This is a genomic window from Micromonospora sp. WMMD980 (genome assembly GCF_029626035.1).
Lineage (GTDB): Bacteria > Actinomycetota > Actinomycetes > Mycobacteriales > Micromonosporaceae > Micromonospora.
In genome coordinates, this window is record NZ_JARUBE010000003.1 from 336,696 (window position 1) to 449,487 (window position 112,792).

General features: G+C 72.8%; 107 protein-coding genes, 1 tRNA gene, 1 other RNA gene, 3 pseudogenes and 1 riboswitch (2 of these 113 only partly in view). Of the genes and pseudogenes, 68 read left to right on the forward strand and 44 right to left on the reverse strand.

Translation table 11 applies throughout. The features are described 5' to 3' along the window. The 3 genes in view from pglZ to O7618_RS02105 are tightly spaced (at most 1 nt apart) and all read left to right on the forward strand, a layout consistent with a single transcriptional unit that may run on beyond the window. On the forward strand, positions 1-578 hold the final stretch of the coding sequence (pglZ, locus tag O7618_RS02095; RefSeq protein WP_278104250.1) for a BREX-2 system phosphatase PglZ. The gene continues 2,149 nt to the left of window position 1, outside the view; only the last 578 of its 2,727 coding nucleotides appear in the window; its start codon lies off the left edge, out of view; its stop codon occupies positions 576-578. Then, positions 575-1,879, forward strand: a complete 1,305-nt coding sequence (brxD, locus tag O7618_RS02100) for a BREX system ATP-binding protein BrxD (RefSeq protein WP_278104251.1) — start codon at positions 575-577, stop codon at positions 1,877-1,879. The genes pglZ and brxD overlap by 4 nt, the downstream gene beginning before the upstream one ends. A 1-nt stretch (position 1,880) precedes the next feature. Continuing rightward, the gene (locus O7618_RS02105) at positions 1,881-3,980 is read left to right on the forward strand and encodes a DEAD/DEAH box helicase (RefSeq protein ID WP_278104252.1); all 2,100 of its coding nucleotides are present in this window, start codon (positions 1,881-1,883) and stop codon (positions 3,978-3,980) included. 6 nt (positions 3,981-3,986) lie between these two features. Here the strand turns inward: O7618_RS02105 and O7618_RS02110 are convergent, their stop codons facing one another. After that, positions 3,987-4,673 carry an alpha/beta fold hydrolase gene (locus O7618_RS02110; RefSeq protein WP_278104253.1) on the reverse strand — a complete coding sequence of 229 codons (687 nt, stop codon included), beginning with the start codon at positions 4,671-4,673 and terminating at the stop codon, positions 3,987-3,989. Positions 4,674-4,847: 174 nt separating this feature from the next. Here O7618_RS02110 and O7618_RS02115 point away from each other — a divergent pair, with 174 nt between their 5' ends. Genes O7618_RS02115 through O7618_RS02130 form a run of 4 tightly spaced genes read left to right on the forward strand, consistent with a single transcriptional unit; the run spans position 4,848 to position 8,356 of the window. After that, entirely contained in the window at positions 4,848-5,735 is an 888-nt protein-coding gene (locus tag O7618_RS02115; RefSeq protein WP_278104254.1) for an ABC transporter ATP-binding protein, read from the forward strand. A 19-nt stretch (positions 5,736-5,754) separates the two neighbouring features. Next, the gene (locus O7618_RS02120; RefSeq protein WP_278104255.1) at positions 5,755-6,561 is read left to right on the forward strand and encodes an ABC transporter permease; all 807 of its coding nucleotides are present in this window, start codon (positions 5,755-5,757) and stop codon (positions 6,559-6,561) included. Between the two features lie 29 nt (positions 6,562-6,590). Continuing rightward, positions 6,591-7,739: a histidine kinase gene (locus O7618_RS02125; protein WP_278104256.1), complete on the forward strand. Its 1,149-nt coding sequence runs from the start codon at positions 6,591-6,593 to the stop codon at positions 7,737-7,739. Continuing rightward, the gene (locus O7618_RS02130) at positions 7,736-8,356 is read left to right on the forward strand and encodes a response regulator transcription factor (protein ID WP_278104257.1); all 621 of its coding nucleotides are present in this window, start codon (positions 7,736-7,738) and stop codon (positions 8,354-8,356) included. The genes O7618_RS02125 and O7618_RS02130 overlap by 4 nt, the downstream gene beginning before the upstream one ends. Before the next feature lie 78 nt (positions 8,357-8,434). On the opposite strand, the gene O7618_RS02135 is transcribed toward O7618_RS02130, so the two are convergent. Together O7618_RS02135 and O7618_RS02140 are read right to left on the reverse strand one after the other, a co-directional pair. Then, positions 8,435-9,319, reverse strand: a complete 885-nt coding sequence (locus O7618_RS02135; protein WP_278104258.1) for a L,D-transpeptidase — start codon at positions 9,317-9,319, stop codon at positions 8,435-8,437. 72 nt (positions 9,320-9,391) lie between these two features. Continuing rightward, complete coding sequence (locus O7618_RS02140) at positions 9,392-10,837, reverse strand: alpha-amylase family protein (protein ID WP_278104259.1); 1,446 nt, start codon at positions 10,835-10,837, stop codon at positions 9,392-9,394. A gap of 296 nt (positions 10,838-11,133) precedes the next feature. On the opposite strand from O7618_RS02140, the gene O7618_RS02145 reads away from it, so the two are divergent. The 4 genes from O7618_RS02145 to O7618_RS02160 are packed head-to-tail and all read left to right on the forward strand — an operon-like array spanning position 11,134 to position 15,858. After that, the gene (locus tag O7618_RS02145) at positions 11,134-12,852 is read left to right on the forward strand and encodes a hypothetical protein (protein WP_278104260.1); all 1,719 of its coding nucleotides are present in this window, start codon (positions 11,134-11,136) and stop codon (positions 12,850-12,852) included. Further along, positions 12,849-14,315, forward strand: coding sequence for an NADH-quinone oxidoreductase subunit NuoF family protein (locus tag O7618_RS02150; protein ID WP_278104261.1), 1,467 nt, complete (start codon positions 12,849-12,851; stop codon positions 14,313-14,315). The genes O7618_RS02145 and O7618_RS02150 overlap by 4 nt, the downstream gene beginning before the upstream one ends. A gap of 26 nt (positions 14,316-14,341) precedes the next feature. Then, positions 14,342-14,932, forward strand: a complete 591-nt coding sequence (locus O7618_RS02155) for a redoxin domain-containing protein (RefSeq protein WP_278104262.1) — start codon at positions 14,342-14,344, stop codon at positions 14,930-14,932. After that, entirely contained in the window at positions 14,929-15,858 is a 930-nt protein-coding gene (locus tag O7618_RS02160) for a cytochrome c biogenesis CcdA family protein (RefSeq protein ID WP_278104263.1), read from the forward strand. The genes O7618_RS02155 and O7618_RS02160 overlap by 4 nt, the downstream gene beginning before the upstream one ends. Here the strand turns inward: O7618_RS02160 and serS are convergent. The 5 genes from serS to O7618_RS02185 all read right to left on the reverse strand — a co-directional run bounded on the left by serS (position 15,842) and on the right by O7618_RS02185 (position 21,097). Beyond that, positions 15,842-17,128, reverse strand: a complete 1,287-nt coding sequence (serS, locus tag O7618_RS02165; RefSeq protein ID WP_278104264.1) for a serine--tRNA ligase — start codon at positions 17,126-17,128, stop codon at positions 15,842-15,844. The genes O7618_RS02160 and serS overlap by 17 nt on opposite strands. Positions 17,129-17,211: 83 nt before the next feature. Further along, positions 17,212-18,303 carry a MerR family transcriptional regulator gene (locus O7618_RS02170; protein ID WP_278104265.1) on the reverse strand — a complete coding sequence of 364 codons (1,092 nt, stop codon included), beginning with the start codon at positions 18,301-18,303 and terminating at the stop codon, positions 17,212-17,214. A 91-nt stretch (positions 18,304-18,394) separates the two neighbouring features. After that, a complete protein-coding gene (locus tag O7618_RS02175; RefSeq protein WP_278104266.1) occupies positions 18,395-19,570 on the reverse strand; it encodes a saccharopine dehydrogenase NADP-binding domain-containing protein in 1,176 nt (391 codons plus the stop codon). Positions 19,571-19,601: 31 nt separating this feature from the next. Then, positions 19,602-20,738, reverse strand: a complete 1,137-nt coding sequence (locus tag O7618_RS02180; RefSeq protein ID WP_278104267.1) for an alcohol dehydrogenase catalytic domain-containing protein — start codon at positions 20,736-20,738, stop codon at positions 19,602-19,604. Further along, positions 20,735-21,097 (reverse strand): hypothetical protein, encoded by a 363-nt coding sequence (locus tag O7618_RS02185; RefSeq protein WP_278109877.1) that lies wholly within the window; start codon positions 21,095-21,097, stop codon positions 20,735-20,737. Before O7618_RS02185 ends, O7618_RS02180 begins: the two co-directional genes overlap by 4 nt. Before the next feature lie 222 nt (positions 21,098-21,319). Between O7618_RS02185 and O7618_RS02190 the strand changes: the two genes are divergently transcribed. After that, the gene (locus O7618_RS02190) at positions 21,320-24,094 is read left to right on the forward strand and encodes a LuxR C-terminal-related transcriptional regulator (RefSeq protein ID WP_278104268.1); all 2,775 of its coding nucleotides are present in this window, start codon (positions 21,320-21,322) and stop codon (positions 24,092-24,094) included. Positions 24,095-24,103: 9 nt separating this feature from the next. Here O7618_RS02190 and O7618_RS02195 read toward each other — a convergent pair whose 3' ends face one another. Next, positions 24,104-24,655, reverse strand: a complete 552-nt coding sequence (locus O7618_RS02195) for a DsbA family protein (protein ID WP_278104269.1) — start codon at positions 24,653-24,655, stop codon at positions 24,104-24,106. Between the two features lie 94 nt (positions 24,656-24,749). Continuing rightward, complete coding sequence (locus tag O7618_RS02200) at positions 24,750-25,202, reverse strand: BON domain-containing protein (protein ID WP_278104270.1); 453 nt, start codon at positions 25,200-25,202, stop codon at positions 24,750-24,752. 248 nt (positions 25,203-25,450) lie between these two features. Here O7618_RS02200 and O7618_RS02205 point away from each other — a divergent pair, with 248 nt between their 5' ends. After that, on the forward strand, positions 25,451-28,192 hold the full coding sequence (locus O7618_RS02205; RefSeq protein ID WP_278104271.1) for a cellulose binding domain-containing protein: 2,742 nt from the start codon (positions 25,451-25,453) through the stop codon (positions 28,190-28,192). A 76-nt stretch (positions 28,193-28,268) separates the two neighbouring features. On the opposite strand, the gene O7618_RS02210 is transcribed toward O7618_RS02205, so the two are convergent. Further along, the gene (locus O7618_RS02210; protein WP_278104272.1) at positions 28,269-28,673 is read right to left on the reverse strand and encodes a hypothetical protein; all 405 of its coding nucleotides are present in this window, start codon (positions 28,671-28,673) and stop codon (positions 28,269-28,271) included. 349 nt (positions 28,674-29,022) lie between these two features. On the opposite strand from O7618_RS02210, the gene O7618_RS02215 reads away from it, so the two are divergent. Together O7618_RS02215 and O7618_RS02220 are read left to right on the forward strand one after the other, a co-directional pair. Further along, complete coding sequence (locus O7618_RS02215; RefSeq protein WP_278104273.1) at positions 29,023-29,382, forward strand: STAS domain-containing protein; 360 nt, start codon at positions 29,023-29,025, stop codon at positions 29,380-29,382. Between the two features lie 102 nt (positions 29,383-29,484). Then, on the forward strand, positions 29,485-29,937 hold the full coding sequence (locus O7618_RS02220; RefSeq protein WP_278104274.1) for an SRPBCC family protein: 453 nt from the start codon (positions 29,485-29,487) through the stop codon (positions 29,935-29,937). Between the two features lie 337 nt (positions 29,938-30,274). On the opposite strand, the gene O7618_RS02225 is transcribed toward O7618_RS02220, so the two are convergent. From O7618_RS02225 to O7618_RS02240, 4 genes are all read right to left on the reverse strand, one after another. Next, entirely contained in the window at positions 30,275-31,372 is a 1,098-nt protein-coding gene (locus O7618_RS02225) for a hypothetical protein (RefSeq protein WP_278104275.1), read from the reverse strand. A 4-nt stretch (positions 31,373-31,376) separates the two neighbouring features. Beyond that, a riboswitch (cyclic di-AMP (ydaO/yuaA leader) is annotated at positions 31,377-31,507 on the reverse strand. A gap of 145 nt (positions 31,508-31,652) precedes the next feature. Beyond that, positions 31,653-32,567: a cation diffusion facilitator family transporter gene (locus tag O7618_RS02230; RefSeq protein ID WP_278104276.1), complete on the reverse strand. Its 915-nt coding sequence runs from the start codon at positions 32,565-32,567 to the stop codon at positions 31,653-31,655. A 76-nt stretch (positions 32,568-32,643) separates the two neighbouring features. Then, entirely contained in the window at positions 32,644-34,761 is a 2,118-nt protein-coding gene (locus O7618_RS02235; protein ID WP_278104277.1) for an AAA family ATPase, read from the reverse strand. Between the two features lie 188 nt (positions 34,762-34,949). Then, complete coding sequence (locus tag O7618_RS02240) at positions 34,950-35,918, reverse strand: alpha/beta hydrolase (protein ID WP_278104278.1); 969 nt, start codon at positions 35,916-35,918, stop codon at positions 34,950-34,952. Between the two features lie 143 nt (positions 35,919-36,061). Here O7618_RS02240 and O7618_RS02245 point away from each other — a divergent pair, with 143 nt between their 5' ends. Then, positions 36,062-36,697, forward strand: a complete 636-nt coding sequence (locus tag O7618_RS02245; RefSeq protein WP_278104279.1) for a carbonic anhydrase — start codon at positions 36,062-36,064, stop codon at positions 36,695-36,697. A gap of 38 nt (positions 36,698-36,735) precedes the next feature. Here the strand turns inward: O7618_RS02245 and O7618_RS02250 are convergent, their stop codons facing one another. Continuing rightward, positions 36,736-37,065, reverse strand: a complete 330-nt coding sequence (locus tag O7618_RS02250; protein ID WP_278104280.1) for a hypothetical protein — start codon at positions 37,063-37,065, stop codon at positions 36,736-36,738. Positions 37,066-37,392: 327 nt separating this feature from the next. On the opposite strand from O7618_RS02250, the gene O7618_RS02255 reads away from it, so the two are divergent. The 3 genes from O7618_RS02255 to O7618_RS02265 all read left to right on the forward strand — a co-directional run bounded on the left by O7618_RS02255 (position 37,393) and on the right by O7618_RS02265 (position 39,978). Next, positions 37,393-37,884 (forward strand): DUF3145 domain-containing protein, encoded by a 492-nt coding sequence (locus O7618_RS02255; protein ID WP_278104281.1) that lies wholly within the window; start codon positions 37,393-37,395, stop codon positions 37,882-37,884. Between the two features lie 25 nt (positions 37,885-37,909). Further along, positions 37,910-39,646 carry a glycoside hydrolase family 3 protein gene (locus tag O7618_RS02260; RefSeq protein ID WP_278104282.1) on the forward strand — a complete coding sequence of 579 codons (1,737 nt, stop codon included), beginning with the start codon at positions 37,910-37,912 and terminating at the stop codon, positions 39,644-39,646. Positions 39,647-39,756: 110 nt separating this feature from the next. Beyond that, positions 39,757-39,978, forward strand: a complete 222-nt coding sequence (locus O7618_RS02265) for a hypothetical protein (RefSeq protein ID WP_278104283.1) — start codon at positions 39,757-39,759, stop codon at positions 39,976-39,978. Between the two features lie 53 nt (positions 39,979-40,031). Here the strand turns inward: O7618_RS02265 and fabF are convergent, their stop codons facing one another. The 5 genes from fabF to O7618_RS02290 form a co-directional block, all read right to left on the reverse strand. Continuing rightward, the gene (gene fabF, locus O7618_RS02270) at positions 40,032-41,258 is read right to left on the reverse strand and encodes a beta-ketoacyl-ACP synthase II (protein WP_278104284.1); all 1,227 of its coding nucleotides are present in this window, start codon (positions 41,256-41,258) and stop codon (positions 40,032-40,034) included. 2 nt (positions 41,259-41,260) lie between these two features. Then, positions 41,261-41,500 carry an acyl carrier protein gene (locus O7618_RS02275; RefSeq protein ID WP_007072348.1) on the reverse strand — a complete coding sequence of 80 codons (240 nt, stop codon included), beginning with the start codon at positions 41,498-41,500 and terminating at the stop codon, positions 41,261-41,263. 86 nt (positions 41,501-41,586) lie between these two features. Further along, positions 41,587-42,531 carry a beta-ketoacyl-ACP synthase III gene (locus O7618_RS02280; RefSeq protein ID WP_278104285.1) on the reverse strand — a complete coding sequence of 315 codons (945 nt, stop codon included), beginning with the start codon at positions 42,529-42,531 and terminating at the stop codon, positions 41,587-41,589. Next, positions 42,532-43,701 carry an acyltransferase domain-containing protein gene (locus O7618_RS02285; protein WP_278104286.1) on the reverse strand — a complete coding sequence of 390 codons (1,170 nt, stop codon included), beginning with the start codon at positions 43,699-43,701 and terminating at the stop codon, positions 42,532-42,534. 78 nt (positions 43,702-43,779) lie between these two features. Beyond that, on the reverse strand, positions 43,780-45,120 hold the full coding sequence (locus O7618_RS02290; protein ID WP_278104287.1) for a helix-turn-helix domain-containing protein: 1,341 nt from the start codon (positions 45,118-45,120) through the stop codon (positions 43,780-43,782). Positions 45,121-45,219: 99 nt separating this feature from the next. On the opposite strand from O7618_RS02290, the gene O7618_RS02295 reads away from it, so the two are divergent. Both O7618_RS02295 and O7618_RS02300 read left to right on the forward strand, forming a co-directional pair. Further along, positions 45,220-45,528 carry a hypothetical protein gene (locus tag O7618_RS02295; RefSeq protein WP_278104288.1) on the forward strand — a complete coding sequence of 103 codons (309 nt, stop codon included), beginning with the start codon at positions 45,220-45,222 and terminating at the stop codon, positions 45,526-45,528. A gap of 45 nt (positions 45,529-45,573) precedes the next feature. After that, positions 45,574-46,491 carry an NADP-dependent oxidoreductase gene (locus O7618_RS02300; RefSeq protein ID WP_278109878.1) on the forward strand — a complete coding sequence of 306 codons (918 nt, stop codon included), beginning with the start codon at positions 45,574-45,576 and terminating at the stop codon, positions 46,489-46,491. Positions 46,492-46,499: 8 nt separating this feature from the next. On the opposite strand, the gene O7618_RS02305 is transcribed toward O7618_RS02300, so the two are convergent. After that, complete coding sequence (locus tag O7618_RS02305; protein ID WP_278104289.1) at positions 46,500-47,162, reverse strand: hypothetical protein; 663 nt, start codon at positions 47,160-47,162, stop codon at positions 46,500-46,502. 192 nt (positions 47,163-47,354) lie between these two features. On the opposite strand from O7618_RS02305, the gene O7618_RS02310 reads away from it, so the two are divergent. Continuing rightward, positions 47,355-47,966: a copper resistance CopC family protein gene (locus O7618_RS02310; protein ID WP_278104290.1), complete on the forward strand. Its 612-nt coding sequence runs from the start codon at positions 47,355-47,357 to the stop codon at positions 47,964-47,966. A gap of 324 nt (positions 47,967-48,290) precedes the next feature. Here the strand turns inward: O7618_RS02310 and gltX are convergent, their stop codons facing one another. Genes gltX through O7618_RS02325 form a run of 3 tightly spaced genes read right to left on the reverse strand, consistent with a single transcriptional unit; the run spans position 48,291 to position 52,336 of the window. Then, positions 48,291-49,700: a glutamate--tRNA ligase gene (gltX, locus tag O7618_RS02315; RefSeq protein ID WP_278104291.1), complete on the reverse strand. Its 1,410-nt coding sequence runs from the start codon at positions 49,698-49,700 to the stop codon at positions 48,291-48,293. Positions 49,701-49,748: 48 nt separating this feature from the next. Next, positions 49,749-51,026, reverse strand: a complete 1,278-nt coding sequence (locus O7618_RS02320; protein WP_278104292.1) for an MFS transporter — start codon at positions 51,024-51,026, stop codon at positions 49,749-49,751. Continuing rightward, positions 51,023-52,336 (reverse strand): GH1 family beta-glucosidase, encoded by a 1,314-nt coding sequence (locus tag O7618_RS02325; RefSeq protein ID WP_278109879.1) that lies wholly within the window; start codon positions 52,334-52,336, stop codon positions 51,023-51,025. The genes O7618_RS02320 and O7618_RS02325 overlap by 4 nt, the downstream gene beginning before the upstream one ends. 201 nt (positions 52,337-52,537) lie before the next feature. Between O7618_RS02325 and O7618_RS02330 the strand changes: the two genes are divergently transcribed. Further along, positions 52,538-52,984, forward strand: coding sequence for an SRPBCC family protein (locus O7618_RS02330; RefSeq protein ID WP_091058936.1), 447 nt, complete (start codon positions 52,538-52,540; stop codon positions 52,982-52,984). 140 nt (positions 52,985-53,124) lie between these two features. On the opposite strand, the gene aceE is transcribed toward O7618_RS02330, so the two are convergent. After that, positions 53,125-55,869 carry a pyruvate dehydrogenase (acetyl-transferring), homodimeric type gene (gene aceE / locus O7618_RS02335; protein WP_347405355.1) on the reverse strand — a complete coding sequence of 915 codons (2,745 nt, stop codon included), beginning with the start codon at positions 55,867-55,869 and terminating at the stop codon, positions 53,125-53,127. A gap of 185 nt (positions 55,870-56,054) precedes the next feature. Between aceE and O7618_RS02340 the strand changes: the two genes are divergently transcribed. Beyond that, the gene (locus O7618_RS02340) at positions 56,055-56,459 is read left to right on the forward strand and encodes a secondary thiamine-phosphate synthase enzyme YjbQ (RefSeq protein WP_278104293.1); all 405 of its coding nucleotides are present in this window, start codon (positions 56,055-56,057) and stop codon (positions 56,457-56,459) included. A 42-nt stretch (positions 56,460-56,501) separates the two neighbouring features. Here the strand turns inward: O7618_RS02340 and O7618_RS02345 are convergent, their stop codons facing one another. From O7618_RS02345 to O7618_RS02355, 3 genes are all read right to left on the reverse strand, one after another. Continuing rightward, positions 56,502-58,145, reverse strand: coding sequence for an alkaline phosphatase D family protein (locus O7618_RS02345; protein WP_278104294.1), 1,644 nt, complete (start codon positions 58,143-58,145; stop codon positions 56,502-56,504). A gap of 189 nt (positions 58,146-58,334) precedes the next feature. Beyond that, the gene (locus O7618_RS02350; RefSeq protein ID WP_278104295.1) at positions 58,335-58,523 is read right to left on the reverse strand and encodes a flavin reductase; all 189 of its coding nucleotides are present in this window, start codon (positions 58,521-58,523) and stop codon (positions 58,335-58,337) included. Between the two features lie 67 nt (positions 58,524-58,590). Next, positions 58,591-58,884, reverse strand: coding sequence for a hypothetical protein (locus O7618_RS02355; protein ID WP_278104296.1), 294 nt, complete (start codon positions 58,882-58,884; stop codon positions 58,591-58,593). A 368-nt stretch (positions 58,885-59,252) separates the two neighbouring features. Between O7618_RS02355 and O7618_RS02360 the strand changes: the two genes are divergently transcribed. The 8 genes and pseudogenes from O7618_RS02360 (at position 59,253) to O7618_RS02390 (ending at position 64,781) form a co-directional block, all read left to right on the forward strand. Then, on the forward strand, positions 59,253-59,975 hold the full coding sequence (locus O7618_RS02360) for a Scr1 family TA system antitoxin-like transcriptional regulator (RefSeq protein ID WP_278104297.1): 723 nt from the start codon (positions 59,253-59,255) through the stop codon (positions 59,973-59,975). Further along, positions 59,963-60,166: a DUF397 domain-containing protein gene (locus O7618_RS02365; protein WP_278104298.1), complete on the forward strand. Its 204-nt coding sequence runs from the start codon at positions 59,963-59,965 to the stop codon at positions 60,164-60,166. Before O7618_RS02360 ends, O7618_RS02365 begins: the two co-directional genes overlap by 13 nt. 144 nt (positions 60,167-60,310) lie before the next feature. Then, entirely contained in the window at positions 60,311-60,778 is a 468-nt protein-coding gene (locus tag O7618_RS02370) for a MarR family transcriptional regulator (RefSeq protein WP_278104299.1), read from the forward strand. Positions 60,779-60,829: 51 nt separating this feature from the next. Then, positions 60,830-61,168: pseudogene (locus O7618_RS32160) on the forward strand (transketolase); the annotation flags it as partial. A 393-nt stretch (positions 61,169-61,561) separates the two neighbouring features. Next, positions 61,562-63,604 (forward strand): annotated as a pseudogene (locus O7618_RS02375) (thiamine pyrophosphate-dependent enzyme); the annotation flags it as partial. Between the two features lie 110 nt (positions 63,605-63,714). Continuing rightward, the gene (locus tag O7618_RS02380; RefSeq protein ID WP_278104301.1) at positions 63,715-64,152 is read left to right on the forward strand and encodes a DUF3052 domain-containing protein; all 438 of its coding nucleotides are present in this window, start codon (positions 63,715-63,717) and stop codon (positions 64,150-64,152) included. Between the two features lie 10 nt (positions 64,153-64,162). After that, a complete protein-coding gene (locus tag O7618_RS02385) occupies positions 64,163-64,630 on the forward strand; it encodes a peroxiredoxin (RefSeq protein WP_278104302.1) in 468 nt (155 codons plus the stop codon). Positions 64,631-64,709: 79 nt separating this feature from the next. Further along, positions 64,710-64,781: transfer RNA gene (locus tag O7618_RS02390), tRNA-Val, on the forward strand. Between the two features lie 4 nt (positions 64,782-64,785). On the opposite strand, the gene O7618_RS02395 is transcribed toward O7618_RS02390, so the two are convergent. The 4 genes from O7618_RS02395 to O7618_RS02410 all read right to left on the reverse strand — a co-directional run bounded on the left by O7618_RS02395 (position 64,786) and on the right by O7618_RS02410 (position 68,673). Beyond that, positions 64,786-65,136 (reverse strand): phosphotransferase, encoded by a 351-nt coding sequence (locus O7618_RS02395; RefSeq protein WP_278104303.1) that lies wholly within the window; start codon positions 65,134-65,136, stop codon positions 64,786-64,788. A 75-nt stretch (positions 65,137-65,211) separates the two neighbouring features. Next, a complete protein-coding gene (locus O7618_RS02400) occupies positions 65,212-65,691 on the reverse strand; it encodes a hypothetical protein (protein WP_278104304.1) in 480 nt (159 codons plus the stop codon). 98 nt (positions 65,692-65,789) lie between these two features. Continuing rightward, positions 65,790-67,637: a glycoside hydrolase family 15 protein gene (locus tag O7618_RS02405; protein WP_278104305.1), complete on the reverse strand. Its 1,848-nt coding sequence runs from the start codon at positions 67,635-67,637 to the stop codon at positions 65,790-65,792. Between the two features lie 58 nt (positions 67,638-67,695). Beyond that, on the reverse strand, positions 67,696-68,673 hold the full coding sequence (locus O7618_RS02410) for an NAD(P)/FAD-dependent oxidoreductase (protein ID WP_278104306.1): 978 nt from the start codon (positions 68,671-68,673) through the stop codon (positions 67,696-67,698). 79 nt (positions 68,674-68,752) lie between these two features. Between O7618_RS02410 and O7618_RS02415 the strand changes: the two genes are divergently transcribed. Beyond that, positions 68,753-69,337, forward strand: a complete 585-nt coding sequence (locus O7618_RS02415) for an XRE family transcriptional regulator (protein ID WP_278104307.1) — start codon at positions 68,753-68,755, stop codon at positions 69,335-69,337. Between the two features lie 231 nt (positions 69,338-69,568). Then, entirely contained in the window at positions 69,569-71,059 is a 1,491-nt protein-coding gene (locus O7618_RS02420; RefSeq protein WP_278104308.1) for an NCS2 family permease, read from the forward strand. 14 nt (positions 71,060-71,073) lie between these two features. On the opposite strand, the gene O7618_RS02425 is transcribed toward O7618_RS02420, so the two are convergent. Next, positions 71,074-71,442 carry a hypothetical protein gene (locus tag O7618_RS02425; protein ID WP_278104309.1) on the reverse strand — a complete coding sequence of 123 codons (369 nt, stop codon included), beginning with the start codon at positions 71,440-71,442 and terminating at the stop codon, positions 71,074-71,076. A gap of 77 nt (positions 71,443-71,519) precedes the next feature. Here O7618_RS02425 and O7618_RS02430 point away from each other — a divergent pair, with 77 nt between their 5' ends. Beyond that, positions 71,520-72,284: an ROK family protein gene (locus tag O7618_RS02430; protein ID WP_278104310.1), complete on the forward strand. Its 765-nt coding sequence runs from the start codon at positions 71,520-71,522 to the stop codon at positions 72,282-72,284. Positions 72,285-72,392: 108 nt separating this feature from the next. Beyond that, on the forward strand, positions 72,393-72,554 hold the full coding sequence (locus tag O7618_RS02435) for a DUF397 domain-containing protein (protein ID WP_278104311.1): 162 nt from the start codon (positions 72,393-72,395) through the stop codon (positions 72,552-72,554). A 2-nt stretch (positions 72,555-72,556) separates the two neighbouring features. Here O7618_RS02435 and O7618_RS02440 read toward each other — a convergent pair whose 3' ends face one another. Both O7618_RS02440 and O7618_RS02445 read right to left on the reverse strand, forming a co-directional pair. Then, the gene (locus tag O7618_RS02440; RefSeq protein ID WP_278104312.1) at positions 72,557-73,495 is read right to left on the reverse strand and encodes a phosphotransferase; all 939 of its coding nucleotides are present in this window, start codon (positions 73,493-73,495) and stop codon (positions 72,557-72,559) included. A gap of 118 nt (positions 73,496-73,613) precedes the next feature. Beyond that, complete coding sequence (locus tag O7618_RS02445) at positions 73,614-74,186, reverse strand: dihydrofolate reductase family protein (protein WP_278104313.1); 573 nt, start codon at positions 74,184-74,186, stop codon at positions 73,614-73,616. Positions 74,187-74,277: 91 nt separating this feature from the next. Here O7618_RS02445 and O7618_RS02450 point away from each other — a divergent pair, with 91 nt between their 5' ends. Next, the gene (locus tag O7618_RS02450) at positions 74,278-74,862 is read left to right on the forward strand and encodes a TetR/AcrR family transcriptional regulator (RefSeq protein ID WP_278104314.1); all 585 of its coding nucleotides are present in this window, start codon (positions 74,278-74,280) and stop codon (positions 74,860-74,862) included. A gap of 75 nt (positions 74,863-74,937) precedes the next feature. Next, the gene (locus O7618_RS02455; RefSeq protein ID WP_278104315.1) at positions 74,938-76,083 is read left to right on the forward strand and encodes a polysaccharide pyruvyl transferase family protein; all 1,146 of its coding nucleotides are present in this window, start codon (positions 74,938-74,940) and stop codon (positions 76,081-76,083) included. Between the two features lie 10 nt (positions 76,084-76,093). On the opposite strand, the gene O7618_RS02460 is transcribed toward O7618_RS02455, so the two are convergent. Next, positions 76,094-76,300, reverse strand: a complete 207-nt coding sequence (locus O7618_RS02460) for a hypothetical protein (protein WP_278104316.1) — start codon at positions 76,298-76,300, stop codon at positions 76,094-76,096. A gap of 83 nt (positions 76,301-76,383) precedes the next feature. On the opposite strand from O7618_RS02460, the pseudogene O7618_RS02465 reads away from it, so the two are divergent. Next, a pseudogene (locus tag O7618_RS02465) lies at positions 76,384-76,905 on the forward strand (DinB family protein). 3 nt (positions 76,906-76,908) lie between these two features. Here O7618_RS02465 and O7618_RS02470 read toward each other — a convergent pair. Next, positions 76,909-77,769 (reverse strand): carbohydrate kinase family protein, encoded by an 861-nt coding sequence (locus tag O7618_RS02470; RefSeq protein ID WP_278104317.1) that lies wholly within the window; start codon positions 77,767-77,769, stop codon positions 76,909-76,911. A gap of 65 nt (positions 77,770-77,834) precedes the next feature. Here O7618_RS02470 and O7618_RS02475 point away from each other — a divergent pair, with 65 nt between their 5' ends. Both O7618_RS02475 and O7618_RS02480 read left to right on the forward strand, forming a co-directional pair. Further along, positions 77,835-81,035 carry a DEAD/DEAH box helicase gene (locus O7618_RS02475; RefSeq protein ID WP_278104318.1) on the forward strand — a complete coding sequence of 1,067 codons (3,201 nt, stop codon included), beginning with the start codon at positions 77,835-77,837 and terminating at the stop codon, positions 81,033-81,035. Beyond that, on the forward strand, positions 81,032-81,976 hold the full coding sequence (locus tag O7618_RS02480; RefSeq protein WP_278104319.1) for an SWIM zinc finger family protein: 945 nt from the start codon (positions 81,032-81,034) through the stop codon (positions 81,974-81,976). Before O7618_RS02475 ends, O7618_RS02480 begins: the two co-directional genes overlap by 4 nt. Positions 81,977-82,027: 51 nt before the next feature. Here the strand turns inward: O7618_RS02480 and O7618_RS02485 are convergent, their stop codons facing one another. After that, a complete protein-coding gene (locus O7618_RS02485) occupies positions 82,028-82,285 on the reverse strand; it encodes a DUF3040 domain-containing protein (RefSeq protein ID WP_278104320.1) in 258 nt (85 codons plus the stop codon). 454 nt (positions 82,286-82,739) lie between these two features. Between O7618_RS02485 and O7618_RS02490 the strand changes: the two genes are divergently transcribed. From O7618_RS02490 to O7618_RS02510, 5 genes are read left to right on the forward strand one after another with little or no spacing between them, the layout of a single operon-like run. Further along, on the forward strand, positions 82,740-84,908 hold the full coding sequence (locus O7618_RS02490) for a DUF1800 domain-containing protein (RefSeq protein WP_278104321.1): 2,169 nt from the start codon (positions 82,740-82,742) through the stop codon (positions 84,906-84,908). Positions 84,909-84,922: 14 nt separating this feature from the next. Further along, a complete protein-coding gene (locus O7618_RS02495) occupies positions 84,923-86,296 on the forward strand; it encodes a DUF1501 domain-containing protein (protein ID WP_278109881.1) in 1,374 nt (457 codons plus the stop codon). Further along, the gene (locus tag O7618_RS02500; RefSeq protein ID WP_278104322.1) at positions 86,293-87,708 is read left to right on the forward strand and encodes a ferredoxin reductase family protein; all 1,416 of its coding nucleotides are present in this window, start codon (positions 86,293-86,295) and stop codon (positions 87,706-87,708) included. Before O7618_RS02495 ends, O7618_RS02500 begins: the two co-directional genes overlap by 4 nt. A 13-nt stretch (positions 87,709-87,721) precedes the next feature. Further along, a complete protein-coding gene (locus O7618_RS02505; protein WP_278104323.1) occupies positions 87,722-88,318 on the forward strand; it encodes an FMN-binding protein in 597 nt (198 codons plus the stop codon). 44 nt (positions 88,319-88,362) lie between these two features. After that, positions 88,363-89,097, forward strand: coding sequence for an FAD:protein FMN transferase (locus O7618_RS02510; protein ID WP_278109882.1), 735 nt, complete (start codon positions 88,363-88,365; stop codon positions 89,095-89,097). Between the two features lie 343 nt (positions 89,098-89,440). Here O7618_RS02510 and O7618_RS02515 read toward each other — a convergent pair whose 3' ends face one another. Further along, positions 89,441-90,112, reverse strand: coding sequence for a bifunctional DNA primase/polymerase (locus O7618_RS02515; RefSeq protein WP_278104324.1), 672 nt, complete (start codon positions 90,110-90,112; stop codon positions 89,441-89,443). Positions 90,113-90,329: 217 nt separating this feature from the next. On the opposite strand from O7618_RS02515, the gene O7618_RS02520 reads away from it, so the two are divergent. The 7 genes from O7618_RS02520 (at position 90,330) to O7618_RS02550 (ending at position 97,092) form a co-directional block, all read left to right on the forward strand. Further along, positions 90,330-91,559 carry a helix-turn-helix domain-containing protein gene (locus O7618_RS02520; protein ID WP_278104325.1) on the forward strand — a complete coding sequence of 410 codons (1,230 nt, stop codon included), beginning with the start codon at positions 90,330-90,332 and terminating at the stop codon, positions 91,557-91,559. Between the two features lie 16 nt (positions 91,560-91,575). Beyond that, on the forward strand, positions 91,576-92,166 hold the full coding sequence (locus O7618_RS02525; protein WP_278104326.1) for a flavoprotein: 591 nt from the start codon (positions 91,576-91,578) through the stop codon (positions 92,164-92,166). Positions 92,167-92,287: 121 nt separating this feature from the next. Continuing rightward, entirely contained in the window at positions 92,288-93,118 is an 831-nt protein-coding gene (locus O7618_RS02530) for a Nif3-like dinuclear metal center hexameric protein (protein ID WP_278109883.1), read from the forward strand. Further along, positions 93,115-93,852: a C4-type zinc ribbon domain-containing protein gene (locus tag O7618_RS02535; RefSeq protein ID WP_278104327.1), complete on the forward strand. Its 738-nt coding sequence runs from the start codon at positions 93,115-93,117 to the stop codon at positions 93,850-93,852. Before O7618_RS02530 ends, O7618_RS02535 begins: the two co-directional genes overlap by 4 nt. Positions 93,853-93,857: 5 nt before the next feature. Next, positions 93,858-95,066 carry a bifunctional RNase H/acid phosphatase gene (locus O7618_RS02540; RefSeq protein WP_278104328.1) on the forward strand — a complete coding sequence of 403 codons (1,209 nt, stop codon included), beginning with the start codon at positions 93,858-93,860 and terminating at the stop codon, positions 95,064-95,066. Between the two features lie 134 nt (positions 95,067-95,200). After that, positions 95,201-95,446, forward strand: a complete 246-nt coding sequence (locus tag O7618_RS02545; RefSeq protein ID WP_278104329.1) for a DUF3311 domain-containing protein — start codon at positions 95,201-95,203, stop codon at positions 95,444-95,446. Then, positions 95,446-97,092, forward strand: a complete 1,647-nt coding sequence (locus O7618_RS02550) for a sodium:solute symporter (protein WP_278104330.1) — start codon at positions 95,446-95,448, stop codon at positions 97,090-97,092. The genes O7618_RS02545 and O7618_RS02550 overlap by 1 nt, the downstream gene beginning before the upstream one ends. Before the next feature lie 59 nt (positions 97,093-97,151). On the opposite strand, the gene O7618_RS02555 is transcribed toward O7618_RS02550, so the two are convergent. After that, a complete protein-coding gene (locus O7618_RS02555) occupies positions 97,152-97,619 on the reverse strand; it encodes a MarR family transcriptional regulator (RefSeq protein WP_278104331.1) in 468 nt (155 codons plus the stop codon). Positions 97,620-97,675: 56 nt separating this feature from the next. Here O7618_RS02555 and O7618_RS02560 point away from each other — a divergent pair, with 56 nt between their 5' ends. After that, positions 97,676-98,899 (forward strand): MFS transporter, encoded by a 1,224-nt coding sequence (locus O7618_RS02560; RefSeq protein ID WP_278104332.1) that lies wholly within the window; start codon positions 97,676-97,678, stop codon positions 98,897-98,899. A gap of 7 nt (positions 98,900-98,906) precedes the next feature. On the opposite strand, the gene O7618_RS02565 is transcribed toward O7618_RS02560, so the two are convergent. Then, entirely contained in the window at positions 98,907-99,668 is a 762-nt protein-coding gene (locus O7618_RS02565; RefSeq protein ID WP_278104333.1) for a sulfite exporter TauE/SafE family protein, read from the reverse strand. Between the two features lie 103 nt (positions 99,669-99,771). On the opposite strand from O7618_RS02565, the gene O7618_RS02570 reads away from it, so the two are divergent. The 5 genes from O7618_RS02570 to O7618_RS02590 all read left to right on the forward strand — a co-directional run bounded on the left by O7618_RS02570 (position 99,772) and on the right by O7618_RS02590 (position 105,400). After that, positions 99,772-100,746, forward strand: a complete 975-nt coding sequence (locus O7618_RS02570) for a serine hydrolase (protein ID WP_278104334.1) — start codon at positions 99,772-99,774, stop codon at positions 100,744-100,746. Between the two features lie 66 nt (positions 100,747-100,812). Next, an RNA gene (rnpB, locus tag O7618_RS02575) (RNase P RNA component class A) lies at positions 100,813-101,221 on the forward strand. Positions 101,222-101,618: 397 nt separating this feature from the next. Continuing rightward, positions 101,619-101,852 (forward strand): hypothetical protein, encoded by a 234-nt coding sequence (locus O7618_RS02580; RefSeq protein ID WP_278104335.1) that lies wholly within the window; start codon positions 101,619-101,621, stop codon positions 101,850-101,852. Positions 101,853-102,139: 287 nt separating this feature from the next. Next, on the forward strand, positions 102,140-104,875 hold the full coding sequence (locus tag O7618_RS02585) for an ATP-binding protein (RefSeq protein WP_278104336.1): 2,736 nt from the start codon (positions 102,140-102,142) through the stop codon (positions 104,873-104,875). A 69-nt stretch (positions 104,876-104,944) separates the two neighbouring features. Continuing rightward, entirely contained in the window at positions 104,945-105,400 is a 456-nt protein-coding gene (locus tag O7618_RS02590) for a hypothetical protein (protein WP_278104337.1), read from the forward strand. Between the two features lie 9 nt (positions 105,401-105,409). Here O7618_RS02590 and O7618_RS02595 read toward each other — a convergent pair whose 3' ends face one another. Next, positions 105,410-106,048 (reverse strand): GntR family transcriptional regulator, encoded by a 639-nt coding sequence (locus tag O7618_RS02595; RefSeq protein WP_347405356.1) that lies wholly within the window; start codon positions 106,046-106,048, stop codon positions 105,410-105,412. Positions 106,049-106,433: 385 nt separating this feature from the next. On the opposite strand from O7618_RS02595, the gene O7618_RS02600 reads away from it, so the two are divergent. The 4 genes from O7618_RS02600 to O7618_RS02615 all read left to right on the forward strand — a co-directional run bounded on the left by O7618_RS02600 (position 106,434) and on the right by O7618_RS02615 (position 108,831). After that, positions 106,434-106,775, forward strand: coding sequence for a hypothetical protein (locus O7618_RS02600; protein WP_278104339.1), 342 nt, complete (start codon positions 106,434-106,436; stop codon positions 106,773-106,775). Positions 106,776-106,809: 34 nt separating this feature from the next. After that, positions 106,810-107,112 (forward strand): hypothetical protein, encoded by a 303-nt coding sequence (locus O7618_RS02605; RefSeq protein ID WP_278104340.1) that lies wholly within the window; start codon positions 106,810-106,812, stop codon positions 107,110-107,112. A 133-nt stretch (positions 107,113-107,245) separates the two neighbouring features. Continuing rightward, the gene (locus tag O7618_RS02610) at positions 107,246-108,067 is read left to right on the forward strand and encodes a GntR family transcriptional regulator (RefSeq protein WP_278104341.1); all 822 of its coding nucleotides are present in this window, start codon (positions 107,246-107,248) and stop codon (positions 108,065-108,067) included. Beyond that, entirely contained in the window at positions 108,055-108,831 is a 777-nt protein-coding gene (locus O7618_RS02615; RefSeq protein WP_278104342.1) for a glycosyltransferase, read from the forward strand. The genes O7618_RS02610 and O7618_RS02615 overlap by 13 nt, the downstream gene beginning before the upstream one ends. On the opposite strand, the gene O7618_RS02620 is transcribed toward O7618_RS02615, so the two are convergent. Beyond that, positions 108,815-109,264: a hypothetical protein gene (locus O7618_RS02620; protein WP_278104343.1), complete on the reverse strand. Its 450-nt coding sequence runs from the start codon at positions 109,262-109,264 to the stop codon at positions 108,815-108,817. The genes O7618_RS02615 and O7618_RS02620 overlap by 17 nt on opposite strands. A gap of 722 nt (positions 109,265-109,986) precedes the next feature. On the opposite strand from O7618_RS02620, the gene O7618_RS02625 reads away from it, so the two are divergent. The 5 genes from O7618_RS02625 to O7618_RS02645 form a co-directional block, all read left to right on the forward strand. Further along, positions 109,987-110,382, forward strand: a complete 396-nt coding sequence (locus tag O7618_RS02625; protein ID WP_099164176.1) for a transcriptional regulator — start codon at positions 109,987-109,989, stop codon at positions 110,380-110,382. 321 nt (positions 110,383-110,703) lie between these two features. Beyond that, positions 110,704-112,266: an FtsK/SpoIIIE domain-containing protein gene (locus tag O7618_RS02630; RefSeq protein WP_278109884.1), complete on the forward strand. Its 1,563-nt coding sequence runs from the start codon at positions 110,704-110,706 to the stop codon at positions 112,264-112,266. A gap of 6 nt (positions 112,267-112,272) precedes the next feature. Then, positions 112,273-112,527 carry a hypothetical protein gene (locus O7618_RS02635; protein ID WP_278104344.1) on the forward strand — a complete coding sequence of 85 codons (255 nt, stop codon included), beginning with the start codon at positions 112,273-112,275 and terminating at the stop codon, positions 112,525-112,527. Between the two features lie 5 nt (positions 112,528-112,532). Further along, positions 112,533-112,724 (forward strand): hypothetical protein, encoded by a 192-nt coding sequence (locus tag O7618_RS02640; protein ID WP_184687099.1) that lies wholly within the window; start codon positions 112,533-112,535, stop codon positions 112,722-112,724. Continuing rightward, positions 112,721-112,792 carry the 5' portion of a DUF2637 domain-containing protein gene (locus O7618_RS02645; RefSeq protein ID WP_278104345.1) on the forward strand. 483 nt of this gene lie beyond the right edge of the window, so only the first 72 of its 555 coding nucleotides appear in the window; its start codon is at positions 112,721-112,723; its stop codon lies beyond the right edge, outside the window. The genes O7618_RS02640 and O7618_RS02645 overlap by 4 nt, the downstream gene beginning before the upstream one ends.

The following is a 112,792-nucleotide window of genomic DNA, read 5'->3' on the forward strand; positions in this document are numbered from 1 at the left end:
AGGTCGTCATCCCGCTACTCGTCCTGACCGCCGGTGATGATCGGGCCGTGCCGGGGTGGGCGGGTGCGCCGGTGGCCAGCCCGGATTGGTGGCGGGAGCCGCTGGCCGAGACCGGCACCCCGCCAGCCGCCGCCCCGCCATCCGCCTCGGCGCAGGCCGGCCGCCGACGTTTCTGGCGGAACGCGGAGCCGCAGGCCGAGGGCCTGTTCGATCTCGATTTCGCACCGGCGCCCACCGTGCCGACGGCGCCGCCACCCGCCCCGGTTGCTCCGGACCTGGTGACGGGCCTGCTCGCCAGCGACCGGTACGCCCAGCGACGGGATCCGCGGATGCCGTTGTCCGACGAGCGCGTCGCCGCGCTGCTGGGCACCCTGCTCGCCGGCGGGGACCGGGCGACCCTCGACACTCTCGCCGCCCGGGCCGGGGTGCCGGCGCACCGCATCACCGGCACCGTCACCGTGCTGCGCCGCCTGCTCCAGGTCGAGGGTTACCCCGTCATCACCATCGACCCGGACGGGGTCACCGTTCTGCTCAACCGGACGCTGCTGATCGAGCAGTTCGACCTGGAGCAGCGGTGACCGCCGAGATCTCCGCCCGCCGCCGCCGGGACATCATCGACGCGCTGCGGCGCGGCGTCGTCCCGAGCAACGGGCTCGACGCGCTCGCCGTCGGGTTGGACCGGTTCACCGCCGCCCTCGACGACGACATCGACCGGGTCGCCGGGGGAGGCAGCGTGTTCAAGGCCGTCCGCGGCGAGTACGGTGCCGGCAAGACCTTCTTCACCCGCTGGCTGGCCGAACGCGCCAAGCGACGTGGCTTCGCCGCGGCCGAGGTGCAGATCTCCGAGCTGGAAACGCCCCTGCACCGGATGGAGACGGTCTACCGAAGGCTGGTCGAGCATCTCAGCACCGAGCAGTTCGCGCCGAGCGCGTTCCGACCCGTCCTCGACGGTTGGATCTTCACTCTCGAGGAGGACGCCCTCGCCGGCGGGGCGATCGCGGAGGAGGATGCCGAAGCGCTCGACCGGGCGGTCAACGACCTGCTGGAGCGCCGGCTCGGCGACATCTCCCGCAGCACGCCCGGGTTCGCGGCGGCACTGCGCGGCTACCGGGCGGCCACCGCCGGTGGCGACCACCGCGTCGCGGACGGCCTCGCGGCCTGGCTCGGCGGTCAGCCGCACGTCGCCGCGTCCGCCCGTCGGACCGCCGGAGTGAAGGGCGACCTCGACCACTACGCCGCGCTGAGCTTCCTGCGGGGGCTGCTGACCGTCCTGCGCGACAGCGGACACCACGGGCTGCTGCTCGTGCTCGACGAGGTCGAGACGCTACAACGGGTCCGCTCCGATGCCCGGGACAAGGCACTCAACTCGCTGCGCCAGCTCATCGACGAGATACACGCGGACCGTTTCCCCGGCCTGATGCTGGTCATCACCGGCACCCCGGCCTTCTTCGACGGACCGCAGGGGGTGCAGCGCCTCGCGCCGCTCGCCCAGCGTCTCGCCACCCACTTCGATCCCCAGCCTCGCTGGGACAACCCCAGGGCCACCCAACTGCGGCTGCCCGGCTTCAGCACGGATGCACTCGTGGAACTCGGCCAGCGGGTACGCACCATCTACGGCAGCCCCGCGGTCGAGTCCCGGGTGGACGACGCCTACCTCTCCACACTGGCCGGCGTCGTCACCGGAGCGCTCGGCGGTCAGGTCGGCGTGGCACCCCGCGTCTACCTGAAGAAGTTGGTCGCGGACGTGTTCGACCGGGTCGACCAGTTCCAGGACTGGGATCCACGTCGCCACTACGAGCTGACCCTCCGGGCCGACGAGCTGACCGAGATCGAGCGCAACGCCGCCGCCTCGGCGGACGACATCGAACTGTCCCTCTGACATGCTGCCGGACCTCGACCCGGTCGTCCTGCACCACGTGGTGAACACCCTCGGATGGCGCGATCTCCGTCCGATGCAGCGGGCCGCCGTCGCGCCGGTACGCGACGGCTCGGACGTGCTGCTTCTGGCGCCGACCGCCGGCGGCAAGACCGAGGCGGCGTTGTTCCCCTTGCTGAGTCGACTGTCGGAGCAACGCTGGGCCGGAACGTCGGTGCTCTACCTCGCCCCGCTGAAAGCGCTTCTCAACAACCTGCGACCGCGGGTGGAGGCGTACGCCGGCTGGCTTGGGCGGCGGACCGCGATCTGGCATGGCGACATCAGCGCCTCCCGGCGACGCGCGATCCTCTACGAGCGTCCGGACATCCTGCTCACCACCCCCGAGTCGCTGGAATCCATGCTGGCCAGCACGCGGGTCGACCACCGGCTCTTCTTCGCCGACCTGCACGCCGTCGTCGTCGACGAGGTGCATGCCTTTGCCGGGGACGACCGGGGCTGGCATCTGCTGGCGGTGCTGGAACGGCTGAGCCGCGTCGCCGGCCGGCCGTTGCAGCGGATCGGACTTTCCGCCACCGTCGGCAACCCAGCCGAGCTCCTGACCTGGCTCCAGGGGACCGGTGCAGGTCATCGGCCAGCCCGTGTGGTCGCCCCAGGCGCTGCCGCGGTGTCCGACGGGCCACCGCCTGGTGACATCGAGCTGGACTACGTCGGTTCGCTGCACAACGCGGCAACGGTGATCGCCGGTCTCCACCAGGGGGAGAAGCGGCTGGTCTTCTGCGAGTCCCGGCGGACCGTCGAGGAACTCGGCCAACTGCTGCGAAGCAAGGGAACCACCACCTTTCTTTCGCACGCGTCGCTGTCCGCGGACGAGCGCCGCCGCGCGGAACAGGCGTTCAGCGAGGCACGGGACTGCGTCATCGTCTCCACCAGCACGCTTGAGCTGGGCATCGACGTCGGCGATCTGGACCGGGTCATCCAGATCGACGCGCCCGGTACGGTCGCCTCGTTCCTGCAACGTCTGGGTCGCACCGGCCGCCGGCCCGGAACGAGCCGCAACTGCCTGTTCCTGACCCTGGACGGGGACGCGTTGACCGAGGCGGCGGCGCTTCTGCTGCTGTGGTCCCAGGGCTGGGTGGAGCCGGTGAGCGCGCCCCCCGAGCCGAGGCACATCGTCGCCCAGCAGATGCTCGCGCTCTGCCTCCAGGAGCACCGCGTCGGCGACCAACTCTGGACGCAGGCGTGGAACGGGCTGGCGCCCTTCGACGAGAGTGGCCGCCCGATCGTCCGCCATCTCGTCGAGCACGGCTACCTCGACCAGGACGGCGGAATGCTGTTCATCGGCCCAGCCGCCGAACAGCGCTTCGGTCGCCGGCACTTCATGGAGCTGACCGCGGTCTTCACCGGCCCCCCGGAGTTCACGGTGCTGACGGGGCGCCAGGAACTCGGCCGCATCGACCCCAGCCTGCTCACCGAGGAGGTGCGGGGCGATCGCCGCCTGCTGCTGGGCGGGCGCAGTTGGCGTGTGACCTACGTCGACTGGCGTCGGCGGCGCTGCTTCGTCGAGCCGGCCGACGGTGGCGGGCGCGCGCGGTGGCGTGGTGGTGGCTGGGCCGGCCGGGGCTTCGAACTGAGCCGGGCGACACGTGACGTGCTGCTGGGCTGCGACCCGCCGGTGGCGATGACCCGGCGCGCGACCGGTCGGTTGGCCGAGGTGCGGGCGGAGAAGGCCCACCTGGTGCATCCGGGCGGACCCGTGATTCTGCGGGACAAGGACGGCGATCTGCGGTGGTGGACCTGGGCGGGCTTCCGCGCGAATGCCACCTTGACCGCGACTCTGGATGAGGTCGTCGACCCGGTGGGGAGATTCGACGACGGCAGCATCCGGCTGAGGGAGAATCTCACGCCGCAGGCGTGGCGTGCGCTGACCGCCGACGCTCAGGAACGACTGTGTCTCCCCGCTGTCGACGGAAGGGCGCTGAGCGGCCTCAAGTTCAACGCCGCCCTGCCGGCCCGCCTGGCCACGGCGACACTCGCCGCGCGGCTGGCAGACCTCGATCGGGCAGCCACCGTGCTCGGCGAACCTGCCCGGTTCGTGGTTCTCTGACCGCTCTCAGTGCCGGGGTGCCTCGCTGACCACGGTCGGGGAGAACTCGTTGGCGGCCTCGACCGCCCACTCCAGCGCGGCGTCGGCCTCCTCCTCCCAGCCCGGCTCGCCGCCGACGAAGTGCGACCGGCCGGGGAACTCCCGATAGCCGGTGATCGCCGTCGAGCTGCGGTAGAGGTTGGCCAGGCTGGCGGCGAGCGACGGCGGGATCACGTGGTCCGCGCCGCCAGCGGTGATCAGCAACGGGGCGCGGTCGGCGCGCTTGCGGTCGATCTCGGTGGCGGCGTTCGGGTCGAGGTTGGCGAACGAGCCCTCGAACAGCACGTGACCGGCGCCGGGCACGGCATGCCGCTCCCAGGCGGCGTCGGACTCGGCGCGGGTGAGCGTGTTGCCGAAGGCGTACCGGAAGTCTTCGGCGGTGAACGGCACCGCGCGGTGCCGGTTGGCCGGGTTGTGCAGGATGGAGTACCCGGAGCGCAGCGTGCTCAGCGGCAGCTTGAGCACGCCCTTGACCGGCGCCGGGTGCACGCCGACGGCGGCGGCGCCGAGCCGGCGGTCCAGCAGCAGTTGGGCGATCAGGCCGCCGAACGAGTGCCCCATGACGATCGGCGGCCGGGGCAGCTCCCGGATGATCGCCGCGTAGTGCTCGACGATGTCGGCGATCGTGTCGACGCGTCCGGTCGGTACGCCCATACCCCGGCTTACCCGGCCCGGCGGGCCCCACTCCCCGCGCGGCTCGGTGAGAAGGGGCCCCTTCTCTACCGCAGGCGTTAACAGGGGGCCCCTCCTTACGCCTGACAAATGTCATGGGCGGGAGGTGACGGGCGCTCCCGGGTCACGGTCCTCCTGGGCCGGAGCATCGTGGGCATGACCGACACCGCACCGGCCGTCGAACTGGCCGGACTCACCAAGACCTACGGCCCGGTGACCGCCGTCGACGGGCTCAGCCTGCGGATCACCCCCGGTGAGGTGGTCGCCTTCCTCGGCCCCAACGGCGCCGGCAAGACCACCACGGTGGACATGCTGCTCGGGCTGGCCCGGCCGGACGCCGGCACCGTCCGGCTCTTCGGCGGCACCCCGACCGACGCCGTCCGGCACGGCCGGGTCGCCGCCGTGATGCAGACCGGCGGCCTGCTCAAGGACCTCACGGTCGCCGAGACGGTACGGATGACCGCGCACTTCTACGGCCACACCCGGCCGGTGGTCGAGGTGCTGGAGCGCGCCGGCATCGCCGAGATCGCCGACCGGCCGGTGGGCAAGTGCTCCGGCGGCCAGCAGCAGCGACTGCGGTTCGCCCTCGCGTTGCTGCCCGACCCGGAGCTGATGGTGCTGGACGAGCCGACCACCGGCATGGACGTCGAGGGCCGGCGGGACTTCTGGCAGGCCATCCGGGCCGACGCCCGTTCCGGCCGGACCGTCCTGTTCGCCACCCACTACCTGGACGAGGCCGACGCGTACGCGGACCGGATCGTGCTGGTCCGGCAGGGCCGGGTGGTCGCCGACGGGACCACCGCCGAGATCAAGAACCTGGCCGCCGGCCGGGTCGTGCGGGCCACCCTGCCCGGCGCCGACCAGGCCGCGCTCGCCGCGCTGCCCGGGGTCCGCTCGGTCGAGGTACGCGGCGACGCGATCCTCGTGCACAGCGAGGACTCCGACGTCGTCGCCCGGCACCTGCTGACCCGGACCGACGCTCGGGATCTGGAGATCACCTCGCGCAACCTCGAGGACGCGTTCCTCGCCCTGACCGCCGCCTGACCCGCCCGGGAGCCTCGCCATGACCGCAACCACCTCGCCCGACACCACCACCGACCCGCGCCGGGCCGACCGCCGGCCGCCCGCCCTCGGCGGCTTCTCCGCCGGCGTGCTCGCCATCGAGATCCGCCGGGTGCTGCGCAACCGCCGCACGTTGATGTTCATCCTGGTCATGCCGGCGGTGTTCTTCCTCCTCTTCGGCCTGCCCTCGCGTGGCGAGAAGCTGGACAACGGCCTGCCGGTCACCGGCTGGATCATGATCAGCCTGGCCGTGTACGCCGCCATGGTCGCCACCACCAGCGCCGGCGCGGCAGTCGCCACCGAACGCGCGTTGGGCTGGAGCCGGCAGTTGCGGCTCACCCCGTTGCGGCCCGCCGCGTACGTGGCGACGAAGGTGGCGACCGCCATGGTGCTCGGCCTGCTCGGCGTGCTCGTCGAGTTCGCCGTCGGCGCCGCCTCCGGGGTCCGGCTGCCGGCACACGTGTGGCTGGAGTCCGGCCTGACCGCCTGGCTCGGCTCGCTGGTCTTCGCCGCGTTCGGCCTGTTCGTCGGCTACCTCGCCCCGGCCGAGAACGTCATGCAGTTCATGGGCCCGGCGCTGGCCATCCTGGCCATGCTGGGCGGCCTCTTCGTTCCTCTCGATCTGCTGCCCGACGTGATGCGGCAGATCGCCAAGTTCACCCCGGTGTACGGGGTCGGTCAGCTCGCTCGCGCGCCGCTGACCGGCACCGGGGTGGACTGGGCGGCGGTCGCCAACGTGGCCGCCTGGACCGCCTTCTTCGGTCTGGGCGCGGCCCGCCTGTTCCGCCGCGACACCACCCGGGTCTGACCGGGGCGGCGGGCACTAGCGTGGTGGGCGTGACGTCGCCGACCGCCCCGGCCCGGCCGGTGAACCGCCGCCACTGGCGGTTCACCGGCTGGCTGCTGGCGGCGGTCTGGCTCTTCTTCCTCAACATCCCGTTCGTCACCGCGCTGCACCAGCCGGAGCTGTGGCGACGCCTGCTCGGCCTCGGGTCCGTGCTGGCGTTCGCCGTGTCGTACGTGCTGGTCTTCGAGTGGGGGCGGAGCCGCCGGCAACGGCACCTCCCGATCCCGACCGGTCGGGCCCGACTGCTGATCGCGCTGCTGCTCGCGCTCGGCCTGGCCGGCATCCCGGGCACCGACGGCGACTGGTTGACCACGCTGGTCTTCGTGGCCGCCGCCGCGGTGTTCCTGCTGCCGTCGGTCGAGTCGCTGGTCGTGGTGGTGCTGGCCGCGGCGACGCCGCCGGCGGCCTCGCACCTGGTGCCCGGTTGGGAGTCGGAGAGCACCGTGGTCTTCGCGGTGCTGCTCGCCTCGTTCGCCATGTTCGGGGTGAGCCGGCTGGCCCAGCGCAACGGCGAGTTGCAGGCCGCGCAGCAGGAGATCCACCGGCTCGCGGTGGCCGAGGAACGCGCCCGTACCGCCCGGGACCTGCACGACATCCTCGGGCACTCGCTCACCGTGGTGGCGGTCAAGGCCGAGCTGGCCGGCCGGCTGCTGGAGCTGGACCCGGCCCGGGCGGCCGTGGAGATCGCCGACGTGGAGCGGCTGGCCCGCGAGGCGTTGGCCGACGTGCGAGGCACCGTCGGGGCGTACCGCGGGGTGGACCTGGCGTCCGAACTGGCCGGCGCCCGCTCGGCGCTGGCCGCCGCCTGCATCGTCGCGGAGCTGCCGGAGACGGCGCCGGAGCTGCCGACGGACCGGGACGAGCTGTTCGGCTGGGCGGTCCGTGAGGGGGTGACGAACGTGGTGCGGCACAGCGGCGCGCGGCGCTGCGTGATCCGGGTCGACCCGGCGGGGGTGGAGGTCCGCGACGACGGCCGGGGACCGGCCGGAGGGCCGGCGGGCGCCGGGCACGGGCTGGTCGGGTTGCGGGAGCGGGCGGCCCGGTTGGATGCCACGGTGACGGTGGGCCGAGCGCCCGGCGGGCACGGTTTCCTGCTCCGGGTGACGGTGCCGGACGCGAACGGGAGGGATCGCGGGTGACCGAGCCGATCCGGCTGCTGCTCGCCGACGACCAGGCACTGGTCCGGGGCGCGTTGGCCGCGCTGCTGTCGCTGGAACCGGACCTCACCGTGGTGGCGGAGGTGAGTCGCGGCGACGAGGTGGTGCCGGCGGCGCTGCGCACCCAGCCCGACGTGGCGCTGCTCGACGTGGAGATGCCGGGGATGGACGGCGTGGCCGCGGCGGCCGCGCTGCGCGCCGCGCTGCCCGACTGCCGGGTGCTGGTGGTGACCACGTTCGGCCGGCCCGGCTACCTGCGCCGGGCGATGGAGGCGGGCGCGAACGGCTTCGTGGTCAAGGACACCCCGGCTCGCCAGCTCGCCGACGCGGTCCGCCGGGTGCACGCGGGCCTGCGGGTGGTCGACCCGACGCTGGCCGCCGAGACGCTCGCCACCGGGTCGAGCCCGCTGACCGAGCGGGAGACCGAGGTGCTGCGGACGGCCCGGGGCGGTGGCACGGTGGCCGAGCTGGCCGCGACGCTGCACCTCTCCGAGGGCACGGTCCGCAACCACCTCTCGTCGGCGATCGGCAAGACCGGCGCCCGCAACCGCGCCGACGCCGTCCGCCTGGCCGAGGCCAACGGCTGGCTGCTCGGGTAGAAGGAGGGGCCTCCTGTTAACGCCTGCGGTAGAGAAGGGGCACCTTCTCACACCCACCTGTTAACAGGGGGCCCCTCCTTACACGCGGTCGACGACGACGAGGCTGGTGCCGGGGGCCAGGGCGGCGAGGAGTTGGCGCTGGGCGGCACGGGTCAGCCGGATGCAGCCGTTGGTGACGTTCTCGCCGAGCGTGTCGTCGTCGTGCCAGGTGTGCAGCCCGATGTGGGCGCCCCGCAGTCCGGTCGGCACCGCGTCCGGGTCGTCGGGGATCGCGCCGAGCGCGAAGATGTCGACCCCGCCGTAGACGTCCTGCGGGGGCGGCGTGCGGCCGAGGACGAACGTGCGGCCGAGCGGGGTGAGTTGGCCGGGCATGCCGAGGCTGACCGGCCAGGTGTGGACCGGCCGCCCGTCGCGGAGCCAGGTGAGCCGGTGGGTCCGGCGTTCCACCACGATCTGGTCGCGCAGCACCACGGTGGTCCAGCCGCCGGCCGGCAGCCACGCGATGGTGCGGTTGGCGGACGGGAGCAGGACCGCGGTCCAGCCGGCGCGGCGTTCCACGATCGGCACGGTCAGCCGGACGTCGCTGATGGTCGGGGCGAGGAACGCCAGCGGGCGGCCGCCGGGCGCGTCGTACGCGGCGACCTTCCCGTTGGGGCGTGCGCCCTCGCCCAGCGGCCGGGTGTCGGCCGGGGCCGGGTCGGCGGGGAAGCCGCCCGGCGCCGGGTCGTAGGTGACCACCGGCAGGTCGGCCGGCGCGGGCGCGGCGGGTGGGACGGACTCCACCGTCGACGGTCCGGGGGACGACGGTCCGGCGGTGGCGGGTGCGGCGACGACGGGCGCCGGTGCCGGGGCGCCGGTCAGCGCGCGGCCGACCAGCAACGCGGTGGCCAGCAGCAGCGGCACGCCGAGCGCGGCGAACAGCCAGCCGGGTGTCCGCCGTCCGGTGATCTGGTCGAACGGCACAAAACGACTCTATCCCATGAAAAAGCCCCCGCGCCGCGAACTGCGGCACGGGGGCCTCCGACCACGGCGCGGTCAGCTCATCTTCGCTCCGACGTGGATGGCGATCCCGTCGTGCGCGTTGACGGTCGCGGCGAACCAGCCCGACGAGTCCACGGTGACCACCGGGCCGCTGCACGACCCGTTGCTGAACGTGCCGTGCATGACGTCGCAGTAGCGCCCGGCCGGCAGGCCGGTGTAGTAGGACCGGCCGCTCACCGCGAAGCCCTCGTCGTTGAGCGTCAGGTAGCCCTTGCCGGCCCGGCTGAACGCGATGTGCTGGTAGCCGTTGTCGTACCAGTTGGCGACCGCCGCGCCCTCGGTGGCGTTGCGGAAGCCGACCATGTTGGCGATCACCGGCCAGCGGTGCTCGCACTCCCAGCCGGAGTAGCAGGTGGTGTTGGTGATCCGGTTGCTGCCGTCCGAGGGCGGGCCCTGGTCCTTGCCGCTGAACGTGAAGCTCGACATCACCGCCGGCGTGCCGTAGGGCCAGGCCAGCATGAACGCGTTCGCCAGCGCGTACTCGCCGCGGTCGCGGTAGGTGAGCACGCCACCGTCGCGCTGGGTGTCGTGGTTGTCGGTGAAGACCACCGCGGAACCGCTCGGCAGGTAGCCCCAGGACGCGCCGAAGGTCTTCAGGTACGCGAGCCGCTCGCTGTTGAACATCCGGGCCAGGTCCTTGCCGTACCGGAACTCGTGCACGTCGCCGTTGCCGGTGTACTCGGTCGGCTGGACCGGCTCACCGGCACCGTAGATGACCTCCTGCACCAGGTAGGCCGGGCGGGACAGCTTGGCCTTGATCGCCGCGATGTCGGCGGCCGGCATGTGCTTGCTGCCGTCCAGCCGGAACCCGTCCACACCGAGCGAGAGCAGGTCGTTGAGGTAAGTGGCGAGTCGGGTGCGCACGTAGTCCGACTCGGTCTTCAGGTCGGCGAGGTTGACCAGCTCGCAGTTCTGCACCTCGTACCGGTCGTTGTAGTTGGCGATGTCGTTGTTGCCGTTGCGCCCGCAGTAGTGGAAGTCCTGCGACGAGTAGGTGCCCGGGTAGTTGTAGTGCCCGTACGACGTGCCGGCCCAGCCGGTGCCGCCGTTGTCCTGGCCGGACATGTGGTTGACCACGGCGTCCACGATCACCTTGACGCCGGCGTTGTGGCAGGTGTTCACCATCGACTGGAACTGGGCGCGGGTGCCCTTGCGGGACTCGATCCGGTAGCTGACCGGCTGGTAGGACACCCACCACGGGCTGCTGTTGACGTGCTCCTGCGGCGGGGACACCTGGACGTAGCCGTAGCCCTTGGGGCCGAGCGTGCTGGTGCACTCGCTCGCCACCGAGGTCCAGTTCCACTCGAAGAGCTGGACGATGACCTTCTTGCCGCCCGCGGGGGCGGCGGCGGCCGGGGGTGCCGCCACGGTGGTCGGGACGAGCAGGCTCGCGGCCACGCCCAGGGCGAGCGCGGCGGCGCGGCATCGGCGTCGATGCATCAGGACTCCTCAGGGGTGCGGGGGAGTGGGGAGTGGAGCCTGGGGAGGGCGTCGGTGCTGGCTTCTTGCAGCCAGGCGTGAAATTTTCCGCAAGGTTACGAGCATGTTGCAAGAAATGTCAACGCATGGGCATCCGTCGTTGCGTACGGCGCTACACGCGCGTCCGACCGCGACGGTTCGAGGATCCGGTCGAGAAATTCGCCACCGGAGGTGATCCGTCCGGGCCGTCACTCCGTACCTGAGGTGGGAGCAGGGTCGGCCGGTGGGGGCGCCGCCGCGAGACGATCGAGGAGCAGATGGCCCGGGCACAGCAGAACGAGAAGGCGACGACCGTCCGGACCACCACCAGCAGCCGTGGTGTCCGGACCATGTCGAAGTCCGCGACGGTGGCACTCGCCGCCTCCGTGCTCGGCCTCGCGTGGGCGGGTGCGGAACTGGCCGGCGCCGGCGGCGCCATGTACTCGTACGGTTTCTTCTTCACCGAGTTCTTCGCCGGGGTGGTCACCCTGGTCTCGCTCAGCCTCACCGTGATGCTGGGACTGCTCGCCACCGACCGGCTGGTGCTGCTCATCCGGCACCGGGTGCTGCTCCAGTCGGCGCATCGGGCCACCGGCGTGCTCGGCGTGGTCGGGCTGGTCCTCCACGTCATCACCAAGATCGCCATCGGCCGGGCCGGGCCGACCGACGCGCTGGTGCCGTTCGTCGGCGGCAACGGCCTCTACGTCGGGCTGGGCACCGTCGCCGCGATGCTGATGGTCGGCGTGCTCTGGACCGGCCTGGTCCGGGTCCGGTTCGCCGGCGTCGGCCCGAAGTGGTTCTGGCGCGCGTTGCACTCGATGGCGTACGTGTCCTGGCCGTTCGCGCTGTTCCACGGCCTCAACGCCGGCCGGGCGGCGAAGGGCTGGGTGGTGCTGAGCTATCTCGGCTGCGTGCTGCTCGTGGTGGTGGCGCTGCTGGTGCGCCTCTCCGTCCACCTCGGCAAGCGCAGCCGCGAGCAGCACCAGGCCGCCGCGCTGAACAAGGCGATGGCCGGCAAGGGCGAGGAGCGCACCGGCGTGTTCGCGGTCCTGAAGAGCAAGAAGACCGCCGGCAAGGAGGAGAGCGGCGCCGGCACGGGCCGCTGGGCCGAGGCCACCGCGACCTGGACCGCGCCGGCCGGCACCGCCCGGCGGCGCGACCCCGAGCGGTTCGCCGTACCCGTGGTGCCGGAACCCGGGTCGCTGCGCGAGCCGGTCCGCGCGGCCGCCGCCCGACGGCGCGCCGAGGAACCGGCCGAGCCGGCCCGGCGCCCCCGCGCGGCCGAGGTTCCCGCCGAGCGGCGTTCCACCCGCCGCCGGGACACCGAGCGGGTCACCGCCGACGAGCGCGAGACGCGCCGGAGCCGGGACGCCGAGCGGGTGCCGGCGGTCCGGCGCAACACCGAGGAGATGGAGACGGTCGGCCGGCGCGACAGCGAACGGTCCCGTCGCCGCCGGGACACCGAGGAACGGGTGAGCCGCCGGTCCCGGGTCGAGGAGGAGGTCGTCGCGTCGTACTCCGCGCCGCCGGAGAGCGGTGGCCGGCACTCCGCGCCGCCGGACACCGGTGGCCGGCACTCCGCCCCGCCCGACAGCGGCCGCTACGCCACCCCGGCCGAGGTGGCCCGCTACTCGGCCCCGCCACGTCCGACCGACGAGGCGGAGGAGCCGTGGGACAGCCCGCGCCGCTGGGCGGGCGAGCCGATCTCGGCGGGCCCGATCTCCGCCGGTCCGATCTCGGCCGAGCCGCGCAGCGGGACCGGCCGGCGTTACCGCGACGAGGAGGACGTGCCGGAGGAGGCGGACTACTGGCGTCCGCCGGCCCGCTACGCCGCCGACGACGACGCGTTCGTCGACGACACCCCGACGCTCGTCGACCTCGCCTCCCGGCGGGCCCTGCGCGCCACCAAGGAGACCCGCTCCGGCCGGCGCAAGAAGGCCGACGCGGACGCGGTCGACGGGGCGTACTGGGCCGGGCTGCGGGGTGAGGCCCGGTGATGCGGACGACCGTCCCGCCGGTCGCCTGCGTCGGCGAGCCCCGCCTGACCGCCGGCTTCTCCGAGTTCGGCCGGCTCGACCTGCTCGCCCATGAGGAGGTGCACGGCCCGATCGGGCCGATGGAGCCGGCCGCGCTGCTGCGGCTCGCCGAGGCGATCGACCTCAAGGGCAAGGGCGGCGCGGGCTTCCCGTTCGCCCGCAAGCTGCGCGCGGTGCTCGAATCCTGCGAACGGCAGGACCTCGCCGCCGTCGTGGTGGTCAACGCCACCGAGGGCGAGCCGGCCAGCTGGAAGGACAAGGTGCTGCTCACCCGGGCCCCGCACCTCATCCTGGACGGCGCCGCGCTCGCCGCGTTCGCGCTCGACGCCGAGGAGATCGTGATCGGGGTGGCCGACGACGACGTGGGCCGGCCCTCGCTCACCGAGGCGTTGCAGGAACGGCGGATGCCGGTGCCGACCACCATCGTGACCGTGCCGCACCGGTTCATCTCCGGTGAGGGCGGCGCGCTGGTCAACGGCATCAACGGCCTGCCGCACATCCCGCCCGGCACCAAGAAGCGCTCCAGCGACTCCGGCGTCAACGGGCTGCCCACCCTGCTCTCCAACGCCGAGACCTACGCCCAGCTCGCCATCGCCGCCCGGATCGGCCCCTACGAGTACGCGGCGCTCGGCACCGACGACGAGCCGGGCACCGTGCTGCTCACCGTCACCGGGTCGGCGAAGCGGCCGGCGGTGGTGGAGTGCGCGGCCGGCACCCCGCTGCGCGAGATCCTCGACCTGTGCGAGGTGCCCCCCGGGCCGGGCATCCTGATGGGCGGCTACCACGGCAAGTGGATCACCGCCGAGGCGGCGGCGCGGGCCGAGGTCTCCCGCCGGGGGCTCACCGCGGTCGGCGGCACGCTCGGCGCCGGCATCATCGTGCCGCTCGGCGCCGACACCTGCCCGCTCGGCGAGACCGCCCAGGTGGTCCGCTACCTGGCCGGCGAGTCCGCCGGACAGTGCGGCCCGTGCAAGATGGGCCTGCCCGACCTGGCCCGCTCCGTCGACCTGGCGGTGTCCGGCAGCGCGCCGATCGAGCTGGTCCGGGCGGCGGCCGGTGACGTGAAGGGGCGCGGCGCGTGCAGCCACCCCGACGGCACCGCCCGGTTCGCGCTCTCCGCCATGGAGGTGTTCGCCGACGACCTGCGGCTGCACGCCACCGGGGAGGGCTGCGGCAAGCGGGTCAAGGGCGTGATGGGCCTGCCCGGGGCGCCGGACGGCAACCCGCAGAAACTCGCCCTGGACTGGTCCCGCTGCGACGGCCACGGGCTCTGCGCGCACGTGGTGCCGGACTTCATCCGGCTCGACGGCAACGGCTACCCGGCCTTCCCGCCCACCCCGGTGCCGACCTGGCTGCGCGAGGGCGCGCTCAAGGCGGTCAAGGTCTGCCCCGAACTCGCGTTGCGGCTGGTCAAGTCCGAGTAGCCGACCGACCACAGCAGGAGGCGCCGATGCCACCCCGTACCATCCGGCACGCCGGCGTCGTCGTCGTGCTGGCCGCCACCCTCGCCGCCACGGGGGCCTGCGCGGTCGGCCCGGAACGGGCCGCGCCGGCCGGCGCGGTGGCCGCCGCGCCCACCACGACCGCCACCGCGTCGCCGGCCGCGCCGCCCACGCCCGCGCGGCCGGCCACGGTGCCGACGAAGCTGTCGTTCGCCGGAAAGACCCTCGACGGTACGGCGTTCTCCGCCGCCGCCCTGGCCGGCCGGCCGGTGGTGCTCTGGTTCTGGGCGCCCTGGTGCGCCACCTGCGCCAGCCAGGCGTGGACCGTCGCCGAGATCGCCCCGAAGTACCGGGACACCGTGCCGATCGTCGGCGTCGCCGGGTTGGGCGAGCAGCAGGCGATGAAGGACTTCGTCACCGAGTTCGACCTCGCCGGCACGCCCCAGCTCGACGACCGCGCGGGCGCGGTGTGGCGCCGGTTCAAGGTGGCCGAGCAGAGCACGTTCGTGATCCTCGACCGGGACGGGAAGGTGGTCCACCAGGGCTTCCTGGACGGCGAGTCACTCACCCGGCAGGTCGAGACGCTGGCCCTCCGATGACCGGCGCGCTGCTGCTCGCGCTGACCGCCGGCATGCTCGGCGCGGTCAACCCGTGCGGCTTCGCGATGCTGCCCGCGTACCTGTCGTTGCTGGTGACCGGCCCCGGCGACGGGCGCGGCGCGGTCGGCCGGGCGCTCACCGCCACGGCCGGGCTGACGCTGGGGTACGCGCTGGTCTTCGGCGCGTTCGGGCTGGCCGTGGCGCCGGCCGCCGACTGGCTGCGCCCCCGGCTGCCCTGGCTGACCGTCACCCTCGGCGTGCTGCTGGCGCTGGCCGGTGTCTGGCTGCTCGCCGGCCGGCGGCTGCCCACGCCGCGCCCGTTGCGCACCGCGCCCCGGCTCGTCCGCACCTGGCCGTCCATGGTGGTGTTCGGCGCGGCGTACGCGCTCACGTCGCTGAGCTGCGCGATCGCGCCGTTCCTGGCGATCGTGGTGACCAGCCTGCGGGTCGGCTCGCCGCTGCGCGGGTTGGCGCTGTTCGGCGCGTACGCCCTCGGGATGGCCCTGGTGGTGGGCGTGGCCGCGCTCGCCGTGGCGCTGCTGCGCGGCCGGGTGGTGGCCCGGCTGCGCGGCGCCGGCGCGTGGGCGCCGCGGCTGAGCGGCCTGGTGCTCCTGATCGCCGGCGGCTACGTCGCCTGGTACGGCTGGTACGAGGTGCGGCTGGCCCAGGGTCGGCACGACGCGTTCGGCGACCCGGTGGTGCGGGCCGCCGCCGCCGTCCAGCAGGCGCTGGTGCGCACGCTGGACGGCGCCGGCCCGGCGCTGCTCGCCGCGCTCGCGCTCGCGCTGCTCGTGGCGTGTGTAAGGCGGGGCCCCTTGTTAACGCCTCCGGTAGAGGAGGGGCCCCCTGTTAACGCGGCGCAGGACGCGCGACGGGGGCCGGCGGAACCGGCCCCCGCGCGAGAGGTGGTCAGCGAGCGGCGGTGAGGCGGTCGGTGCCGAGCTTGTCGCGCAGCACCTCGGGGACCACCACCGAGCCGTCCGGCTGCTGGCACTGCTCCAGGATCGCCGGGAACAGGCGGCTGGTGGCCAGCGCCGAGCCGTTGAGCGTGTGCACGAACCGGGTCTGCTTGCCGCCCGGCTCGCGGTAGCGGATCGCCGCCCGGCGAGCCTGGTAGTCGCCGCCCCAGGAGACCGACGACACCTCCTTGTACTTGCCGGTGCTCGGCATCCACACCTCGACGTCGAGCGTCTTGCGCATCGACGCGCTGGAGTCTCCGGCGGCGAGCAGGCTGGTCTGGAAGTGCAGGCCGAGCTGGCTGACCAGGCCCTCGACGTGCCCCACCATCGCCTCGAGCGCGGCGTCGGCCTGCTCCGGCAGCGTGAACTGGAAGATCTCCACCTTGTTGAACTGGTGGCCGCGCACCGTGCCGCGCTCGTCGGAGTGCGAGCCGGCCGCCTCCCGCCGGTAGCACGGGGTGTAGGCGAACGCCTTCAGCGGCAACTTCGTGGTCTCCAGGATCTCGTCCTGGTAGGCGCCGAGGATCGCCGTCTCCGACGTGGGCAGCAGGAACTGGCCGCGCGGGGCGGACTGCTTGTCGAGGTGGTAGACGTCGTCGTAGAACTTCGGAAACTGGCCGGCGGCGAAGCCCGCGGTGTCCAGCAGCAGGTGCGGCGGGAGCAGGAACTCGTAGCCGGCCTGGATGTTCCGCTCGATCAGCCAGTTGACCAGGGCCCACTCCAGCCGGGCGCCCAGGCCGGTGTACATCCAGAAGCCGGAGCCGCCGAGCTTCACACCCCGCTCGTGGTCGACCAGGCCGAGCGCGCGGCTCAGCTCCACGTGGTCGCGGACCTTCTCGATGGCCGGCGCCTCGCCGAACGTCCGCACCACCCGGTTGGCCTCCTTGCCGCCGGCGACCACGTCGTCGGCGGGCAGGTTCGGCAGCTCGCTCATCACCGAGCGGAGCCGGGTCTGCACCTCGTCGAGCTGGGACTCCAGCTCCGCGAGCTGCTTGCGCTCGGCCTCCGGGGCGGTCGGCTGCGGCGTGCCGCCGGACCGCTTCGCCTCGGCGTACGCGCGCGCCTCGGCCTTGCGGCGCTGCCGCTCGGCGTCGATCTCCGTGATGAGGGCGCGTCGCTCCTGGTCGAGCCGCTGGATGTCGTCCAGCGCCCGGGTGACCTCGGCGGGATCCAGACGCTTCGCCAGCGCGGTCGCCACCGCCTCGCGATCCTTCCGGATCAACTCCATGTCGAGCATGCTGCTCGTACGCCTCCGTCCAGGCAGTCAGGTAGGACCCCCAGATGCTACCGTCGCGGCCCCGCCGGCCCGGGCCGGGCCGTCTACAGGCGCACCGGCATGAGGATGGAGAACGCGTGCGCGTCGTCGGCCCGGCGGACCGCCAGCGGCGTGATCGGCCCGTCCAGCTCCAGCACGAGCTGGCTGCCGCCGGCGTCCAACGCGTCGAGCAGGTACTCCCGGTTCACCCCGACCCGCAGGCCGTCGTCGGTGCCATCGACCGCAGCCGGGTCGACCAGCCGCAGCTCACCCCGGCCGTCCAGGCCGAGCGCGACCACCTCGTGCGCGACGCCGCCGTGCGTCCGGTGACAGACCCGGACCCCGTCGGCGGTGAGCGCCGCGCGCAGCGCCGCGCCGTCCACCGGGATCCGGTACGCGGGCGCGTCGCCGACCTGCGCCCGCAGCAGCCGGCGGTAGTCCGGGAAGTCGTACGGCAGCGCGGTGACGGCCAGCGTGCGACCGGCGACGGAGAACGTCACCCGGCCCGCCGCGACGACGGCGTCGACGGTGGGCACGTCGGTGTCGAGCAGCGCGCGCAGCTCGTCCACCGCGGCCACCGGCAGCAGCGCGCCCACCGGCGGGCCGTCGACGGTGGCGTCGACCCGGGCCACCGCCAGCCGGTGCCGATCGGTGGCGAACAGGTGTACGCCGTCCGGCTCGACCGACAGCAGCACGCCGGACAGCGCCGGCAGCGCCGGGTCGGCGCCGACGGCGAAGCGCACGGCGGCCACGGCGGCGGCCAGGTCGGTGCGGGACAGCGCGAGGCGGGTGGTCATGGTGGTCTCCTCCGGGTCGATCAGGCGACGGATCCGGGAGAGTTCGCGACGCGCGTCGGCGAGGCCGTCCTCCAGTCGGCGCAGGTGCGTGTCCAGCAGCCGGTGCACCTCGGCCGGCCGGTGCCGGTGCCGCAGCGCCTCGGCGATGCCGGCCAGCGGCATGCCGACCCGGCGCAGCCCGGCCACCAGCCGGGCCGGGTCGACCTGGTCGCCGGTGTACCAGCGGTAGCCGGTCACCGGGTCGACCCGGGCCGGGGTCAACACGCCGGAGCGGTCGTAGAACCGCAACTCGCTGACCGTCAACCCGCTGGCCCGGGCCAGCTCACCGATGCTGCGAAGCTCGCTCTCCACGGCCGTCATCCTGTGCCCTCCACCGGGTCGAGGGTCAACGCTTCGGAGATGTTAAAAGGGGGCCCCGCCTCTACCGAATGCGTTAAGAAGGGGCCCCTCCTTACGCTTTCAGGGTGCGGAAGGTGATGCCGGCGCGGATGAGGCGGTCGAGCAGCGCGTCGCCCATCGCGGCCACCGGGGTGAGCTGGCCGGCCGTCGCCGGCAGGTCGTCGAAGGCCAGGCAGAGCGCCGACTCGGCGAGCATCTTGGCGGTCTCGTCGTAGCCGGGGTCGCCGCCGGCCACCTCGGTCACCACCCGCCGGCCGCCGCCGGCGCCCACGAACCGCACCCGGAACCAGGACTTCGCCCGCTGCTCGGCGCTCGGCCCCTGCCCGGAGGAGAGCCGCCCGAGCAGCCAGCGCCGGGTCGGCGGCACCTTCACCAGCCCCACCACCGCGGCCAGGCCGATGCCGGAGACCAGCACGGTGGGCAGCCGCTTCATCGCGGCGAAGTGCCGGTAGCGGAAGTCCGGCCCGTACTCGGGGCGGGCCGCCGCCGACCGGCGGACGATCTGCGGGTCGATGGTGGGCAGCGGCGCCGCCCACTGGCCGAACTCGCGGACCCGACCGACCCGGCCGGGCACCGCGCGCACCCGCCGGCCCTCCGGTCGCGGCTCGACCGCCCGGCGGGCCCGCGCGGCCCGGCCCATCTCGCCGGTACGGGCGAACGCGGTGAGCGCCGAGTGATAGGTGCCGGCGGAGAACCGGCCGCCGGCCCGCACGTAGCCGTCCACGGTGACCGGCCCGTCCGCCGGGAGCTGCTTGACCGTGTACCAGGCGCCCAGGTCGTGCGGGATCGAGTCGAAGCCGCAGGCGTGCACCAGCCGCGCCCCGGTGCGCACCGCCTCGGCGTGGTGCCGCACGTACATCAGGTCGACGAACTCCGACTCCCCGGTGATGTCGACGTAGTCGGTGCCGGCGGCGGCGCAAGCGGCCACCAGCGGCTCGCCGTGGTGCACGTACGGGCCGACGGTGGTGGCGACCACCCGGGCGCTCTCCGCGACCGCCCGCAGCGACGCCGGGTCGGTCACGTCGGCGGTGAGCAGGGGCAGTTCGGCCAGGCCGGGATCGATCGCGGCCAGCCGGTCGCGGACCGCGGCCAGCTTGGCCGGGTTGCGGCCGGCGAGCGCCCAGCGCAGCCGGTCCGGCGCGTGCCGGGCCAGGTATTCGGCGGTCAGGCCGCCGGTGAAGCCGGTGGCGCCGAGCAGGATGAGGTCGTACGCGCGCTCAGGGGGCATCCGCCGAGTGTGCCATCCGCGCCGGTTCCGATCACGGGGTGAACACCGCCCGGACGCAGCCGTCGGCCCGGTCCCGGAAGAGCGCGTACCCGTCGGCGCCCCGATCCAGCGGCAGCCGGTGGGTGGCGAGGTGCTCGGTGACCAGCTCGCCCCGGGCCATCCGGTCCAGCAGCGCGGGGATGGCGCCCGGCCGGGCGCGGCTGCCGCCGCGTACCGCCAGGCCCTTGTCGGTGACCGCGCCGAGCGGGAACCGGTCCACGAACGCCGTCCCGCCGCCGAGCAGCACCACCGTGCCACCCTTGCGGCAGGCGTGCACCGCCTCGCGCAGCGCCGCCCCGCCGTCCGGCGCGCCGCCCGGCCACCGCGCCCGGGCGGGTGGCGGCCCCGCCGCGTCCACGCACACGTCCGCACCCCGGCCGCCACTGCGCTCCCGCAGCTCGCCCAGGGCATCCACCGACCGGTGGTCGAGCGGCTCGGCGCCGGTGTGCCGGGCGGCCATCCGCAGCCGGTCGTCGTGCTCGTCCACCACGATCACCCGGGCCGCGCCGCGGGCCACCGCCGCCGCGGCGGTGAGCTGGCCGACCGCGCCCGCGCCCCAGACCGCCACCACGTCACCCGGGGCGACGCCGCCCAGCTCGGCGCCGTGCCAGCCGGCCGGGGCGGCGTCCGCGGCGAAGACCGCCCGGTCGTCGTCGACCTCCTCGGGCACGGCGAACGCGCCCACGTCGGCGTACGGGACGCGGACGAACTCGGCGTGGCCGCCGGCGAAGCCGCCGAGGCGGGCCGGTCGGCCGTAGCACCCGGCTGCGGGCGGTCCCCACTCCGGCTCGGCCGCCGGCCCGCCGGTGCCGTTGTCGCAGCAGGCCAGCATGCCCTGCCGGCAGAACCAGCACACCCCGCAGGCGACCGCCGCGCCGACCACGACCCGGTCGGCGACCCGGTGCCGGCGCACCTCCGACCCGACCTCGACAACCTCACCGAGGAACTCGTGCCCGAGCACCTCGCCGGCGGCCGCCTCGGGCACCTGTCCGGCCAGCAGCGGCAGGTCGCCGCCGGAGGTCACGCTGCGACGCACCCGGACGATCATGTCGTGGGCGTTACGCAGCTCCGGGTCGGGCACCTGGCGCACCGCGAGCGCGTCGGCGCCCTCCCAGCACAGCGCCCTCACCCCGCCGCCCCCGGGCGCTCCAGCGGCGAACGGTCCGCCCGCAGCACCTCCCCGGTCTCCACGAGCTGGCGGGTCTCCCGGAGCACCTGCCGCAGGAACCGGCCGGGGTCGTCGCCGACCAGGTGCGCGGCGAGCCCGGGCAGCGCCGCCGTCCCGCCCAGCGGGCGTACCGCCAGCTCGGTGCCGCGCCCGCCGGGGGCCGGGCGCGCCCAGACCTCCACCGCGCCGTCGAGCCGGCGCAGCGGCTCCGGCCACCGCCCGGCCGGGAGCACCTGCTCGGGCCGCCCGGTCACGGTCACCACCTGCCAGCGCGCCGGTCGGGGGCCGCCACCGGCCCCGGGCGCCCGCCGCCGGGCCAGGGCCCGCGCGCCGTCGGCCGCCCGGGCGAGCGCGTCGGCCAGCCGTCCTGTCCGAGCCACCCTGCCCTCCCGGATCTCTGGTCACGGGGCGGCCGACGGTGCGCGGCCGGCCGCCCCACGTAGCCCCAGCGTGACGGTGGCCCGGGTGACACCGGCTCGCCCCGAAGGGGTGAACCGGCGCGCTCCGGGTAACCGCCCCCCGCACCGACGGGGGAGGAACGCATGCCGCAGGAGGCCGACCCGGTCCGGCTGGACACCGCCCCGGCCGAGCCCGCCGTCCGGGGGGACGCGGTGGCGTCGCCGGACGTCGCCGTGCGGGCGGACGGAGTGGCGTCGCCGGACGCCCGGGCCGGCTCGCCGAGCGGTCGGGGCGTCCCGGCGGCTGGCCCGCCGCTGCTCGGGTCCCGGTTGGCGCCGCCCCCGCCGCCCGGGCCGACGGTGCTCCGGCCCCGGCTGCTGGACCGGCTGGAGCGCGGCACGGCCGGGCCGGTCACCCTGCTCCTCGCCCCGGCCGGCTGGGGCAAGACGACACTGCTGTCCGGTTGGGCCCGGTCGGAGCGGACCGGGCCGACGCCGGTCTGGGTGACCGTGGCGGACGGCGACACCACCGGCCGGCTCTGGGCGTACCTGGCCGCGGCGCTGCGCACCGCCGTCGCCGGGGACCCGGACGAGGGGCCGCCACCGCCGATGCCGGACGGCCCGCCCCGGCCGGAGCAGCTCGAGGCGCTCGCCGCCGCGCTCGGCGCCCGGGAGCGCCCGGTGCTGCTGGTCCTGGACGACCTGCACCGGGTGACCGACCCGGCGGCGCTGGCCGGGCTGGAGTTCCTGCTCCGCCACGGCGACGGACGGTTGCGGCTGGTCGCGGGCGCGCGGCGGGAACCGCCGCTGGCCCTGCACCGGTGGCGGTTGGCCGGCGAGCTGACCGTGCTCGGCCCGGACGAGCTGGCGTTCACCGCCGACGAGGTGGCCGATCTGCTTGTCGCGCACGGCGTGCCGGTGCCGGCCGAGGCGGTGCCCCGGCTCGTCGAGCGGACCGGGGGCTGGCCCGCCGGGCTGCGGTTCGCCGCGCTGACGCTGGCCGCCGGCACCGACCCGGCGCGCGCCGTGCACCAGATCAGCGGCGACCAGCCGGACGTCGCCGCCTACCTGCGGGACGAGGTGCTCGCGCCGCTGGACCCGGCGGCCCGCGACGTGCTGAGCCGCAGCGCGGTGGCGGTCGCGGTCGGCGCCGACCTGGCCGCCGCGCTGACCGGCCGGGCCGACGCCGGGCACCTGCTGGCCGAGGCGGCCCGGGAGGGCGGCTTCGTCCAGCAGGACGGGGGCAGCCCGCCCTGGTACCGGCCGCATCCGCTGCTGGCCGACCTGCTCCGCGCCGAGCTGGGCCGGCTGCCCGCCGAGGAGCTGCGCGAGTTGCACCGACGGGCGGCCGCCTGGTTCGCCGGGCACGACCGGCCGGCCGAGGCGCTGCGGCACGCGCTGACCGCCGGCGAGTGGGCCGACGCCGCCGAGCTGCTGGTCACCCGCTGGCCGGAGCTGGCGCCGGACGAGCCGGCCCCGGCCGCCGCGCCCGCCCCGCCCGAGCCGCCGGCCGAGGAGGTGCTCCGGCACCCGGAGCTGGCGCTGGCCGCGGCGGCCGAGCGGGCGTACGCCGGGGACCCGGCGGCCGCGGACGGGCAGCTCCGACGGGCGTCCGCGGCGGACCTGCCGGCGCCGCGTCGCGCGCGGTTCCGCCGGTTGGCCACCGCGGTCGAGCTGAGCCTGGCCCGGCTCACCGGGAACCACGAGGAGGTACGCCGGGCCGCCGACCGCCTGCTCGCGGAGGTGACGGGCGGCGACTCCGACGACGTGCGGGCGGTGGCCGGTGCCGCGCACGGGCTCGTCGCGCTCGCCGAGGGGGAGCTGACGGTGGCCGGCGGGCGGTTCGCCACGGCGCTGGGCGCGGCGCGTCGGGCCGGCCGGGCGCGTACCGAACTGCTCTGTGCCAGTCGTTCGGCCGTGCTGGAGGCGGCCCGGGGCGCGCTGACCGCCGCCGAGGAGCACGCCCGGGAGGCGCTGGCCATGCCGCCCTGCCGGGGCTGGTCCTCCCGGCTGGACTGCGGCTACGCGTACCTCGCCCTGGCGCTGGCGCACTGGCAGCGGGACCGGCCGGCGGAGGCCGCCGCCCATCTGGCGCTGGCCGGGCCGGCCGGCGCGGAGCCGGGCGGCGCGGCGCTCGTCGCGCTCTGCCGGGCGGGGCTGCTCGCCGACGGCGGCGACCCGGCCGCGGCGCTGCGCACGCTCGCCGCGGCCCGGGCGGCGGCGCCCGGTCCGGAGCTGGGCGCGTGGCTCACCGCCGCCGAGGCGCAGTTGCGTGCCGACGTCGGCGACCCGGCCGGTGGTCGCGCGCTGCTGGACGCGGCGGGCGGCGCGGCACCCGACCCGGCGCTGGCGGTGGCCTCGGCCCGGCTGTGGCTGGCCACCGGTGACGCCGGCGCGGCGGAGCGGGCGCTGCCCGACTGGCCCGGGCCCGACGCGACGCGCTGGCCGCTGCCGGTACGCTTGGGCGCCGGGTTGCTGGACGCGGCGTTGGCCGGCGCGGCCGGGGACGGCCGGCGGGCCGGGCGGCTGCTGGAGGAGGTGCTGGCGCTGGCCGAGCCGGAGGGCTGCCGGCGGGTCTTCACCCGGGCCGAGCCGGGGCTGCGCGACCTGCTCGCCACCCACCTGGACTCCGGCACCGCCTACTGGGCCACCGTCGACGGCCTGCTCCGCGCCGTCGACGCCTCCCGGGCCGGCGGCGCCCCGGACGCGCCGGCGCGGGTGCTGGCCGAGCCGCTCACCGAGCGGGAGCTGACCATCCTGCGCTACCTCCAGAGCATCCTGTCCAACGTGGAGATCGCCGCGGAGCTGTCGCTGTCGGTCAACACGGTCAAGACGCACGTGCGCAACATCTATCGCAAGCTCGACGCCACCCGCCGGCGCGAGGCGGTCCGGCGGGCGCGCGAGCTGCGGCTGATCTGACCGGGCGGGTCACGCGCCGGCGGCGGCGTCCACCACGGCGAGCAGCTCGGCCAGGTCGTAGCCGCCGTCGTGGCGGGTGTCGTTGACGAACAGCGTCGGGGTGCCGTTGACCCCGCTGCGGATCCCGCCCACGAAGTCCTGCCGGACCCGGTCGGCGTGGGCCTGCCGCCCCACCTCGGCGCTCACCTCGTCGGGCGCCAGCCCGACCTGCTCCACGCCGAGCGACAGGTGCACCGGGTCGAGTTGGTCCTGGTGTTCGTAGAGCCAGTCGTGCATCTCCCAGAACCGGCCACGCGCGCCGGCCGCCTCGGCGGTCTCCGCCGCGTTCTCCGCGTACGGGTGGACGTTGGTGATCGGGAAGTGGCGGTACGCCAGCCGCACCACGTCGGCCCGCTGGCGCAGCACCTCGGCCAGGTTGGGGTAGGCGGCGCCGCAGAACCGGCACTGGAAGTCGCCGTACTCGACGATGGTGACCGGCGCGTCGACCGGCCCGCGCACGTGGTCCCGCTCGCCGACCGGGATCCGTAGCCGGGCGGTGGTGACCTGCAACGGCGTCGTCATCGGGCGTCCATTCGCCGGTTCGGATCACTCATGCCTCCCACCCTCGCCCGCGCCCGGGTGAGTCCGGCTCACCCGGGCCGGGTGGTTCCGGGGCTCAGCCGGCGCGTACCGCGATCCCGTTGCGCAGCCCGCACACGCCGGGCAGCCGGGCGACGGAGCGTTCGGCGGCCCGCCGCTGGTACTCCCAGTCGACCTCGCCGTGCAGCGTGACCCAGCCGTCGGCGACCGTCACGTGCAGCGCCCCGACCGGCGCGAACGCCTCCCACTCCAGGGCCCGCACGGCCGCGACGGCGATCTCCGGGTCGTCCCGGCCGGGCGCGGCGGCGATCCGGACGGCGAGGTCGTCGGCGACCGCGCGCACCCCGGCGACCCGGTGCGCGGCCTGCTCGGCCGACCACTTCGCCGGGTAGCCGTCCACCCGGCCGGTCAGCGTCACCACGCCGCCGGCGACGCTCGCCCCCACGTCGTCGAGGCCCGCCCGGGCCAGCGCGTCCCGCACGGCGGACCGGATCTCCCGGTCGGTACGCGTGCTCGTCTCGGTGGCCATCCCGCTCTCCTCCCGGTCGGTCGGCGGCGCGGTCGCGCAAACCCGATGCTGCGCGTCGTCGGGGTGAGTCGTCCTCATCCAGACCGGATGACGTGGGAGCGCTTCCATGAACCGACCGACCGGCGTACGCTGAGGATCCCTCGGCTGCGGGAGCCAGCACGCCGACGGGGAGCCCGGGCCGCTCCCCGACGCCGCGTCACCCCCTGCTCCCGTTCCCTCACCACAGGGCATCCGAGAGGACCGCTCCAATGCGCAGAAGTCTCGCCGGGCTGGCCGCCGTCGCGCTGGCCGCCACGGCGGCGGCCGTCGTCGTGCCGCTCGTCACCACCGGCGCGCCCCCGGCCTCCGCCGCGGCCGCCGAGCCGTACACCTGGAAGAACGTCCGGATCGACGGCGGCGGCTTCGTGCCCGGCATCGTCTTCAACCCCACCGAGAAGAACCTGATCTACGCGCGGACCGACATCGGCGGGGCGTACCGCTGGGAGCAGGCCACCGGCTCGTGGACGCCGTTGCTGGACTGGGTCGGCGCGGACCGGTGGGGCTGGAACGGGGTGGTCAGCCTGGCCACCGACCCGGTGCAGACCAACCGGGTGTACGCGGCGGTCGGCATGTACACGAACGACTGGGACCCGAACAACGGGGCGATCCTGCGCTCGACCGACAAGGGCGCCACCTGGCAGGCCACCGAGTTGCCGTTCAAGAACGGCGGCAACATGCCCGGCCGGGGCATGGGGGAGCGGCTCGCCGTCGACCCCAACCGGAACAGCGTCCTCTACTACGGCGCCGAGGGTGGCAACGGCCTGTGGCGCAGCACCGACTACGGGGTGACCTGGGCCAGGGTGGCCGCCTTCCCGAACGTGGGCAACTACCGGGCCGACCCGAACGACAGCAGCGGCTACCAGAGCCAGAACCAGGGCCTGACCTGGGTGAGCTTCGACAAGAGCACGGGTACGGCCGGCGCCGCCACGAACACGATCTACGTCGGCGTGGCGGACAAGCAGAACCCGGTCTACCGCAGCACCGACGCCGGCGTCACCTGGGAGCGGATCCCCGGCCAGCCGACCGGCTACCTGGCACACAAGGGCGTGGTGGACCCGGTCGGCGGCTTCCTCTACATCGCCACCAGCGACACCGGTGGCCCGTACGACGGCGGCAAGGGTGACGTGTGGAGGTTCGACCGGGCGACCGGCGCGTGGACGCGGATCAGCCCGGTCCCGTCGTCCAGCGGGGACGCCTACTTCGGCTACTCCGGACTGACCATCGACCGCCAGCACCCGAACACGCTCATGGTCGCCACCCAGATCTCCTGGTGGCCGGACGCGATCTTCTGGCGCAGCACCGACGGGGGCGCGACCTGGACCCGGATCTGGGACTTCACCAGCTATCCGAACCGGAGCAAGAGATACGCCATGGACGTCAGCTCGGTGCCGTGGCTGACGTTCGGGTCGAATCCGGCCCCGCCGGAGGAGACCCCGAAGCTGGGCTGGATGAACGAGTCGCTGGAGATCGACCCGTTCGACAGCGACCGGATGATGTACGGCACCGGCGCGACGATCTACGGCACCACCGGCCTGACCAAGTGGGACACCGGCGGCACGTTCACCATCACGCCGATGGTGAAGGGGCTGGAGGAGACCGCGGTGCTCGACCTGATCAGCCCGCCGTCCGGGGCGCCGCTGGTCAGCGGGCTCGGCGACGTCGGCGGCTTCCGGCACACCGACCTCGGCGCGGTGCCGCCGATGATGTTCACCCAGCCGGGGTTCACCAGCACCACCAGCCTCGACTACGCGGAGACCAAGCCCGCGGTGATGGTGCGGGCCGGCAACTTCACCGACTCCGACCGGCCCAACGACAGCCATGTGGCCTTCTCCACCGACGGCGGGGCCAACTGGTTCCAGGGCACCGAACCCGGCGGGATCAACAACGGCGGCACGGTGGCCGCGTCCGCGGACGGCGGCCAGTTCGTCTGGTCGCCCGGCGACGCCGGGCAGCAGGTGGTCCGCTCGGTCGGCTTCGGCAACTCGTGGACCGCCGCCACCGGCATCCCGGCCAACGCGACGGTCGAGTCCGACCGGGTCAACCCGAACAAGTTCTACGGCGTCAGCGCCGGGAAGTTCTACGTCAGCACCAACGGCGGGGCGAGCTTCACCGCCACCGCGGCGACCGGACTGCCCACCACCGGCGTCAAGTTCAAGGCGCTGCCCGGGGTCGAGGGCGACCTCTGGCTGGCGGGCGCGGGTGGCCTGTGGCACTCCACCAACTCCGGGGCCAGCTTCACGAAGCTGACCGGCGTGTCGTCGGCGGTGAACGTCGGCTTCGGCAAGGCGGCGCCCGGGAAGACCTACCCGGCGTTGTTCACCGTCGGCACGGTCGACGGCACGGCCGGGGTGCACCGTTCCGACGACGCCGGCGCGACGTGGGTGCGGATCAACGACGACAAGCACCAGTACGGCAACGCGGGCGAGGCGCTCACCGGCGACCCGCGCGTCTACGGCCGGGTCTACCTGGGCACCAACGGCCGGGGCATCCTGGTGGCGGACCGGCTCGGCGGCACGCCGACGCCGACCCCCACCTCGGCGAGCCCGACGCCGACCCCGTCCTCGCCGTCGCCCTCGCCGACCCCGACGCCCACGCCGACCCCCACCCCGACCGCGCCGAGTCCCACGCCGACCCCGTCGTCGACCGGGCGCGGGTGCGCGGCCGCCTACGCGGTGACGAACACCTGGCCGGGTGGTTTCCAGGGCGAGGTGGCGGTGCGCAACTCCGGCACCACGCCGATCGCCGGGTGGACGCTGACCTGGACCTTCCCGGACGGTCAGCGGATCTCCCAGCTGTGGAGCGGGTCGTACACGCAGACCGGCGCGGCAGTGACGGTCACCGACGCGGGCTGGAACGGCAACCTCGGCGTCGGCGGGTCGACCACTGTCGGCTTCACCGGCACCGCGACCGGCGGCAACCGCGCGCCGACCGTCTCCTGCGCCGCCCGCTGAGCCGGGGAGAAGGCACGACAGCGGTGGCCGCTCCCGAGTGTGGGGGCGGCCACCGTTCTGCGGGTGAGCCGTTCGGTCAGCCGTCCAGGCCGGCCGGGGAGTTCGGCCGGTCGACGTCCACGAACTCGATCTCGTCGGCGCCGCCGTCGCGGCTGCCGGCGGCACGGGCGGCGGTGCCGGCGGCCCAGCCGATGGCCGCGCCGGCCAGGGCCGCCGCGATCAACAACGTCCAGGGCAGCGCGGGACGGCGACCGGCGAGCGCGTCGAAGGCGAGGCCGGCCCGTCGGCGTGCCTCGTCGGCGGCGGAGCCGACCAGGTCGGTGGCGTCGTCGGCCAGGCCGGAGGAGCTGCGGCGGGCGGTGCGGGTGACGTCGCGCACGCTGTCCCCGGCGGAACCGACCGCGGAGAGCAGGTGCTGCCACGCCTGGTCCGCGACCCGCTCGGGCTTGCTGCGGCGGTCGATCAGGCTGGATCCGAACATTGTTCTACCTCCTCGGGGTGCCACTCCCGCTGGGCAGTGCCCCACCCGCTGCCGTCCCAAACGCCCGACCGCTCACCCGAACGCGCCGACGGGTGGGTGTTCCCCGGGACGTGCGCGGGCCCGCTACCCTGGGTCGGCGGATCGGTCGACCCGGCTCGGTCGTTCGGCTGGTCACGGTCCGCGTCGAAGGGGAATTCGGAACCCGGAGGTCCGGATTGGGCTCGCCCAGGTGTGCCCAGTCCGCGAATTGCTCATCCCGGGGGGTGGCGACCGGGGCCGTTGGAGGAATACTCTCGGTCGCGGCCCGCGTACTGATGAGGCGCCCGTTGGGGCGAGTGGAGGTGCTCGCGTGAGCCTGTCGATCGTGAAGTCGTTGCGTCCGGGTGGTGCCGTCCAGATCGCGCCCCGAGGGGAGATCGACGTCGACACCGCGTACGAGGTGCGGGAAGCGATCGCCGAGGTGCTCGCCAAGGGGCGCCCCGCGCGGATCGAGCTGAACATGCGGCTCGTGACGTTCATCGACTCCGTCGGCATCAGCGCCATGGTGGCCGGCTTCCAGACCTGCGAGGTCAGCGGCGTCAAGCTCGTGGTGACCGAGCCGAGCCGGTTCGTGCACCGCCAGCTCTGGGTGACCGGCCTGCTCGGCCTCTTCGGCGCGCCCGAGCCCTGGTTCGCCGACGACACCCCCGAGGTGCTCCCCGGCGCCTGACGCCCGCCGACCGGCCCCACCGACCGGAGGACCTTCGACCCGTTGCCAGCTTGGCCCCGGTACGGGACGATCGTCCGGACCCACGACGGCGAGGGGGACCGGTTGCAGAGTAGCGACAGTTTCAGCTACACCGTGCAGGCCCGGTGCCGCCGGGCGGATGCGGTGGACCTGCTCGGTGACCTGAGCCGGCAGGGTGAGCTGCATCCGTTGATCGTGCGGGTGCGGCAGTTGCCGCCCCGGCCCGGTGCGCTGGCCAGCTATGCGATCACCGACCGGCTGGAACTCGGACCGCTGCACTTCCCGGTGACCTACCAGGCCGACGTGTTGATCGCCAACGACGACGAGGTGGTCACCGTGGCACGGCAGCAACCGGCGACCACGGTGCGCAACCACACCCGGCTGCGCGACGAGCCCGACGGCGTGGTGCGGATCGACGTGGAGATCACTCTCACCGCGCCGGCGCCGCTGTTCGGCTACGCGTTCCGCCAGGCCCGGGCGGCCCACCTGGGCCTCGCCGCCCGGCTCGGCGCGACCCTGGAGGGCCGGCCGGCCTGACCCGCCCCCATGGCTTGTGGGTGGAGACGGGGTGAGCAGCGCGCTGGCGGTCCCGATCAGCCAGACCGCCACGCTCAGCGGCGCGAACAGCCAGGTCACCAGCAACGCCGCCGCCGGATAGACCACCTCGGGGTCGGCCCCGCGCAGCCCGGCCACGCCGAGCGCGAGCAGCGTCAGGTCGGTGCCGAGCCAGCCCAGCGACGTGGTCAGGTGCGCGGCGAGCAGCACTTTGCGGCCGGCGGGGGAGAGTCGTCTCATGCCACCGATCGTCGGCCGCCGCGTGGCCCACGTCGTGGGTCAGGCGGCGACACCAGGCGTACGTCGGTGAGCGTAGTGCTCAGTAGACCGACAGGTGCACGTGGTTGGTGTGGTCGCTGGACGGGTCGCCGTTGCCACCGCTGTACGACTTCCACCCGCTGCTGGGCAACCAGATCCGCTTGAACCAGATCACGTAGAGCACGGCGAGCGGGTCGGCGTTGCGGATGAAGTACGCGGACAGGTTGTTGCCGTACGTCTTGTCCCCGCCGCTGGCGACTCCGCCGAAGCCGTCCTTCTGCGCCGCGAAGTCGCAGGCCCGCCCCTTCGGGTGCTCACCGGAGCCGCTGGGCCGATGGCAGGAGACGTACCTGGTGAAGCCGGCCGCCTTGGCCTGCTGCAACGCGTGCAGCGTGCGCGGGGTGATGCAGCCGCTGGCCGGCGTCGGGTCGTTGACGCTGCACGACTCCGCAGGCCAGGAGCCGTCGGAGTTGCGCTTGGCCGGCTTCGCGTTCGCCGTGGACGTGCCCCGGGTGCTGCCGCCGTCGTCGCCCGCGTCGCTGCCGCGGCTCGGGGCCGGCCGCCGGTTGGCGACCTCCAGCGCCCGCTCGGCCTGGTTCTTGCGCTTCGCCATCAGCGTGACCTGCTTGCGCTGTTCGGTGATCTCGCCGTCGAGCGCGGCGCGGGTGCGGGTCGCCTCGTCCCGGGTGGCGATCAGGTCGCGCAGCGTCCGGTCCTCGTGCGCGGCGACCGTCTCCAGCGCCGCGGCCCGGTCCATGAAGCCTTCCGGCGTCCGGCTGGCGAGCAGTGCCGCGGCGGTGCCCATCCGGCCGGTGCGGTACGCCACCCCGGCGATCTCACCGACCTTGGCGTCGCGTTCGGCCAACTCCACGTCGATGGTCTTGAGTCGGTCGTTGAGCTGCTTCTGCCGGGTCACCGAGCGGTTCAGCGCGGCCTTCGCCTCCAGCCAGCCCTTGCTGGCCGCGTCGAGCTGGTCGCGCAGCGCGGGGGTGCCGCCCTCGTCGTCGCCGGGCGCGGCGGCGAGCAGGCCGGTCGGGGAGGCCGCCCGCGCCGCCGGGGCGGGGGAGACCGGCACGGTCCCGACGCCGAGGGCCAGCGTCGCGACGAGTAGGGCCGCCAACCGGGCGGCCGTCCGTCGTACAGGTGCCACTGTGGGCATTCGCGTGTCCTTCCGTCAACCGCCGACCGGGTTAGCTGACGGGTTCGGGACGGAAGATCCCTACCGCTGACGCGGATGCACCCCACGTACGTGGTTCCCCGGCTCGCCCTGCGGGCGATTAGGCGCCGGCCGCGCCCACGGGTGCCGGAGTGACGCCCGAGGTGTGGCCGCGGCCGAGCCTACCGGCGTTGCCCGGAGCCGGCTCCGCCACCCGGAGCCGGTAACCGGGCAAAACCGGCATAGGCCAACAATAACCACGCTGATTTAAGTCTGTCCTCAATTACCACCCGGTCGGGCCACAGGTGCCGGCTGACGCTCCGGGTTCGATCTGCAACGTGGCGTGGTCGATCGAGAAGTCCTCGTGCAGCGCGGCCCGGGCCGCGGCCAGCACGTTGGCGACCTCGGCGCCCCCGTCGACGGTGAGGTGCGCCGAGGCGACGTCCATGCCCGAGGTGAGCGTCCAGACGTGCAGGTCGTGCACCTCGGCCACGCCGGGCACGGCGGCCAGCCGGTCGTGCACCGCGGTCACCTGGAGGTGCTCCGGTGCGGCCTGCACCAGGATGCGCACCGCGGCGCGGCCGAGCCGCCAGGTGCGCGGCAGGATGAACAGGCCGATCGCCACCGCGACCACCGGGTCGGCCCACCACCAGTCGGTGAGCGCGATGACCAGCGCGGCGCCGATCACGCCGAGCGAGCCGAGCAGGTCGCCCAGCACCTCCAGATAGGCGCCCCGCAGGTTGATGCTCTCCTGCGCGCCGGAGCGCAGCAGCGCGAACGCGGCGACGTTGGCGAACAGGCCGAGCACGGCGACCACGAGCATCGGGCCGGCGAGCACCTCGGGCGGCTCGCCGAACCGGCGGACCGCCTCGACGAGGACGTAGATCGCGACGGCGCCGAGCAGCACCGCGTTCGCCAGCGCCGCGAGCACCTCGAGTCGGTAGAGCCCGAACGTGCGCTGCGGGTCGGTGCGGGCGCGTCGGGTGGCGCTGATCGCCGCGAGCGCCATGCCGATGCCCAGCACGTCGGTGAACATGTGCCCGGCGTCGGAGAGCAGGGCGAGCGAGCCGGTCGTGACGGCGGCCACCGCCTCGACCAGCATCAGCGCGGCGAGCAGCGCGAAGGCGGCCCAGAGTCGCCCTGCGTGGCGGTGCGCCGCGTTCGCCACCGCGCCGCTGTGGTCATGACCTGCGCCCACGCACACACCCTCCGCCTCGTGCCCCGGCCGGAACCAATCTATGCTCACATCGCTATGTGTGCAAGTGAGGGTGGGGTCACGCCACCGGGTCGAGCGTGGTCAGGCGCTGGGTGGCCCGGGAGAGCGCCACGTAGAGCGTGCGGACCCCGGAACCCGGATCGGCCCGGATCTCACCCGGCGCCACCAGCACCACACCGTCGTACTCCATGCCCTTGGCCTGCAGGCTGGTCACCACCTGGAGCCGGCCGCCGCCCAGCTCGCCCAGCCAGCCGGCCACCTCGTCCCGGCGCGGCACCGGCGTGATCACGCCGACCGTCCCCTCCACCTCGGCCAGCAGCGTCCGGGCCGCCTCGACAGTGGCCGCCGGCAGCTCGGCGGCGGCCACCGTGCGCCGCACCGGCGGCACGCCGGTGGACCGCACCGCGTCGGGCAACGCCAGATCCGGGTACAGCCGGCGGATCTCCGCCGCCGCCACCGCGAAGATCTCCGCCGAGTTGCGGTAGTTGGTGGTCAGCTCGTAGCGGTGCCGGCGACGCCGGCCCAACGCCTGGTCCCGGGCCCGGTCCAGCTCCTGCGGGTCACCGGTCCAGGCGGTCTGCGCCGGATCGCCGACCACGGTCCAGGACGCCAGGCGGCCGCGCCGTCCGACCATCCGCCACTGCATCGGCGACACGTCCTGCGACTCGTCCACCACCACGTGCGCGTAGTCGCGGTAGTCCGCCGGACGCTCCCGGGCCGCCGCCCGCGCGGCGCGCTGCCGATCGGCGTACGTGCTCAGCTCCCGCACGCCGCCGGCGAGCTGGTACGGGTCGCGCTTCGGCTTCGCCCGCCGCACCGGCGTGCCGAGCAACGCGTCCAGCTCGTCCAGCAGGGCGATGTCGGCGACGGTCAGCCCGTCGGTGTCGAGCGTCCGGTAGGCGTCGGTGAGCAACCGGATCTCGGCCGAGGAGAGGACCCCGCCGGCGTACCGGCGCAGCCGCTCCGGCCGGGCCAGCCAGCCCAGCACGTGGCGCGGGTGCAGCCGGGGCCACCAGGCCTTGAGGAACTCGCGGAACTCCGGCCGCTCGATGATCTCGTCCTCGAACGCCGGCTGCTCCGGCAGCCGGCCCACCCGCAGCGTGCGGGCCTGCGCGAAGAGCGCGGCGAGCACCGCGTCGAACGCGGCCCGGCGCACCTCGTTACGGCGCGCGCCCCGGGTCAGCGTCCGGTCCCGCACCGCGTCCAGCGCCGGCCGGTCCAGCCGCAGCAGCTCCCCGCGGTAGAGCAGGCGCAGCTCCGCCGGGGAGTCCGGCACCGCGTCCCGGACCGCGCGCTCCAGCACCCGGCGCATCCGCAGCGAACCCTTCACCGCCGCCACCTCCGGCGGGTCGGTCCGGGTCGCGGACAGGCCCGGGAAGAGCGAGCCGAGCGAGTGCAGGGTGGCGGTCTCCTCGCCGAGCGACGGCAGCACCGACGCGATGTACTCGACGAACACGCCCGACGGCCCGACCACCAGGATGCCGCCGCCGGCGTACCGGGCCCGGTCGGAATAGAGCAGGTACGCGGCCCGGTGCAGGGCCACCGCCGTCTTGCCGGTGCCCGGGCCGCCGGAGACGATCGTGACGCCGTTGCCGGGGGAGCGGATCGCCTCGTCCTGCTCCCGCTGGATGGTGGCCACGATGTCGCGCATGCCCCGGCCGGTGGCCCGGGACAGCGTGGCCAGCAACGCGCCGTCGCCGACCACCGCCAGGTCCGGCGGGGCGGCCTCCGGGTCCAGCAGGTCGTCCTCGATCCGGGTGACCTTCTCCGCCGTGGACTGGATCGTGCGCCGCCGCACCACGCCGCGCGGCTCGGCCGGCGTGGCCTGGTAGAACGCCGCCGCCGCGGGGGCCCGCCAGTCCACCACCAGCGTCTCGGCGTCGTCGGCGCGCACGCCGAGCCGGCCCACGTGCAGCACCTGCCCGGTCCGCAGGTCCAGCCGGCCGAAGACCAGCCCCTCGTGCTCGGCGTCCAGCACGTGCCGGCGCTGGGCGGCGTGGAAGACCATCGCGTCCCGCTCGACCAGCGCGCCGAAGGTGCCGACCCGGGCCAGCTGGTACCCCTCCCGCTCGGCGGCGGCCGCGGACCGGCGCAGTTCGGCCAGCCGGGCGTACACCCGGTCGAGGTGCCGCTGCTCGGCGGCGATCTCCCGGTCCAGCGTGGTCTGGTCGGTCAACGCGGTGCTCCTGTGGTCGGACGGCACGACGGGCTGAATGAGGGTACGGGCCGCCGGCAAACCGGACGTCGGGGCCATGCCGCTGACCGGCACACGGCCGGTGTCGCCTGCCCCTTATCCGGCCGTTCCCACCCGTTTCCCGGCCGTTCGGCCGCGGGGCAGGCGGCCACCCGTCTCCCGGCCGCGGATCAGGCCGCCACCCGACGAGCGGCCGACCGGCGTCGCCGACCGTCGACCGACCGGGTGGCCGGCGGGGCCGAGCCGGCGAGCACCCGGTTCACCACGCCCGCGACGGCGGCGTTCACCACGTCCGGGCGCTCCATCATCAGCATGTGGCCGGCGCCGGGGCAGACGGTCAGCTCCGCGGTGGGCAGCGCCGCCGCGATCGACTCGGCGCAGGGCGGCGGGGTCAGCCGGTCCCGGTCGCCGACCAGCGCGGCGGCCGGCAGCCCGCCGAGCGCGGCGAGCGTCTCCAGCCGGTGCTGGGCGCCGATCGAGGCGCGGAACCCGCCGATCGAGCGGAGCGTGGCGCGCGCCACCGCCGAGGTGACCAGGCGGATGTCGGCCGCGTCGCAGCGGTCGCCGAAGAGCATCCAGCGGATGCTGGGGCGCAACGCGCGCAGCAGCGCGTGCGGCGGACGCCAGCCGCCGCAGCGGGCCAGCACGCCGGCCCCGGTGGTCTCCGCGAGACGGATCAACCGGGTGATCCGGGGCGAGAGCCCGTAGGCGGTGTGCGTGTGCCCCTCCGCGGTGGTCGAGACGAAGACCAGGCCCGCGGTGCGGGCGGCGAACCGGTCGGGGTGGCGGTGCGCGTACTCCATCACGGTCATTCCGCCCATCGAGTGCCCGACCAGCACGACCGGGCCGGACGGGGCGAACGCGTCGACCACCGCGGCCAGGTCGTCGCCGAGCTGGGCCAGGGTGGCGTCACGCAGGGCCAGGCAGCTCGACCGGCCGTGGCCGCGCGCGTCGTAGGCGACCGTCCGGACCCGGTCGCCGAAGCGCTCCCGCAGGTCGGCGAGTTGCCGGTGCCAGCTGCGCCCGTCGAGTGTCCAGCCGTGCAGCAGGACCACGGTGACCTCGGCGTCCACCGGCCCGGTCGCCGTGACGTGCAGGCGCACGTCGTCGGGAAGCCGCAGTTCCTGGTGCTCCGGCATCGTCCACCTCCCCGGACCGCTGGGCCACCGGAGTGACCCGGCGGTAACACCGGCGTTACCCGCCATGACACCATGGCAACCGGGGCGGTGAGAAGATTCGCCGTCCGCCCGCGCCGGGTCGGATCGGTGACCAGGCTGGGGGCATGCCGACCACGCCCGCCGCCCGGAGCCCCCGGGCCGCCCTGGCCGAGCTGCTCACCGGCAACCGCCGCTTCGTCAGCGGTCAGCCGCTGCACGGGCACGACGTCAGCGCCGCCGCGGCGGTGGCCTCCGGCGACCAGCAGCCGTACGCGGTGGTGCTGGGTTGCATCGACTCCCGGGTGCCGCTGGAGGCGATCTTCGACCAGACGTTCGGGTCGATCTGCGTGATCCGCACCGGTGCGCACGTGCTGGATCTGGCCGTCCGCGGTTCGATCGAGTACGTGGTGGGGCAGCTCGGCGTACGGCTGGTGATGGTGCTCGGCCACGAGCGCTGCGGCGCGGTCGCCTCGACAGTCGACGCGTTGCGCACCGGGCACCGGCCGGACGGGGCGCTGGCCTATGTGGTGGACCGGATCGCGCCGGCGGTGCTCGAGGTCGGGCTGGACGACCCGGCCGCGCATCCGCTGGCGATCCGCCGGCACGTGCGGCGGACGGTGGCCGCGTTGCGCGCCGACGACCGGCTCGCCGCCCCGGTCGCGGCCGGTGAGCTGGCCGTGGTGGGCGCGCTCTACGAGCTGGCCACCGGCGAGGTCACGGTGCTGGCGGAGGAGGAGACGCGCGACCGCCCGCCGGGGTGATCCCCGACGGGCGGTCGTGGTGGTGCGGGTGAGGGCGCTCAGCCCTCGAAGACGCCGGCCTCGACGAGACGCTTCTCGGTCGCGTCCCAGCCGTGGTCCGGGTGGGCCGCGGCCAGGCCGTTGATCTCGGCGCGGATCTTGGCGGCGTGGCCGGCGGCGGCCAGCACCCGGATCTCCTCGACGAAGGCGTCGGAGTCGGTGCGCAGGTGCGCGGTCTTGCCGTTGGTCAGGTTGCGCACGTAGGCGTGCTTGCCGCCGTTGAGCGGGATCAGGTACTTGAACTCGCCCAGCACGCTGAGGGCGCCACCCTGGCCAGCCTGGCCGGCCCGGACTGACGCGCGCGCGGTCTTAGAGGTGTTGCTCGCCACGGAGGTACTCCTTGCAGACGTACGGTGGGGACGGGAAACGTCCGGGGGCTGATGCGGGTGACGCCCGGTTGGGCGCCGGCCCGCGAAGATGTGCGGCGGCACAGAACCGCCCAGAGAACTGTACACGACCACGACGCCTGGCTGGTCGTCGTGCCGTCACCGGGACACAACCGGGTCGGCCACCCGGGTATTTCCGACCGTCCGACCCCGGCGAATTTTCCGATTCGCTGGCGCACCACCTGTCACAACAGTCATCATGTGTGCCAGAGGCCACTCGGGTGACGAGGTCGTAGGGGAAGACGCACCTCGGCTCACCGGGAGGTCACCGTGCCAACGCGTGGCGTCGTATACGTCCACTCGACCCCGCTCGCCGTGTGCTCGCACGTCGAGTGGGCGATCGCGCGCGTCCTCGCCGCGCCGGTCAACCTGCACTGGACGGCGCAACCCGTCGACCACGGCGCGCGCCGCGCCGAGTGCGGCTGGACCGGCAGCCCGGGGACGGGCGCCGAGCTCGCTGCTGCCCTCCGGCAGTGGCCCATGATCCGTTTCGAGGTGACCGAGGAACCCAGTCCCGGCGTCGACGGCGAGCGCTTCATGTACGTCCCGGGGCGGGGCCTGTTCCGGGCCACCGCCGGCGCGGCCGGCGACATCCAGCTCGGCGAGGACCGGCTGCGCAGTCTGATGGCCGCCGCGCGCGCCCCGGAGGCGCTCGCGCACGCGCTGGACAAGGCGCTCGGCACCGCCTGGGACGCCGAGCTGGAGCCCTACCGCTACGCCGGCGACGGCGCCCCGGTGACGCTGCTCACCCGGGTGGGGTGACGGTCGGGCAAGTTGCCCCGATACGGTGGGTCCCGTGTCGATTTCCCCGCGGCGCTCCGCCGTCGCGCTCGCCGCACTGACCGCGCTGCTCGTCTCCGGGTGCTCGGACGGGCCGGACCGGCCCCGCCCGGCCCCGTCGGCCCCGGCGTCCCCCGCCTCCTCCTCGTCGGCCGTGCCGGCGCCCACCGCCGCCGACCCGGCGACGCAGGCCGCCGCGCTGGTCGCCACGCTCTCCGACGAGGACCTGGTCGGGCAGGTGCTGATGCCCTACGCGTACGGCAGTTCGGCCACCAAGGTCTCCGCCGGCTCGGCCGCCGGCAACCGCGCCCTGGCCGGTGTCGACACGCCCGCCGAGATGGTGGCGAAGTATCGCCTCGGCGGTGTGATCCTGGTCGGCTTCAGCGCCGACGACCCGACCTCGGGCAATCAGGAGACCACGAACGTCGACAACCCGAAGCAGGTTCGGGAGCTGACCGACGGGCTGCGGGCCGCCGCCGGCAAGCTGCCCGCCGGCGCCGCGCCCTTCCTGGTCGGCACCGACCAGGAGTACGGCGTGGTCACCCGGATCACCGACGGGGTGACCCAGCTGCCCAGTCCGCTCGCCGCCGGCGCGGCCGGCAACCCGGCGCTGACCGAGGCCGCCTGGCGGGCCGCCGGGTCCGAGCTGGCCGCGATGGGGATCAACCTGGACTTCGCCCCGGTCGCCGACGTGCTGGCCACCCGCAGCACGGTGATCGGCTCCCGGTCCTTCGGGGCCACCCCGGCGACCGCGTCGCCCCAGGTGGCCGGCGCGGTGCGCGGGCTACAGGCCGAGGGCGTGGGCGCCGCGGTCAAGCACTTCCCCGGGCACGGCCTGACCGCCGCCGACTCGCACACCGACCTGCCGGTGGTCGGCCAGTCCCGGGCCGTGCTCGACCGCACCGCGTTCCCGCCCTTCCGCGCCGGGATCGACGCCGGCGCGATGGCCGTGATGTCCGCCCACCTGGATGTCAAGGCGGTCGACCCGGGCACCCCGGCCACGTTCTCCCACAAACTGCTCACCGACGTGCTCCGCGGCCAGCTCGGCTTCCAGGGCGTGGTGATCACCGACGGGATGAACATGGCCCCGGCGAAGAAGTGGTCGCCGGGCGAGGCGGCGGTCCGTGCGCTCAACGCCGGCAACGACCTCATCCTGATGACCCCGAACGTGAGCCAGGCGTACGACGGGCTGCGCGCCGCGCTCAAGGACGGCTCGCTGTCGAAGGCCCGCCTCGTCGAGGCGGTCACCCGGGTGCTCACCATGAAGTTCCGGCTGGCCGGGCACGCGCAGCCGGCGCTGTCGACGCTGGAGGGCGCCGACCACCGCAAGGCCGCCGCCGACCTGGCCGCCGCCGCGGTGACAGTGCTGCGCGGCAGGTGCGGCGGAGCGGTGACCGGCCCGCTCCGGGTCACCTCGTCCAGCGGCCGGGACCGCACCCGGGCCGCGCTGACCGAGGCGCTGACCGCCGCCGGGGTGAAGGTGGTGACCTCCGGTGGCACCGTGGTGCACCTGGTCGGGTACGGCGACGGCGCGAAGGACCTGCGCGCCGACGCGGCCGTGACGGTGGCCATGGACACCCCGTACGTGCTGGCCGGGGCGAAGTCGCCGACGGTGTTGGCGACCTACTCGTCCACCCGCGCCTCGATGACCGCGCTGGCCGCGGTGCTCGCCGGCAAGGCCCGCCCCACCGGCCACGCCCCGGTCCCCGTCCCCGGCCTCCCCGCCACCACCTGCAAGGTCTAAGGAGGGGCCCCCTCTTAACGCCTCCGGTAGAGGAAGGGGCCCCGCTTGACACCCCGGCGCGGCGAAACCGGGGTGCGGCGCCGGGTGCCCGGGTGGCAGGGTCAGCGCCCATGGGAGAGGCAGCGCAGGGGTTCCGCTACGTGGCACGCGCCGACGGCACCGTGGTGATCACGCACCACGGGCGGGTGGCGGGCACGTTGCGCGGTGGCCGGGCCGCGCAGTTCCTGGCCGAGGTGGACGACGACCCGCAGCTGGTGATGGCCCGGTGGACCGGCAACTACCGGCGCGGCAACGAGCGGACCGCCCGCCAGCACCCCCGCAACCGGACGTGAGTAGGGGCCCCTTCTTAACAGACGTCTGTTAAGAAGGGGCCCCTCCTTACACCTCAGGGGCGGGTGAAGACCAGCGCCACGTTGTGGCCGCCGAAGCCGAACGCATTGTTCAGCGCGGCCGGGATCTCCAGGTGCCGGGCCTTGTGCGCGGCCACGTCCAGGTCCAGGCCGTCGTCCGGGTCGTCCAGGTTGATCGTCGGCGGCACCACGCCGTCGCGGATGGCCAGGATGGTGGCGATCGACTCCAGCGCGCCGGCCGCGCCGAGCAGGTGCCCGGTCATCGACTTGGTGGCGGTGAGCAACACGTGGTCGCCGATCGCCTGGTGCAGCGCGCCGATCTCCAGCATGTCGCCCACCGGCGTGGAGGTGGCGTGCGCGTTGACGTGCACGATGTCGGTGCGCGCCACGTCCGAGTCGGCGACCGCCCGGGCGATGGCCCGGATGGCGCCCTCACCCTCGGCGTGCGGCTGCACCATGTCGTACGCGTCGGAGGTGATCCCGGCGCCGGCCAGGCGCGCGTAGACCCGGGCGCCGCGGGCGGCGGCGTGGTCGGCCCGCTCCAGGACCACCACGCCCGAGCCCTCACCCAGCACGAAGCCGTCGCGGGCCTTGTCCCACGGTCGGGAGGCCTTCTCCGGCTCGTCGTTGCGGGTCGACATGGCCCGCATCGAGGCGAAGCCGGCGATCGGCAGCGGGTGGATGACCGCCTCGGTGCCGCCGGCCACCACCACGTCGGCCCGGCCGGAGCGGATGATGTCCAGGCCCAGCGCGATCGCCTCCGCGCCGGTCGCGCAGGCGCTGGCCACCGAGTGCACGCCGGCCTTCGCGCCCAGTTCCAACCCGACCCAGGCGGCCGGGCCGTTCGGCATCAGCATCGGCACCGTGTGCGGGGAGACCCGTCGCGGGCCGGACGCCTCCAGGATGTCGTCCTGGGCGAGCAGGGTGGTGGCGCCGCCGATGCCCGAGCCGACGCTGACTGCCAGCCGTTCCGGGTCGGCCCCGGCGTCGGCCAGCCCGGCGTCGGCCCAGGCCTCCCGTGCGGCGATGAGGGCGATCGCCTGCGACCGGTCCAGCCGGCGCAGCTTCACCCGGTCCAGCACCTCGGACGGGTCCACGGCCAGCTGGGCGGCGATCCGGACGGGCAGTTGCGCGGCCCACTCCGGGGTGAGCGCACTCACCCCGGAGCGGCCGGCGAGCATGGCGTCCCAGGTCGACGCGACGTCCCCGCCGAGCGGGGTCGTCGCGCCGAGCCCGGTGACGACGACGTCGGGGCGACTCATGATCAGGACTGCGCCTCGATGTAGCTGACCGCGTCCCCGACGGTCTTCAGGTTCTGCACCTCGTTGTCCGGGATCTTGACGCCGAACTTCTCCTCGGCCGCCACCACGACCTCCACCATGGAGAGCGAGTCGACGTCGAGGTCGTCGGTGAAGGACTTCCCCTCGGCCACGTCGTCCGGGTTCACCCCGGCAACCTCTTCGAGGATCTCGGCGAGGCCGGCGGTGATCTCGTCACGGGTCATTGCGGTTGGTTCCTCTCATCGGGGGTTCTCGGTGACCGGCGACGCCGGCCACCGCACCTGGAGCGCGTCTGCGCCCGAGGGGGTCATCAGGGGCAGCGGACGACCTGACCGGCGTAGGTCAGGCCGCCGCCGAAGCCGAACAGCAGCACCGGGGCGCCCGAGGGCACCTCACGCCGCTCGACCAGCTTCGACAGGGCCAGCGGGATGCTCGCCGCCGAGGTGTTGCCGGACTCGACGATGTCCTTGGCGATGATCGCGTCCGGGATGTTCAACCGCTTGGCGATGCCGTCGATGATCCGGCCGTTGGCCTGGTGCGGCACGAACGCGGCCAGCTCCGACGGGTCCACCCCGGCCCGCTCGCAGGCCTGCCGGGCCAGCGGGGCGAGCGAGGTGGTGGCCCAGCGGAACACCGACTGCCCCTCCTGCGCGATGTAGGGCTGCCAGCCCTCGATCCGCACCGCGTCGCTCTTCTCCGGCGCGGAGCCCCACACCACCGGCCCGATCCCGGCCGGCTCGTCGTCGGCGGTCGCGGTGACCACCGCCGCGCCGGCGCCGTCGCCGAAGATGATGCAGGTCGACCGGTCGGTCCAGTCGGTGAAGTCGGAGAGCTTCTCCGCGCCGATGACGATCGCGTTGCGCGCCGCGCCGGCCCGTACCGCGTGGTCCACCGTTCCGAGCGCGTAGGCGAAGCCGGAGCAGGCGGTGTTGATGTCGTAGGCCCCGGGCGCGTTGATGCCGAGCTTGCCCGCGACCCGGCAGGCCACGTTCGGGCTGCGGTCCACGGACGTGCAGGTCGCCACCACGACGAGGTCGATGTCGGCGGCGGTGAGGCCCGAGTTGGCCAGGGCCTTGCCGGCCGCGGCGATGGCCATGTCGGCCACCGTCTCGTCGCCGGCGATCCGCCGGGTGACGATGCCGACCCGGTCGCGGATCCACTCGTCGTTGGTGTCGACCATCTGCGCGAGTTCGTCATTGGTGACCACGCGGGAGGGCTGGTAGTGCCCCATCGCGGCGATCCGGCTGCCGGCCATCTAGTGCGATCCTCCGATGCGGACGAGGGGCTGGCCCGGGGCGACCGGGTCGGCGTGGTGCGCGAGCCACTCGGTGAGCGGCCCGCTGTGGTGCGCGGTCACCTCGACCGGCCCCTGCCGGCCGGCGACGTGCCCGACGACCTGGCCGGCGCGCAGCTCGGCGCCCTCGGCCAGCTCGGCCACCGGCGTGAAGACACCGGCGGCGGGGGAGACCACCACCCGGAAGCGGGCCGCCGGGGGGCGGACGGCGGGGCCGCCGTGCCGGGCGACGAGCCGCCGGGCGGCGGGCAGGTCGTCCGGGGTGTTCAAGGTGACGATCTCCGGCACGCCCTCGCCCTTGAGCTCGCGCTTGACCAGGCCGGCCAGGGTGCCGGCCGGCGGCAGCTCGACCACGCCGGTGACGCCGAGGTCGGCCAGGGCGCGCATGCACAGGTCCCAGCGGACCGGGGCGGTGACCTGCCGGACCAGCCGCCCGAGGCTCTCCCGACCGCGGGAGACCGGGTTGCCGTCGAGGTTGGACAGGAGGATGCGGGCCGGGTCGGCCACGGCGACGCCGGCGGCCACGGCGGCCAGGGCGGCTTCGGCCGGGGCCATGTAGGGCGTGTGGAACGCGCCGGCCACCTGGAGCCGGATGATCCGGGCCCGGGCCGGTGGCTCGGCGGCGAGCTTGTCCAGCCCGGCGACCGCGCCCGCGGCGACGATCTGGCCGGCGCCGTTGCGGTTCGCCGCGTGCAGCCCGTGCGCCTGGAGCGCGGCGAGCACCTCGTCCGGGTCGCCGCCGAGCACGGCGGCCATCCCGGTCGGCTCCAGCGCGCAGGCCGCGGCCATCTCCCGGCCGCGTACCCCGGCGAGCGTCACGGCCGCCTCGGCGGGCAGCACGCCGGCCAGGGCGGCGGCGCCCAACTCGCCCACGCTGTGCCCGGCGACCAGCGCGACGTCGTGCATCGGCAGGTGCTCGGCGGCGAGCAGCGCGGCGGCGACCAGCAGCGGCTGGGTGCGCGCGGTGTCCTTGATCTCGTCCGAGTCCGCCCGGGTGCCGAGGTGTACCAGGTCGACCCCGGCCAGCGCCGACCACCAGCGCAGGCGCGCCTCGAGGCCGGCGACGTCGAGCCAGGGGGTCAGGAATCCGGGCTTCTGCGAACCCTGTCCGGGCGAGAGTACGGCGAGCACGTGTACGACTCTGACGGATACTCGCGGGTCGCGCTGTAACGCACGGCACGAAACCGCACTAGAAGCTTTAGAGGGTTCCTACAAAGATCGGCGGCGATCATCGCCACCGTGGGGGGCTTTCCGACCCGCTGCGCCCGCTGTCTGGTTCGGGACCGGTGCGACGGCCGGTGCCACCGGGTCGAGCCGGCCGACGGTCAGCGCGATCCGGAGCGCGAAGGCGTCCCGGGGCGAGAGCGGCGAGAAGCCGGTCACCTCGGAGATCCGCTTGAGTCGGTAGCGCACCGTGTTCGGATGCACGAACAGCGCCCGGGCGGCGCTCTCCAGCGTGCCACCGGCGGCGAAGAACGCGTCGAGCGTCTCCACCAGCTCGCCGCCGGCGCGGGCCAGCGCGGCGTACACGTCGTGGCGCAACCGGCGGCGGGCCTCGGTGTCGCCGGCCAGGGCCCGCTCGGGCAGCAGTTCGGCGGCGGCGACCGGGCACGGCGCGGTCGGCCAGGCCGGCGCGGCCCGGAACCCGGCGAGCGCGGCCCGCGCCGACTCGGTCGCCTCGTCCAGGCTGGGCACTGCCGGGCCGACCACCACCGGGCCGTCGCCGAACGCGGTACGCAGTTTCTCGGTGGCCGCCAGCGGGTCGGCCGCCCCGCCGAGCACGATGACCAGGCGGTCGCCGTGCACGCCGCCGATCACCTCGACGCCGATCCGCCGGGCCTGCCGGTAGACCGTGTGCAGCACGGCCGCCACCTCGCCGCCGGGCGAGCGGCCCACCGCCACCGCCACCGGCGGCGCGTCCGACCAGCCCAACGCCGCGGCCCGGCTGGCCAGCACGTCAGGTGAGTCGCCGCGCAGCAGCGCGTCGACGAGCAACGCCTGGAGCCGGGCGTCCCAGGAGCCGCGGGTCTCGGCGGCCCGGGCGTAGACCCGCGCGGCGGCGAACGCGATCTCCCGGGAGAAGCGCAGCACCGCTTCCCGCAGCGTCCGCTCCTCACCCGGCACGGCCAGTTCCGACACCTGCTCCTCGACGACCTCGATGGTCACCTTGATCAGCGCCACGGTCTGCTGGAGGCTGATCGAGCGGGCGAGCGCCTGCGGCGCGGTGGCGAAGACCTCGTCCGACACCTCCTGGGTGCGGTCGGTCGCGCCGCCGCCCTGGCGCAGCCACTGCACCAGCGACCGCACCCCGGCCTGGGCGACCACCATCACCCACGAGCGCTGGTCGGCGGGCAGCTCCCGGAACCACGGCAGGCTCTCGTCCATCCGGGCGACGCTGGCGGTGGCCAGGCTGCCCGCGGTCCGCTCGATGCGGCGCAGCGTCGCCGACGTCTCCGTCCCGCCCGGTTCGCTCACCGCACCAGCCTGACATGCGCTGACCAGCGGATCCACCCCGCACCCACGGCACGCGTGCCGGCGGTGGATCTCCACCGGTACGCGCTGACGATCTCGTCGGGCCGGGCCAGTACGGTGTCAGGGCGCGTCGGGGTGTTCCGCCCGGCGGGCGAGGGCGAAGGTGAGGAGACCGGGATGGCGCACGGGGAGGCCGAGCACGGCTGCGCCCAGGACGAGCCCTGCCGGCCCGGCCACGACCAGGCGCGCCGGACGGGTCTGACCCACGCGGGCGAGCCCGCCGGGCGGTCGCCCGAGCGCGCCGACGACGAGCCCGCGGTGCCGCGACAGCGGGTCGTCGAGGCGGCCTGCTCCGCCGCCGAGCCGGAGCCGGCCAGCACCTGCCGCAACGACCAGGCCGGCTGGGCGGGCGGCCACCGGCACGGCGCGGTGCGCCCGGGCAACCGCACGATCCGCCGGGAACGGCCGCCGCGCCGCTGGTGCTGACCACGCGAGCCCCGTCGTCCGGTTAGCGTGGGTGGGGTGAAGGCGATGGCGATCGACGCGTACGGCCCGGCCGACCGGCTCACCCCGCACGAGCTGCCCACTCCGCCCGTCGGGCCGGACACGGTGCTGGTGCGGGTGCGCGCCGCGGGGGTCAACCCGGTCGACTGGAAGGTCCGCGCCGGGCACCTGGACGGCGCGTTCCCGAGCCACTTCCCGCTGGTGCCCGGGTGGGACGCGGCGGGCGTGGTGGAGGCGGTCGGCCCGGCGGTGACCGGGTTCGCCGTCGGTGACGAGGTGGTCGGCTACGTCCGCCGCGACGACGTGCAGCACGGCACGTACGCGGAACTGGTCCCGGCGCCCGAGCGGTGCCTGGCCGACAGGCCGGTGCGGGCGTCCTGGCCGGAGGCGGCCGGCCTGCCGCTGGCCGGCCTGACCGCCTACCAGGCGTTGCAGTTGGCCCGCACCGGGGCCGGCGACACCGTGCTGGTGCACGGTGCGTCCGGCGGGGTGGGCCACCTGGCGGTGCAGGTCGCCCGCGCGCTCGGCGCCGACCGGGTGATCGGCACCGCGAGCGAGGCGAACCACGACTTCGTCCGGTCGTTGGGCGCGGAGCCGGTCAGCTACGGCGACGGCCTGGCGGATCGGGTGCGGGCGGTCGCGCCCGACGGGGTCGACGTGGTGCTGGACCTGTTCGGCGGCGACGCGCTCGACGTCTCCGCCGAGCTGATTGTCCGCCCCGGACGGTTGGTCTCCACTGCCGACCCCGAGCACGTGACCCGGCTCGGCGGCACCTACGTCTTCGTCAAGCCGTCGACCGCCGACCTGAGCGTGCTGGCCGGGCTGGTCGACGCCGGCCGGCTCACCGTGCACGTGGCCCGGACGTTCCCGCTGGACGAGGCGGCCGAGGCTCAGCGACTGGTGGAGGCGGGGCACGTCCGGGGCAAGGTCGTGCTGACGGTCTGAGCCGGCGCTCAGCGGGTGCGGCGGCGCACCAGCAGCGCGATGCCGGCCAGCCCGACGGTGATGACGAGCACCACGCCGATGTTGAGCAGCAGCAGTCGCTGGAGCTCGGCGAGCGCGGTGTCGAGGTTGCCCTTCGGGTCGAGCGCGTCCTCCGGCAGGACCCGCTCACCGCCGCCGATGCCGCCGGAGAGCGTGTCGAGCTGGGGCGCCAGCGGCACCCCGACGGCGCGCAGCGTCTCGGACATGTTGAGGCGGCCGAGGAACCAGCCGGCCCGGGGGTGGCTCAGGTCCGGCTGCTTGGCCGGCCGGTAGACCCGGGGGCCGCCCTTGGCGAGCGGGAACAGGTCGTACGTGCTCTTCGGGGTGCCGGCCACGAGAACGACCACCGTGTACTTCGGACCGAGGTCCTTGGCGGCGGGACCGCGCAGCTGGCCGGTCGTCCCGAGCCACTCGACCTGGTCGATGACCATGGTGACCTCGGCGGGGCGGGTGTCGCCCCGCAGTTGCAGCGGCTGGTCGAGCCGGTCGCCGGTGATGTCCACCCCGGGCGGGGCGAGCTTCGGTTTCGGCGCGGCCAGTGCCGCCGTCGTGCCGGTCAGCGCCAGCGAGCACGCGAGTGCCACCGCCACCCCGGCCACGACCGTCAGCAGCCGTCTCACCTTCCGGACCATCGCCGCCTCCTCGCCCCGTTCGATGGCTGGCTCTCCCCGCCGGTCGCGCTGGACCCGCCCACCTGAAAGACTCCGCAGAACGTCGCGTGGTTGCAGCAGGTGGAAGAGTAATTGGAACTATCTGCGAGCTGAGACCGACCAACATGAGCGGCCGAAGATCAGCGGCCGGATCTTACCCGGACGGAGGGGTTCATGGGGGGCAGGGCTGCCCGCACGGCGCGGGCCTGGCTGGTGGTGCTCGGGGTGGCGGCAGCGGCCTCGCTGCTGTCGCCGGCCGCGCCGGCCGCCGCGCACAACTCGTTGACCGGCAGCGATCCGACGAACGGCGCCCGGGTCGCCACCGCGCCGAAGCGGATCGAGCTGCGCTTCCTCGCCACGCCGAAGGAGGCGTCGACGAAGGTGACGGTCACCGGACCGGACAATGTGGCCGCCACGGGCGGTGCCCCGACGTTCGCCGGCAAGCGGGTGAGCGTGCCGTTCACGCCGGGCGCGGCCGGGCTCTACATCGTGGCCTACCAGCTCGCGTCCGACGACGGCCACGCGATCAAGGGCGAGATTCGGTTCACGCTGACCACCGGCACCCCGGCGGAGGCGGCGTCGGCGAGCGCCGCGCCCACCACCGCAGCGCCCACCCCCACCGCGGCGCCCTCCAGCGCCGCGCCGTCCCCGGCGAGTCCGACCCCCGCTGCCGCCGCCACGGACGACGGCGGGGGTGCGGGCTGGCTGTGGGCGGCCGGCGCGGTAGTGGTGCTGGCCGCGCTGGGCGGTGGCCTGCTGCTGCGCCGCCGAGCCGGTCGCGGCTGACCGCACCGAACCCGACGCATGCGGTGTCCCGGTCGGCCGCCGGCTTTGGCTCGGCGCGGGCCCGGTGGTTCGCGGCCGTGGCCCGGCGCGCGGCCGAGTCGTTCGTCGGCGTGTCGCGGCCGAAAGAGGAAGGACTTCGAGCGGTATACCTCTGAGGCATAAATATGCCTCAGAGGTATACCGCTTCTCCGTGCACTGTCCGCGAGCGGTGTCACGCGGAGTGATGCTGCCCGGATCGGAGGCGGCCGCCTCAGCAGGACAGGTGGCCGGGTCCCGGGACGCCCGGGGCGGGCGAGGGGTGCCGCACCAGGGGCGCGGCAGGGCTCAGACCAGGCGTACCCGGGCGGCGCGCAGCCGGGTCAGCGTGCGGTCGCGACCGAGCACCTCCAGCGACTCGAACAGCGGCAGCCCGACGGTGCGGCCGGTGACCGCGACCCGGACCGGCGCCTGCGCCTTGCCCAGCTTGAGCCCGCGCTCCGCGCCGACCGCCTCCAGGGTGGCCTTCAGCGACCCGGCGTCCCAGGGCTCCAGCGACTCGAACGCGGTGATCGCCGCGTCCAGCAGGTCGGCCGCGCCCTCCTTCATCGCCTTGGCCCAGGCCGCCTCGTCGATCAGCGGGTCGGCCAGGAAGAGGAAGTCGACGTTCGGCACGATCTCGCTGAGCACCGCGATCCGGGTCTGCGCCAGCGGGGCGACCGCGGCGAACGCGGCCCTGTCGAACTCGGCCGGCTGCCACGGCGGCGGGGCGATGGTGTCGGTGCCGGTGAGCCACGGCTGGCACGCGGCGACGAAGTCCTCGACCGGCAGGGCCCGGATGTATTCGCCGTTGAAGGCGCGCAGCTTCTTCTCGTCGAAGAAGGCGGGGGACGGGTTGACCTCGTCGAGCCGGAACTCGTCCTCGATCACCGACCAGGGCACGATCTCCCGGTCGCCCGACGGTGCCCAGCCGAGCAGCATCAGGTAGTTGCGCATCGCGTCGGCGAGGTAGCCCTCGTCCCGGTAGGCCTCCAGGGCGACCTTGTCGCGCCGCTTGGACAGCTTCTGCCGCTTCTCGTTGACCACCACTGGCACGTGCGCCCAGATCGGCGGCTTCACCCCGAGCGCGTCCCAGAGCAACTGCTGCTTCGGCGTGTTGGGCAGGTGCTCCTCGGCCCGGATCACGTGGGTGATCCCCATGGTCATGTCGTCGACCACGTTGGCCAGCAGGAAGACCGGCGAGCCGTCGCCGCGGGCGATGACGAAGTCCTCGATCAGCTTGTTCTCGAACGTCGGCTCGCCGCGGATCAGGTCGACCACCACGGTCTCGCCCTCGTCCGGGGTGCGGAAGCGCAGTGCCCGGCCCTCGCCGGCGGGCAGGCCCCGGTCGCGGCAGAAGCCGTCGTAGCCGCGGTGCTGCGAGCCGGTACGCGCCTGCACGTCCTCGCGGGTGCAGTCGCAGTAGTAGGCCCGGCCGCCCTCGTGGAGCCGCTGCGCGGCGGCGCGGTGCTCGCCCGCGTAGGCGGACTGGAAGTAGGGGCCCTCGTAGCTGCCGCGCGCGATGCCGATCCAGTCGAGCGCGGAGAGGATGCCCTCGGTCCACTCGGGCCGGTTGCGGGCCGCGTCGGTGTCCTCGACGCGGAGCACGCACACCCCGCCCCGCTGCTTGGCGAAGATCCAGTTCTGCAACGCCGAGCGGGCGCCGCCGACGTGGAACATTCCGGTCGGGGAGGGGGCGAAGCGTACACGTACCGTCACGTCCCCCAGCCTACGGCGGACCGCGACCGCTTTCTGGCAGGGGGCCGGTCAGGGCACCGCCTTGATCTTGACGACCAGGGCGCTGCCGACCAGGGTGACCACCGCGGTCGCCGCGTAGAGCGTCGGATAACCGCCCAGGTGGACCACGATCGGGGCGGAGAGCGCCGGCCCGAGCACCTGGGGCGCGGAGTTGGCGATGTTGATCACGCCGAGGTCCTTGGCCCGGTCGGTGGCGGCGGGCAGCACCTGGGTGATCAACGCGGCGTCCACCGCCAGGTAGACGCCGTAACCGGCGCCGAGCAGCAGCGCGGCGACGATCGCCATCGGCCAGACCGGCGCGACCGCGAGCAGCGTCGCCGCCACCGCCATGATCAGCCCGGACACGATCACGAACACCTTGCGCCGGCCGGAGCGGTCGGAGATCCGCCCGGCGACCACCGCGGTGAGCATCATGCCCAGCGTGTAGAGCAGGATCAGCACCAGCAGCGAGCCCTCGGGGTCGGCCACCCGGACCCCGTCGGTGAGGAAGTAGAGCAGGTAGAGCGTGCCGAGCGCGTTGCCGAGCTGCACCAGGAACCGGGTGAACCAGGCCCAGGCGAAGTCGGGGTGCCGGCGCGGGCTGATCCACATCGAGGCGAGCAGCGCGCGCGCCCGCAGCGGCGATTTGTGCTCCCGGGGCAGCGGGTCGTCCTGGGTGAGCAGCGCGAACGGCAGCGACAGCAGCAGCACGGCGAGCGCGATCGCCGCGTACCCGGCGGCGTTGCCGGTGACCACGGCGGTGACCAGCACCGCACCGAGCACCAGGCCGAGCGCCTGCGGGATGCCCACCCAGCCGGAGACGCCGCCGCGCTGGGCCACCGGCACCCGGTCCGGGATCGCCGCGGTGAGGCTGGCCAGCATCGCGTTGAAGCAGACCTGGGCGGCCACCCAGGCCACCGCCACGCCGGCGACGGTGTCCTGCCGGGCGAGCAGCACCAAGGCGACCGCGCCGACCACCGCGCCGGTCGCGGTCCAGACGTGCCGGCGGCCGAAGTGCCGGTTGGCCAACCGCAGCGAGGTACGGTCCGACAGCGCGCCGGCCAGCGGGTTGGCCAGCACCGCGGCGAGCGCGCCGAGGCCGGTCACCACCGCCAGCATGGCCTCCTTGTCGCCGGGCGCGATGCGTTCGATCTGCTGCGGCAGCAGCACCTGGATCGGGGTGAAGAAGGCCATCCAGACGCCCAGGTTGGCCGCGAAGATCAGCGCGATCCAGCCCCGCCGCACCGGCACGGTCGGCTCGGCGAGCGCCGCCGGCAGCGAGGCCGGCGTCGGGTTCACCGTGGTCATCGCCGGATCAGGTCCCGGAACCAGGCGTACGAGGACTTCGGGGTACGCCGCTGGGTCGGGTAGTCGACGTGCACCAGGCCGAACCGCTTGGTGAACCCCTCCGCCCACTCCCAGTTGTCCAACAGCGACCAGACGAAGTACCCGGTCACCGGCACGCCCGCGCCGATCGCGTCGTGCACCGCGCGCACGTGCCCGTCCAGGTAGGCGATCCGCTCCGGGTCGTGCACCCGGCCGTCGGCGTCCGGCGCGTCGTCGTAGGCGCACCCGCTCTCGGTGACCTGGATCGGCGGCAGCGCGTCGCCGTAGCGGTCGTGGAGCTGGCCGAGCAGCTCGCGCAGCCCGTCCGGGGCCACCGGCCAGTCGAACGCGGTGCGCGGGTAGCCGTCCAGCGGCACCATCTCGAACGGCAGCGGCGAGCCCTCCTCGGGCGCCCGGATGCCGGTCGGGTTGTAGTAGTTCACCCCGAGCACGTCGATCGGCGCGGCGACGACGTCGAGGTCGCCGTCGCGGACCACGGTCGGGTCGTAGCCGGGCGCGTCGGGGTAGCCCCGGCCGAGCAGCGGGTCGGTGAAGAGCCGATTGTGCAGCGCGTCGTACGCCCGCGCGGCGGCCCGGTCCGCGTCGGTGTCGCCGACCTGCCGCACCGGCGAGTAGTTGTTGGCGATCGCCACCTCGCTGGTGCTGCGCGCGCGCAGCGCGGCGACCGCGAGGCCGTGCCCGAGGAGCTGGTGGTGCGCCACCGGGAACGAGTCGAAGAGCAGCATCCGGCCGGGCGCATGGGTGCCGAGGCCGTAGCCGAGGGTCATGTGGATGAACGGCTCGTTGAGCGTGATCCAGAGCTTCACCCGGTCGCCGAGGCGGGCCGCGGTCAGGTCGGCGTACTCGGCGAAGCGGGCGGCGGTGTCCCGGTTGAGCCAGCCGCCGGCGTCCTCCAGCGGCTGCGGCAGGTCCCAGTGGAAGAGCGTGGCGACCGGGTCGACGCCGGCGTCGAGCAGGCCGTCCACCAACCGGTCGTAGAAGTCCAGCCCGGCGGCGTTGGCCGGGCCGGCGCCGGTGGGCTGCACGCGCGGCCAGGCGATCGAGAACCGGTACGCGGACACGCCCAGCCCGGCCAGCAGCGCGGTGTCCTCGGCGTACCGGTGGTGGTGGTCGCACGCCTCGTCGCCGGTGCTGCCGTCGACGATCCGGCCCGGCTCGCGGGCGAACGTGTCCCAGATGGACGGACCCCGACCGTCGACGTCTGTCGCTCCCTCAATCTGGTACGCGGAGGTGGACACCCCCCATCGGAAGTCGGCGGGGAAGTCGGGCATCGGCACGGTCGTCAATTCGCCCTCCCAAGACGTGAAGCGTGTTCGCGACTCTAGGGCGCGGGTCGCCGGCGCGCCATAGGCCGGGAAGGCGGGCGGCACAAGGGCTTTCGGCGTGTCTTCTCTAATCTCGTCCGCTTCAGTCCGATTTACACATAGAGTGCCAAATATCGCGGATGTGATTTAAGTGGGGGAAAGACACTCATGATCCTCGTGGAACGTAGCGCACACGTGGTGGCGCCGGTAGAAGTGGTCTGGGACGTCGTGCAGCGGGCCGAGCAGCTGCCGGCCTGGCTGGCGGGTGTCCGCGCGGCCGAGGTCCTCTCCGGGGAGGGGTTCGGCCGGCGGCAGTTGGTGCAGGCCGGGCGCGGCGCCGCCCACGAGGCCGAGGTGATCGCCTATCAGGAACCGACCCTGATCGGCTGGCGCGAACGGGCCAAGGGCGCCGGCGCCCGGGCCGAGGCGCGCACCGAGATCTACGTCCAGCTCACCGCCGACGAGGAGGCCGGCGGCACCGTCGTCCGGCTGATCGTGGTGCGGTGGCCCGCCGGGCCGGTCAAGGCCGCCATGCTGCGGCTCGGCCTGCGCCGGGTCGGCGCCGACCTGGAGGACTCGCTGGCCCGGCTGACCGACCTGGCCGCCGTCGGCTGACCGAGCCCGTCCCGGCGTCGCCCGCGATGGTGATGGTCCGGCGTCCCACCCAGGGATGCCGGACCATCGTCGTCGCTGGTGAGGTGTGAGCAGGGGCCCCTCCTCTACCGGAGGCGTTAAGAAGGGGCCCCTGCTTGCACCTAGCTGTCGCCGCCGGTCTCGCCTACCGGGGCCGCATTCACGTCGTCCAGCGCGTACTTGCGGGCGGCGTCCGCCGGCACCTGGGCCGGCACGGTGCCGCGCAGGGCGAGCTGGCGCAGCGTGGCGACGGCGACCGACTCGGCGTCCACGTGGAAGTGGCGGCGCAACGCGTGGCGGGTGTCCGACATGCCGAAACCGTCGGTGCCGAGCGAGGTGTAGTCGCCGGGCACCCAGCGGGCGATCAGGTCCGGCACCGCGCGCATCCAGTCGCTGACCGCGACCTTCGGCCCCTCGGCGTCGGCCAGCTTCCGCTGGACGTACGGCACCCGCTGCTCCTCGCCCGGGTTGAGCAGGTTGTGCTCCTCGCACTCCACCGCGTCGCGGCGCAGCTCGGTCCAGGACGTCACCGACCACACGTCGGCGGCCACGCCCCAGTCCTCGGCGAGCAGCTGCTGCGCCTTGAGCGCCCACTGCATGCCGGTGCCGGAGGCGAGGATGTTCGCCTTCGGCGCGTCGCCCTCGACCTGCGGGGCCGGGGAGTAGCGGTAGATGCCCTTGAGGATGCCCTCGGCGTCCACGCCCTCCGGCTCGGCCGGCTGGAAGATCGGCTCGTTGTAGACGGTGAGGTAGTAGAAGACGTTCTCCTGCGCCTCGCCGTACATCCGGTGCAGGCCGTTCTCCAGGATGTGCGCCAGCTCGAACGCGAACGCCGCGTCGTACGCGACCACCGCCGGGTTGGTGGCGGCGAGCAGCAGCGAGTGACCGTCCTCGTGCTGGAGGCCCTCGCCGTTGAGCGTGGTGCGGCCGGCGGTGGCGCCGAGCACGAAGCCGCGCGCCATCTGGTCGGCGGCCGCCCAGAACCCGTCGCCGGTGCGCTGGAACCCGAACATCGAGTAGAAGATGTACATCGGGATCATCGGCTCGCCGTGCGTGGCGTACGACGTGCCGGCGGCGGTGAACGAGGCGACCGAGCCGGCCTCGTTGATCCCCTCGTGCAGGATCTGCCCGGTCGTCGACTCCTTGTAGGACAGGAACAGCTCCCGGTCGACCGAGGTGTACCGCTGGCCGTGCGGCGAGTAGATCTTCTGGGTCGGGAAGAGCGAGTCCATGCCGAAGGTGCGGGCCTCGTCCGGGATGATCGGCACCCAGCGCTTGCCGAACTCCTTGTCCTTCATCACGTCCTTGAGCAGGCGGACGAAGGCCATCGTGGTGGCCACCTTCTGCTTGCCCGACCCGCGCTTGACGTCGGCGAACCGCTCGCTGCCCGGGATGGTCAGCCGCTTGGGCGCGGTGGTGCGCGACGGGAGGAAACCGCCGAGCTGGCGACGCCGCTCGCGCAGGTACTCCATCTCGTCCGACTTCTCGTCCGGGGTGTAGTACGGCGGGAGGTAGGGGTTCTCCTCCAGCTGCTTGTCGGGGATGTCGAGGTAGAGCCGGTCGCGGAACAGCTTCAGGTCGTCCAGCGTCAGCTTCTTCATCTGGTGCGTGGCGTTGCGGCCCTCGAAGTGCGAGCCGAGCGTCCAGCCCTTGATGGTCTTGGCGAGGATGACGGTCGGCTGACCGGTGTGCTCCATCGCCGCCTTGTAGGCCGCGTAGAGCTTGCGGTAGTCGTGGCCGCCCCGCTTGAGGTTCCAGATCTCGTCGTCGCTCAGGTGCTCGACCATCCTGCGGGTGCGCGGGTCGCGGCCGAAGAAGTGCTCCCGGACGTACGCCCCGGACTCCGCCTTGTAGGTCTGGTAGTCACCGTCGGGCGTGGTGTTCATCAGGTTGACCAGCGCGCCGTCGGTGTCCGCGGCGAGCAGCGGGTCCCACTCGCGGCCCCAGACCACCTTGATGACGTTCCAGCCGGCGCCCCGGAAGAACGCCTCCAGCTCCTGCATGACCTTGCCGTTGCCGCGGACCGGCCCGTCCAGCCGCTGGAGGTTGCAGTTGATCACGAAGGTGAGGTTGTCCAGCTCCTCGCGCGCGGCCACGCCGATCGCGCCGAGCGACTCGACCTCGTCCATCTCGCCGTCGCCGAGGAACGCCCAGACGTGCTGCTGGGAGGTGTCCTTGATGCCCCGGTGGTGCAGGTAGCGGTTGAACCGCGCCTGGTAGATGGCGTTCAACGGGCCGAGACCCATGGAGACGGTGGGGAACTCCCAGAAGTCGGGCATCAACCGCGGGTGCGGGTAGGAGGGCAGCGAGCCGGCGCGGTGCGACAGCTCCTGCCGGAACCCGTCGAGCTGGTCGGCGCTCAGCCGGCCCTCCAGGAAGGCCCGCGCGTACATGCCGGGGGAGGCGTGCCCCTGGTAGTAGATCTGGTCGCCGCCGCCCGGGTGCTCCTTGCCCCGGAAGAAGTGGTTGAAGCCCACCTCGTAGAGCGACGCGGAGCTGGCGAACGTGGAGATGTGGCCGCCCACGCCGATCTCCGGGCGCTGCGCCCGGTGCACCAGCATGGCGGCGTTCCAGCGGATGTACGCCCGCAGCCGCCGCTCGATGTGCTCGTCACCGGGGAACCACGGCTCCCGCTCCGGCGGAATGGTGTTGATGTAGTCGGTGGTGGTCAGGGAGGGCACCCCGACCTGGCGCTCACGGGCCCGCTCCAGCAGGCGAAGCATGACGTACCGGGCGCGCTTGGTTCCGCGCTCGTCGATGACACCGTCGAGCGACTCGACCCATTCGCTGGTCTCTTCAGGGTCGATGTCCGGAAGCTGGCTCGGCAGACCAGCGGTGATCACCGGGCGCTTGCGTTCCGTAGCCACAGGCTTTCCCTCGGTTCTGTGTGGGATAGGTCTCTAGCGCCATCCTGCCCCCTGGTGACGCTCGTCGTCACGTCTGCCTCCCCCAGACGCGACGCTGAACACAGGTACCCGCCGGTAACTTTGTGCGACCGCCGCGCTCGCCGGCCGTCGGGCGGCAAGCGCCGGGCTGCGGCAGAATGCGCCGTATGCGCAGTGAGGTGATCAGCGTCCGGACCGGTTCCCGGCCCACCGTCCGGGACATCACGGCCGAGGCCGAGCGGTTCGTCGCCGGGGCCGGCGACGGGCTGCTGCACGTGTTCGTCCCGCACGCCACCGCCGGCCTGGCGATCATCGAGACCGGCGCCGGCTCGGACGACGACCTGCTCCGGGCGCTCGACGACCTGCTCCCCACCGACGACAGGTGGCGGCACCGGCACGGCTCGCCCGGGCACGGCCGCGACCACGTGCTGCCGGCGTTCGTGCCGCCGTACGCCACGCTGCCGGTGCTCGACGGGCGGCTCCAGCTCGGCACCTGGCAGTCGATCTGCCTGGTCGACCCGAACGGCGACAACCCGGAGCGCCAGGTCCGCTTCTCGTTCCTGGCCGGCTGAAGCCGGCCGGGCCGGGGGTCCCGCCCCCGGCCCGGCCGCGTGTCACGGCCGGACGGTCTCCGTCTCCACCGTCTGCCGGCCCTGGTCGACGCCGGGAGCGGCGGTACGCGCCGCGGCCGGCGGCCGGTCGTACGTCAGGTTCAGCCCGGGTACCCGATCCTCGATCACGAACCGGGCCCGGGTGTACGCCGGCGCGTCCGGCCGGGTCACGTACGGCAGCACGTCGAAGTCCGCGGTCAGGTCCTTGGGCGTGATCGTGGTGCGGACGTACCCGCGCAGGTTGTTCTGGAAGCGCAGGTGCGGGTTGAACGCCAGCCACGGGTGCGAGCCGGTCGGCGAGTCGGCGCCGTCCCCGGTCGAGGTGATCGAGGAGCAGACCAGCTCGCTGCCGACCGTGCGCGAGGTCGGGTCCGCGTAGTCGAGCTTCAGGTCGCTGGCCCAGTGCGCGTGCACGTCGCCGGTGAGCACGACCGGGTTGCGCACCCCGGCGTTCACCCAGCCCCGGGTGATCCGGTCCCGGGAGGCGACGTACCCGTCCCAGGCGTCCATGCTGGTGACCGTGAGCGGGCCGGCGTTGTTGTCCCGCTGGGCGAAGAAGACCTGCTGGCCGAGGAGGTCCCAGCGGGCCTCGGAGCGGCGGAAGCCGTCCAGCAGCCACGCCTCCTGCTCGGCGCCGGTGATGGACCGGGCCGGGTCGGACGCGGCGGCGCAGTCCTTGTAGCCGTCGCCGCATGCCTGGTCGTCGCGGTACTGCCGAGTGTCGAGCATGTGGAACGTGGCCAACCGGCCCCAGCGCACCCGGCGGTAGAGCTGCATGTCGATGCCGCGCGGGATCGAGGTGCGACGCAGCGGCATGTTCTCGTAGTACGCCTGGAACGCCGCCGCCCGCCGGGCGGGGAAGTCCGGGTCGGGCGCCTCCGGCACCTCGTCGGCCCAGTTGTTCTCCACCTCGTGGTCGTCGAAGACCACCACCCACGGCGCGACGGCGTGCGCCGCCTGCAGGTCGGCGTCGGTCTTGTACTGCGCGTGCCGCTGCCGGTAGTTGGCCAGCGTGCGGGTCTCCGGCCCCTCGTGGTCGCGCGGGTTGCCGCCGGGCACGGTGTAGGTGTCCTTGGCGTACTCGTACTGGTAGTCGCCGAGGTGCAGGATCAGTTCCGGCTCGGTCTCGGCCAGCCGCCGGTAGGCGGTGAAGTACCCGTGCTCGTACTGGGAGCAGGAGACGAAGCCCATGGCCAGCGCGGCGGGCGTCAGCCGGGGCGCCGGCGCGGTGCGGGTGCGGCCGACCGGGGAGAGCCAGCGCTCGGCCCGGAACCGGTAGAAGTACTCCCGCCCGGGGAGCAGGCCGCCCAGCTCGACGTGCACGCTGTGCGCCGACTCCGGTCGGGCCAGGTGCACGCCGCGCCGCACCACGTGCCGGAAGCGTTCGTCGGCGGCCACCTCCCAGGACACCGGCACCACACGCGCCGGCGCGCCGCCCAGGCCGTCCTCAGCCAGCGGCTCCGGGGCGAGCCGGGTCCAGAGCACGACGCCGTCGTGGTCCGGGTCGCCGGAGGCCACGCCGAGCGTGAACGGGTCGCGTCGCAGTGGGCCGGGCGACGCGGCGGCCGCGAGCGGCAGGCCGCCGACCGCGCCGGCGGCGCCGAGCGCCGCGCCGCTGAGCAGGATGGTACGTCGGGACAGTGCCACGGTTTCCTCCCCGGATGCCGGTTCGTCGGCTCCCGGCAGCCTCGCGAGCGGCGATGGCCGGCAGGTGACACCGAGACGTCCAGGTGGCACTTCCCGCCGAACAGCGCACGCCCCGCACCGGCCTGGAATTCGCGACTGGGCTTCTCGGGAAGGAGAAGCGCGCGCCGGGCCGGGGCCGCTCGGGGAGGGTCAGCCGCGAGGCGCGGCCCAGGCGGTGAAGCGGTCGTCGAGGTGCGCCGGTCGGTGGCCGCCGTCCAGCTCGGCCAGGTCGTCGGCGGCGGTCTCCCGCAGGTTGACCAGGAACTCTTTCAGCTCGGCCTTGCACTCGCGGTAGCGCGCGAGGAGGGTCAGTTTCGCCGTCGAGCACGGCCAGACCACCCGCAGGCGCGGCAGCGCCAGGTGGGCCGCGAGGGGACGTGGTCGGCGGGGCCGGGGCGGCGGGCCATCACCCGAGAGCGCCGACGCGCGGGCGGCGCTGCGACACCGGCGGCGGTGGGGTCAGCACGCGCACCCCGCTCCGCCGCAGGAACAGGCACCGGCGGGCGGTCGCGTTGCCGTCCGGGCCGAGCTGGTAGACGTCGACCCACCACCAACCGTCGTACGTCGTCCAGTCCAGCACCCGGATCAGCCGGACCCTGATCGGGCGGGCGAACTGCGGCGACGCCTCCCGGGTCAGGTGCAGGACGTCGCCGGCGCGCAGCGCGGGCACCTCCGGCCGGCGGCGACGCGGCTCGGTCACCGGCGGCCACCCGGTCGCGGCAAGAGGGTCGTCGTTGCCGGCGACGACAGCCAGCGCGACGACGGAACACGGTTCGGTCGGACCGGCGGCGGGGCCGGCGTCGGCTCGGGGGTCGAGCTTCTCTCGGGCACGGCGCGTTCCTCTCATCGGGACTGGGAGGGGGACCGCCCCGCGCTGGCGCCTGTCGGACGAGGCGGTCCCCTGACTGACACGGCCGCCGGGTCTCGGGTGGTCCCTGCCGGCCGCGCCGTCTACCGAGCACCTTGCCGAGGGTTGCGGGGCAGTAACACCGCGTAGCAGTATGTAATCCAGACATCAGGGACGATCGGAGGGGGTGAAAGGATGAATCGAGCTGTCCCCAGCGGGCTATGTCAGAAGCCGGGCACACAGCGGAAAGCGTTGCAGCTCAGATAGGTGTGGACCCGAAAACGGTCGCTCGTTGGGTTACGCAGGACCGCATTCCCCAAACTCGGCATCGTGCGAATGTCGCTGAACTACTCCGCCGGGACGCCGAGGAACTTTGGCCGGACGCGGCGCGGCGGCGTGACCCGAAGTGGTTTCGTCCATGGGCTGAAATCGAGCGCGAGGCGCTGGGGCTGCGGTGGTTCGAGAGTGCAGTCATCCCCGGGCTTCTCCAGACTGCCGACTACGCCCGCGCCGTTCTCGCCAGCGGACCCCTTGCAGCGGACGCTGAGGACTTCGTCGAGACTCGGCTACGTCGGCAATCGGCCGTGCTGGACCGCCCGCGCCCGCCGCTGGTCGTCTTCGTCATCGACGAGGGGGCGCTACGCCGAGGGGCACCCGGTGTCCTCGGCCCGCAGTTCGACCACCTCGCCGCCCTCGCTCAGCGGCCGAACGTGATGATCCACGTTTTACCCCTGCGCGCCGGGCTGCACCCCGGCCAGGCGGGACCGTTCATCATCGCCAGCACGCCCGAGGGGGACGACGTCGGTTACCTCGATGACCAGGCGGCCGGGCGCATCACTAATGACGTTGCTCCGTTGTGGGCGGTTTGGGATACCGTGAGGTCGGTCGCGCTGCCGCGAGACCAAACCGTCGAGCTATTGGAAGCACGATCATGGATGATCTGACCTGCGCTCAGTGGCGCAAGAGCACACGCAGCAGTTCCAACGGCGGGGCGTGCGTGGAGGTGGCCGACAATCTTCCCGGCCGCGTTTTCGTCCGAGACACCAAGGACCGCGACGGTGGGACGCTTGTCTTCCCGCCCGCAGCATGGGCGGGCTTCGTCAATCTGGCGAAGGAGATCGGCCCGCTCGGCTGACCACAACCACCTGAAGGCCCCTGGCGACCGTGCCGGGGGCCTTCAGTTTCCCCGGCTCGGGAGCTACGCGGCTTGGATAACCTGGCCGGCGCTCGGCACGTAGTGGAGCAGGTCAATTGTTGATCGGTCACGTACAATGGCGTCATGGCGACATCCACCACGGCGAGCGGCGACCGGGCCGCCCTGGCCGGGGACGTCGTGCGCCGCATGCTGCATGTCGCCGCCGCGCTGCGGCACCAGCAGGACGAGGCGATAGCCGCGCTGGGGCTCACCCCGGCGGCCGGCCGGGCGCTGCACGAGCTGGACCCCGACCACCCGTTGCCGGCCCGCGATCTCGCCGAGCAGCTCGGCTGCGACCGGTCCAACGTGACCGGCTTGGCCGACAGGTTGGAGCAGGCCGGCCTGGTGGAGCGGCACACCGACCCGACCGACCGGCGGCAGAAGACGCTCGTGGTCACCCCGCGCGGCAGGCAGGTGCGCGACCGGCTCCGCCGGGCGATGTCGGACTCCCGACTGCTCGACGGGCTGAGCGCGGCCGAGCTGGCCACGCTGCACGAGCTGGTCTGGAAGGTCTCCGACGGAGGGTGCCCCGAGGCGTGCGGGGAGACCTGAGCCACGCCGGGCGGAACGTGTCCGACTGGGCGAGGCGGGCCCGAGTCGGTAATGCTGTCCGACGTGACCACCCCGCACGATCTCGACGACCGGCTCCGCGCCGACCTGGCCGCGCTCGGCGCGCCCGAGCGGCGGCGCGACCTCGGCGACCCGCTGCCCGACGGTGGGGTGCTGACCGGGGCTCAGCTGTTGGCCCTGTTCGACGCGCAGCTCACCAGCCGGTTGCTCGACCTGGCCGGGCGCTGGCTGCGAGGCTTCGGCGAGGGGTACTACACGATCGGCTCGGCCGGTCACGAGGGCAACGCGGCGGTGGCCGCCGCGCTGCGCCCGACCGACCCGGCGCTGCTGCACTACCGGTCCGGGGCGTTCTACTGCCTGCGCGCCGCTCAGGCGGCCGGTGCCTTCCCGACCGCCCCACCGGCTCCGACCTCCGCCGCCCCACCGGCCGACTCACCGGCCCCGCCCCGGTCCGAGGCGCCGGGCCCGCCGGACGCCGCTGACAACGGACCCGCCGGCCCGGATGACGCCGTCTCTTCCGCTTCTCGGGATGAGCGTTCCGAGAGCCGGGACGCGTCAAGATCTTGGTACGAAAGTGCCCCCATGGGGGCCGTTCCGTACCAAGATCTCGATCCGGCGACCGATCTTGCGCTCGTCGACGGGGAGTCGCTCGTTCCGGGCGACGCGGACCGGCGCGGCGGCGCGGACCGGTCGGGTGACGGTGGGCGGTCGGGTGACGGTGGGCGCGGGGGCGTCGACGGGGGTGGGCCGTTAAGCGAGGTGCCCAGCGGGGCGGAGCGGCTGCCGGCGGGGGCGCTCGTGACCGTGGACGCGGACGGTGACGCGACCGTCGGCGTACCCGATCTGCCGTCGCCGTCGCTCGACGACGCCTACGCGTCGGCGGCGCGCGACGTGCTGCGCGGCATGGTCGCCTCCGCCGAGGAACCGATCGCCGGCGGCCGGCACAAGGTCTTCGGCCGGGCCGACCTCGCGGTCGTGCCGACCACCTCCACCATCGCCTCGCACCTGCCCCGGGCGGTCGGGCTGGGGTTGGCCCTGGAGCGGTTGCGCCGGGGCGGCCCGCCCGCCGACGGCGACGCGGAGACGGCGGCCTGGCCGCCGGACGCCGTGGTGGTCTGCTCGTTCGGCGACGCCTCGGTCAACCACGCCACGGCCACCGCCGCGCTCAACACCGCCGGCTGGTACGACCACACCGGCCTGCGGATCCCGGTCCTGTTCGTCTGCGAGGACAACGGGCTCGGCATCAGCGTGCGCTCACCCGAGGGGTGGGTGGCCACCGCGCTGCGGTCCCGGCCCGGCATCCGCTACTTCGCGGCCGACGGCACCGACGTGGTGCAGACCCACCGGGTAACGGCGGAGGCGGCGGCCTGGGTACGCCGGCACCGCCGGCCCGCCGTGCTGCACCTGAGCACGGTCCGGCTGATGGGGCACGCCGGGGCGGACGCGGAGACCGCGTACCGGAGCCGGGCGGAGATCGCCGCTGACGAGGCGCGGGACCCGCTGCTGGTCACCGCGCGCCGGCTGGTCGAGGCCGGGTACGCCGCCGGGGACGAGCTGCTCGCCCGGCACGACGAACGGGGCTGGCAGCTGCGCCGGCTCGCCGAGGAGGTGCTGGACGAGCCGAAGCTGGCATCCCCGGTAGAGGTGGTGGCGGAGTTGGCGCCGCGCCGGCCGGTGCGGGTGTCCCGGGCGGTCGCCGAGTCCGCGGCGCACGCGGCGGGCCCCGGGGCCGGGGCCCGCGCGGAGGCGTTCGGCGGCAAGCCGCCGGAGCTGACCGGGCCGCTGACGCTGGCGCAGAGCATCAACGCGGCGCTCGCCGACGGCATGCTCGACCACCCGCGGATGGCCGTGTTCGGCGAGGACGTGGCCGCCAAGGGCGGGGTGTACGGGGTGACCAAGGGCCTGCGCGACAGGTTCGGGGCGGTCCGGGTGTTCGACACGTTGCTCGACGAGACCTCGATCCTCGGTCTCGGGCTCGGCGCCGGGCTGGCCGGCATGCTGCCGGTGCCGGAGATCCAGTACCTGGCCTACCTGCACAATGCCGAGGACCAGCTCCGGGGCGAGGCGGCCACCATGCGGTTCTTCTCCCGGGGCGCGTTCCGCAACCCGATGGTGGTGCGGGTGGCCGGCCTGGCCTACCAGGAGGGCTTCGGCGGGCACTTCCACAACGACAACTCGGTGGCGGTGCTGCGCGACGTGCCGGGTCTGGTGATCGCGGTGCCGGCCCGGCCGGACGACGCGGCGCCGATGCTGCGCACCTGTCTGGCGGCGGCCCGGGTCGACGGCACGGTGTCGGTCTTCCTGGAGCCGATCGCGCTCTACCACTCCCGCGACCTCTACGCCGACGGCGACGGCGAGTGGCTGGCCGAGTACGCCGAACCGGGCACCTGGGCGGACCGGCACGTGCCGATCGGCCGGGCCCGGGTGTACGGGATCGGATCGGCCGAGGACCTCACCATCATCACCTTCGGTAACGGGGTGCGGATGTCGCTGCGGGCGGCGGCGGCGCTCGCCGACGAGGGCGTCGGCTGCCGCGTGGTGGACCTGCGCTGGCTGGCCCCGCTGCCGGTGGCCGACCTGATCCGGGAGGCCTCGGCGACCGGCCGGGTGCTGGTGGTGGACGAGACGCGGCGCTCCGGCGGGGTGGGCGAGGGGGTGCTGGCCGCGCTCGTCGACACCGGCTACGTCGGGGCGGCGCGCCGGGTGGCCGCTCTCGACTCTTTTGTACCATTAGGTCCGGCCGCCCACCAGGTTCTGGTGTCCGAGGAAGCCATTACCCAGGGTGCCCGTGCGCTGCTGGCACGGTAAATTCCGTTCCACCCGGTGCGCCACTTGCGCAGCGAGCCGTAACTGTGTGGACTGGGCACCACGGTGTCGCACGACGCCGGAGCAGGGATGAGATGAGGAGGCACGCGACAGTGAGCGCGACCGCTGGTCAGGCCGCCGACGGGGTACGCAGCCTGGCGGACCGGTTCGGGATCGAGCCGGGCATGGTCGTCATGGAGATGGGCTACGACGACGACGTCGACACCGATCTCCGGGACGCCCTGACCGACCGCTGTGGAGAACTTGTCGACGAGGACACCGACGAGGTGGTCGACGCGGTCCTGGTCTGGCACCGCGACGGCGACGGTGACCTCTTCGAACTCCTCGTCGACGCCCTCGGGCCGCTGGCGGACAACGGCGTGGTCTGGCTCCTGACGCCGAAGGCCGGCCGGGAAGGCCACGTCGAGCCGAGCGAGGTCGCGGAGAGTGCGCAGACCGCCGGGCTCCAGCAGACCTCCACCATCAACGCCGGCCGCGACTGGAGCGGCGCCCGCCTCGTGCTGCGGCGCGGTTCCAAGAGCAAGAAGTAGGAGCGCACGGATGCCGATCGAGGTGGGCGCCGAGGCGCCGGACTTCCTGCTCAAGGACCAGAACAACCAGGAGGTCCGGCTCTCCGACCTCCGCGGCCGCAAGACCGTGCTGCTGGTCTTCTACCCGCTCGCGTTCACCGGCATCTGCCAGGGTGAGCTGTGCGAGGTGCGGGACAACCTCAACGAATACGTCAACGACGACGTCCAGGTGCTGACCGTCAGCGTCGACTCGGTCTACGCCCACAAGATCTGGGCCGACCGGGAGGGCTACCAGTTTCCGCTGCTCGCCGACTTCTGGCCGCACGGCGCGGTGGCCCAGGCGTACGGCGTCTTCAACGACGTCGCGGGCATCGCCAACCGGGGCACCTTCGTCATCGACCGGGCCGGCGTGGTCCGCTTCGCCGAGATGAACATGCCCGGCGAGGCACGCGACCAGCAGGGCTGGCGCAAGGCGTTGGCCGAGGCCGTCGCCGCCTGATCAACCCCTGGACAGGTCGTTCGACCGGGCCGGTGGCGGCAGGTAAGCTTGCCGCTCCGGCCCGCCGTTCGGGCGTTCCGGGCGCGTAGCTCAGTGGGAGAGCACTCGCCTTACAAGCGAGGGGTCGCAGGTTCGAAACCTGCCGCGCCCACCCTTCACACCAGCATCGCTGTCGGCCCGATCAGGACGGGTCGAACAGCCTCCACTTCCCCTCGGAGGATCGGCGCGTCCCAGTCCACCACGTGCAGCGGTCCGTCGCCGTCGGCGATCAGGTTGCCGGGGTGGATGTCGGCGTGGCAGATGACGTGCGGGGCTTGCGGGACGCGGGAGGCCAACTCGTCGACCGTCTCCGCCAGCCGGAGCAGCGCGTCGCCGTACTCGACCCACTGGCGGTCGGTCAGTCCCCGACCCCAGAGGCTGCCGCCCTCGCGGTACGGGTGGAGCAGCAGGTGATGGCCGCCGAACTGGTGCGCGGCCCCACCGTCGGCCAGATCCACCGGCGCCACGACCTGCGAGACGCCGTGCGCGCGGAGGAGCCTGTCACCGAGCAGGTCGGGTCGGCAACGGTATTGCGCAGTCGGTCAGGGGAGCGGATCGACGATCCGGACACCGTGGTCGCGCAGCACCGCCTCGACCAGCTCCCGGCTCGCCGGCTCCGGCTGCCGCCAGAGCCAGACCTGCCCGACCATGACCGCGTTGTTCGGTCCGGGCACGTCCCACCGGCCGCCGTTCGGGTACACCGCGAGCGCGAGCCGGCCGAAGCCGGGACGGGCGATCCCGGCCTGGTGGATCTCCGACCACCGGTAGCTGCGGGTGACCGCGCCCCGGTGCCGGACCAGCAGCCCGGTGTCGTCGGCGAGCAGCGCGCCGTCGCGGTGCCGCCACGCCGCGATGGCGGTGGCGGCGGTCATCCCGGTGTACACGACGAGGGAGGCGGTATGCAGGCGAAAGCCGATCACGATCGTCAGGGCGACCAGCCCGAGCGGTACGAGCACCGCCGGCCACCACCGCGACGCGAACAACACCACCGACTCCGCGCCGGGCCCCCGTTCCTCCGCCATGTGAGCGTTTGTGCCCGCATCGGCGCCGATCGACACACCCGGGGCGCACAATGCTCGGGATGACCGAGGGGCTGGCACGGTGCGGGGTCGAGCCGGCGCTACTGGCGGCGGCGGGCCTCGGCCTCGACGTCGAGCAGGTCGTTCAGCGCCAACGCCGAGTTGATCAGCGACAGGTGGCTGAACGCCTGCGGGTAGTTGCCGATCTGCTCACCGGTCGCGGCGATCTCCTCGGCGTACAGGCCGAGGTGGTTGCTGAAGGTGAACATCTTCTCGAAGGTGAGCCGGGCGTCGTCCAGGCGGCCGGTGCGGGCCAGCGCCTCGACGTACCAGAACGTGCACATGTTGAACGTGCCCTCGTGGCCGGGGAGGCCGTCGGGGGAGTGCACCGGGTCGTAGCGGTGGACCAGGCTGTCCGAGACGAGGTCCCGCTCGATCGCGGCCAGCGTGGACTTCCACAGCGGGTCGCTCGGTGTCACGAAACCGACCGCCGGCATGGCGAGAAGCGCGGCGTCCAGCACGTTCTCGTCGTACGCCTGCACGAAGCTGCCGCGTTCCCGGTGGTAGCCGCGGGCCATGACCTGGTTGTAGATCCGGTTGCGCTGCTCCACCCAGCAGGACATGTCACCGGGGCGGCCGGTGCGGGTGGCCAGCCGGATCGCCCGGTCCAGCGCCACCCAGGACATCACCCGGCCGAACGTGTAGTTGCGGGGGTGGTGGCGGCTCTCCCAGATGCCGGCGTCGCGTTGGTCCCAGTTGTGGCAGAGCCAGTCGACCAGCCGGACGGTGCTCTTCCACACCTGGTGCGACACCCGGATGCCCTGCTCGTCGGCGAGGTGCATGGCGTAGAGCGCCTCGCCGTGGATGTCGAGCTGGAGTTGGTCGGCGGCACCGTTGCCGATCCGCACCGGGCTCGAGCCGCGGTAGCCCTCCAGGTGTTCCAGTACCTCCTCGTGCAGGTCGGAGGAGCCGTCCACCCGATACATGATCTTCAACGGGTCCTGGTGGTCGCCGGCCTCGCGGATCCGCTCGTCCAGCCAGTCCATGTAGCTGCTGACCTCCTCGGTGAAGCCGAGGCCGAGCAGCGCGTGCACGGAGAACGACGTGTCGCGTACCCAGGTGTAGCGGTAGTCCCAGTTGCGGGTGCCGCCGACCAGCTCGGGCAGCGCGGCGGTGGGCGCGGCGATCATCGCGCCGGTCGGCGCGTACGTCATCAGCTTCAGTGTGATCGCCGACCGTTCGACCATCTCCCGCCAGCGGCCGGTGTAGCGGGAGCGCTCGACCCAGCGCCGCCAGTAGTCCCGGGTCCACTCGAACATCCCCTGGACCTCTTCCGGCGGGATGATCCGCGGCTCGCTGCCGCCGGTCTCCAGGACCACCCCGCCGGTGTCGCCCTCGTTCAACGTGCCGTACGCGACCAGGTCGCCGTTGTCGAGGTGGATGTCTCCGGTCTCCGAGATGAGCCGTCGCACCGGGTCCACCGGATGGAAGGTGAGCGCCGACGACCGGCTGCGGAAGACGTAGCCGTGGCGGTGCCGTTCCAGCTCGTGCTTCTGCCGCGCGTAGTCGAACCGGGGCCGGCACTCCACCCGGAAGCGCATGCTGCCCCGGACCATGTTGACCATGCGGACCAGGCGGTGCGCGTCGGTGGCCCGCTCGCCGGTGACGGGCATGAAGTCCATCACCTCGGCGACCCCGTCGGCGCTGATGAACCGGGTGATCAGGATCGGCGTGCCGGGCAGGTAGAGCTGCTTGGTCACATAGCTGACGTCGTGCGGCGCGATGCGGAAGTAGCCGCCCTTGTCCTTGTCCAGCAGCGCGGCGAAGATGCTCGGGGAGTCGAAGCGCGGCGCGCAGAACCAGTCGATCGTCCCGTCACAGGTCACCAGCGCGGCGGTCTGCAGATCGCCGATGAGCCCGTGATCCTCGATCGCCGGATAGCTGTCCACGTCGCCCCCCGCGCTCGGCTGCTCCTGCGCATTCCAACCTAGGGGAAGAATTGTCAGGTTAGGGCCGTTTCGCGCGGGCGGCCGCCTCGCGGTGTGCCCCGACCGCCCGGCGGGTCTCCTCGGCCAGCAGATCCGCGTTGATCATCGCAGCGGTCCGGGCACCCGCCGCCCCGGCGGCGCCGACCTGCGCCGACAGGTCGGTCACGTTGCCCGCCACCCACACCCCGGGAACGTCGGTACGCCCCGCCGGGTCGGCCGGCACGTACTCGCCGGTCCCGCTCTCGTGCGGCGCCGCGCGCAGGCCCAGCGCCGCCAGGAACCCGGTCCGCGCCACCATCCGGGGCGCGACGGTCAGCACCTCGCGGGCGATCGTCCGGCCGTCGCGCAGGCGTACCCCGGTCAGCCGGTCGCCGACGACCTCGACGGCCGCGACCTCGCCCTCGACCACCGGCACGCCGCGCGCGGCGAGCTGCTCCGCCTGCTCGTCGGTGAGCGGCGGCGCGGTGTGGCGGAGATAGACCACGTCGTCGCTCCACTGCCGGAACAGCAGCGCCTGGTGCACCGACAGCGGGCCGCTGCCGACGACCCCGATCGCCCGGTCCCGCACCTCCCACCCGTGGCAGTAGGGGCAGTGCACCACGTCCCGGCCCCAGCGTTCCCGCAGCCCGGCCACGTCCGGCAGCTCGTCCACCAGGCCGGTCGCCACCAGCACCTGGCCGGTCCGGACCCGGCGGCCGTCGGTCAGTGTCACATCGAACCCGGTCCCGTCGCGGCTGACCGCCTCGACCTCGGCGGCGAGCAGGTGGCCGCCGTACCGGCGGACCTCGTCGCGTCCCCGGGCCAGCAGCTCGGCCGGCGGCACGCCGTCGAGGGCGAGCAGCGCGTGCACCCCCTCGGCCGGCGCGTTGCGCGGCGCTCCCCCGTCGATCACCAGCACCGACCGGCGCGACCGGGCCAGCATGAGCGCCCCGCTCAGGCCGGCCGCGCCGCCGCCGATCACCACCACCTCGTAGCCGTCCGTCCGTGGCTCGGTCATCGTGACCACCTCCGCGACCAGCCTGCGACGACCCTTGGCAGAACCGCAAACATAGTTGCCGTTGTGGCAAACTGGTGGCATGGACGACGACCTCGACCGGGCCCTCGACGCGGTCGGCCCGCGCCTGCGTGCGCTGCGCCGCGAGCGGGAGACCACGCTCGCCGACCTCGCCGCCGCCACCGGGATCTCGGTGAGCACACTGTCCCGGCTGGAGTCGGGCGGCCGGCGGCCCACCCTCGAACTGCTGCTCCCGCTGGCCAAGGCGCACGGCGTCACCCTGGACGAGTTGGTCGGCGCGCCGCCCACCGGCGACCCCCGCATCCACCTGCGGCCGGTCGCCGCGTTCGGGATGACCATGCTGCCGCTCACCCGCCGTCCCGGCGGCATCCAGGCCTACAAGCTGATCATTCCGGCCGGCGGCCGGGCCGAGCCCGACCCGAAGACCCACGAGGGGTACGAGTGGGTCTACGTGCTCAACGGGCGGTTGCGCCTGGTGCTCGGCGAGCACGATCTGGTGCTCGCCCCGGGAGAGGCGGCCGAGTTCGACACCCGGGTGCCGCACTGGTTCGGGCGCGCCGACGACCAGGGGGTGGAGTTCCTCAGCCTGTTCGGCAGCCAGGGCGAGCGGGCGCACCTGCGCGCCCGGCCCCGCGACCGGGAGTGATCCTGCACATGCCTGGCACACAGCGCCTGCTCAGCTCGGGTCACCGGCTGGTTAGGGTGGGCCCCGCGAAGTCGTCTCCCGGCCACCGGGACGCGGCTTCGTAGTGCTTCACGGTGTCCGTGGAGCCCAGCCGTTCCGACGTTCTCCGGGCCAACCGCAACGGGACGGCTGCACCCCCACCGCCCGTCCGGCGCGACCGGCGGGCCAACCCGGAACGGAGTACGCCACGTCATGAGCGTGTCCACGCAGGATCCCGCCGCCCCGGTGGAGCCGGCGGAACCCGCCCCACGCGGCCGCCTCGACAGCTACTTCGAGATCACCCGGCGCGGCTCGACAGTGCGACGCGAGGTGCTCGCCGGGCTCGCCACGTTCGCCACGATGGCCTACATCGTGGTGCTGAACCCCCTGATCATCGGCACCGCGCCGGACGCCGACGGCAACCTGCTCGGCATCGCGCCGGTCGCCGGCGTCACCGCCCTGGTCGCCGCCGTCATGACGATCATGATGGGCGTCGTCGGTCGGGTGCCGTTCGCGGTCGCCACCGGCCTCGGGCTGAACGCGTTCGTCGCGTACGCGGTGGCCGCGCAGATGACCTGGGCCGAGGCCATGGGTCTGGTGGTCATCGAGGGTCTGATCATCACCGTGCTGGTGCTGACCGGCTTCCGCAAGGCCGTCTTCCGGGCCATCCCGGCCGAGCTGAAGGCCGCCATCGCGGCCGGCATCGGCCTCTTCATCGCCATGATCGGCTTCGTCGACGGCGGTCTGGTCCGGCGGGTGCCGGACGCGGCCGGCACCACCGTCCCGGTGCAGCTCGGCGGCGACGGCACGCTGCGCGGCTGGACCACCGTGGTGTTCCTGGTCGGCCTGCTGGTCACCGGCATCCTGGTGGCCCGCAAGGTCAAGGCCGGCGTGCTGATCGGCATCGTGGTCACCACCGTGGTCGCGGTGATCGTGAACGTGCTCGCCAAGCCGGGCCCGGCGTTCGTCGACGGCAAGCCCAACCCGCAGGGGTGGCGGCTCAACGTGCCGACGCTGCCCGACCCGCTGATCCAGACACCCGACCTGCACCTGGTCGGCAACGTGTCGTTCGGCGCGTTCGCCCACGTCGGCCTGATGACCGCGCTGCTGCTGGTGTTCACGCTGGTGCTCGCCGACTTCTTCGACGTCATGGGCACCACCGTCGGCCTGGCCAGGCAGGCGAACCTGGCCACCGAGGACGGCACCGACATGCCCCGCCTCGGCAAGGTGCTCTTCGTCGACGGTGTCGCCGCGGTCGCCGGCGGCGCGGGCAGCGCCTCGTCCGCCACCACGTACGTCGAGTCGTCCTCGGGCATCGCCGACGGCGGCCGGACCGGCCTGACCAGCGTGGTCACCGGCGTGCTCTTCCTCGGCGCGCTGCTGCTCACCCCGCTGGTGTCGCTGGTGCCCAGCGAGGCCGCCGGCCCGGCGCTGGTGGTGGTCGGCGCGCTGATGATCCGCCAGGTGAAGGACATCGACTTCACCGACCTCGGGGTGGCCGTGCCGGCGTTCCTGACCATGACGCTGATGCCGTTCACCTACTCGATCACCAACGGCATCGGCGCCGGCTTCGTGAGCTGGGCGGCGATCCGGGTGGCGCAGGGCAGGGCCCGTCAGATCCACCCGCTGCTCTGGGCGGTCGCGGTGGCCTTCGTGTTCTACTTCGGCATCAACCTGGTCAAGGCCGTCACCGGGGTGAGCTGAATCCGTCCTCCGGGCTAGATGGGTGCGCTTCGTTCCGCGATGCTCTCGAAGATGTCGGCGTCGGTCTCCTGCTGCCAGCGTGGCAGGTCGGCCCAGTCAGCGACGTACGACGGTTTGGGATTCGGGAAGTGCTTGTGGATCTGACCGATCCAGCACAGCGCGACGAAGCGCCCCTTCTGCTCCCGGTTCAGCATCCGCGCAGCGCCGTCCGTGGCTGCCAGAAAGGCGACAACCTGCTCGTACACGGCGGCGGCGCTGGCTCGCTCCCAATCAGGCGTCGCCTCCCAGGGCGAGACGTAGCCGGGCTTGGGCTCGCCGGGATGGTGGGCCCGGACCCCGGCGATCCAGGCATCCCGGAAGACCTGGCCTGCTTCAACGGTCATCTGCCTGCTCCATAGGTTTCCAGCTGGCCCGGTTCGGGCGGGAGCTGCACCGGGACGCGCCGCCCGGGTCGGTGTGCGTGGGTGTCGGGGCGTCCTACTGCGGGATGATCCGACCCGGGGACGGGATGGTGCGGTTCGGGCCCGACATGGGCTGGGTTGACCAGGCGTTCGGCGCGGAACTGGCCCGCCGGTTGGATCTGGGCCTTCCGGTCCTGGTCGGCAACGAGGCCCATCTGGGCGCGGTGGCGGAGCACCAACGCGGTGCCGGGGTCGGCGCGCAGAACCTGATCTACCTGCACGGCGACGTCGGTGTCGGCGGCGGGATCATCGTCGGTGGCGACCTGCTCGACGGCGACGGCGGGTACGGCTCCGAGGTGGGCCACATGCTGGTCAACCCCGACCCGGGGCGGCCCTGCGGCTGCGGGTCGCGCGGCTGCCTGCAGGCCGAGGTCGGCGAGCGGGCGCTGCTCGACGAGGCCGGCCGCCCGGCCGACCACAAGGGACGTGAGGAAGTCCGGGCCGTGGTCGCCGCCGCCGGTGAGGGCGATGCCGCCGCCCGCGCGGCACTCGGGCGCATCGGGGACTGGCTGGGCATCGGGGTGGCAAACCTGATCAACCTGTTCAACCCCGGCGTGGTGATCTTCGGCGGGACGCTCCGTGAGGTGTTCCCGGCGGCGGCGCCCCAGGTCCGCCGCCGGATCGCCGCCAACGTGCTGCCCGTGTCGCGGGACAAGGCACGCCTGGCCGTCTCGGCCCTGGGCTACGACGCCACCCTGATCGGCGCCGCCGACCTGGCCTTCTCCCCGCTCCTGACCGATCCCCTGGCCACCCCACCCCGCTGACCCACCCCATCCGCGCATGCGTGCGGGTGCACGCCCGCTCCTGCGTCGATCTTGGATGGAGATGGCCCCTGGAGGGGCGCCTTCCTTCTGACGGGTGCCCGCTGGCGAATGTCGTCCCGCTCGGGCTCGAACGGCGGTTCGTGCGTCGAGGTGGCGGACGATCTGCCCGGGGTCGTCGGCGTGCGCGACGGCAAGGACCCGTCGGGCCCCACCCTGGCCTTCGCGTCCGCCTCCTGGCGCGCTCTCGTCGCGTACCCGAGGCGGGTTTGATCTTATTCGCCCAACCGGCGGGCCAGCCAGGGCAGCAGCGCGTCGCCCTGCAATCGCTGGAACGCCCGCACGGTCGGGATGCCGGGCGGCGGCGGCTGACGGGCGCCGTCGAGGAAGAAGCCGGTGAAGCCGGCGAGCGCCCCGGTCAGGTCGGCCGGGTCGACGTGCGCGGTGAGCGGCGAGGCGGCGAGCAGCGCGTCCGGGTCGTGGCCGCCGTAGACCTGCACGTTGACGACGGCGAGCAGGGTGTCCAGCCAGGCCGGCCCGCGACAGGCCCACGGCCAGTCGACCACGGTGACCGTGTCGTCCGGGCCGAGCAGCAGGTTGTCGGCGCGGACGTCGAGGTGGCAGAGCGTGTCGCCGGCCAGGGCGGCGAGGCCCCGGTCGGCGGCGGCGCACAGCTCGCCCAGGTGAGCGCGGGCCCAGCGGTCGAGGTCGGCGGGCGGGTCGTCGGTGATCCGCCGCCAGCCGCCGAAGTCGTGCGCGAGCGCCTCGGCCGCGGTGGTGGTCGCGACCGCGGGGGCCGGGGTGAGCGACGCGGCCACCGTCTCCAGCGTGGACAGCACGGCGGTCAGCTCGGTCGCGTGCCACGGGGTGGCCGGGTGTCGGCCCTCGACGTCGGCGTAGACCAGGGTGATCCACTCGCCGTCGTCGTGACTGCCGAGCAGGCGGGGCACCGGGGTGGTCGCCGGTAGGGCGGCGGCGATCCGGGCCTCGGCGCGGTGCATGGCGGGGCTGCGGTCGTTCTGCGCCGGGCTGACCGCCTTGACGAACGCCCGCCCGCCGCGGGCGGTGCGGACCCGGTCGGCGGTGCCGGGGGAGAAGCCGCCCGGCTGCGACTCGGCCGCCACCACCCGGTCGTCGAGGATGGCCTCGACCGCGGTACGGACGTGGGCGGGCAGGTCGCGCCACGTGATGCGGGTCTTCGTCGGGCTGCTCACCGTTCCACCGTGCGTGCTGCCGTCCGCGCGGGCAACCGGTTAAGGAGGGGCCCCTTGTTAACGCCTCGCGGTTAGATGGTGCCCCTTCTCTACCGGATGCGTTAACAGGGTCCCCTCCTTACCGCCGCGCGTAGCGCAGCACCACCACGCCGGCGTCGAAGGGACGCGCGGAGGTGAGCGCGAAGCGGCTGGGCGCGAACCCGCGCTCCACCAGCGGGATGCCGCTGCCGACGACGACCGGGTTGAGCTTGACCACCAGCTCGTCGACCTCGTCGAGGAGCTGCCCGGCGAGCTGCCCGCCGCCGCAGAGCCAGATGTCGCCGCCGGGCCGCGCCTTCAGGTCGCGGACGAACGCCGCCGGGTCACCGGCCACCACCTCCACGTCGGGATAGTCGGCCGGGGGCAGTGAGCGGCTGAAGACGTACTGCTTCAGGTGGGCGTAGGGGCTGGTGACGCCGATCTTCAGGCCCGGCTCGTAGGTGGCGCGACCCATCAGCACGGTGTCGAAGCGGCCGGCGGGCTCCGACGGCACGCCGAGCTGGGCGTGGGCGACCGTGGGCAGCGTCTGCGGCCACTCGGCCACCAGGTAGGGCGCCACGTCCGGCTCCAGCGGGAGGAAGTCGAAGGACCCGTCCGGGGCGGCGATGAAGCCGTCGAGGGTGCTGGCGACGAAGTACACGAGCGTGCGCAAACCGACTCCGATGTCCGAGATAACCACGACGGCTGTCGTGGTTATCAGCGAATGTACAACACCTGTCGTGGTTGTTGCTAGGCTGTGCCGCGTGGCCCGGAACACCGAACGCCGTACCCTGCTCGCCGACGCCGGCCTGCGGGTCCTCGCCACCGCCGGCGCGCGGGGGCTGACCCACCGGGCGGTCGACGCCGAGGCCGGCGTGCCCACCGGCACCGCCTCTAACTACTTCCCGTCCCGGGCCGCGCTGCTCGCCGGCCTGGCCGAGCGGATCTTCGACCGGATGGCGCCCGACCCGGCCGTGCTGGCCGACCTCGGTCGCCGGGAACCGTCGATCGCCCTGGTCACCGACTACCTGCGCGACGTCGTCGCCCGCACCACCCGCGAGCCGGACCTCACCCGGGCGCTGCTGGAGCTGCGGCTGGAGGCCGCCCGCCGGCCCGAGCTGCGCGCCGCGCTCGGCGACGTGCTGCGCCGGGGGTACGCCGACGACGTCGCCTTCCACGTCACCGCCGGCCTGCCCGGCGGGGCGTACGAGGTGGCGCTGCTGCACTACGCCGTCGACGGGCTCCTGCTCGACCTGCTGACCACCTCGGTCGACGCCGGGTTCGACCCCGATCAGGTGGTCTCCACCCTGGTCTCCCGCCTGGTCGGTGGCGCGGCGCTCGCCCCCTGACCCGGTCTCCGGCCGGGTTACCCCACCGCGTACCGCGGGAACGCTGGTCCGGACGCCCCTGGGAAGGAGCATCGGATGACCGAAGGCACCGGACTGACCATCGGCGTGCTCGGGTCGTACGGCGGTCGCAACCTCGGCGACGAGGCGATCCTCACGGGTCTCCTGGCCGACCTGCGCCAGCACGAGCCGAACGCGCGGATCATCGTGTTCTCCCGCAACCCCGCGCACACCGCGCTGGCCCACCCCGACGTCGAGGCGGTGCCGTGGGAGGGCGTCAGCCGGGTCGACTCGTCCCAGGTGCTCCACCAGCTCGACCTGCTCATCCTGGGCGGCGGCGGGATCCTCTACGACAAGGAGGCCCGGCGATACCTGCGGGTGGTCCGGGTGGCCCAGGAGCGGGGCCTGCCGCTGCTGACCTACGCGGTCGGCGTCGGCCCGCTCACCGACGGGGTGGACACCGGCATGGTGCGCGAGACGCTCGCGCAGGCCGTCGAGGTGACCGTCCGCGACCAGGAGTCCCGGATGGTGCTGGAGGAGGCCGGCCTGGTCAACCCGATCACCGTCACCGGGGACCCGGCCTTCCTGCTGGAGCCGGAGGAGTTCCCCGCGCAGTGGTTGCGCGAGGAGGGCGTACCGGCCGGTTCCCGGCTGGTCGGGCTGAGCGTGCGCGAGCCCGGCCGGGCCGCGGAACGTCTCGACGTCGACGGTTACCACCGGCTGCTCGCCCAGATCGGGGATTTCCTGGTGCACCGCATCGACGCGCACGTGCTCTTCGTGCCGATGGAACGCGACGACATCCGGCACTCGCACGGGGTGCTGTCGCACATGATCGCGGCCGACCGGGGCCGGATCCTGCACGGCGACTACCGGCCGGCGCAGATCCTCGGCCTGATGCGCCACTTCGACCTGGCGGTCGGCATGCGCCTGCACTTCCTGATCTTCGCCGCCATGATGAACACGCCGTTCCTGCCACTGCCCTACGCCGGCAAGGTGTTCGACCTGGCCCAGCGTCTCGGCGTGCCGGCGCTGCGCGGCATGGAACGGGAGGTGGAGGGCCCGTTGCTGGCCGAGGTGGACCGCCTGTGGGACGAACGGTCGGCCCGGGCCGACGAAACCGCCCGTCGGGTGGCCGAGGTCTGTGACCAGGCGCGTGGCACCTCGCAGGTCACCCGCAGCGTGCTCGACAGCATCCGGGCCCGGGCGTTGACGCCCGTCGCCTGAGCCGGCGCGGTCAGACCGCCGGGCCGCGCCAGGTGTAGACCCACTCGTGGTCCGGCCGGTCGCCCGACTCCAGCTCGTAGATCTGCGCCTCCGCCAGCCCGCCCGGCCCGAGGTGGTGGTGGGTCAGCGGCGGGCGGCCGTTGCTGTCCAGCTCGACCGTGACGCTGTCACCGTCGGCCGCGCCGCCCACCAGGGGGATCTGCACCGTGGAAGCCATGGGCCCATCCTGCCCCGACCGGCGGGCGCGCGCAGCGGATAGCGGGGCAGCGGGCCGCCCCTCAGGGCGACTAGGGTTCGCCAATGGCGACCCCGACGATCGATCCGACACTGGGTCCGGTTCTCGCCCGCACGGGCGACGAACGGGCGGTCCTCGACGCGTTCCTCGACTTCCACCGCGCCACCGTGCTGCGCAAGGCGCGCGGTCTCACCGCCGCCGACGCCGCCCGGCGTCTGCTGCCCTCGCTGACCACCCTGACCGGGCTGCTCAAGCACCTGACCGTGGTCGAGACGAACTGGTTCCGCCGGCTGTTCGCCCCGGAGCCGGGCGACGTCTACCTCACCTCCCAGGCCGACGCCGACGCCAGCCACACGCTCGGCCCCGACGACACGGTCGCCGGGCTCGCCACGGCCTAGGAGGCGGCCTGCGCCCGCTCCCGGGCGATCGCCGCCCGCGTCGACCTCGACCACGTGGTGCCGCACCCGCAGCTCGGTGAGGTGTCGCTGCGCTGGGTGCTGGTGCACCTGATCGAGGAGACCGCCCGGCACGCCGGGCACGCCGACATCCTGCGCGAGCTGACCGACGGCGAGACCGGCGCGATCTGAGCCTCAGGCGCGGGGGAGCAGCCCGTCCGGATACTCCATCCCGTCGTGGGCGCATGCGGCGGCGGCCACCCGGGCGGCGTACCGGGCCGCGTCCAGCGGGGCGGCCCCGCGCAGGCGGGCGGCGATCAGGCCGGCGGCGAACGCGTCCCCGGCGCCGTTGGTTTCGACCACCGGCGCCGGCGGCGTCGCGGCGGGCACGTGCGCCGGCGGCGCGTCCGGGGTGTGCAGCGTCGCGCCGGCCGCCCCGCCGGTGACCAGCACCGTGCGCGGCGCGAGCGCGGCGGCTTCCTCGCCGGCCCGCTCGCCCAGCTGCACGTCGCTGACGAAGACCAGGTCGGCGGCCTCGGCGAACGGGCGGTGGTAGTCGTTCTCGCCGTCCCAGTCGTGCAGGTCGGTGGAGAGCGACGCCGCGCCGCGCAGCACCGGCAGCGCGTCCCGGGCCCAATCCATGATCGACACGTGCGTGTGGGCGGCCTCGGCGACCAGCGCGGCCAGCTCGGCGTCGGCGAACGGCGCCGGGCCGGACCAGGGCCGGGGGTCGTAGAGCGACATCCGGCGACCGGCCGGGTCGACCAGGTTCACCGAGCGCCGGGTGCCGGCCGGCGCGTCGACCAGCACGGCCCGCACCGAGGTACGCGCCAGCGCCGCCCGCACCACGTCGCCGGCCGGGTCGGCGCCGAGCACGTCGACGAGCGTCACCCGCAGGCCGAGCGCGTGCGCGGCCAGCGCCACCCCGGCGCCGGTGTTGCCGATCCGCAGCTCGACCGGGGGCACGGTCAGCGAGTCGGCGGCGGGCAGCGGCAGCGCGGGCACCCGGGCGCGGACGTCCACGCCCAATCCGCCGATCACGAGAAGGTCGACCATGGCGCCGACGATAACCGCGCCCGGCCGCCTATCCTGGCCCCCGGGCGTCGTCGAGGGGGAACTGCGTGCTGGTCATCCACGGGCTGTGGCTGCCCGGCGCCGGGCTCGCGCTGTGGGCCGAGGACGGCACGCTGCCGGCCCGCGCCCCGCGCCGACCCGGCCGCGCCCCGCGCGAACGGCCGCATCCGTTCGCCGCCGACCACGCCACGCTGGCCGCCGCGCTCGACGGGACCCCGGGCGAGCCGATCTCCGTACTGCTCGGCCTACCCACCCGGGCCGGCTCGCCGGTGGAGTCCCCGGAGCTGGTCCGGGCCGCCGTCGAGGAGCCGGCTCGCGGTCCGGTCACCCGCGCCGGCTGGCGGGTCCCCGCCCTGGCGTACGCCCCGGACGCCGCGTACGCGCTGCTGCGCGCCGCCCTGCCGGACCCGGTCGGGGCGAGCCTGCGGCACCTGGCCGAACTCGCCGACTTCGCCGCCGACCTGGTCACCCGCGGCCGCCTGCTCCCCGGCTGCAAGGAGGGGCCCCCGGTTAACGCCTCCGGTAGAGAAGGGTCCCCCTCTCACCGCCCCACTCGACCGGGGCGCCGGGTGCGGGTGGTGGACGACTCCGACGGGGCGACCGCGCGGGCGCTCTGGCTGCCGCTGCTCACCGGCACCGACGCGGCCTGGGCCCGGGACCTGGCGCCCGCACTGCCCCCGGCGGCCCGTGCCGCCCGCGAGTGGCAGCCGGCCGGATCGGGCGCGTCCGTTGTCGCCCGGACGGCGACAGGTGCACCCAAACCGGCGGACCCGCGCGTCGTCGCCGGGCAGGCGGAGGACCCGGGGGCGGGTGAGCTGGTGGCGGACGCGCTGGACGCGCTCGTCGACGCCGCCGCCCGGGTGGCTCTGGCCGACACCCGACTGCACCGGGGGATGCGGCCCGGCGGCCCGGTGCCGCGCTGGCTGGCCGCGCTCGCCGGCCCGGAGCGCGAGTTCCCCGCCGAGCCGGCCGCGCTGGCGACCCTGCGCGCCGGGCTGGACGCCTGGCAGCGCGACGCCGCCGGCGGGGTGGTACGAGCCACGTTCCGCCTGGTCGAACCGCCCGTCGACCCGGTCGCCGAGCTGGTCGAGGGTGGCACCTGGCTGCTGGAGTTCGGCCTGTACCCGGCCGACGAGCCGGGGCTGGTGGTGGAGGCCGCGCACATCTGGCAACGGCCCGCGCCCGCGCTCGCCGCCCGCGGCGTCGACCCGCAGGAGACGCTGCTGGCCGAGCTGGGCCGGGCGAGCCGGCTCTGGCCCGAGGTGGACGCGGCGCTGCGGACCGCCGCGCCGGAGGGGATGGAGCTGGACGCCGACGGCGCGCACCGGTTCCTGCGCGAGGGGGCGCCGGTGCTGCACGCGGCCGGTTTCGGTGTGCTGCTGCCGTCCTGGTGGCGGCGGTCCTCGTCGCGCCTGGGCGCGCGGCTGCGCGCCCGCAGCCGCACCGCGCCGGGGGCCGTCGCCACCACGGCCGGCGGGCTGGGCCTGGACGCGCTCGTCGACTACCGCTGGGAGGTGGCCCTCGGCGACCAGCCGCTCACCGCCGAGGAGTTGGCCTCGCTCGCCGACCTGAAGTCGCCGCTGGTGCGGCTGCGCGGCCGGTGGGTCGAGCTGGACCCGCAACGCCTGGAGGCCGGGCTGCGGCTGCTCCGGTCCTCGGGCGAGCTGACCGTGGCCGACCTGCTGCGGATGGGGCTCACCGGAGAGGAGAGCGGCGGTGAGCTGCCGGTGCTGGACGTGGTCGCCGACGGCGCGCTGGGCGAGTTGCTGGCCGGCGAGGCGGAGCGGCGGCTCACCCCGGCCGACCCGCCACCGGGCTTCGTCGGGACGCTGCGGCCGTACCAGCGGCGCGGGCTGGCCTGGCTGGCCTTCCTCCAGTCGCTCGGGCTGGGCGGGATCCTCGCCGACGACATGGGGCTGGGCAAGACCGTGCAGCTGCTCGCGCTGCTCGCCGGTGACCCGCCGGACGCCGGGCCCACGCTGCTGGTCTGTCCGATGTCGCTGGTCGGCAACTGGCAGCGCGAGGCCGCCACGTTCGCGCCGGAGCTGCGCGTACACGTACATCACGGCGCCGAGCGTGCCCGGGGGGAGGAGTTCGCCGCGGCCGTGCGCGCGGCGGACCTGGTGGTGACCACCTACGCGGTGGCCGCCCGCGACGCGCTCGAGTTGGCCGGCGTCGACTGGCACCGGGTGGTGGTGGACGAGGCGCAGGCGATCAAGAACGCCGCGACCCGGCAGGCCGAGGCGGTCCGGTCGCTGCCCGCGCGGCACCGGGTCGCGGTCACGGGTACGCCGGTGGAGAACCGCCTCGCCGACCTCTGGTCGATCATGCAGTTCGCCAATCCGGGGCTGCTCGGCCCGGCCGCGGTGTTCCGCAAGCGGTTCGCCGAGCCGATCGAGCGGCACGGCGACGCCGAGGTGGCCGAGCGGCTGCGCCGGATCACCGGCCCGTTCGTGCTGCGCCGGCTCAAGACCGACCCGACGATCATCACCGACCTGCCGGAGAAGCTGGAGATGGAGGTGCTCTGCAACCTCACCGCCGAGCAGGCCGCCCTCTACCGGGCCGTCGTCGACGACATGATGGCGAAAATCGAGTCCAGCGACGGGATCGAACGCCGGGGGCTGGTGCTGGCCACCATGACCCGGCTCAAGCAGGTCTGCAACCACCCCGCCCAACTGCTGCACGACGGCTCCGCCCTGGCCGGCCGCTCCGGCAAGCTGGAACGTCTCGACGAGATCGTCGACGAGGTGCTCGCGGCGGGGGAGAAGGCGCTGCTCTTCACCCAGTACGCCGAGTTCGGCGGGATGCTGCGCGGGCACCTGTCGGCGCGTACCGGTCGGGAGGTGCTGCTGCTGCACGGCGGCGTCGGCAAGGCCGACCGGGACGCCATGGTGGCCCGGTTCCAGACCCCCGACGGCCCGCCGCTGTTCGTGCTCTCGCTCAAGGCCGGCGGGACCGGACTCACCCTGACCGCGGCCAACCACGTGGTGCACGTCGACCGGTGGTGGAACCCGGCCGTCGAGGACCAGGCCACCGACCGGGCGTTCCGCATCGGCCAGCGCCGGCGGGTGCAGGTACGCAAGTTCGTCTGCGCCGGCACCGTGGAGGAGAAGGTGGCCGCGATGATCGCCGACAAGCGGAGCCTGGCCCGGTCGGTGGTGGGCAGCGGGGAGCAGTGGGTGACCGAGCTGTCCACCGACACGCTGCGGGAGCTGTTCACGCTGGAGGCCGGGGCGGTGGTCGAGTGAGCCCGAGCTTCGACGACTACGGGCCGCCGCGCCGGGTCGAGGGCGGGTTGCGGGCCCGCAGCACCCGGGGCGCGATCGGGCGGTCCTGGTGGTCCCGGCGCTTCCTGGCGGTGCTGGAGTCGTTCGCGCTCGGCTCCCGGCTCACCCGTGGCCGGGCGTACGCGCGCCGGGGTCAGGTGCTCCGGCTGGACGTCTCGCCCGGCCTGGTCACCGCCGAGGTGCAGGGGTCCCGGCCGCGCCCGTACCCGGCGCGGATCGGGCTGGCCGCGTACCCGGAGGAGGTGTGGCGGCGGATCGAGGAGGAGTTGGCCGGGCAGGCGTTCTTCAGCGCCCGGCTGCTCGCCGGCGACCTGCCGGCCGAGCTGGAGGAGTTGTTCGCTGCGGCGGGCGCGCCGCTGTTCCCGACCGAGTTCGGCGAGTTGACGCAGCGGTGCGGCTGCCCCGACTTCGCGGTGCCGTGCAAGCACCTGGCGGCCACGTTCTACCTGCTCGCCGAGGCGTTCGACGCCGACCCGTTCCGGTTGCTGCACTGGCGCGGCCGGTCCCGGGCCGACCTGCTCGACCGGCTGCGTACGCTGCGCGGCGTCCGATCCGGCGGCGCGGCGGCGCCGAGCGACGTCGGGGTCCACGGGACCGCGTCGGCGGGGCCGACGGACGCGATGGACCCGGCCGGGCCGGCGGACCGGTCGGTCGGGACGCCGGTGCCGGTGACCGGTGCCGCGCGGGCGCTGGCCGGGCTGCCGGCGGTCGATCCGGCCGAGGAACTGGACCGGTTCTGGCTCCCGCCGGTGGCGCTGCCCGACCGACCACCCACCCTGGACACCGGCCCGGAGCTGCTGCTGCGGCAACTCGGCCCGCCCGACCCGGAGATCGGCGGTCCGGGCCTGGCCGAGCGGCTCCGCCGCGCGTACCGGGCCTTCGGCGAAGGACCGAACGGTTAAGAGGGGGCCCCGCCTCTACCGGAGGCGTTAAGAAGGGGCCCTTCCTTGCACTCACAGGAGGCGGCGGCGGAAGCGCCACATCAGGGCGGCGTTGGCGACCAGCACCATGGCGCAGATCGCTCCGGCCAACCGCCCGGCGAGCACGGTCATCGCCGGCAGCGAGGCCCACAGCACGATGGTCATCAGCATCATGTACCGGCCCCGGCGGCCCTTGAGCCGGCTGTCCAACCGGGCGAAGAACCGTGGATCGCTCTCCCGAAGCTGGCGGGTGATCTGTTCGAACCTGCGCTGATCCTCTTGGCTGAGCATGGCGGTGTGCCTTCCCCTCACGGCTTCAGCGGTTCGGCGGCATACCCGGATCCCAGGGGGGTCACGCGCCGCCGCTGCTGCTTGTTTCCGCGGGTCGGACAGCCGCGCACGCACCGGCCGGGCGCCTCAGCGCAGGCTTATCCCTACCTTAAGTTTCCCTGTTGTCGGGAACGGGGCCGGCGACCCCACGGCGGGCCGAAACCTCGCGTCCGGGCGATCCGCGCCCGGGTCGGCCCTGCTCCGGACGGGGGTGGGCCCGGCCGCCGGCGGTCGGCGTCCCGCCCCGGGCCTGAGCACCGTCTTAAGTGCGCGTGGGCGCGCTTCCGGCCCGCCTTGAGCTGCCGGGACGGGGTGGCTACCTTCCCGTAGCAACTCTCCGGCAACCGTCGCCGCCCCTGCCACCCAACCCCCGGGTAACAGGCGTGCCGGCGCTCGAAGAAAACGGGATAGGTACATGGCCGACCTGAACGTGCCACCGCGTCGACCCCGGGACGACCGCGGCTGGGACGGATACCAGCACCCCCACCCGGACGGGCACCGCGACCTGGACCCCGCCGCACCGTACGCCGGCGGGTACCCCGTGCCGACGCCCCAGCCCGCCCCGGGCCCGCAGTGGGTCGGCCCGAACGGCTTCGCCCCCGCCGGCCCCGCGCCCCAGCAGGGCGGCTACGGCCAGCAGGGCGGTTACCCCCAGCAGGGCGGTTACCCCCAGCAGGGCGGTTACCCCCAGCAGGGCGGTTACCCCCAGCAGGGCGGTTACCCCCAGCAGGGCGGCTACGGCCAGCCCGCCGGTGGGTACCCGCCGCCGGCCGGGCCGGGTCTGCCCACTCTGGACGACGACTCCGACGACGCGCCGAACCGTGGCCGGCGGCGTGCCCTCGCCACGCTCGGCGGCGCGGCGGTGGTCGCCGGCGGCGCCGCGTTCGCCCTCTCCCCGCAGCTCCGCGGCCTGTTCTCCGACGGCCCGGCGGCCGGTGACGCCACCGGCACGGTGACCACCGACGGCACCCAGGCCCGGCCCAGCGGACAGCAGCCCAGCACGGTGCGGACCTACACCGAGCAGAACGAGAGCTACATGGGCTCGCGGGCCGGCGCGGCGCTCAAGCGCAACGCCCCGAGCGGCGGCCGCCTCTTCGGCAGCCCGGCGGCCGCCGCCGAGGCGACCCAGGTGACCGTGAAGACGGTGCTCTCCAAGGACCCGATCACCCACCTGGCCCGCCGCGCCACGTTCGGCCCGACGCCCAAGGTGATCGCCGACATCAAGAAGCTCGGCATCGACAATTGGCTGCGCCAGCAGTTGGAGCCGGAGAAGATCGCCCCGACCAAGGGCGAGCTGAAGCTGGCCGACCTGCCCTCGCTGAAGCTCAGCCCGACCCAGCTCCGCGACCAGCGGGAGCAGCTCAACGAGCGCGGCGTCGACCCGGCCCGGGAGACGGTGGACGCCAGCATCGCCCGGCAGATCTGGTCCGACCGCCAGCTCTTCGAGGTGATGGTCGACTTCTGGAACGACTTCCTGCACGTGGCGGCGGACTTCGACGGCGGCGAGAACTACCGCAACGCTTTCGACAAGGACGTCATCCGCAAGCACGCGCTGGGCAGCTACCCGGACATGCTGGTCGCCGCGAACAAGCACCCGGCGCTGCTGCTCTACCTGAACCAGGTCGACTCGCGCAAGGACGCGATCAACGAGAATCTGGCCCGGGAGAACCTGGAGCTCTACTCGGTCGGCGTCGACGGCGGCTACACCGAGAAGGACGTGCGGCAGGCCGCCATGCTGCAGACCGGTCGGGGCGTCGCCGACGGCAAGTACATGTTCTTCGCCGACCGGCACTACGTCGGCAAGGTCAAGATCCTCGGGTTCAGCCACGCCAACACCTCGAACGACCCGAAGGTCGCCGACCAGGTGATCGACTCCTACATCCGGTACATCGCGCTGCACCCGTCCACCGCGAAGTACGTGGCGCAGAACCTGGCCACCCGGTTCGTCTCCGACACCCCGCCGAAGTCGATCGTGGACCGGCTGGCGAAGGCGTACACCACCAACAAGGGCAACATCCGCCCGGTGCTGGCCACGCTGTTCAGCTCCTCGGAGTTCTGGGCCGCGGTCGGGCAGAAGGTGCGCCGCCCGATGGAGTACCTGGTGGCCACGTACCGGTCGCTCGGAGTCGGGCCGGACGCGACAGCCGGGTTCGACGGCGACAAGCGGCGCGCGCCGTTCGCCCAGGGCCTGCGGCAGGTCCAGGACAAGATGCGCGAGCTGGGCCAGTACCCGATGGGCAAGCCCACGCCGGACGGCTACGCCGACGTCTACCTCGCGTGGACCTCGGCCGGCACCATGGTCGACGGTTGGAACGAGGCGGGCGAGCTGCTCGGCGGCTGGCGCAAGCAGTTCACCTACGTCAAGCCGGAGAAGCTGGTGGCGAAGCCGCCGGCGACCGCCGGGGCGTACGTGGACGCGCTGGCGATGAAGCTGGTGCACCAGAAGCTCAGCGCCAAGGAGAAGAAGCTCGTGCTCGCGGTGGCCGGGGTGTCCGAGGGCGCCAAGGTCGACGCCACCTTCAACGGGGCCATCGCCGCGGTCGCGCGGACGATCCTCGCGTCCCCCCAGCACCACCTCCGGTGAGGCATTCGATGGAGATGACCGTGAACCCGTACCCCCTGCACCCCGAATGCCCCGACGTGCGGCGGCTGGCCGACAACCCGGCCGAGGCGCTGCTGCGCGCGGAGGCGGACGTCGTCGCGGCCGAGAACGTGGCCGAGGCGGACCGGTACCGCCGGCTGGAGGAGGTCGAGGAGGCCCAGCAGGACGGCCGGGGCGTCACCCGGCGTACCTTCGTCGCCGGTGCCGCGGCCACCGCGACCGCGCTGGCCACCGCGCAGTTCGTGACCACCTCGGCGTCGTTCGCGGCGACCAAGACCGGCACCCTGATCCACGTCTTCCTCTACGGCGGGCTGGACGGGTTGAGCCTGGTCGCGCCGGCCAGCGACCCGGTGCTCGGCAAAGTCCGCCCGGATCTGCTGCTCGGCAACGACTCGCTGGCCCTGGACCGCGGCTTCAAGCTGACCAGCGCGTTCTCTCCGCTGGAGAAGTGGCTGAAGGCCGGGCAGCTCGGCTTCGTGCCGGCGGTGTCCGACCCGCGGCTGTCCCGCAGCCACTTCCAGGCCGCCGACGCCTGCAACCTGGGCGGCCTCCCCGGCGAGACCGGCGGCCGGGGCTGGCTGGACAGCCTGGTCGACGCGCTCGGCAAGGGCACCGCGTTCCGCAGCGTGGGCATCGGCAGCACGCTGCCGCGTTCGCTGGTCGGCGTGAACGGCGCGCTGGCGCTCAACAGCGTCGGCGACCTGCGGCTCAACGGCGACGACAGGTTCCGCGCGGCCACCGAGAAGGCGATCCGCGGCCTGTTCACCGGGATCAACCACCCGGTGGAGGACGCGGTCATCGAGGGCATGGGCGCGCTGGCCACCGCGCAGAAGCTCGCCGCCAAGCCGTACGCCGCGGCGGCCGGCGTGGAGTACCAGGGTGTCGGCAACGCCTTCAAGCAGCTCGCCCAGCTCATCAAGGGCGGGGCGAACGTGCGGGTGGCGACCGTCGGCATGGGCGGCTACGACACCCACGAGAACCAGGGCACCAGCGAGGGCGGCCAGCTCTGGCGGCGGCTCAACGAGCTGGCGAAGGCGATGGCGGCCTTCTTCACCGACCTGGGCGACCAGGCAGCCGACGTGACGATCATGGTGTCCAGCGAGTTCGGCCGGCGGGTCGCCTCGAACAAGGGTGGCACCGACCACGGGCACGGCGGTGTGGTCACCGTGCTGTCCGGCCGCAAGCTCGCCGGCTCGCTGCTCGGCACGTGGAACGGGCTGAGCAAGCTGGACAGCGGTGACGTGCCGGAGTACAACAACATGTTCAACGTCTACGGGTCGGTGGCCCAGGGTCGCTTCGGTCTGACCACCGCCGAGGTGGACAAGGTGTTCCCGAAGCAGAAGTTCACCCCGATCAAGATGTACGCGTGACGTATCAGGACACCCACGCCGCCGGCCGTCGTACCGGGCATCCCGCCCCGTACGGCGGCCGTCCGGCTGCTTCCGTACCACCCGGCCGGCCGCGTCGCGGACCCGGCGGCCGGCGGGCGCTGACGACGCTCTTCTGGCTCGGCCTGGCCGCCGCCGTCGTGCCGTGGTGGCTGGACACCCCGGCCGGCTCCCTGACCGACACCGCCGACCTGCTCACCGCCGGCGGGCGGATCACCGGCCTGATCGCCGGCTACCTGCTGCTGGTGCAGGTGCTGGCGATGAGCCGGCTCGGCGTGCTGGAACGCTCGCTGGGCGGCGAGCGGATCTCCCGGCTGCACCGGGACCTCGGCGCGACGCTGCTGGTGGCGGTGCTGACCCACCTGGCGCTGCTGGTGGTCGGTTACGCCCGGCAGGAGCGCAACTCCGTGTTCGGCGAGGTCGGCACGCTGCTGTCCGACTACGAGGACATGGTCTCCGCATTCGTGGCCGCCGGCGTCATGGTGCTGGTCGGGTTCACCGCGGTGCGCGGCGTGCGCCGGCGGTTGCCCTACGAACTCTGGTACGTCCTGCACCTGACCAGCTATCTGGCCCTGCTGCTCGGCTACGCGCACCAGTTCAGCAACGGCGCCCAGCTCCACGAGCCGGGGCCGGTGCGTACCGGCTGGATCGCCGCGTACCTGTTGGTGGTGGCCGCGCTGCTGTGGGGCCGGCTGCTCGCGCCGCTGGCGTTCAACCTGCGGCACCGGCTGCGGGTGGCCGACGTGGTGGCGGAGAGCCCGGACACCATCTCGATCTACCTGACCGGGCACCGGCTCAACCAGATCGACATGCTCGGCGGTCAATATTTCCGCTGGCGGTTCCTCAACCCGGGCTGCTGGTGGGAGTCGCATCCGTTCTCGGTCTCCGCGGCGGCCAACGGCCGTTGGCTGCGGCTGACCGTGAAGGTGGTCGGCAAGCACACGGCCGAGCTGCGCGACCTCACCCCGGGCACCCGCGCCTGGGCCGAGGGTCCGTTCGGCACGTTCACCGCGGCGCACCGCACCCGGGAGCGGGCCCTGCTCATCGCCGGTGGCAGCGGCATCGCGCCGCTGCGGGCGATGCTGGAGGAGTTGCCGCCGGGCGCGGCGCTGATCTACCGGGCGCGGCAACCCGCCGACGTGCTGCTGCACCGGGAGCTGGACTGGCTCGCCCAGGCCCGGCAGACCTCGGTCTGGTACGTCATCGGCCGCCGCGACGATCCCGGGCCGCGCCAGGTGATGAACCCGGAGGGGCTGCGCCGGCTGGTGCCGGACCTGACCCGTCGCGACGTCTACCTGTGCGGGCCGGTCGGCCTGGTCGACGAGTCCGTCAAGGTGTTGCGGGCGGCCGGCGTGCCGCGCCGCCAGATCCACCTCACCGCGTTCGAGTTGTAGGAAGGCACCCATCATGCGTCGCGCGCTCCTGGCGATCACCGGACTGGCCGCCGGCACGACCGCCCTGGTGGTGCTCAAGGGCGGCCCGGGCGCCGGGTCGGTCACGGCCCAGGACGTGCCGGCCGCGCAGGCCCCGGTCACCCCGGGCGGCTCGCCCGCCCCCGGCGACGCCGCGCCCTCGGCCGCCGCGCCGAGCGTCTCGGCGACGCCCGGCGCGGCGGAGGAGCCGAGCGCGAAGCCCTCCGCCGAGCGGACACCGGCCACCCGGACCAGCACCCGGACCCGGACCGCACCGGCCGCGCCGAGGACCACCACGACGGCGCCGAGGGTCACCACCCGCACGGTGACCGGGCCGACCGTCACCTACCGGTACGGGTCGCTGCGGGTGCAGATCACGCTGAACGGCAGCCGCATCGTCGACGCCACCGGCCTGGACATGCCGGTCGGCGGTCAGGAGGGGCAGCGCGCCGACGACGTGCAGGCCCGCTACAGCGGCAGCTCGGGCGAGGTGGTGGCCAAGCAGAGCGCCAACCTGAGCACCGTCTCCGGCGCCACCTACACCAGCACCGCCTACCAGCGGTCGTTGCAGGCCGCGCTCGACAAGGCGTGAGTTCCGCCGCCGCCCGGCCCGGACTGCGCCGGGTCGAGCAGATCATGGGTACGGCGATCAGCCTCGACCTGGCCGATGACCTGCCCGCCGCCACGCTGCACGAGCTGGTCGAGCGGACGTTCGACTGGATGCGCGAGGTGGATGCGCGGTTCAGCACCTACCGCGACGACAGTCAGGTGTGCCGGCTCAACCGGGGCGAGCTGCCGTTGGCCGAGGCGTCCGGCGACCTGCGGACGGTGCTGGAGCGCTGCGCCGACCTGTGGACGACCACGGACGGCTTCTTCGACGCGTACGCGACCGGCCGGCTGGACCCGTCCGGATATGTGAAGGGCTGGGCGGCGCAGGTCGCCTCGGACCGGCTGGTGGCGGCCGGTGCCCCGAACCACTGCGTGAACGCCGGCGGCGACGTGCGGGTCCGGGGTCGCACCGCCGCCGGTGAGCCGTGGCGGATCGGCGTGCGGCACCCGTGGGACCCGACGGCCACCTGCCTGGTGCTGGCCGGTACCGACCTGGCGGTCGCCACCTCGGGGGTCTACGAGCGGGGGCACCACGTGCTCGACCCGCGCCGGGGCACGCCGGCGAGCGGTCTGCGCTCGGTCACCGTGGTCGGCCCAGACCTGGGCGAGGCGGACGCGTACGCCACGGCGGCCGTCGCCATGGGCGAGCCCGGCATCACCTGGCTGGACCGCCTCCCCACCCGCTGGCGGCACGCTGTCGTCACCGACGACGCCCGCCTCCTGCACTCCCGCACCCTCCCGGCGACCCCCCTGACTCTCTGACAGCGACGCAGGGTGTTTCACGGCCCCCCTCGGACACCCGGTGGGCGGGTCAGCGGAGGGGGCGGTGGAGGATGGCGGGGCGGGAGCCCGGTGGGCGGGGGCGGCCGGGACGGGCGCCCCGGGGGCGGGTGAAGGCCCACGGGTGGGGGCGGCGCCGGTGCCGCGGTGGTTCGGTGCCGCCGGTGTGGCGGGCCGCGTCGTCCTGGGACATCCCCAACCCCCGCTCTGGCGCGGATGCGCCCTCGCCAGACACAACGAGTGCGGTGGCGGGGAGGTCGCTGTCGGACAACTGTCGGGAGCCGGCGGCCCCGGCGGCGGAGCGCGGCGGTCAGGAGCGGGCCGGTCAGCGCGCGCGCCGGGGCAGCGGGAGATGACCGGGGAACAGGTCCGGGGTCAGCGTGATGCCGGCCGCCCGTAACGCCGCGATCAGCGCGTTCTGCACCAGGTAGGAGTCGGGCATCTGCCACCGGGCCTGCTCCGGGGCGACCGCCCAGCGCACCGTCCCCTCGGGGAGCCGGGTCGGCGGGGCCGGGATCCACGAGCCGGGACCGTGCCGCACCACGTGGAAGCAGTGCTCCAGCTCCGGCCGCAGCGGGTCGCCGGGGCGGACCAGGAACATCCACCGGCCGGTCGGGGTGACCAGCACCGGCCCACGTACGCCGAGGCCGGCCGGATGGGTCGCGACCGCGTCCAGCACCCGCCGGCCCAGGTGCGCGGCGACCTCCAGCACGTCGAACGCGTGCCCGGTGGGCAGCAGCACGCCGTGCGGGCGGCTGCGCCACCAGGTGGCCACCCGGGCCGGGTCGGCGCTCGCCGCGTGTTCCCAGTCCTCCAGCGCCGGATGGCAGCCGACGGTGGGGCAGCCAACCCGGCCGCAGACGAAGCGCCGGTTGGCCAGGCAGGCGCCCGGCGTGACCGGCCAGCCGTGCAGCGCGTACCGGACAGCGACCCGGCGCAGCCGCACCCGTTCCAACGGCGACAGGTGAGCGACGCGCGGTCTGACGTTCCCCCACATGTGTGCCATCCCCTCTCGCCCCACCGAATCCGTCCACCGCCACACGTCGAGAACCGTCACTGCCGTAACCCGCGATCGTTGAGTTGACGAACGGCCGGTGCAACTTGCACGAAAACTACGAGAACTGGCTGGACGGCTGACGCACAACCTGTGCGACCAGGGCAAACCTGGTGGACATGGGGGTGACTGCCGGCGCTGAGAGGGGGAGGGGGAAGGAATGGACGAACTACCCATAGGCCGGCGGGTGGCCTACTGGCGGAGCCGGCGCAAGATGTCCCAGCAGGTCTTCGCCGACCGGCTCGGCAAGTCGAAGAGCTGGGTGGACAAGGTGGAACGCGGCGTCCGCCGGCTGGACAAGTTCTCCGTGCTCTACGAGATCGCCGACATCCTCCAGATCGACGTGCAACTGCTGCACGGCAAGGACCCGGAGCGGCGCACCGACGCGCTCAACTGCATCGACCAGGTCGAGGTGGAGGAGATCCGCACCGCGCTGGAGCGCTACGACTCGATGAGCGCCTACTTCGACGCCGCGCCCTACCCGCCGCCGCTCGACGACATGCGCAAGGCGGTCAACCACGCCTGGCTCACCTACCAGTACGGCCGCTACGGCATGCTCACCCGCGCGCTGCCCAAGCTGCTGCGCGACGCCCAGGCGGCGGACGCCACGTACGGCGGCGACGACCGGGGCCGCGAGGCCGCCCACCTGCTCGGGCAGGTCTACCAGATCGCCTCCTCGGTGCTGCGCAAGCTGGGCGAGTGCAACCTGGCCTGGCTGGCCGCCGACCGCTCGATGGCGGTCGCCCAGCGGGCCGACGACCCGCTGCTCGCCGGCATCGCCACCACCCGGGTCTGCAACGCCCTCGTCGCGATGGGCCGCCCCCGCCCCGCGCTCGAACTCAACGTGCGGATCGCCGACCGGCTCGCCCCCGGCGGCGACAACGACGCCGATCCCAGGCGGCTCTCCGTCTACGGCATGCTGCTGCTCCAGGGCGCGATGGCCGCGGCCCGCATCGGCGACTCGGCGACCGTGGACGACCTGCTCAGCGGCGCCGCGGAGGCGGCCACCCTGCTCGGCGGCGACCACAACCACTACTGGACGTCGTTCGGCCCGACCAACCTGGAGCTGCACCGCGCCGCGGCGGCGGTCGAGCTGGGTGACGGCGGCCGGGCGGTGGAGACCCACCAGCGGATGAACGGGCACGCGTTCAACGCGCTGCTGCCCGAGCGGCGCGCCCACCATCTGCTCGACCTGTCCCGGGCCTACTCCCAGATCGGCGACGTCGGCAACGCCGGCGACATGCTGTTGCAGGGCGACCGGCTCGCGCCGTCGGAGATCCGGTGCCGGCCGATCGCCCACGAACTCATGTCCGAGGTCCTCCGTCGCACACGGGGTGCGCCGCCGCCGCCGATTGCGGAGTTGGCTGAGCACATGGGAGTCGGAGTATGAGCGCGGGCACTGCCGGATGAGCGGTCCGCACACCAGCACCGGGCACCGCGGGGTGCTCTACGTCATCGCCTGCGGTTCGCCGCTGGCCCGTCACGTCGGCCGCCTGGTCGACCTCGCCCGGTCCGACGGCTGGGCGGCCTGCGTGGTCACCACGCCGGACGGCGCGAAGTTCGTCGACCGGGCCGCGTTGGCCCGCCAGACCGGCCACCCGGTCCGTACGCACTACAAGAACCCCGGGGACCCGGACGTGCTGCCGGCGGCGGACGCCATGCTGGTCTGCCCGGCCACGGTGAACACGATCAACAAGTGGGCGGCCGGCATCACCGACACGCTCGCGCTCGGCCTGCTGGTCGAGGCGCAGGGGCTGGGGGTGCCGATCGCCGCCGTCCCGTACACGAACGCGGCGATGGCCGGGCACCCGGCGTTCCGGTCCAGCCTGGCCCGGCTCGCCGAGTGGGGCGTCCGGGTGGTCTTCGGTGACCACGTGGTCCGCCTGCACCCGCCGGGCACCGGTGAGCGGCACCTGGACGCGTTCCCCTGGGACGCCGGCCTGGCCGCGCTGCGCGGCGCGGCGCGGCCGGTCGCGCCGGTCGCCCGGACGGTGTGAGCACGGGGGCTCCCGGCGACGTCCGGGGGCCCCGCCCGCCCGCCGTGGGCGTGCCGACCGCCGGACGCCGGTAAGCTGGCCGGCCGTGAGCACAACCGGATCCCCGACCACCGTCGCCGACGTGGCGGCCGCCCTGGACCGCCGCTACCCGCCCGCCTGGGCCGAGGAGTGGGACCGGGTCGGCCTGGTGCTGGGCGAGCCCGACCAGCCGGTGAGCCGGGTCGCCTGCGTGGTCGACGTGGTCCCGGAGACGGTCGAGGAGGCGCTCGCCGCCGGCGCCGACATGATCGTCGCGCACCACCCGCTGCTGCTGCGCGGCGTCTCCTCGGTGGCCGCCACCACGTACAAGGGCCGGATCGTGCACCGGCTGATCAAGGCCGACGTCGCCCTGTACGTGGCGCACACCAACGCCGACGTGGCCGCCCCGGGCGTGTCCGACGCCCTGGCCGCCCGGTTCGGGCTGACCGGGCTGCGCCCGCTGCACCCGCCCCGGCCGGGCTCACCCGCCGACGGGCCGGGCCGGGGCATCGGTCGGGTCGGCGAGCTGCCCGCCCCGACGACGCTGGCCGAGCTGACGCGGCTGGCCGCCGCCGTGCTCCCGGTCACCGCCTGGGGCGTTCGCGCCGCCGGGGATCCCGGGCGTATGGTTCGTACCCTCGCCGTCAGCGGCGGCTCGGGGGACGGCTTCCTCGCCGACGCGACCGCGGCCGGGGTGGACGCGTTCCTCACCGCGGACCTGCGCCACCACCCGGCCGGGGAGCACCTCGCCGCCGGCGGCCCGGCCCTGTTGGACGCCGCCCACTGGGCGACCGAACGGCCGTGGCTGGACGACCCGGCCGCCCACCTGGCCGCCGAGTTGGGCGTCGAGACCGTGGTGTCCGACCTGGACACCGACCCCTGGACCGTGCACGCCGCCGCGCCCCGACCGGACGACAAGGAGCCCCGACCGTGAAGGCTGACCCGAAGGTGCAGCGTCGCCTGCTCGACCTGCAGGCGATCGACACCACGCTCGCCCAGTTGGCGCACCGCCGCCGGAGCCTGCCGGAGCGGGCCGAGTTGGAGGCGCTCGCGCGCGAGCTGTCGGCGCTGGAGGACGAGCGGGTCCGCGCCCAGGTGGCCGTCGACGACCTGGACCGGGACATCGCCCGGCTGGAGAAGGACGTCGACCAGGTGCGGGCGCGCAAGAGCAAGGACGAGGCCCGGCTGGCCTCGGGCAGCGGCCCGGCCCGGGAGCTGGAGGCGCTCCAGCACGAGCTGGTTTCGCTGAACCGCCGGCAGAGCGACCTGGAGGACGCCGAGCTGGAGCTGATGGAGCAGCGGGAGACCGCGCAGGGCGTGCTGGACGGCGTCGAGAGCCGCATCGCCGAGGCCCGGGAGCGTCGGGGCGCGGCCGAGCAGCGACGCGACGACGCGCTCGCCGAGATCGCCAAGGAGGAGGAGTTCAAGCGCACCTCCCGCCGGCCGCTCGCCGACGACCTGCCGGCGGACCTGGTCACGCTCTACGACAAGATCCGCGAGGACACCGGGCTGGGCGCCGCGCTGCTCACCGGCGGGCGCTGCGGCGGCTGCCGGCTGGAGCTCTCCGGCGCCGACCTGGCCCGGATCCGCAAGGCCGACGCGGACGACGTGGTCCGCTGCGAGGAGTGCCGCCGGATCATGGTCCGCACCAACGAGTCGGGGCTGTAGCCGTCGTGGCGGTGCGCGCGGTGGTGATCGAGGCCGACGGCGGCTCCCGGGGCAACCCCGGTCCGGCCGGCTACGGCGCGGTGGTCCGGGATCCGGAGACCGGTGAGGTGCTGGCCGAGCGGTCGGAGTCGATCGGTACGGCGACGAACAACGTGGCCGAGTACCGGGGCCTGATCGCCGGGCTGGAGGCCGCGGCCGAGCTGGGCGCGGCCGAGGTCGAGGCGCGGATGGACTCCAAGCTGGTGGTCGAGCAGATGTGCGGCCGCTGGCAGATCAAGCACCCGGGGCTGCGCCCGCTCGCCGCGCAGGCCGCCGCGCTGGTCGGCCGGTTCGCCGCCGTCCGGTTCACCTGGATCCCCCGGGAGCGCAACAGGCACGCCGACGCCCTCGCCAACGCCGCCATGGACACCGCCGCCGCCGGTCGGCCGGCCGCCGCGGCGCGGGTCGCGGAGCCGCCGCGCGAGGTCGCCGGCCCGGACTCGCCGGGCCGGGCCGCGGCCCGTGAGGTGGCCGCCCGCGCCGCCACCGCGAAGGCCACCGGCACCGACCCGGCGACCACGCCGGCGTCCTGGGAGCCCCGCCCGACCGAGGAGGGCACCCGGCTGATCCTGGTGCGCCACGGGGAGACCGAACGCACCGTGCAGAAGCGCTACTCCGGTCGCGGCGACGTGCCGCTGACCGGGCGCGGCCGGGCCCAGGCCCGGGCCACCGCCGCCCGGGTGGCCGAGCTGGCGCCGTCCGTCGCGGCCGTGGTCAGCTCGCCGCTGTCGCGGTGCACGGCGACCGCCGAGGCGATCGCCGCCCGGGTGGGCAACCCACCGGTACGCGCGGACGACGACCTGATCGAGTGCGACTTCGGCATCTGGGAGGGGCGCACCTTCGCCGAGGTGCGCGAGGGCTGGCCGGGTGAGCTGGACGCCTGGCTCGCCTCCACCCGGATCGGCCCGCCCGACGGGGAGTCGTTCACGACGGTCGCCGCGCGCACCGGCCGGGCGGTGGACCGGCTGCGGTCGGCGTACCCCGGGGAGACCGTGGTGGTCGTCTCGCACGTCTCGCCGATCAAGCTGGTGCTGCGCGACGCGCTCGCCGCCGGCGACGCGTTCCTGCACCGGCTCTACCTGGACACCGCGGGCGTCTCGGTGCTCGACCTGTACCCGGACGGCGGCGTCGCGGTCCGCCTCGTCAACGACACCGCGCACCTCCGGAACCTCTGAGCCCCGGGCGGCCGTTCGGCGCATGCCGGCGGCCGTTCGGCGCATCGACGTCCGCCAGTCGAACGTGACCGCGCTCACATGGTCGTAGCCTCCGGCCGTCACATGGCCCGCTACGACCTCCCGGAGGGTGTCACATGGACGCACCGGAACCGGAGGCGCCGGACACGGCGCGATCCCGGGCGAAGGACAAGAGTCCCTGGAACTGGCTGCTCCTCATCCCGATCGTGGTGCCGCTGATCCCGGCATTCTTCAACGCCGACTCGCCCCGGCTGTTCGGGTTCCCACGCTTCTACTGGCTGCAACTGGCCTGGATCCTGCTGGGCGTCGGCACCACCACGCTGGTCTACCAGATGACCAGGAAGAAGCGGGGTGAGCACTGATGTGGCGCGACCACCTCACCGAGATCATCGTCTTCTCCCTGCTGTTCCTGCTGGTCAGCGCCATGGGCTTCGTGGCGGCCCGGTGGCGCCGGCCGCAGGACATGGCCCACCTCGACGAGTGGGGGCTGGGCGGGCGCAGCTTCGGCGGCTGGATCACCTGGTTCCTGGTCGGCGGTGACCTCTACACCGCGTACACATTCGTCGCGGTGCCGGCGCTGATCTTCGGAGCCGGCGCGGCCGGGTTCTTCGCCGTGCCCTACACGATCGTGATCTACCCGCTGGTGTTCCTGGTGCTGTGCCGGCTCTGGTCGGTGTCGCACCGGCACGGCTTCGTCACCCCGGCCGACTTCGTCCGCAACCGGTTCGGATCGCCGGTCCTGGCGCTGCTGGTGGCGATCACCGGCATCGTCGCGACCATGCCGTACATCGCGTTGCAGCTCGTCGGCATCGAGGCGGTGCTGAAGACGATGGGCGTGACCGGGAGCAGCGCGGTGGCCCGGCACCTGCCGATCATCATCGCGTTCGCGATCCTGGCCGCCTACACCTACCAGTCCGGGCTGCGCGCGCCGGCGCTGATCGCGTTCGTCAAGGACTCGCTGATCTACGTCGTGATCCTGGTGGCGGTGATCTACCTGCCCTACAAGCTCGGCGGGTGGGGCAGCATCTTCGACGCCGCCGACGCGAAGTTCCAGGCGACCCCGGCGCCCGGCGACGGCATCCTGCTCAACGCCAACAACCAGATCCAGTACGTGACGCTGGCGTTCGGCTCGGCGCTGGCGTTGTTCCTCTACCCGCACAGCATCACCGGCGTGCTGGCCAGCCGGAACCGGGACGTGATCAAGCGGAACATGTCCGCGCTGCCGGCGTACAGCCTGCTGCTCGGGTTGATCGCGCTGCTCGGTTACATGGCGATCGCGGCGAACGTGAAGCCGCTGCCCGGCGCGAAGGAGGGCAGCGTCGACGGCAACACGGTGGTGCCGCTGCTGTTCGACCAGCAGTTCCCGGACTGGTTCGCCGGGGTGGCGTACGCGGCCATCGGCATCGGCGCGCTGGTGCCCGCGGCGATCATGTCGATCGCGGCGGCGAACCTGTTCACCCGCAACATCTACAAGGAATACCTGAAGCGGGACGCCACGCCGGCGCAGGAGGCCAACGTCTCGAAGATCACCTCGCTGGTGGTGAAGGTCGGCGCGGTGGCCTGCATCGTCTTCCTCGACCCGCAGTTCTCGATCGACCTCCAGCTCATCGGCGGCGTGATCATCCTCCAGACGCTGCCGGCGGTGGCGCTGGGCCTCTACACCCGCTGGTTCCACCGGGGCGCGCTGATCGCCGGTTGGGCGGCCGGCATGGGCCTGGGCATGTGGATGCTCTACCAGATCGGCAACCCGGCGACCGGCAAGCAGCACTTCGCCGGCTCGGCGTTCCCGCTCTCCGAGTTCGGCTTCGACACCAAGAAGACGATCTACGTGGGCATCGTGGCGGTGCTGGTCAACCTGGTGGTGGCCGCGCTCGGCACGCTGGTGCTGCGGGCGGCGAAGGTGGCCGACGGCGCGGACGGCACCACGCCGGACGACTACTTCGCCGACGAGGGGACGCCGCGGGCCTCCGTCGACCGCGCCGACTCCGCCCCCGAACCGGTCGCATAGAAGGAGGGGCCCCCTGTTAACGCATTCCGCATAACAGGGGGCCCCTTTTAACAACCGCCTCAGCGGCGGCGGTTGCGCGCGTCGAGCGCCTCGTTGAGGCGGTGCAGCAGCTCCGCGAGCGTGTCGCGGTCGGCGTCGGACCAGGCCGACAGCATCTCGCCGTAGAGCCGGGTGCGGGCGGCCCGCACGGCCGCCATCCGCTGGAGCCCGGCCGGCGTCGCCGAGATCACCGTGCCGCGTCCGTCGGCCGGGTCGGGGGTACGCGCGATCAGGCCGTCGCGCTGGAGCGCGGAGACCTGCCGGGTGACCGTGGAGCCGTCGAGGTTGAGCCGGGCCGCGAGCGCCGAGACGTTCTGCGGCCCGGCCTGGTCGAGGTGCCGCAGGATCACGTACGCGGCCCGGTCGAGCAGCCGGTGCTCCATGGTGCCGGTGCCGCGCCGGGTGGCCTCGCCCAGCCGCATCAGCAGGGCGACCTCGGTCTCGATCCGGCCGAGTGTGACTTCCTTCGCGTGGTCGTCGTCGCTCATAGTTGTATGATACAGGGAAATTACCTGTACGATACAGCCATCTGGGAGGTTGCGGAGTGGATCGGCGATCCGAGCCCAACCGCAGTGCCATCTACGCCACCACGCTGGTGGCGTTCCTCGCCATCGCCGGCATCGCGGTGGTCGACCCCATCCTGCCCGCCATCGGCGAGGCCATCGGCGTCACCGCCTGGCAGGTCGAACTGCTCTTCACCGCGTACATCGCGGTGATGGCCGTCGGCATGATCCCGGCCACCCTGGCCAGCGGAAGGTTCGGCTTCAAACCGGTGCTCGTCACCGGCGTCTCGGTGGTCGGCCTCGCCGCGATCCTCGCCTCGTTCAGCAACGACATCGTCCAACTCTCCGTGCTGCGCGGCGTCTGGGGCCTGGGCAACGCGATGTTCTTCGCCACCGCCATGGTGGTGCTGGTCAACCTGGCCAACGACCGGGAGTGGGTGGTCGGCCTCTTCGAGACCGCGCTCGGCCTCGGCTTCGCCGTCGGCCCGCTGCTCGGCGGCCTGCTCGGCGAGGTGAGCTGGCGGCTGCCGTTCTTCGTCTGCGGCATCTTCATGGTGCTCGCGCTCGGCGTCGCCGCCCGCAAGCTCCGCGAACCCACGAACAAGCAGGCACCGGTACGCGTCGGCCAGATCTTCGCCACCTACCGCAAGCCGGCGTTCATCACCCTCTGCGTGGTCACCGCCGCCTACAACTTCGTCTTCTTCGTGGTGCTCGGCTACACGCCGCTGTTCCTGCGCCTCGACGTCATCCCGCTGGGCCTCGCGTTCACCGGCTGGGGCCTCGGCCTGGCCGCCGGCATCCTGCTGATCGGCCACCGGTTCGCCCACCGCATCGGCGCGGTGCAGACCGTCGGCGTGGCCATCGGCGGCCTGCTCGTCTGCATGGTGCTGTTCGCCACCTCCACCGGCACCGCCATGTCGCTCGCCGTGCTGGTCGTCGCCGGCCTGTTCATGGGCCTGGCCAACGCCAACCTCACCGACCTGGCGCTCGGCCTCGGCTCCGCCGACCGGCGCGTCGCCACCGGCGCGTTCAACCTGGTCCGCTGGGGCGCCGCCGCGCCCGCGCCGATCATCTCCGGCAAGCTCGCCGAACACGGCCTGGCGCTGCCGTTCTGGGTCGGCTTCGGGGTGCTCGCCGTCGGCGTGGTGGTCTATCTCGCCTTCGGTCACCTGATGGCCGCCGGCTACGGCGAGCGGGTGGTGTGGAACCGGGCCGCCCGAACGGCCGAGCACGCCCCCGAGGAGCCGGTGGGCGAAGCCTACTGACCGGCGGTCAGGTCAGCGCCCGCCACAGCAGGTAGAGGCCGATCACCGTGCCGAACACCACGATGACCGTCTTCAACACCACCGCCGGCAGGCGGCGGGCCAGCCGGGCGCCCGCGTACCCACCGACCAGGGTGGCCGGCGCGACCACCGCGACGGCCACCCACTGCACCGGGCCGAACAACGCGAACACCACCAGCGTGGTCAGCCCCACCACGGCCGAGAGCAGGTTCTTCACCGCCGTGACCCGGGCCAGCGTCGCGTCCAGCACCAGCGCCAACCCGGCCACCAGCATCACGCCGAGCGCCGCGCCGAAGTAGCCGCCGTACACCGTGCCGAGGCCGACCATGGCCTGCACGGTGACGGTACGGCGGCGCGGGCTCAACCGCGCCGGATGGCCGACCAGCCGGCGCAGCGGATCCTGGAACGCCAGCACCGCCGTCGCGCCGAGCACCAGGAACGGCACCACCAGCTCGAACGCCCGGGCCGGCGTGGCCAGCAGCAGCACGCAACCGACCACCGTGCCCACCGCGGCGGTGGGCAGCAGCGACCACAACGCCCGACCACGCGGCAGGTCCGTCCGGCTGCCCGCCACACTCGCCAGGTATCCCGGAAAGACCGCCACCGAGTTCGAGACGTTGGCCGCCACCGGCGGCAGGCCGGTCGCGATCAGCGCCGGGAACGTGATCAGCGAGCCACCGCCGGCGACCGCGTTCACCGTGCCCGCGGCGAGACCGGCGGCGACCAGCAGCGCGACGTCGGAGAGGTCCATGGTCCCCCGAGGTTAGTACGCCCGCCTTCCGCCGCCCTGCGGGGCCGCGGCGCGGGCGCGGATTCGGTATAACGGGCTGACGTACGCGGGGGGAGGGCCACAGATGCGTGATCGACTCGACGAGGCGCTGCGGGCCGGCCAGGTCGACGGTCTGCACGCCGTCGTCGCGGCCCGGGGCGGCCAAACCCTGCTGGAATATTACGGCGTCGGCGAGGACTTCGCCTGGATCAATGCGCTGGGCGTCGTGGAGTTCGGGCCCGGGACGCTGCACGACATCCGCTCGGTCACCAAGAGCGTGACCGCGCTGCTGTACGGCATCGCGCTCCACGACGGGCTGGTGCCAACGCCGGCAGAGCCGCTGCTGCCGCGATTCCCGCAGTATCCCGACCTGGTGGCCGACCCCCGGCGCGCCCGGCTCACCGTCGAGCACGCGCTCACCATGTCGCTGGGGCTGGAATGGCGCGAGGACCTGCCGTACGACAGCCCGGCCAACGCCGAGATCGCGATGGAGCTGGCGCCCGACCGGTACCGGTACATCCTGGAGCGGCCGATCGTCGAGCCGCCCGGCGTTCGATGGGCCTACTGCGGCGGCGCCACCGCCCTGCTCGGCCACCTGATCACCGACGGCACCGGCCAGTCGCTGCCGGAGTACGCGCAGGCCACGCTCTTCGAACCGCTGGGCATCAGCCGCTACGAGTGGATGGCCGGCCCGGACGGCGTGGCCTCCGCCGCGTCCGGGCTGCGACTCGCGCCTCGGGACCTGCTCCGGCTGGGCGAGCTGGTGCTGCGCGAGGGGATGTGGCGCGGTCAGCGGCTCGTCCCCGCCGACTGGATCCGTACCATGCTCCTGCCGCGCCTCCAGACCGAATGGGGCGCGCGGTACGGCTACCACTGGTACGTCGACTCGGTGGCCGGCCACGAACTGGTGGCGGGGATGGGCAACGGCGGCCAGCGCCTCTACGTCCTGCCCGGCCTGGACCTCGTCGTGGCCGTCACCGCCGGCAACTACGACCACCCCGAGCAGTGGCGGACCCCGCTCGCGCTGCTGGAGCAGGTCATCCTCCCTGAGATCCGCTGACGTCCGGGAGGCGTCGGGGCGGAAATGGGGGCGGCGGGCGCGTCGTTAGGATGGAGGCGCGACGGACGAGTCGACCGGGCGGTCGCGTCGGCGGGCTCCGGCCCGCCGCCGAGGAACGTCCGGACTCCACAGGGCAGGGTGGTTGCTAACGGCAACCCGGGGTGACCCGCGGGACAGTGCCACAGAAAACAGACCGCCGGCCCGTAACGGGACGGTAAGGGTGAAACGGTGGGGTAAGAGCCCACCAGCACCCCGGGTGACCGGGGTGGCTCGGTAAACCCCACCCGGAGCAAGGCCAAGAAAGGGCCGTCACCGCAAGATGACGACTCGCGCAGACGCTCGAGGGCTGCCCGCCCGATGTCTGCGGGTAGGCCGCTGGAGCCTGCCGGCGACGGCAGGCCGAGATGGATGGCCGCCGCCGGCGCGCCTTCGGGCGTGCCGGGCACAAAATCCGGCGTACAGGTCGACTCGTCCGTCGCCCACCAGCTCAGAGACCTGATCAAGGCTCTGAGCTGGTTCTTTATCTGGTGCCGTTGGTTGACCTTGGTCATCGTTGGGTGGCGTTTGACGGCCTGGCCACGGCCTGGGACGGCCTGGAGACGGCCTGAGTGCTGGCTCAGTTGGCCTTGGTTTCGGTCCGGTCGCTGTGACGTTGTGGCCATCCCTCGGCCTGGGCTCGATTGGTCTCGGGAGTCGAGCCGGCGGCTGTGGGGGAGGGGCGGGCACCTCTTGGCGGTGGAGCTGGCGCCGCGACCCGGTGACTCGGTGGCAAGCCAGTCCCGGGGTTGGACTGGCGCGGCAGCCGGAAGCCCTGACGCACGACCAGGCCGACCCGCTGGCTTCCGTAGCGGCCTTGGTGGTCCCATTCGTGGATGAGGTGGGATGAGTGCGTGCCGGAGCTGCTGGAGCACCTGGGGGAGATGGGTCTCGTCGGGCTGGTCAAGATTGACGGGGAACGGGAGCGCAAGCCCTGGACCGTGGTGATCTCGGGTCAGCGGCTCGGTGGTGCCTCGATCAGGGTCGACGGCCACAGCCTCGACTACTGCCTGAAGCATGCGGTTGCCGCGCTTCACGAGCGCTTCCCGGACGAACTCGCGCTGAGCTGAGATCCGACCGCGGGGCGGTGTCCCGGCGGCTGTCGGTGGCTTACCGCCCCGGCGCCGTAGGCGGCCGGGGCGGCTTGCCGCCGGCCGGGCTTGCCGCCCCGCACCGCGCGGAGCGCGGTGCCTTGATCGAGAACAGAGTAAATCGGCAACAGTCGGCTTACTGCTCGGCCCTCCGTTACCACAAAAATCTCCAGAACGCAGGGGCGCAGGGTGGAAGATCACGGACACCAAATCCATGGCGAGGCGCCTAAGATTGCTGCTTCGCTTTCAGCCTGAACAGGGGCGGTATGACAACCGACTTTATGCAGTCGCGGCTATGGCTTAGAACTTTAGGTGCGGAGGATGCCGGTGCGGGAAGCGCAGAGCGCGAACAACTTCGCGCCGCCTACCTGCAATTTAGGTCTGTCGTACGTGATCTTGCTGGAGAAATCTCGATATCAATGCCGATGTTCACCGATCATTCGATCGACCACATCGACGCGCTATGGGATACAGCCTCGCTTCTGACAGGAGACGAATTTCCTATTAATCCTGCGGAAGCGTTCGTCATGGGAGGGGCGTTCCTCCTGCACGACCTTGGCATGGGGTTGGCGGCATTTCCAGGCGGAGTAGAGGACGTCGTAGCTGACCCGATTTTTGATGATCTTTCTACTATGGCGCTGGCAAAGCTGAGGACCGCGAGCGCCGCTGATGCCGACGAAGATTCTTTGCGCAAGTTAGCTCGCCAGGAAGCAATATCGACTGTACTTCGACTGCGTCATGCAAAACAGGCGGAGCGGCTTGCCTCGCAGCGGTTTCGAATTCCGGGTGGCGGTGAGTTTCCTCTCCTGGAAAATACGGAGCTACGAACCGCATTCGGCCCAATAATCGGCCGGATAGCTCACAGTCATTGGTTTGACGTAGATGATCTTCCCAATCACTTCCCTAATGTTCTGGGCTCATTCTCTCGCCATCCCGAAGGCTGGCATGTCGATGCGCTGAAGATTGCTTGTGTGCTCCGTTTGGCCGATGCTGTTCATATCGATAGTAGACGTGCTCCGACCTATCTCCACGCTTTCCGTCGGCCAACAGGCGACTCAAGCCATCATTGGTACTTCCAGCAGCGCCTCACTAGGCCTCGCGTGACGGCTGACCGACTCGAATATACGTCGAATCAGGTGTTTCAGGTAAGCGAGGCCGCTGCATGGTGGCTAGCTTTCGATGCGATCGGCACTATTGACCGCGAACTCGGCAAGGTAGATGCGCTATGTGCAGATCTCGACAGGCCGAGGTTCCTCGTTAGATCAGTAGCGGGAGCGGAGTCACCTGATCGGCTAGCCCGGTTTATCCCCACCTCCGGGTGGCGTCCGATAGATGCGAATCTTCGAGTTTCGCAGGTTAGCGACGTAGTTAGCCGCCTTGGCGGTAAAGAGTTGTATGGAAATCGTCCTGAGGTGGCGTTAAGGGAAGCAGTTGCTAATGCGGCTGACGCGGTACGGGCTAGGTCGCGTTTGTTCGGGGGAAGCGACCTTTCCGTCGTGGTGCGGATGAAGAAGGAGAACGAGTCGTACTGGTTGACGGTCGAAGACCGCGGCATAGGGATGAGTGCAGAAAAGTTAGTGTCTACGCTCACCGACTTCGGCTACTCACACTGGCAATCTACTGAGATGGCAAGTGAATATCCTGGGCTTATCTCTCGTGGTTTCAAGTCCACTGGACAGTTCGGCATTGGGTTCTTTTCTATTTTTATGATCGCGGACTACGTTGAGGTGAAGAGCCTTAAACACTTCGAGGCTGCGACCGAGACTCATATTCTTGTTTTCCCGAATGGCCTAAACACGCGACCGCTGTTGCGGGTCGCTGACGAGAGTGAGCGGTTGAACGGTGGTGGTACTGTCCTTCGAGCAAAATTGAAGCACGACCCCCTCTCTGAGGACGGACTCTTTCAAACTGATATTCTCAATCAGTCTCGAACCCACATGCTTCGAAACGTATTGCTTGAACTCTGTGCCCTTGCTGACGTAGACATCCAGTTGGACGGTCCAGACGAAGCGTCGACCCTCGAAACGTTGCTTCGAGGAAATGATTGGAAGACGCTTCCTCCGCGTGAACTCTTCCGCCGGATTTATCAGAGCAGTGAGCTCTCGCCACCTGATCAGGCGATGTATGACGCTTATGAGGATGTCTTCGCAGAACATGTGCGCGACTTGCGAGACGATAACGGCGATATCATCGGCCGAGCGATTTTAGCTGCTGGCTTGGAGTCTGAAACGGTGCAGGATCTATGGTGGTGGCCTTCCCCTATGGCTCAGGTGTATGTCGGCGGGTTTCACGCGTACTGGATCTATGATTGCTTGGGGGCCTTCTGCGGGGCGCCTCTCAAGGCAGATCGTTTTTCAGCATTCCCAGTAGCGACGACAGATGAGTTGCGCCGGTGGGCTGAATCGCAGGCAGAGCTGGTAAGGAGAAGCAAGTTCGCAACAGCTCGCAGTAGATACGGCGCGGGCGATCTCGCTCGATCAGTTGGCGCAGATGTTCCTCTTCTGCCCTGTGGCTTTGTGGACGGCGGTGAGATTCTTCCTGCTGCTCTCATAGCGATGCTTCGGGAATGTAGCGAATTACTCATGATTCCTAGCTGGGAATTGCACGTATTCCATCGAGAAGATGGGACGGCAGTATTCATCGACCAGACAAGGGGTAGGCAGGTAACGCTGCCTAGCCACGCAATTGTTTATGATTACCCTCATTGGTTTTTCCCGGAGGAAGTTTTAAAGCGGCCCAAGGATGAGCGATTTTCTGATTTTGGTGCTGTTGAGCGCGGAAAATGGAATCCGCGTAGGTGGTGGTACTACTCGGGAAGGGTAGGTTCTACAAAGGTAATACTTGAGGCCGCGCTCTCAGCGTGGGGATGCGATCCGCTAAGTCTTGCAGACAAATTCGAATGCCTCGATTTCGGCACTTCCGGCGATCAGCGGCTAGTTCTTGAGTGCGTGGATGGAGTTGGGGAAGCTCGGGTTGATGCATACCGGATGCATCGTCCTTGAAGAAGAAGTCACCACATTTCATTATCTATCGAGGAAATAATGGATGGCGGTCGTCTAGATGGAGTTCGAATGACCGATGAATTTCAACTGGAGCGATATCGCTATATTCTGCGCCAGATTGAGACGACAAACCAAAACACATATCGATTTTTGGCTCTTTATCAGACGATTGCAACGGCGCTAGCTACTGCGAGCGTCGCACTTTTTCTCGGCTATAAGTCCTGGGGGATCGAACAGAGCGTTGCCCACACCGGCTTGACGGCCCTACTGCTTCTCCTTATTGTTACTGCGGCCTTCGCTGTTCTCTTGATTCTTGCTGGAGTCTTCTCGTGGATGGATTACAGACGCGAGGAGTGCAAACTGGTGAATTCTATTCTTGGAGAAGGTTTTCGCTCGCCACCACGGTGGCGCAGCCTTATTCGGTGGTATGAGACGTGGATAGTTGCGTTTATCGTCGCCTCGATGTCCACCATGTGGTTCTTGGTCGTGCACTTTCTCATGCCGGCGCTTGGCCCAGTCAGCTGACAGAATCCATCATCGCCTCGGGTCTGATGCCTGATCCAGAGTGTGGCGGGACGTTACGTCTGCGCCTAGATTTGGTCGATCCTCTGAGGTGCGCCGGTAGCTCCTGACGACCGAATCCACCCTCCCGTTCTTTCGAAGAATCGTCTCGCGCTCGGTTAGGGCTGTTCCGACCTCAACCTGGAAGAGCGCAGCGAGGCTTGGGTCGGCAGCAACTTCGCCTTGCCGCGAGTCCGATTCGTCATCGTTCGCTCTTCCTTCGCGTCTCGGATTTCTTCTCACGATGGTCCCGCGGCCATGCTCGGTTTCTACCAGACCCGCCTCGCGCAGGACTGAAATAGCCCGACGTATGGTTCCGCGACTAACTCTGAACTCGGCGGTGAGAGCACTCTCTGCTGGAAAAAGAGCACCAGGTGCAATGGCGCCGCTTTCAAGGCGTTTGCTCAGTTCGGTGGCGATGGCGCGGTAGCGGGGCTGTCCGTAGCGCGGGGTGGGCACTGGGTCACCGTACCTGGCACTTGTCTTACCAAGTGCCAACCAAGTGACCCGTTTCGACGTCTGGACAACTCGTCCACTTGTAGATACGTTCCGTGGTGTGCGGCCAGGGTGACGGCTCGTGTCAGGGGTGGTCTCGGCTGGCCCTGGTCGCACCTGAAGCGCGGCGTCCTGTCGGACCGGTTGCGGTAGTCGCGCGGACAAGTTGGCTCGGCGTTACCCGACCCGTCCTGGTCGGGCGGTGCGCCGTGCCTTCATTCGAGCCGGTGGCCGGCTGCAATTCCCCCGTGGTCGGCCGCCGGCTCTCTTCTACCTGTGGAGGTGCGATGTCCAGCCGTCCTCGTCGACGCCGCCGGCTCTTCCTGTGGTGGCCCCGAAAGCGGTACCCGACGCGGTCAGCCAAGGGCAATGTCCCACCGGGTGCGTGCCCGGCGGTCCCGCGGTCGGCGCGATGGTCGGTCGAGCAGGCACGGGAGTCGTCCGCAGCGGCGCCTACCCCGCCGATCACGCGAGTCCAGATCTACCGGGACGGCGCCGGGCGGTGGCCGCGGTGACGCCGACGGGCAAGTGTGGCGACGTGACGAACCATCCGGACTGGTGTGCCCCCGATCGCTGCGGTCACCTTGTGCCACCGCTGATGACGGAGATGACTCGCCACCATCGCGGTCCGATGCACCGGATCGGCAACGCTCGCGCGGGCGGCATGGTGGTTGCGTACCTCATCGGCGTCGACGCTCGGACACCCCTGATCGCGGTGCACGCGACGTGTCGGGCCGGTATCGGCTGGGCTGAGCTGTCCCTGACACAGGCCGTTCGACTGATCGAGTGCTTACGCGGCCTGGTGATCGAGGCGGGTGGAGATCCCGGGAGCCACGATGACTGATTCAGAGAGCATGCCGGAGTACGCCCTGGGGTCGGTGACCGACGTCGTCGGATGCCCCGCGTGGTGCCAAGGGTGCGGGCCGAACGATCCGATGCACCGAGGCTTCCTCGCCACCGTCGGCCAGGAGCGGACGGGCTGGGTCAGCGTTCAGATGCTGCTCGACCGGTTCGGGCGACGGGACTTGGCCGTGAAGCTCGACGCCACCCGCGACGGCGCGACGCAACCCGTCCTGCTCGACCGGGTCCGTCTGGACCGCCTCATCTACGAACTGACCTACGTGCGCCTGGTGATGATGACCAAGGGCCTACATCTGGAAGAGCACGATGAACACCCCTGAGCGCCGGCACACAGGCCGGCCTCCCTCCCCAGCCGGGCAACGGACCAAGCGGCGTGCGGCGCCGGTCGCTCCAGTCCCCGAACGCCCGGCCGGCGGGACCACCTGGCAGACGTTGGAACGTCTAGGGGGTACGGTGGCCGGTGTGCAAGGTCGGGACTGGCGCCCTCGATACCTGCAACTCGCCGAAGAGTTGCGGGCAAAGATCATGGGCGGAGAACTGGCCCCCGGCACTCTGATGCCGAGCGAGACCGAGCTTGCCGAGTCCTCCGGCCTGTCCCGCACCAGCGTGCGCAACGCGATCCGCCAACTCCGCGAGTGGGGCCTGGTCCGCGCCGAGCAGGGACGCGGCACCTATGTGCGGGCACCCCGCCAACGGGTACGCCGACGCAACGCCGAGCGCTACCAGTGGGAGAAGGACCGGGTCCTGCTCGACGAGGACGAGCGGTTGAAGACCGGCGCCACCGAGCACGACACCGGCCTGACCGTCGACGACCTCAAGTTCCACGCCGAGTACACCCGTGTCGAGGCTGATGCGGAGATGGCTGCCGCCTTGCAGGTCGACCCGGGCACAACGCTGCTACGCCGGGTCTACTGGACTTCCTCCCGGCATGAGAACGCGCCGCTGACCGTGTCGTACTCGTACCTGCCGTACGACCTCGTGGCCACGAACCCGGACCTGCTCGACGAGGGCAAGGAACCGTGGCCGGGCGGCACCCAGCACCAGCTCCACACCATCGGCATCGAGCTGGACCGGATCGACGACGTGATCCGCGCGCGTCCGCCGTCGCCGGATGAGGCCGAACTTCTGGACATCGATCCGGGTGTCTCCGTCCTTACTGTCCGGAAGACCTCGGTCGACACGACCGGCAGGGTCGTCGAGGTCGCCGACGTGGTGATGCCGGGTGACCGGACTGAGCTTGTCTACTCCCACAAACTCCAGCGGTGGAAAACTTGACGCAGCTCGTCTCGGTCGTCACCCCGGTCCACGCGCCCAGCATCGAGCACCTTGCCGGCGCCTACGAGTCGTTGGCTAAGCAGGAGATGCCCACCGGGTGGGACTGGCAATGGCTCGTCCAGGAGGATGGGCAGACCGGCGCCCTGGCCGACGCGCTGCCCGACGATCCCCGGATCAGTCTCGGCACCGGTCGCACTGGTGGTCCTGGCGTCGCCCGTACCCTCGCCCTTTCTCGGGTCTCCGGTGAGCTCATCAAGGTCTTGGATGCTGACGACCAGTTGACCCCCGGCGCGCTCGCCCGGGACATCGCCGCGTTCGACGCGCACCCGCAGATCGGCTGGACCACCTCGCGGGTCCTCGATCTGCTACCCGACGGGTCAACCGCCGGCTGGGACAAGGATCCAGCCGGCGGGGTCGTCGACCGCGGTGCGGTCCTGTCCTTTTGGCAAGCCAACGGGTACCGGGCATCGGTGCACCCCGCGACTCTTTGCCTGCGGCGGGATCTCGTCTTCGCCCTGGGCGGCTGGATGGCACTTCCCGCCTCCGAGGACACGGGCCTGCTGCTCGCCGCCAACGCCGTCAGCGCCGGCTACTTCACTCGGGAGTACGGGCTGCTCTACCGCAAGTGGCCCGGACAGGTCACCAGCCAGGCCGCACACCGGGAACCGGCCGAGTATCAGGCCCGAATGCGGATCATCGAGGCCAGAGCCAACGCCCTGGCCTCGATGCTGCCGAACGGTTTACCGCTCACTCCTCTGGCGTAGCCTCGTGCCCCGGCATGCCGTGGGTGCGACGCCGCTCCTTCATCTCCGCTTCGTAGATGTGCCGCCGGCCGCCGGCTAGCTCCTCCCTAGCGTCCCGCTCTATCTCCTGGAACGCGGCGAAGTAGCCGTCGTCGAACTCCTCCATGATCTCGAACGTCCAGCGCCCAGGAAGCAGGTTGCGCCCCAACAGTTCGCGTTCTACACGTTCAGCGACCTCGTTGTGCCCTGCCCTGCGCATTAGCTCGACCACTCGATCAAGAGTCAAGTCGGCACCGCCAACCAACTGATGGGCGGAGTAGAGGTGGCCTCGCACGCGGTGCACGGTCTCCAACGCTTTGCTCAACTCACCCAGGGCCTCAACGGTGATGTTGTCGAGGCCGTCTGGGCGTCGATGGTCTTCGCGGACCGCCTGTTGCAACTCCTTATCTGACATGTTCGCCAACTACCCTGCGAGGCGGCCGCATCACTTCCCCTCGCGGGGTGATCAAGCTGGCGAGCAACGCTGGCGCTAAGCCAGCAAGGGAAGACAGCCGCCCCCGCCGATGATGACCAAGATCAGGATGATGACCCGGTCGAGGATCGGTCCCGGCATCTTGATAGTGAAGTTGAACTCGAACATGTTCGCCTCCCTCGATGTTTGATGCTTCTCAAGAAAGACAGTATTGACTGGGTCAAGTCCTTGCGGCTCCGGCTATTGCTGCTGATTTTAAGTATTTGCTCTGCCGTTCTTCGGTGATACGGTCGTTTCAATGTTGCGTCATTCATAACGACATGCATGTCGTTATGAATCAGCGTTTTCCCAGCTCACAGTCATCTTCGTCTGACATCTGGGCTGCGGTTGCGGGGACTAATCGGACCGATGGTCGAAAGCGCTCAAATTCCTAGCTGTGTGTCAATCAGGACGCGTTTCGGCTAATTCGTGTTCCCCGTCACATTGTTCGTCGCGAGCAATTTTCGTACGCCCGACCTCTTGGTGCGGGTTGTGATCAAACTGGGGAAGCCGCGCGCCTTGGTCGCCCGAGTTCATGATCAGCTCGCCGCGGAGCCTGGGAGCCTGAGTCGATGTGCCTCAGCGCAGCTTGTTGACTTGTCTGCCAAGTGCCGTCTACCTTGGACCGCAACTTGGCAGACAAGTTAACAAGTGGAGGGTGAGCGATGGCTCTGCGAGGCGGAACCCGGTTCGCTGTGCGGTTCGAGGACGTGTTCCCGGCGGGGTGCGCGTTGGTGCCCGAGTCGATGGGTGAGGTCGAGGACTACGACGAGAAGACGGGCCGGCGTAGCCCGGCGAAGGACAAGCTGACCGGCCAGCGGGTGTGGCAGGTGCGGGTGATGGACCTCGACCCCGAGCTGGGGAAGCGGTCGCGGGAGACGACGGTGAAGATCTCGGCCGACTACCAGCCGGTACCGCCGACGGGTGCGCCGTTCGAGGCGGTGGAGTTCGACGGGATGACGGTCACGCCGTACGTGAGCAACAACAACCGGATGGCGTACTCGCTGCGCGCGACCGGACTGCGGGCGCCGGCGGGCGTGACCAAGAAGGCGGCGGCGTAGCCGTATCTGGTGGGGCGGGGCTGTCAGGTCTTGGCGGACGGCAGCCCCGCCCTCTGTCTCTTTCCCCTGCTCTGTCGAGAGAGGTAGTGACGTGTCCAAGGGTATGCGTCCGGCTGGCCGCGGCTGGCCTCGGTGTGGCGTGTGTCAGTCGCGGTTCGATCCGGCGACTGGTGCCGACGGTCGATGTGAGGGTTGCGTGGGGCAGCTCGTGCTTCCGTTTCCTCCGGTCCGGGATGCGTCGGGCCGGTTCGTGTCGCTGCGGGGTGCCAAGTGATCGGGCGGCCTCGCGGTGAGGTGGTGACGACCTCGGCCGGTGACCTGATGGTGTTCCGTCCGAGGCGGTTCGAGCTGCCGATGTGGGCAGTGGTGCTCGGCCTGGTGCTGCGCTGGTCGGGCCGGGTGCTGTGGTGGAGCCTGCGTCATCCGGTGGCTACCGGCGCGGTGGTGCTGACGCTGTGGCTGTACGTCGAGTTCGACTGGCCGGGCCTGGTGGTCCCACTGGTGGTGGTGTCGGCGGTGTCGGCGGTGTGGCGTTGGCGGGATGAGTCGTCGTGGTGGGCGTGGCTGGCGGGTCCGCTGCTGGGTTCGTTCCGGCGGGTGTTCGTCTACCGGCGGGTGTGGCGTGAGGCCATGACGTTGTGCGGGCTCGCGGAGACGTTCGACCGTCGACACGTTCTCCCTGAGCTGCTGCGGGTCCGTTCGGATCAGGCGCTCGACGTGCTGACGGTGCGGATGGTCCGGGGGCAGACGCCGGAGCAGTTCCAGCGGGTGAGCGCGAACCTGGCGTACGCCTTCGGCCGGCGGCACGCCCGGGTCTACGCGGAACGTCCCGGTGATCCGCCGACCCGTGCCGGTCGATGGGGCTGGGTGCTGCGGCTGGTGGATCGGGCGCGGTATCGGGACCGGCCGACGGTGGTCTACGTGGCGTTGGTGCGTACCGATGCGTTGCGCACGGTGGTGCCGCCGTTCCCGGTGCCGTCGGTGCCGGACTTCACCGCGCTGCCGTTGGCCCGGCGGGAGGACCTGCGTCCCTGGTCGCTGCATCTGCTCGCGACGCACGTCCTGGTGGGCGGCGCCACCCGGTCGGGGAAGGGCTCGGTGCTGTGGTCGCTGGTCCGGGTCCTCGGCAGCGGCGTCGCGTCCGGGCTGGTGCGGCTGTGGGTGGTCGACCCGAAGGGCGGGATGGAGTTCGCGCTCGGCCGGCCGATGTTCGCCCGGTTCGCGTGCAAGTCGTTCGAGGCGATGGCGGACCTGCTCGACGAGGCCGTGACGGTGCTGCGGGAGCGTCAGACCCGGTTGGCGGGAACGGTGCGGGTGCACACGCCGACCGAGGCTGACCCCCTGGTCGTGGTCGTCGTCGACGAGATGGCGGCGCTGACCGCGTACTTGCAGGATGTCGAGCTGCGTAAGCGCATCGCGTCGTCGCTGGGGCTGCTGCTGTCGCAGGGTGCCGGCGTCGGCGTGCTGGTGGTGGCCGCGTTGCAGGACCCGCGTAAGGAGGTGCTGCCGTTCCGGGACCTGTTCCCGACCCGCATCGCGCTCGGCCTGACCGAGGCGTCACAGGTCGACATGGTCCTCGGCGACGGTGCCCGCAACCGGGGCGCGCTCGCCGACCAGATGCCCCGGTGGGCCAAGGGCCTCGGGTACGTGATCCTCGACGGCACCCCTGACCCGATGCGGGTGCGGTTCTCGTACGTCAGCGACGACGACATCCGCGACATGGCCCAGCGGTTCCCGGCGCCGGCTGACGCCTCGGACATCCTCGCCCAGGTCGGCCGGGAAACCGCCACCGAACCGGTGCGCCTTCCGTTGCCCCGCAAGCCCTCCGGGCGGCTGCTGCCCGACGCGCTGCGCAACCTGCTCGACTCCGACGGCGAGGGGTGAGCCGCGGTGACCACCCCTGCGAACGGTCGCCGGTTCTACCGGCTGCGCACCCCCGAACCGGTCACCGCCGTGTCCGTCCGCGTCGACCCGCAACGGCCCGACCCGTACCCGGTGTATCTCGCGGTCGGTGCGGGCCGGCGACGGATGTCGCTGACCCCCAACGAGGCGTGGGCGCTGTGGCGCTGCCTCTCCGAAGCCGTCGCCACGCTCGGCGCCCCGCCCGACTACATCCGCACCGACATCCGACCGGCCAGGAGGTAACCGCGATGACCACCCTCACCCGCATCGTCAACCGACTCCGCCGCCCGCTGCGCATCCGCCTCGTCGGCCCGGCCGACCAGACCGCCGCCGCCCTGCACGGCCTGGCGCACATGGTCAACCGCCGCCCCGACATGGCCGACCGGCGCATCCGCATCGACCTGACCATCCGCGAGAAGCCGTTGCAGGAGTGGCGATGACCGAGCGCACCGAATCGGCCGTACGCCTGGTGATCCTGCTCGCCATCGCCGCCATCGCCGCCATGGCC

Excerpts from the sequence above, each read along its gene's own strand:
- O7618_RS02525 (WP_278104326.1), top strand. The coding sequence starts at position 91,576 with ATGAGCGGTCCGCACACCAGCACCGGGCACCGCGGGGTGCTCTACGTC.
- O7618_RS02195 (WP_278104269.1), bottom strand. The coding sequence starts at position 24,655 with ATGACGACGCCGTTGCAGGTCACCACCGCCCGGCTACGGATCCCGGTC.
- O7618_RS02205 (WP_278104271.1), top strand. The coding sequence starts at position 25,451 with ATGCGCAGAAGTCTCGCCGGGCTGGCCGCCGTCGCGCTGGCCGCCACG.
- O7618_RS02145 (WP_278104260.1), top strand. The coding sequence starts at position 11,134 with ATGGCCCGGGCACAGCAGAACGAGAAGGCGACGACCGTCCGGACCACC.
- O7618_RS02175 (WP_278104266.1), bottom strand. The coding sequence starts at position 19,570 with ATGCCCCCTGAGCGCGCGTACGACCTCATCCTGCTCGGCGCCACCGGC.
- O7618_RS02155 (WP_278104262.1), top strand. The coding sequence starts at position 14,342 with ATGCCACCCCGTACCATCCGGCACGCCGGCGTCGTCGTCGTGCTGGCC.
- O7618_RS02105 (WP_278104252.1), top strand. The coding sequence starts at position 1,881 with ATGCTGCCGGACCTCGACCCGGTCGTCCTGCACCACGTGGTGAACACC.
- O7618_RS02160 (WP_278104263.1), top strand. The coding sequence starts at position 14,929 with ATGACCGGCGCGCTGCTGCTCGCGCTGACCGCCGGCATGCTCGGCGCG.
- O7618_RS02360 (WP_278104297.1), top strand. The coding sequence starts at position 59,253 with ATGTCAGAAGCCGGGCACACAGCGGAAAGCGTTGCAGCTCAGATAGGT.
- O7618_RS02425 (WP_278104309.1), bottom strand. The coding sequence starts at position 71,442 with ATGACCGTTGAAGCAGGCCAGGTCTTCCGGGATGCCTGGATCGCCGGG.
- O7618_RS02630 (WP_278109884.1), top strand. The coding sequence starts at position 110,704 with ATGGTGTTCCGTCCGAGGCGGTTCGAGCTGCCGATGTGGGCAGTGGTG.
- O7618_RS02370 (WP_278104299.1), top strand. The coding sequence starts at position 60,311 with ATGGCGACATCCACCACGGCGAGCGGCGACCGGGCCGCCCTGGCCGGG.
- O7618_RS02210 (WP_278104272.1), bottom strand. The coding sequence starts at position 28,673 with ATGTTCGGATCCAGCCTGATCGACCGCCGCAGCAAGCCCGAGCGGGTC.
- O7618_RS02400 (WP_278104304.1), bottom strand. The coding sequence starts at position 65,691 with ATGGCGGAGGAACGGGGGCCCGGCGCGGAGTCGGTGGTGTTGTTCGCG.
- O7618_RS02275 (WP_007072348.1), bottom strand. The coding sequence starts at position 41,500 with ATGACCCGTGACGAGATCACCGCCGGCCTCGCCGAGATCCTCGAAGAG.
- O7618_RS02170 (WP_278104265.1), bottom strand. The coding sequence starts at position 18,303 with ATGACGGCCGTGGAGAGCGAGCTTCGCAGCATCGGTGAGCTGGCCCGG.
- O7618_RS02265 (WP_278104283.1), top strand. The coding sequence starts at position 39,757 with ATGGGAGAGGCAGCGCAGGGGTTCCGCTACGTGGCACGCGCCGACGGC.
- serS (WP_278104264.1), bottom strand. The coding sequence starts at position 17,128 with ATGCTCGACATGGAGTTGATCCGGAAGGATCGCGAGGCGGTGGCGACC.
- O7618_RS02520 (WP_278104325.1), top strand. The coding sequence starts at position 90,330 with ATGGACGAACTACCCATAGGCCGGCGGGTGGCCTACTGGCGGAGCCGG.
- O7618_RS02300 (WP_278109878.1), top strand. The coding sequence starts at position 45,574 with ATGGCGATCGACGCGTACGGCCCGGCCGACCGGCTCACCCCGCACGAG.
- O7618_RS02545 (WP_278104329.1), top strand. The coding sequence starts at position 95,201 with ATGGACGCACCGGAACCGGAGGCGCCGGACACGGCGCGATCCCGGGCG.
- O7618_RS02305 (WP_278104289.1), bottom strand. The coding sequence starts at position 47,162 with ATGGTCCGGAAGGTGAGACGGCTGCTGACGGTCGTGGCCGGGGTGGCG.
- O7618_RS02310 (WP_278104290.1), top strand. The coding sequence starts at position 47,355 with ATGGGGGGCAGGGCTGCCCGCACGGCGCGGGCCTGGCTGGTGGTGCTC.
- O7618_RS02490 (WP_278104321.1), top strand. The coding sequence starts at position 82,740 with ATGGCCGACCTGAACGTGCCACCGCGTCGACCCCGGGACGACCGCGGC.
- O7618_RS02435 (WP_278104311.1), top strand. The coding sequence starts at position 72,393 with ATGTCGTCCCGCTCGGGCTCGAACGGCGGTTCGTGCGTCGAGGTGGCG.
- O7618_RS02110 (WP_278104253.1), bottom strand. The coding sequence starts at position 4,673 with ATGGGCGTACCGACCGGACGCGTCGACACGATCGCCGACATCGTCGAG.
- O7618_RS02385 (WP_278104302.1), top strand. The coding sequence starts at position 64,163 with ATGCCGATCGAGGTGGGCGCCGAGGCGCCGGACTTCCTGCTCAAGGAC.
- O7618_RS02640 (WP_184687099.1), top strand. The coding sequence starts at position 112,533 with ATGACCACCCTCACCCGCATCGTCAACCGACTCCGCCGCCCGCTGCGC.
- O7618_RS02495 (WP_278109881.1), top strand. The coding sequence starts at position 84,923 with ATGACCGTGAACCCGTACCCCCTGCACCCCGAATGCCCCGACGTGCGG.
- O7618_RS02295 (WP_278104288.1), top strand. The coding sequence starts at position 45,220 with ATGGCGCACGGGGAGGCCGAGCACGGCTGCGCCCAGGACGAGCCCTGC.
- O7618_RS02515 (WP_278104324.1), bottom strand. The coding sequence starts at position 90,112 with ATGTGGGGGAACGTCAGACCGCGCGTCGCTCACCTGTCGCCGTTGGAA.
- O7618_RS02225 (WP_278104275.1), bottom strand. The coding sequence starts at position 31,372 with ATGCCCACAGTGGCACCTGTACGACGGACGGCCGCCCGGTTGGCGGCC.
- O7618_RS02550 (WP_278104330.1), top strand. The coding sequence starts at position 95,446 with ATGTGGCGCGACCACCTCACCGAGATCATCGTCTTCTCCCTGCTGTTC.
- O7618_RS02415 (WP_278104307.1), top strand. The coding sequence starts at position 68,753 with ATGGACGACGACCTCGACCGGGCCCTCGACGCGGTCGGCCCGCGCCTG.
- O7618_RS02410 (WP_278104306.1), bottom strand. The coding sequence starts at position 68,673 with ATGACCGAGCCACGGACGGACGGCTACGAGGTGGTGGTGATCGGCGGC.
- O7618_RS02365 (WP_278104298.1), top strand. The coding sequence starts at position 59,963 with ATGGATGATCTGACCTGCGCTCAGTGGCGCAAGAGCACACGCAGCAGT.
- O7618_RS02240 (WP_278104278.1), bottom strand. The coding sequence starts at position 35,918 with ATGCCGGAGCACCAGGAACTGCGGCTTCCCGACGACGTGCGCCTGCAC.
- O7618_RS02585 (WP_278104336.1), top strand. The coding sequence starts at position 102,140 with ATGACAACCGACTTTATGCAGTCGCGGCTATGGCTTAGAACTTTAGGT.
- O7618_RS02140 (WP_278104259.1), bottom strand. The coding sequence starts at position 10,837 with ATGCATCGACGCCGATGCCGCGCCGCCGCGCTCGCCCTGGGCGTGGCC.
- O7618_RS02570 (WP_278104334.1), top strand. The coding sequence starts at position 99,772 with ATGCGTGATCGACTCGACGAGGCGCTGCGGGCCGGCCAGGTCGACGGT.
- O7618_RS02120 (WP_278104255.1), top strand. The coding sequence starts at position 5,755 with ATGACCGCAACCACCTCGCCCGACACCACCACCGACCCGCGCCGGGCC.
- O7618_RS02505 (WP_278104323.1), top strand. The coding sequence starts at position 87,722 with ATGCGTCGCGCGCTCCTGGCGATCACCGGACTGGCCGCCGGCACGACC.
- O7618_RS02325 (WP_278109879.1), bottom strand. The coding sequence starts at position 52,336 with ATGCCCGACTTCCCCGCCGACTTCCGATGGGGGGTGTCCACCTCCGCG.
- O7618_RS02460 (WP_278104316.1), bottom strand. The coding sequence starts at position 76,300 with ATGGCTTCCACGGTGCAGATCCCCCTGGTGGGCGGCGCGGCCGACGGT.
- O7618_RS02420 (WP_278104308.1), top strand. The coding sequence starts at position 69,569 with ATGAGCGTGTCCACGCAGGATCCCGCCGCCCCGGTGGAGCCGGCGGAA.
- O7618_RS02510 (WP_278109882.1), top strand. The coding sequence starts at position 88,363 with ATGGGTACGGCGATCAGCCTCGACCTGGCCGATGACCTGCCCGCCGCC.
- O7618_RS02620 (WP_278104343.1), bottom strand. The coding sequence starts at position 109,264 with ATGTCAGATAAGGAGTTGCAACAGGCGGTCCGCGAAGACCATCGACGC.
- O7618_RS02455 (WP_278104315.1), top strand. The coding sequence starts at position 74,938 with ATGACCGAAGGCACCGGACTGACCATCGGCGTGCTCGGGTCGTACGGC.
- O7618_RS02190 (WP_278104268.1), top strand. The coding sequence starts at position 21,320 with ATGCCGCAGGAGGCCGACCCGGTCCGGCTGGACACCGCCCCGGCCGAG.
- O7618_RS02470 (WP_278104317.1), bottom strand. The coding sequence starts at position 77,769 with ATGGTCGACCTTCTCGTGATCGGCGGATTGGGCGTGGACGTCCGCGCC.
- O7618_RS02340 (WP_278104293.1), top strand. The coding sequence starts at position 56,055 with ATGCGCAGTGAGGTGATCAGCGTCCGGACCGGTTCCCGGCCCACCGTC.
- O7618_RS02580 (WP_278104335.1), top strand. The coding sequence starts at position 101,619 with ATGAGGTGGGATGAGTGCGTGCCGGAGCTGCTGGAGCACCTGGGGGAG.
- O7618_RS02245 (WP_278104279.1), top strand. The coding sequence starts at position 36,062 with ATGCCGACCACGCCCGCCGCCCGGAGCCCCCGGGCCGCCCTGGCCGAG.
- O7618_RS02280 (WP_278104285.1), bottom strand. The coding sequence starts at position 42,531 with ATGGCCGGCAGCCGGATCGCCGCGATGGGGCACTACCAGCCCTCCCGC.
- O7618_RS02200 (WP_278104270.1), bottom strand. The coding sequence starts at position 25,202 with ATGGCCACCGAGACGAGCACGCGTACCGACCGGGAGATCCGGTCCGCC.
- O7618_RS02485 (WP_278104320.1), bottom strand. The coding sequence starts at position 82,285 with ATGCTCAGCCAAGAGGATCAGCGCAGGTTCGAACAGATCACCCGCCAG.
- O7618_RS02590 (WP_278104337.1), top strand. The coding sequence starts at position 104,945 with ATGACCGATGAATTTCAACTGGAGCGATATCGCTATATTCTGCGCCAG.
- O7618_RS02565 (WP_278104333.1), bottom strand. The coding sequence starts at position 99,668 with ATGGACCTCTCCGACGTCGCGCTGCTGGTCGCCGCCGGTCTCGCCGCG.
- O7618_RS02555 (WP_278104331.1), bottom strand. The coding sequence starts at position 97,619 with ATGAGCGACGACGACCACGCGAAGGAAGTCACACTCGGCCGGATCGAG.
- O7618_RS02330 (WP_091058936.1), top strand. The coding sequence starts at position 52,538 with ATGATCCTCGTGGAACGTAGCGCACACGTGGTGGCGCCGGTAGAAGTG.
- O7618_RS02115 (WP_278104254.1), top strand. The coding sequence starts at position 4,848 with ATGACCGACACCGCACCGGCCGTCGAACTGGCCGGACTCACCAAGACC.
- fabF (WP_278104284.1), bottom strand. The coding sequence starts at position 41,258 with ATGAGTCGCCCCGACGTCGTCGTCACCGGGCTCGGCGCGACGACCCCG.
- O7618_RS02625 (WP_099164176.1), top strand. The coding sequence starts at position 109,987 with ATGGCTCTGCGAGGCGGAACCCGGTTCGCTGTGCGGTTCGAGGACGTG.
- O7618_RS02320 (WP_278104292.1), bottom strand. The coding sequence starts at position 51,026 with ATGACCACGGTGAACCCGACGCCGGCCTCGCTGCCGGCGGCGCTCGCC.